Raw genomic sequence first — 92,939 nt, forward strand, 5'->3', positions numbered from 1 at the left:
ACCCGCTGCTACGTGGTCCTGCGCCGGGAGGATCTGCAGGCGCGCTTTCCCGGGCTGATGCGGACGGTGCTGGCCGCGGCCGAGACCGACGACGTCGGCAGCCACGTCAGCGTGCAGGAAGACCCCGACGCCACCTGAAGCGAATCGCCGTACCGCGGCATCTCGGGCTCACCCGCATCGGCGAGGTCCGGCCGGGAGTCCGGCGAGGAGGCCGGTCATCGAAGATGCCCACCGCTTGACAGCGATGGGCATCCGCCCGCCCCGGGATCGAGGCGAGATTTTCAGCGACCTTCTTCTAGGGGATGGGGACGAAGGACTTGAACCGCCCGGCGGAGTAGCTGCGAAGGGTGTCCAGGACCGTGAAGCCCCCGGTGCAGTCCGCCGTGCCGAAGAACTGGAACCTCGAGAATCCGGCTTCCCAGGCGGCGTGGAGGGTCGCGGTCGAGGGCACCGGGGTGCACCCTGCGGGCGGGGTCGGGTAGTGGGCGACCACGTTCCGTGCCGCGTCGAAGAAGTAGAGGCCCGAGGGGTCGGAAACATTCGCCGAGGTGGCGGAAGCCGCCGACGCGGCGGCACCACCCCCGAGCACGAGAGCTGTGGCGGTGAGCAGGGCAGAGCCGATCGCCGTTGTTTTGCGCACTGAACATCTCCATCGTGTGGATCAGTTGACGTGAAGATCCTCTCCCGATTTAGTTGATTATTCAAGCGTTATCTGACGTATAGAGTAAGGAAACGGTCGATCGAGACCGTCCGGCCGGCTGCAAACGCCGGCGAGAGCGCTCGCGCCGAAAGACATGCTCAGGTGGTCGGCGGAATCGCATGGTCATCTCCCGGCCTCACAGGTCGGCGCTGCGGAGAATCGTGTTCGGCACCGACACTCCGCGAGCCCTGCCACGACCTCCACAGCGCCTCGTACACCCACCCGCCACGACCAGCTCGTGAAGGCCTCGGCACAGGGGGGCCGAAACAGGCGGGAAAAGGCTGACGCACTTCTCCGTCCGGCGATCACCCGCAGCACTTCGGCAGGGAGATGGCCCTGGCCTACCGGAAGGCCCTCGGCTGCCGGACCGGCTCCATCACGTGGACGGCTTCCGTTCCCGCCGCGTCCGCCTCCGGCCGCTCACGTCAGCACCGCGGCGGCGACCGTGTCGATGTACCAGCGCTCGAACCGTTCGGCCGGCCAGCCGCGCCGGCGTACGAGCCAGTCGTAGTTGCGAAAGTCCATGGCCAGCCACAGGACGTCGGCGACGCTGTCGACGTCGTGGTCGGGACGCGCGCGTCCGGTGGCGACGATCTCAGCGGCGAACATGGTCATGCCGCGCCTGCGGTCTTCGACGTTCTTGTGCCAGATGCGCGCGGCGTCGGCGTCCGCGGTGGCCGCGCCGGCCAGCGCGAGCATCACATCGGCCTGGCGGGCGTGGGTGACGGCGAGGTGCCGGGCGTAGCGGGCGAGCTTGGCGCGAGGATCGGACAGGGCCCGGATCTCGGCCGCGAACGGCCGGTCGGGCAGCGCGACCGGCTCGTCGTCGCCGGCGACGGTGACGTCGACGAGCTCGGACAGCAACTGCTGTTTGCTGCCGAAGGTCGCGTAGATCGTCTGGACCGCCACACCGGCCTCGGTGGCGACGGCGGTCAGCGGAGTGGCTGCGTAGCCGGGGTCGACGAACAGCCTGCCGGCCGCCTCCAGGATCGCCCGCCGGGTCTGGCGGGCCCGCTCCCGGCGTTGCGCCGACTGGTAGCTCCGCTTGCCCTCCACCCGCGTTAGTATAAGGTTCCATTGGATAGAGTTTCGCTCTATTCAATTGAGAGGTGGTCGCGATGCCGTTCGGAGTGCTGCAGGAGATGCCCGGCGTGACCGAGGAGGAATACCTCGCGGTGGAGCGCAACCTGGGCCCGGACCGGCCGCCGGGCCTGCTCGCCCACGTCGCGGGGCCGGTCGAGGGCGGCTGGCGCATCATCAACGTCTGGCAGGACGCGGAGGCGTTCCGGCGCTTCCAGTCCGAGCGGCTCATGCGCGCCGCCGGTCTGGCCGCCCAGACGGACGGGTTCGACGCGGGCAAGGCCGCGAACTTCCGGTCCGTGACGGTCGACGGCGCCGAGATGCCCTTCCCGTGACCGACATCGCCGGCATGCGGGCCCGCAACGTCACGTTCTGGGCGCAGGCCGCGCCGGGATGGATCCACCACGCCGACCGTCAGGACGAGTACGGCCGGCCGCTGGGTGCCGCGGCGCTCGACCGGCTGCGCGCCAGGCCCGGAGAGCGGATCCTCGACGTCGGCTGCGGGTGCGGCGGCACCACCGCGGAACTCGCGGCGGCGGTCGCCCCGACCGGCGCGGCGGTCGGCCTGGACCTCGACGAGTCCATGATGGCCGCCGCGGCCGCGCGGTTCCCGAGCGACCGCCATCCCGGCCTGAGTTTCACCGCCGCCGACATCGAGACCGCCGGCACCGTCGCGGGGGCACCCTTCGACGCGGTCTTCTCCCGGACGGCCCTCATGCTGCTGGCCGACCCCGTCGCCGGCTGCTCCACGATCCGGCGGGCGCTGCGCCCGGGCGGGCGCATGGCCGCCACCGTCTTCCGTGACGGCGCGACCAGCCCTTGGATGCACGCGGTGCTGCTCGGCGCCGCGCCGCACCTCGGGCCGCTCGCGCCGATGCCCGCCGGCGACGAGCCGGGCCCGTTCGCGTTCGCCGACTCCGAACGGGTGACGCGCATCCTGATCGAGGCCGGTTTCGAGGCCGTCGCCGTCCAGCCGCACGACATCGCCCTGCACGCCCCCGACGACCCCGGCACCGTGGCCGAATGGCTGATCGAGATCGGCCCGGCCGGAGCCGCGTACCGCGACGCCGCGCCACCGCGGCGGGCGGCCGCACGCGCCGGGGCGGCCCGGCTGCTGGCCCGCTTCCGCGAGCCGGCGTCCGGCTACCGGTTGACGACCGGGATCTGGCTCATCACCGCGACGGCCGCCCCGTGAGGCGGGCGCCGTCATGACGTTCGCGGCATCGCCCTGCACCACGTCGTCGACGGCCGCCTGTCGCAGCGGGAGCTCGCGACGCTGTGCCGGGTGACCGACCAGACGATGAGCCGGACGATCGAGGGGCTGCACCGGGCCGGGTACGTGGAGCGCGGGACCGACGAGCGCGACCGGCGGCGCACCCTCGTCGAGATCACTCCCGCGGGGCGGGAGGTGCCGGAGACGGCCCGCCGCTAGGAGCGCGACTCCGACGTCCTGCTGGGCGCGGTCGACGAGTACGACCACTTCCGCGAGCAACCGATCAGGTTGATCACGATCGTGTGAGGCACTCGCCGACCGCCGGGCACTACCTGGTGATGGTGAAGGTGTCCACGTCGAACAGCGAACCGGAGCCGCCGCTGAAGGTCAGGAAGATCGGCCCCGAGCCCGTCGCGGTGAGGGTGGTGGAGACGGTCCTGAAGGTGTCCCAGCTGCCGGTGTTGGGCACGGCCACCGAGCCGAGCACCGTCCCGGTCTGCGAACCGGCGCGGACCCGGATGGTGCCGCCGGCACCCGCCGAGGAGACGCGGGCGCTGAAGGTCTTCGCCCCGGAGGCGTTCACCGACGCGTACCCCGCCCAGTCGCCGTTGTCGATGTAGCCCACCGTCCTGCCGCCGCTGGCCGGGCCGTGGTTCGCCACCTGCACGCCGAAGTTGGAGGTGTAGGCCTCCCCCTCGACCGTGGTGCTGGTGCCGCCGGTCCTCGGGCTGCAGTCGGCCGCGGCCTGTCCCGCGGCGTACTTGATGCCGCCGAGAAGCAGGCTGCGGAAGGCCGATTCCGCGTAGGACTGGATGGTGTGGCCCAGCCCCGTGTAGAACGAGCGGCCCGACCCCTGCGGGTGGCACCAGGTGATGGGGTGGTCACCGTTCATGGTGCCGCCGCTGTAGCTGCTCTCGTCGAGAGACTGCAGGACGCGCGCGGTGGAGCGGGGGTTGGTGCCGTAGTTGTACCACTCGTCGCTGCGGCTCCAGGTGGCGCCGAGGTGGGAGGTGGCCGGGTGGGTGTTGTCCTCGGTCCTGACGGTGGCCTGCTGGATCGCGGGGTGGCCGCTGAACCAGGCGCCGACGAGCTGGCCGTAGTAGGCCCAGCCGTACTCGGTGTCGGCCGCCGCGTGGACGCCGAGGTAGCCGCCGCCGCCGTTGACGTAGTTCTGGAACGCGGTCTGCTGGGTGTCGTTGAGCACGTCACCGGTGGTGCTGAGGAAGATCACGGCCTCGTACGTGGCCAGGTTGGACGCGTTGAAGGCGTTCGCGTCCTCGGTCGCGGTGACGCTGAAGCCGTTCGCGGCGCCCAGGTCCCTGATGGTCTGGATGCCGGTCGGGATGGAGTCGTGGCGGAACCCGGCCGTCTTGGAGAAGACCAGCACCTCGTACGGGGCGGCGGCCTGGGCCGCGGCCGGGACGAGCACGGTCGCGGCCGCCATGGTGGCCGCCGCGACTGTCGCCAGCCCGCGTGCGATGAGACTGCGCATCGCTGTCCTTTCGTGTGCGGAAAGATCCCCGGTGCGGCGGGAGACCGCCGCACCGGAGATCCGTCACTACTTGGTGATGGTGAGGGTGTCGACGTCCAACAGCGCGCCGGAGCCGCCGGTGAAGGTCAGGAAGATCGCCCCTGAACCCGTCCCGGTGAGGGTGGTGGTGACGTTCTGGAAGGTGTCCCAGCTACCGGTGTTGGGCACGGCCACCGAGCCGAGCACCGTCCCGGTCTGCGAGCCCGCGCGGATCTGGATGGTGCCGCCGGGACCGCCCGAGGAGACGCGCGCGCTGAAGGTCTTCGCCCCAGAAGCGGTCAGCGTGGTGTACCCGGCCCAGTCGCCGTTGTCGATGTAGCCCATGGTGGTGCCGCCGCTGGCCGCGGCGTGGGCGGCCGGCTGCACGCCGGAGTTGGAGGTGTAGGCCTCCCCCTCGACCGTGGTGCTGGTCCCGCTGCCACCGGTGTTCAGGGTGAAGGCGTCGAGGTCGAAGAGGTTGCCCTGACCCGTGACCCCCTTGAAGACCAGGAACAGCGTGGTGGTGCCCGAGGGCGCGTTGCCGAGGTTGGCCGAGACGTTCTGGAAGTTCTCCCAGCCGCCGGTGACCGGCACGGTGGCCGTGCCGAGGAGCGTGCCGGTGGCCGACCCCGCCCTCACCTCGAGCGTTCCGCCGACCCCGCCGGAGGAGACGCGGGCGGTGATGGAGGTCGCGTTGCCGAGCGCGTACGGCGTGAAGGAGATCCAGTCGCCGTTGTCGATGAACCCGGCGGTCTTGGCGCCCTCGGCGGGGCCGTGCTCGGCGATCTGGATGCCGGACTGGGCGCCGAAGTGCTCGGCCTGGCGGTGGCGAGGCTGCAGGGTGCGGGTGTTCTCGCTGGTCAGACCGCCCTTGTCGGTGTAGCTGGCGACGAAGACCCCGTAGATGTTCGCGGCGCTGTCGTGCTCACCGTCGGTCGGGACCGCGATGCTTCCCGAGCAGCCGTTCCTGCTGGTGATCTCGTGCGCGTGGCTGTCGTGGCCCAGGAGGTAGGTGACCTTGACCTTGGTGCAGTCGATGGTCCCGTCCTCGGGGTCGCTGACGTTGACCTGGAAGGGCACCGTGTCGCCGAAGGAGAACAGCTGCCCGTTGACGGGCTGGGCGAGGTTCACCGTGGGCGCGGTGTTGCCGACCGTGATGGTGACGTTGGCGGTGCCGGTCAGCCCGCCGGAGTCCCTGACGGTCAGCGTGGCGGTGTAGGTGCCGTTCGTCGTGTAGGTGTAGGTGGGGTTGGCCGCGGTGGAGGTGGCGCCGTTGCCGAAGTTCCACGAGTAGGTCAGCGCGCCGCCCTCGGGGTCGGAGCTGCCGGCCGAGGAGAAGGTGACGGCCAGCGGGGCGGGCCCGGAGGTCTTGTTGGCGGCGGCCTTCGCGATCGGGTTGCGGTTGCTGCCCCCGATGTACTCGACGCGGTAGAGGGCCTGGTTGCCGGAGCCGGTGCCGTAGTCGAGCACGTACAGCGCGCCGTCGGGGCCGAAGGTCAGGTCCATGACCTGGGTTCCGGTCCACGGGAAGGCGTCGATCGTGCCGGGCGCGCCGGAGGAGGTGACCTCGATGGCCTTGATCCAGCGGCGGCCGTACTCGGCGGCGAAGTAGCGGCCGTTGAGCGAGGCGGGGAACTTGACGGCCGAGTTCAGGGCCGCGTCGTAGCGGTAGACCGGGCCGCCCATCGGCGACTCGGAGCCGCTGCCGAACTCCGGCGGCGATCCGGCGTCACCGCCGTAGCGGATCCAGCTGGGCTTGGCCGCGGGCAGGGTGGTCAGGCCGGTGTTGCGGAACGAGTTGTTCGTCGGGCCTCCGGCGCAGTTGTACTTGGCCTGGGACGGTCCGGACGGGAAGGTGTACTCGTTGTAGGTCTCGGCGGTGGTGTTGGTGCCGGTGCAGTACGGCCAGCCGTAGTTGCCCGGGGCCGTGATGCGGTTGAACTCCACCTGGCCGGAGGGGCCGCGGCTGGAGTTGCTGCTGCCGGCGTCCGGCCCGTAGTCGCCCAGGTAGACGATGCCGGTGGCCTTGTCGACCGACATCCGGAACGGGTTGCGGAAGCCCATCGCGTAGATCTCGGGACGGGTCTTGGCCGTGCCCGGGGCGAACATGTTGCCGCTGGGGATGGTGTAGGTGCCGTCGGCCTGCGGCTTGATGCGGAGCACCTTGCCGCGCAGGTCGTTGGTGTTGCCCGAGGAGCGCTGGGCGTCGAACTGCGGGTTGCGGTCGGTGCGCTCGTCGATGGGGGTGTAGGAGTTCGACTCGAACGGGTTGGTGTCGTCGCCCGTGGTCAGGTACAGGTTCCCGGCCGCGTCGAAGTCGATGTCACCGCCCACGTGGCAGCACTGGCCACGGTCGTTGGGCACCTCCAGCACGACCTTCTCGCTGGCCAGGTCCAGGGTGTTGTCGGCCTTGAGGGTGAACCGGGACAGGTTCAGGTGTCCCTTCCACGCCTCGAAGGTTGCCGCGCTGCCGCTGGTGGGCGCGTCACCGCCCGGGGTGTTCAGCTTCGGCGAGTAGTACACGTACACGTAGCGGTTGGTGGCGAAGGCGGGGTCGGCGGCGATGCCCTGCAGCCCCTCCTCGTCGTGGGTGTAGACGTCGAGCTTGCCGGCGGTCGTGGTGTCGCCGGCGGCGGTCGTACGGCGGATAGTGCCGTCGCGCGCCGTGTGCAGGATCGACCTGTCGGGCAGCACCGTCAGCGACATGGCCTCGCCGAGCTCGCTCGAGCCGGTGGCCAGGGGGACCTGCTGGTAGTCGGAGGCCGGGATGTCGACCATCGCGCGGGCCGCCGCGCCGGTGGCCGATCCGGTGGCCGCCGAGGCCGTCGATCCGGTGGCCGCGTGGGCCGCCGGGCCGGTGGCCACGGCGCCGGTGGTGATGAGCAGGGCCGCGGTCAGCAGCCTGGCCCACGGCCGAGGGCGTGGGGACATGAAGGGTCCTTTCCTGACTTGGGGGGATCAGTCAGGCAAGGCGCGCGCCGCCGCGCTTATGCCGTCCGGCAGCGCTGTCACACGCGACCGGATGATGCCGGGTCTGGTGGTGCGGTGGTGCGGTTGTTGCGCGCGGTCCCGGAGGGTGCCGTCTCCGGGACAGACCGATGGAGGCCAGCAGTCTGTTTTTTTCGCGACTCGATGTGCGAGTTACAGATTTTTAACACGCAGGCAACTTCGTGTAAACCCCCTGTCAAGGCTTCCCAGGTCAGTCCCCTGATGCGGGAGCGCCGGAAGTTACGCGCCTGCGCCCCGCAACCTCAGGGGCGTCGAGCCGAACCGGTGATCGTCCAGTCCCGACGGGTGGAAGCATGCAAAAATTGGGTAGATCGGGCATGGTGACCGAAGACAACTGGTTTCTCGACCGCGAGGAGCGCGGCAACCCGGCGTCCCGGATCGACACCCGGCACGACGACGGGACCGCCTGGTCGCACGGCAACACCGTGCGCCCCATCCCGCACGGCGCGCCCTACTTCACCGAGCTGCTCTCCCGCGTCCGCGAGCTGCGCTCGGGGGACCTGCTGATGTTCACCGACTGGCGCGGCGACCCCGGGGAAAGGCTGGACGGCCCCGGCACGGAGGTCGCCGGCGTGTTCGCCGAGGCCGCCCGGCGCGGCGTCGTGGTCAAGGGCCTCCTGTGGCGCTCGCACTGGGACAGACTCTTCTTCAGCGCGGAGGAGAACCGCCACCTCGGCGACGCCATCGAGGAGGCGGGCGGGGAGTGCCTGCGCGACATGCGCGTCCCCATGGGGGGCTCGCACCACCAGAAGCTGGTGGTACTGCGCCACCGCGACGACCCCCGGCGCGACATCGCGTTCGTCGGCGGCATCGACCTGTGCTGGAGCCGCCGTGACGACTCCTCCCACGAGGGCGACGCGCAGGCCGCGCCCATGGCCAAGGTGTACGGCAGCCGCCCGCCCTGGCACGACGTGCAGGCCGCGATCCAGGGGCCGGCCGTCGGCGACGTCGAGACCGTCTTCAGGGAGCGCTGGGAGGACCCCCAGCCGCTGACCCGCAACCCCGTGCACCGCGTCGCCGACCTGGTCCGGCGCGAGGACACCCGGCCGGACCCGCTGCCCCCGCAGCCGCCCGACCCGCCCGCCTGCGGCCCGCACGCCGTGCAGCTCCTGCGCACCTACGCCCACCGCAGGACCCGCTACTCCTTCGCGCCGCGCGGGGAGCGCAGCGTCGCCCGCGGCTACCTCAAGGCCCTGCGCCGCGCCCGCAGCCTGATCTACATCGAGGACCAGTACCTGTGGTCGCCCCAGGTCGCCGAGTCCTTCGCCGAGGCGCTGAAGGCCAACCCGGAACTGAGGATGATCAGCGTCCTGCCGCTCCACCCCGACCAGGACGGCCTGATCAGCGGTGTCCCGCAGATCCTGGGCCGCAACCAGGCGCTGGACGTCCTGAAGCGCGCGGGCGGTGACCGGGTCGCGGTCTACGGGGTCGAGAACCGGGAGGGCACCCCGGTGTACGTCCACGCCAAGGTCTGCGTCATCGACGACGTGTGGTCGACCATCGGCTCCGACAACTTCAACCGGCGCTCCTGGACCTACGACTCCGAGCTGACCTGCGCGGTGCTCGACGAGACCCCCGACGGCCGCGAACCGCTCGACCCCGGAGGGCTCGGCGACGGCGCCCGCCGCCTGCCCAGGGACCTGCGCCTCACCCTCGCCCGCGAGCACCTCGACCGGCACGAGGGCTCCGACGCGGACCTGCTCGACCCCGCCTCCTTCTTCGACGCCTTCGCCTCCTCCGCGGCCAAACTCGAACACTGGTACGCCGGGGGCCGCCGCGGCCCCCGGCCCCCCGGACGGCTCCGCGCCTACAATGTGCCGCGGATGTCCCCGTGGACCACCGCCTGGGCCACCCCGTTCTACCGCTTCCTCTGCGACCCGGACGGCCGCCCCCGTGCCATGCGCCGCGCCGGGAGGTACTGATCCCGTACGCCCGGGTCATGACCGGTCACGGCCGGGGTCCCCCGCCGGAGCCGTCCCCGCAGGGTCCGCGACGACGTTCCGGCCGGTTTCGCTCAGCCCCTGAGCGGACGCAAGGCGGAGCCCCAGGCGAGGACCTGGTCGAGGACGAGGTTCAGCCGGTCCTCGTGGACGGCGGCGGGCTTGAAGCCGTCCGCGAAGTCGGTGTGGATCGACAACCCGACCTGGTTCGACACGGTGGCCACGCTGAGCAGGCCCAGGACGTGCCGCAGGTGCGAGATCGCCCGGGGCGCGCCGTCCACGCCGTAACCGACGAAACCGGCCGCCTTGTTGTTCCATTCCGCGTACAGGAAGTCGAGGGCGTTCTTGAGCGCGCCGGGGTATGAGTTGTTGTACTCGGGAGTCACGATCACGAACGCGTCCAGGGGCGAGATCCTGGCCGACCAGCGCTTGGTGTGTTCGTGCCGGTAGTTGCCCGTGGCGGGATGCTCGGGCTCGTCCAGGTTGCCCAGGTCGTAGTCCTTCAGATCGACGAGCTCGTACTCGGCGTCGCCTCGCTTGACCGCCAGATCGCGGACCCAGTGCGCCACCACCTCGCCGTTGCGGCCAGGACGGGTGCTGCCCAGGATGATGCCTACCTTCAGCATGTCGACGCTCCCTCGATTGGTTACGTGAACCAACAGTAGGGAGATCTGATGAGATACTGAATGCGCTCCTGTCCAATATTTATACGCCAGCGTCTCAGGCTATAGACTCGACGCATGGATATGCTGAGCGACGTGGTGTCCTTCATGCGATGTGGGCGCCCCTCCTCCGCCCGCGTCTCCTGGCAGGCTCCCTGGGGTGTGTCGTTTCGCGCGGCGCCCGGTTCCGCGGGTTTCCAGGTGGTATTGCGCGGGTCCTGCTGGCTCATTCCCCCCGATGGCGAGCCCGTTCCGCTGAGCGTGGGCGACGTGGTGTTCCTGCCGCACAGCGACTCGTTCGGGCTGGCCGACGATCCCGCGAGGCCGCTCGTCGAGTCGGACTGCGCCTCGCACTCGGAGCTGTTCGCCTCGGCCGATTTCGGTGGCGCCGGGCCCGAGACGGTGATCCTGTCCTGCGGCTACCAGCTCGACCTCGACAGGACTCACCCGATCCTGGCCTCGCTGCCCGGCGTGATCCACCTGCCCGCGACGCTCGGCAGCCATCCGGAGCTGCGGGCCGCCGTCGAGCTGCTGGCCGCTGAGATCGACACCCCGCGCCCCGGCACGGACACCGTCGTGTCGTCCCTGCTGGACATGTTGCAGCTGTACGTCCTGCGGGCCTACTTCGAAACCCAGGACGAGCCCTGCACGCTGTCCGGCTGGGCCGCCGCGCTGGCCGACCCCGCCATCGGCCGCGCGCTCGACGCCATCCACCGCGACCCGGCCCACCGCTGGACGGTCGAGTCGCTCGGCGCCCACGCGGGCATGTCGCGCGCCGGCTTCGCCCGCCGCTTCACGGGGCTGGCCGGGCAGCCGCCGCTGGCGTACCTGACCTGGTGGCGTCTGGTGAGCGGGGCGCGCATGCTGCGCGAGTCCGACGCGTCGGTGGCGGAGGTGGCCGAGCGGGTGGGGTACGGGTCGGAGTTCGCCTTCGGTAACGCCTTCAAGCGGGAGTTCGGTGTGGCGCCCGGCCGGTACCGCCGCCGAGTCGCGGTGGCTTGAGCCCGGTTGGTCAAGCGGCGTGGCACGCGCCCGGGGGGCGGGTGGCGAGCCGTCGCCACCCGCTCCGGCAAGCTCGCCGGCCGCCGGCTCGCAGGTGTCACCCTGGCATCCGTCATGCTCCGGCTCCGCCACCTCGAAGTGTCGGACGGGCCTCAGGGCAGGCCGTTCCTGGTCTTGTAGTCGTTCCATACCCGCACGCAGTAGGCGTGGCGCCAGTCCCCGGAAGGCAGGTGGCGGCAGGCGTAGGCGGCGCTGATGCCTGCGGCGCCCCCGGTGGCCGGCGGCCTGTTCCTGGAGGCCGAGGGTGACGGCGACCTGGTGGCCGGCGTGCCCGTCCTGCCCGCCCGGGGCTGTGACCTGCCCTCCTGCCCCGTGGAACCCTGCGTCCCCGAGCCCTGTTTCCCCGGGCGCGGCCGCCCCGCCGTCCCGGCACTCCCGGCGTCCCCGCCGGTGCTCGCGGTGCGCCGCCCGGCGCCTTCGCCTCCCCGGCCTCCGCTCTCGCGCTCGGCGCCTCCGTTCGCCCGCCGGGCACCGGCCCCCGGCGCGGCGGTTCCCGCCCCGCCCGCCCCTCCCCGCCCGGCGCCGGCCCGCGCGGAGCCCTCGCCCTCGCGGTGCCGCCCGGCCCTCTTGGCCGGCTTCTTGACGGTCTGGGCACGCTCCACCCGCTCGACCCACTCGTCCCGGATGTTTCCGGCGTCGGAAAGGGCCCGTTCCGCCGGGAGCACTCGCTCCGGATCACGCCCCGGAACCTTCTTCCCGCCGCCGCCGGCCCCCGCCGCGCCCGGCCCCTTCTCGCCCCCGAGGACCTTCCGCTTCCCCGCCGGCGCCTTCGCGTCCGTCTCGGCCACCACCGGGGCCCGCGAGGGGGTGATCACCATGTCGCGCCCGGCGAGAAGGCGTTCCCCGGGAGACGCGGGCGACGTGCCGGCGATGGGCATCCCGCCCCACGGGGACCAGCCGGACGACCAGACGCCGACCCCCGCTGCGGCGAGGAATCCGGCGATCAGCGCGGGTCTCAGAAGCTGGTCGCGCGAGAGGCGGGCCCAGGGCCGCCGCCACGGGCTGGGGGGCGGGGGCATGGAGAACGGCCTGCTGTCGAGGTATGTCCAGGAGCGGCGGACCATCGGACGGGTGGCAGCGTCGTCCGCGTCGTCCGCGTCGTCCGCGTTGCCTGTTTCCTCGTCCTTCCGGTGCCGCGCCGGCCCACGTGGCACCGACGCCCCCTCCCCCTCGCACTCCCCCTCGCGCCGGCCGGGATCCGAGGGGAGCGCCGGTTCCGCGGGCGTCCGGGACTCCGGAAACCTCCCGGGTCGCGGAGGCTCGGCGGGCTCCGGAAACCTCCCGGGTCGCGGAGGCTCGGCGGGCTCCGGAGATCGTCCGGGTCGCGGAGGCTCCGAGGGCGCCGGAACGCGCCCGGCGCGCGAAGGTTCCGGAGGTTCCGGAAGGCGTACGGATCGCGGCGGCCCGGCCAGCTCCGGAGGCCCCGCGGAGCCGGGGAATCCGGCGGGGTGCGGAGGTTCGGCGGGACGTGGGAGCGGCGGGTCGGCGTACGGCATGCGCCCTCGCGGTCTCGCCTTGATGCCGTGGCCGTGAGTGCGATCGTGCTCACCGTGCATCTCGCCTCCCGTGTCGCGTCTGGCCACCCCACCCTGGCAAAATCACCCACTGTATGCGGCCCATGACAGTACGGTCTTACCGATCTGTTATCAGCAGCAGGCCGCAAAGATAAATAAATACGGTGAAAAACCGGCCTGACCGGTAGGAGGGGGCGCCACGTACGGACCGGGATCTTCAGGACTCGCGGGGCGGCGGGGAGAACGGCTCCCGGCGAGGGCGGCGCAACGCTTCATCGACTCCCGCCCGCACAGGGGGGCCGCTTTCCCGACGTCGTCGATCCGGGAGTTGTTCGCTGCCGACCACCGGTATCCGGGATGGGCCGAAGCGCCGCACCCTGCTCCGCGGCTGCGTCCGAAGGGCCACCGCGACCGGCGGCGGCGACGCCGTCCCCCTCATGACCGCTACGAACACCCCTGGCGACCGGCTCCGGCCCGACCACCACGGGCACAGCCCGAACATCCCCGGCGCGGCGGGCGTGAGGGCCGGGCTGGGCGCGTTGATGTGCGAGGGTGAGCACGAGTGAACGGACTCTGTCACTGATCTTGCGACGTGGGACATCGGTACCCGTGTCACGGCCTGATGGATCGGTGTGATCACGCGGCTCCGGTTGAGCGGCCGCCAGGCGCCGGCACGTGGCCCGACGGTCAGCGTCCGTACGCCTCCAGCAGCCGCAGCCACACCTCGGTGACCGTGGGGAACGCCGGAACCGCGTGCCACAGCCGGTCCAGCGGGACCTCGCCGACGACCGCGATCGTCGCGGCGTGCAGTAGTTCCGCGACGTCCGGGCCGACGAGCGTGAAACCGACGATCACTTTCCGGTCCTCGTCGACGACCATGCGGGCGTGCCCCCGGTAGCCGTCGGCGTGCAGGGCGGATCCGGCGACGGCGCCCAGGTCGTGGTCGACGACGCGGATGCGCACGCCGGCGGCCTCGGCCGCGGCCGCGGTCAGCCCCACCGACGCGATCTCCGGTTCGGTGAAGACCACCTGGGGCACCGCGCGCTGGTCGGCCGTGGCCACGTGTCGGCCCCAGCGGCCGTCCTCGACCGCTTCACCCCTCGCCCGCGCCACGATGACGTCACCGACCGCGCGGGCCTGGTATTTGCCCTGGTGGGTCAGCAGCACCCGCCGGTTGACGTCGCCGGCGGCGTACAGCCACCCGTCACCGACCGGCGCCCCGTCCTCCCCGACCACGCGCAGCGTGTCGTCCACCGTGAGCCAGGCGCCCGGCGTCAGGCCGACGGCGCCGAGGCCGATGTCCTGGGTGTTCGGTGTCCGGCCGATCGCCACCAGAACCTCGTCGGCCTCGACCTGCTCGCCGCCGGTCATCGTGATGCGCACCGTTCCGGCCTCGTCGCGGTGCACCGACGCGGCCTCCGCGCCGAGGCGTACCGACACACCGGCCTCCCGCAACGACTCGGTGACCCGCTCACCGGCGAACGGCTCGGCCAGCGGCAGCACACCGTCACGAGCCAGCATCGTCACCGAGGACCCCAGGGCGGCGAAGGCGGTCGCCATCTCCGACGCCACCACGCCACCACCGATGACCGCGAACCGGCCGGGGACCGCGCTCGCGGCGGCCGCCTCCCGGCTGGTCCACGGCGCGGCCTCGCGCAAACCGGGAACGTCCGGCAGCAGCGCGCCGCTTCCGGTCGCGATGACCACCGCATGCCGGGCCGTCAACGTGACCGGGACTCCGTCGTCGCCGGTCACCTCGACCACGTTCGCGGCCACGATCCGGCCCTGACCACGGTGCAGAGCGATCCCGGCCGACTCGAGCCAACCGACCTGACCGTCGTCCTTCCAGTGCGAGGCGAAGGAATCCCGACGGCCCAGCACCGCGGCCACGTCGAGACCACCGGTCACCGCCTCGCGCGCTCCCGGCAGCTGACGCGCGGCCCGCAACGCCGCCGCGCTGCGCAGCAATGCCTTGGTCGGCATGCAGGCCCAGTAGGAGCATTCCCCGCCGACGAGCTCGCGCTCGACGACGGCGGCGCTCAGCCCGCCCTGCACCACCCGGTCGGCGACGTTCTCCCCGACCGGGCCGGCCCCGAGGACGACGACGTCGTAGGTGTTGCCGTCCATGTCAGTTTCCCTTCGCGGCGCGGCCGAGACGGAAGGCCGAGATGAGGAAGAAGATGCCGCCGGGGATGGCGTAGCCGGCCGCGTTGGCCAGCGTCGGGTTGGGCGCGGAGGCACCGAGGATGAACGACGCACCGGCGAGTACGGAGATGCCGCCGCTGATGATCATCGGCCATTGGCCGCCCATCCCGCGGCGGGTGACACCCACGATCAGCTGGACCAGCCCGGCCACGATCGCCCAGGCGCCCCACACGCGCAGCACCGCCGGGATACCGGACGCGCAGGCGACGGCCACGCCGGCGGCGGTGATCAGACTGACCGCGACGTTCACGTACAGCAGGGCAGGTGAGCCGGTGGTGCGCGTCGCGCGGGCGTCGATGATGGCGGCGGCCACGTCGAACAGCGGGTAGAGCACGAGCAGAGTGACCGCGACCGGACCCAGTTTCGAGGCGGTCGTGAACATCGCGAGGGCCCAGACGATGGCGAACGCGAACCGGACGAAGTACAGCCGCCGCAGCGCGGACGCGGTCCCGGAAACATTGGGCGAGGCAGCGATGGTGCTCATGATGATCCTTTCGGTGGATGAGTGACGAGGAGAGCCGTTCGGCGCGTCCCGTGGTCGGCCTTCTCGATCAGGTGGGCGGCCAGGTCGGCGGCGACGGTCAGGACCTCGGCCGTCCGCGGCGCCGGCGTGGGACGCTCGACGGGAATCCGGGCCGGCGAGCCCAGGCCTTCTCCCGCGCCCAGGACCTGGCCGGCCACGTAGACCAGGGCCTCGACGTCGGGGTCGCCGCCGGCAGGCCGGCCGCGGGTGACCTCGGCTGTGCCGACGGACAGCGGGGCGGTGCGTACTCGCATATACGAACCACTGGAACAGCTCCCCACAAGACAGAACGTTCTATCGCGACACAGCATGGCAATCTACGGCGCGAACTGTCAAGACCGAACGTTCTACCTATTAGGATGGCGGCATGCGCAGCCAATCCGAAAGCCGGCCGTCCGAAGCGCGATCGCGGCTGCTCGGCACGGCCACCCGGCTCTTCTACACGGAGGGCATCCACGCCGTCGGCATCGATCGCATCGTCGCGGAGGCGCAGGTGACGCGGGCCACCCTCTACCGGCACTTCCCCGGCAAGGAAGACCTCGTCCTCGCCTACCTGAACGAGGCCGACCGGATGATGCGAAGCCAGGCGGACGAGGCCGTCGCCGCCGGGCTCCCGGCCGCCGACACCGTCCGAGCCCTCAGCGCGTCCATCGCTCAGGGCATCCGGTCCCCCGGCTTCCGGGGATGCGCCTTCCTCAACGCCGCCGCCGAGTTTCCCGACCCCGAGTCCCCGGTGCGCAGGGCCGTGCTCGTCCACCGCCAATGGTTCCTGGAAACCGTCACGGAACTGCTGGCCAAGGTCCGGGAGACGGGCGCCGAGCCCGCCGGCCGCCACTTCGTGATGATGCGCGACGGCGCCATGGCCGCCGGCTGCCTGTTCGACCCGACGCTGATCTGCGAGACCTTCCTGCACGGAGTCGAGAGGCTCCTGCAGGTTCATGCCGCCACCGGCGACGCCGGACCGGTGGGACCCGAAGACGCCGTTGACGCACCTGCACGTTGACCGGCCCTGTCGCTGACTACGAGGAGCCGTGTCGCACGCGGTTCGACCAGCGAGGCGCGGAGGAAGCGGCGCGCCGAGCCGCCAAGATGGCGACATGGGGGAACACGGCAGGCGATGGCTCTTCGCCGATCAGCTCGGGGACCACTTCCTCGACTCCGATGACCAGCCGGTGCTGCTGGTCGAGGCCAGGTCGGTACTGCGGCGGCGGCGCTACCACCGGCAGAAGGCGCACCTGGTGCTCTCGGCGCTGCGGCACCGGGCGGCCGAGCTGGGCGACCGCGCGCTGTTCCTGCGGACCGACACCTTCGCCGAGGCGCTCGGCCGCGCCGGCGGCCGGGTCACCGTCTGCGGTCCCACCAGCCACGCGGCCGACGCGTTCGTCCGGGGCCGCCCCGAGGTCACCGTCCTGCCCTCGCGCGGGTTCACCAGCACCGCGGAGGAGTTCGCCGCCTGGGCCGAGGGCAGGGGCGGCCACCGCCTGCTCATGGAGGACTTCTACCGCGACGCCCGGCGCCGCCTGGACGTGCTCATGGACGGCGACGAGCCCGCCGGCGGCCGGTGGAACCTCGACGCGGACAACCGCGAGCCGCCGCCCTCCGGAGGGCTGGACGTGCCCGGCCCGTGGACGGCCGAGGAGGACGAGATCGACGAGCGGGTGCGCCACGACCTCGACCGGTGGGAACGCGACGGCGAGGTGTCCTTCGTCGGGCGCGACGGCCCGCGCATGTTCCCCGCCACCGCCGCGGAGGCCCGCAGCGCGCTGCGGCGCTTCGTCGGCCACCGGCTGCCCGCCTTCGGCCCGCACCAGGACGCGATGCTCGCCGGCGACCCGTTCATGGCGCACAGCATGCTCTCGCCCGCCGTCAACCTCGGGCTGCTCGACCCCATGACGTGCGTGCGGGCCGCCGAGGCCGCCTACCGGGCGGGCCACGCCCCGCTCGCGAGCGTCGAGGGATACGTGCGGCAGCTCATCGGCTGGCGCGACTACATCTGGCACCTGTACTGGTACTTCGGCGAGGACTACCGCGACCTCAACCGGCTGTCGGCCCGCGCGGCGCCGCCCACCTGGTTCGAGGAGCTGGACGCCGGCGCCGTCGAGGCGCGCTGCCTGTCGTGGGCGCTCGCCCAGGTGCGCGACACCGGGTTCACCCACCACATCGTCCGGCTGATGGTGCTCGGGAACTTCGCGCTCCAGCGGGGGTACGACCCCGCGCGGCTGACCGACTGGTTCCACCGCTGCTTCGTCGACGGGTACGACTGGGTGATGGTGCCCAACGTGATCGGCATGTCGCAGCACGCCGACGGCGGCATGCTGGCGACCAAACCGTACGCGGCCGGGGGCGCGTACATCAACCGCATGAGCGACTTCTGCCCGCCCTGCCGCTACCGGCCCTCCCGGCGGACCGGCGAGGACGCCTGCCCGTTCACCGCGGGCTACTGGTGGTTCTTCGCCCGCAACCAGGAGTGGCTGGCCGCCAACCCGCGCACGGCCCGCGGCGTGCACGGCATGCGGCGGCTCGACGATCTGGACGAGGTGTGCGCCCAGGAGGCCGCACGCGGCGACGCACCCCCCTGACCCCGGCCCGCCCGCCGGTCCGGCGGGCGACACGGACACGGGGTCGAGGACCGCGAGTACGGCCGTCGGCGGTGAGATGGATCATGGCGCGGCTGGTCACCCCGACCTGCGGAAACACTGCCCAAGAGGTCGGTGTGTCGTTCGCCGTCCGCCAAGTGGTGGTCGCTGGTGCTGAGACCGGAAGGGTCCGCCGGGCCGACATCTGACGATCTTCCCTGCCTCTGATCGTCGCCGACCCGGCGTAGGTTTCCGGTCACCACATTAGGTAAAGGCCACATGGTGATTAACCGGAATATGAACTGGATGCGGACGACGATTCGCCGTGAGGTGCGGTATCTGCGTGGCCAGCTGGCCGGGCTGGGCCGGCGAGATTCCGAGCAGCGCTTCGAGGTGCGTCAGATCGCCAAGGCGACCCTGGCCGCGGTGCTGGCCTGGTTCCTGGCCGATCGGCTGCTGCCGCGCGAGACGGTGTGGATCGCCCCGGCCACCGCTGTGATCATGGTGCACGCGACGGTGTACCAGACACTGACCAACGGGGCGCGGCGGGTGTGCGCGGTGGCCGCCGGTGTCATCCTGGCCGGCAGCGTCGGCCACCTGATCGGCCTCAACGCCTTCAGCCTGATGCTGGTCGTGCCACCGGCGCTGGTGGCCGCACGCTGGCGGCGGATGGGCCGGCACGGCACGGACGTGGCGACCACCGCGGTGCTGATGCTGTCGTTCGGCGCCGCCTCCCAGGAGCGTTATCTGCTGGCCTATGTGGTGGCCACCGGCATCGGCGCGCTGTCCGGAGGAGTGGTCAACGCGATGCTGTGGCCGCCGCTGTATCAGCGCCGCCCCCATGAGGCGGTGCGCCGCCTGAGCGAGGAGGCCGCCGAACTGTTGGAGGCCGTGGCAGGCGGGTTGCGCGAGCGCTGTGATCTGTCGGACCTGCCCGGCTGGCAGCGCCACGCCGCCCGGCTGGACGCCCACCTGGCCCGAGCGAGTGCGGCCATCGCCGACGGCGCGGAAAGCCGCCGCTACAACCTGCGCCGCACCCGCGTCCACGAGACGAACGATGATCACGAAGGGCTGCTGGAGGCGATGAGCGAGATCGGCGTGCACATCCACGCCCTGGTGCGGGCGCTGGTTTATGCCGCCCAGCGCCGGCACCGCCACGCCGACGGTCCGCCGTGGATCAGCGACGAGTTCGCCCGCGACTACGCCGCACTGCTGGACCTGCTCGCCCAGGCGCTCCAAGCGCAGATGCGCACCGCCGATGAGCCCGCGAGGCTGAACGCGGTGATCTCCGCCGCGCTGGAGCGGGCCGGCGCGATCCAGGAACAGATGACCGAAGAGGTCCGCACCGGCCGGTTGGACCAGCCGCATGGCTGGGCCGTGACCGGAAGCCTGCTCACCGACGCCGAGCGGATCCTGACCATCTTGACCGCCCTGCACGCCACCACCGAAATCGCCGAGGCCGCCGATGTCGCCGATGCCGTGGTGTGAGGCCGGCCGCCCCGACGAACTCCCGCGGCGGCCCGGCCGGCGCGTACCGGATCTCAGCCGGTCGCAACGTCGCCGGCCTCGGGCTCAGCGCCGAGACCGCCCGGTGAGAGCCCTTCGGCCCAACTCACAGAGCGGTCTTCACGAGATGGCGCAGTGTCTCGCCAAGCTCTGTCGTACACGTGGATCGCCTGTCGCCTCCGGGCTGGAGGATGCCTCGCTGCTCGGCGTCGTACAGGCCGGCGAGCTCCTCGGCGAGCTGGGGCGGAACGCCCGCCTCCACCATCGTGCCGACCCATGCGGGCCGCGGGATGGTCACCACCGTGAGCGGCCTGCCGAGAACGGCCGCCAGCTCTTCGGCCACCTGCCGTTCCGAGTACTGATGACCGTCCAGATCGATGGCCTCGCCGGCCGTGGCGGGGGCCGTGAGGGATTCGGCGACCACCCTGCCGATGTCGCGTGTCGCGACCATCGGGACGGGCACATCGGCCGACGCGCCGAAGACCGGGTAGACGCCGGCCCCGAGAGCGGCGCCGAGCACCGTTTCGACCTTCTCCTGGAAATGCGACGAGCGAATCGCGGTCAGGAGCACGCCCGTCTCCCGCAGCCGGTTCTCCATATGGTGGAGCCAGCGGATGGGACCGGTGCCCTCGGCCAGCTCGGCCCCGATCGAGGACAGCATCACCACGTGCGGGACGCCGCTGTCCAGGACCGCCCCGGCGATCGAGTCGGCCAGCCGGCGATGGTAGACGTCGGCGTCGGCCGCCACCGGATCCGTCGGCAGCAGGACGAACGCCCCGCGGCAACCGCGGAACGCCTCCGCCAGCGCCGCCCTGTCGCCGAAATCGGCGACGGAGACCTCGGCTCCCGCCCCGATCCAGTCCGCGCTCCTGGCCGCGTCGCGGACCACGGCTCGCACCGGTTCCCCCTTGGCCAGGAGGTCCCGGGCCGCCGCCCCGCCCACGTGGCCTGTCACTCCTGTGATCGCGTACATCGGATGCCTCCGGTAAGTCGTCGAGGTGGGTCACGCCCCAGTGAACACGCACCAAAAGAGACGATCCATATTCCGTACGCTCACTTCCATTTCTGTCCGTCTAAACTGAGGTGGTGGATCCGCTCGCTGACCTGCTCGACGGCGTTCGTGCCCGAAGTGCGGCGTTCTGTCAGGCGATACTGGAACCACCGTGGTCGCTGCGGATCTCCGACGGTGCCCCGCTCGCCCTGGCCACCACGCTGCGCGGGCACGCCTGGATCACGCTCGGCAGAGGTGAGCCGGTGCTGATGCGCACCGGGGACGTGGCCATCGTCAAGGGGCCGGATCCGTACACGATCAGCGACGATCCGGCGACCGCGCCGGAGATCATCGTCCGTCCGGGCAACCGGCTGACCACCATGGACGACATCGACGTCACCGACGAGTTGCGGCTCGGGCCGCGCACGAGCGGACGCACCCCTGACGGGTCGGCGATCGTGGCCAGCGGGACCTACCAGGTCAGCGGAGACGTGAGCGAGCGGCTCCTGAACGCCCTGCCGGAGGTCGTGCTCGTGCCGCGGTCGAGCGAGCAGTCCCCGATCATGGAACTGCTCGCTCAGGAGGTCAACAGCGAAGGGCCCGGCCAGCAGGTCGTCCTCGACCGGCTTCTGGATCTGGCGCTGCTCGCGACCCTGCGCGCCTGGTTCGCCCGCCCCGAGGCTCAGGCACCCGGCTGGTACCGGGCGCAGAGCGATCCGTTGATCGGTCCGGCATTGCGGCTGATCCATGACGACCCGGCCCGCCCGTGGACGGTGGCCTCACTGGCGGAAAAGGTCGGCGCCTCGCGCGCGGCGTTCGCGCGCCGGTTCACCACCCTCGTGGGGGAGCCCCCCATGGCGTATCTCACCGGCTGGCGGATGGCGCTCGCCGCCGATCTGCTGCGCTCCTCCGACACCACGATCGACTCGGTCGCCCGGGACGTCGGCTACGCCAACGCCTTCGCGCTGAGCGTGGCCTTCAAACGAGTACGCGGCGTGTCCCCGAGCCGCCATCGGACGGGCGGGTAGGACGCACAGCCACGATCGCCGACGCCCTGCCCGCCACCTGCCCGCCACCTGCCCGCCACCGGCCTGAAGGTGGACATCTGGACGTCCCGGACCCACCGGCCGGGAGCAACGAGGAAATACTCCCGCGGCCACCGGCCGGTGTTCTCCTGGTGTGACAGGATCTGTTCCAGTGCTCGCGGTCGGCGTGGCCGCCCCGTCCCGCCGTTGCGGCGCGCAACGATGGCAAGCCCCGAGTCGTCAGGATCCCCACGATGCTGAAAGCCGGTCGGTCCCAGGAGGAGATCCGCCAGCACAACCTTGGCGCCCTGCTCCGGCACGTGCACCTGGGCGGCCCGCTCTCCCGCACCGAGCTGGCCGACCGGATGGGCCTGAACCGCAGCACGATCATGGGGCTGACCGGGGAGCTCACCGCGGCGGGTCTGGTCCGCGAGGAACTCCCCAAGGACACCGGCAGGGCGGGCCGGCCGTCGCTGGTGGTCCGGCCGGAGTCCGACCGGGTCTACGTGATCGCCTTCGACGTCCGGGTGGACCGGCTGGTCGCCGCCAGGGTCGGGCTGGGCGGAACGGTCCTGGACCGCAGGGAGGCGGTCCGGCCGCGCGCCGGGGCCGACCTCGACGACGTGGTCGGGACCCTCGCCGGGTTCGCCCGCCGGATGTACCGCGAGGCACCCCCGGACGCGGTGTGCGTCGGGGTCGGCGCGGCCTACTGCGGCATGATCCGGCCCGGTGACGGGATGGTGCGTTTCGGGCCGAACATGGGCTGGGTGGACCAGGCCTTCGGCACCGAGCTCGGTCTCAGGCTGGGGCTCGGGCTGCCGGTGTCGGTGGGCAACGAGGCCCACCTGGGCGCGCTGGCAGAGCACGAGCGCGGGGTGGGCGTCGGCTTCCAGAACCTGGTCTACCTGCACGGGGACGTCGGAGTGGGCGGCGGGATCATCGTCGGCGGCAAGCTGCTCGACGGCGACGGCGGGTACGGCTGCGAGCTCGGGCACATGATGGTGAACCCGTACAACGGGCGGCCCTGCGGGTGCGGCTCGCACGGCTGCCTGGAGGCGGAGGTCGGCGAGCAGGCCCTGATCGACGCCGCCGGACGGTCCTCCGAGCTGACCGGCCGCGAGGGCGTACGGGCCGTGGTGGACGCCGCCGGGCGCGGGGACGTCGCGGCCGCGGACGCGCTGCGCCGGATCGGCGACTGGCTCGGCATCGGGGTGGCCAACCTGATCAACCTCTTCAACCCCGGCCTGGTGATCTTCGGCGGGATGCTGCGCGAGGTCTATCGGGGCTCGGCGGCCCAGGTCCACAGCCGGGTCGAGGCCAACGTGCTGGTGATCTCCCGGGAGAGGGTGCGACTCCGCACCTCGGCCCTCGGCGACGACGCCACCCTGACCGGCGCGGCCGAACTCGCCTTCTCCGAGGTGCTGGCCAACCCCCTGGAGGCCCTCGCCCACGGCGCCGGCCGGATCGGGGCCGGGAGGGCACACCCCGCTCCGCGGTGACCGGCTCCCCCTCCGGTGGCGGAACACGACAGGTCCGATCGCGTGAGGCCCGGCCGGACAGGACCCGGTTCCGGAGATCCGTCACGCCCGGTCGGGGACCGCCAGGTGCCATCTGAGCCATTCGACGACGTTCTTGACGAAGGTCACCCGGTTGGCGATCTGCCGGATCTCGTGCCCCTCGTCCTCGAACAGCAGGAGCTCGCAGGGCACCTCGCGGGCCCGCGCCGCCTGGAGCGCCTGCTCGGCCTCGTACAGGGGGACGTTGGTGTCGCGGGCACCGTGCACGATCAGCAGCGGAGCGGCCAGCCGGTCGAAGGAGTGCAGGGGCGACAGGGCCCGCAGCAGCTCGCGATCGGCGACGGGGTGGCCGTACTCGCTGACGGCCGCCGCGGCGATCCACGGCTCGGTCCGCTCGTAGAAGGTCTCGAAGTCGGCCATCCCGCAGACGTCGACTCCGGCGCGGAAGAGACGCGGGTGGGTGACGAGGGCGGCCAGCGTCAGGTAGCCGCCGTACGAGCGTCCCATGCACGCGATCCTGGCCGGGTCGGCGAGGCCCGCCCGTGCCAGTTCCAGGGCGCAGTCGGCGACGTCGTCGATCGCGTCGAAGCGGAGGGCGTGGTTGTCGGCGTTGCGGAAGGCCCGCCCGAATCCCGACGAGCCGCGGATGTTCGGCGCGAGCACCCCGATCCCGGCGGCCAGCAGGTTCTGGAACAGCGGGTTGAAGGTGGGCCTTTCCTGACTCTCGGGACCGCCGTGCAGGTAGACGACGAAGGGCGCCGGACCCCGGGCTCCCGGGACCCGGTAGAGCCAGCCGGTCAGCTCCATGCCGTCGCGCGCCTGGAAGCGCACCAGCTCCGCGCCGGCCGCGCCGGGGATCCGCCCGGATCCCGCGATCCGCCGGTAACCGCCGGTCTCCAGGTCGCAGAGCAGCACGTGGGAGGGGTGGCCGGGCCCTTCGGCCGCCAGGACGGCCAGGCTGCCGTCCAGGGACACCCTGATCGAGGACACCACCTCGGCGGGCAGGGGCGGGAGCGGGCGCGTCTCGCCGGTGGCCGTCTCGATCACCTCCAGCTCCGACCGGCCGGAGTCGTTCCACACCAGGACGGCGAGACGGCCGTCGGCGCTCAGCGCGAACTGGTCCAGCTCGGCGTCGGGACGCTCGGCCAGCACGACCCCCGCCCCGTCCTCGCCCACCGCGACCAGCGCGGCCCGGTCGCGGCCGACGTCGGACAGCAGGTAGGCGGTCGTCCCGTCGGGAGAGAGGATCCCGTAGTCGGTGGTGCCGGTCAGCCCGGCCAGCAACGGCCGCTCCCCGTGGCCCGGCAGGTCGCCCGCGGCCTCGTCGGGAAGGCTCGCGGGAAGGCCTGGCGGGACGTCGGAGAGATGGCCCGGGGGAAGATCGAAGCGCATTCCGGCGGGAGGGTCGGCGGGAAGAGCGGGCGAGCCGTCGGCGAGATGGCCCGGAGGAAGATCGAAACGGATCACGGCGGGAAGATCGACCGGAACCCCCTCCGGCGGGCCCGCGGTGAGATCTCCCGGATGGGCCAGTCCGGAGACGAGACCTCCGGGGTGGGAGTCCGCGGGGTCGCCGGGGAGGGCCGGAAGGTGGCCGGCGGGATCGCCGGGAAGGGCTGGAAGATCGGCCACGTACATCCGGCGCACGCCGCGCGGGCCGCGTCGCAGCAGCATCCGCCGGTGGTCGCGGCTGACCGCGGCCGGCTGCAGGAGTGCCCCGCCCGCGATGACCTCCCGGCTTCCCGAGGCCGCGTCGATCAGCACCGCGTCCGTACGGCCGGAGGAGGAGACCTCCGCGACGAGGAGGACCTCTCCCTGGCCGGTCCAGCGCACGAACGACGCCGATCCGCCCTCGGGCGCGGCCAGCGGGCGCAGGTCGCCGCCGTCGGGCCGCACCGTCCAGACCTGCGTGTGCTCCCCGCCGCCCGGCACGACGAGGACGGCCAGGCGCCGGGCGTCGGGGGACCAGCTCACGTCGGCGACGGGCTCGGGTCCCGTGTCGACCGGCCAGGCCTCCGGGTCCTCCCCCGGAAGCCGCCGGAGGCCCTCCAGCTCCGCGCCGAGGGGCTGGATCCAGACGCGCGGCGAGCCGTCCCGGTCGCCGACGAAGGCGACGGCGCTCAGGTCGGGCGCCAGCGCGGGCGCCCGGCAGCTCCAGGCGGTCAGGCCCGTGCCCATCGAGGGGCGAGAACGGGCGCCGAGAATTTCGGTCATCAAACTCCTTGTGCCTGCAACCACAGCTCCAGGAGTCCGAGTTGCCACAACGCGTTGGCACCCAGGGTAGTGCGGTGTTCGTCCGGTGCCGCGAGCAGCTTGTCGACGTACGGCTGATCGAACAGCCCCCGGGACCTCGCGGTCCGACCGGTCAGCGCGTCCCTGACGAGCTCCAGGAACGGGCCGTGGATGTGCTTGATCGCGGGAACCGGAAAGTATCCCTTGGGCCGGTCGACGACCTCGGCGGGCAGCAGCTTGCGGCCGGCGCTCTTCAGGACACCCTTGCCGCCGGAGGCGAGTTTGAGCTCGGGCGGGCAGGCCGCGGCCAGCTCGACCAGTTCGTGGTCGAGGAAGGGGGTCCTGGCCTCCAGGCCGAAGGCCATGGTCATGTTGTCCACGCGCTTGACCGGGTCGTCGACGAGCATGACGTTCGTGTCCAGGCGCAGCACCGCGTCGAGCGCGGTGTCGGCGCCGGGCCGCGCGAGGTGGCGCCGGACGAAATCGCCGCTGACGTCCTCGGCCGGCATGTAGTCGGGCGACAGGATCGCGCCCAGCGTCCCGTGCGAGCGGTCGAAGAACTCCCTTTCGTAGACGGCGGCGGCGTCCTCGCGCGACACGCCGGCGAGCGGCGGGTACCAGCTGTAGCCGGCGAACACCTCGTCGGCGCCCTGGCCGGACTGGACGACCTTGACGTGCTTGGAGACCTCCTCCGACAGCAGGTGGAAGGCGACGCAGTCGTGGCTGACCATCGGCTCGCTCATGGCCCGCACCGCGTGCTCCAGGGCGGGCAGCAGCCGGGCGTCGTCGATGGGGATGCGCTGGTGATCGGTGCCGAACTCGGCGGCGACCAGGTCGGAGTAGGCGAACTCGTCCCCCCGCTCCCCTCCCGCCGAGGAGAACCCGATGCTGAAGGTCGACAGGCCCGTCTGTCCCTCCTCGGCCAGCAGCGCGACGATCAGGCTGGAGTCCAGGCCTCCGGAGAGCAGCACGCCCACGGGCACGTCCGCGACCATGCGCCTGCGTACGGCCGCCCGCAGCCGGTCGAGCACGACCTCGCCCCACTCGTCCGCGGTCAGCCCGGCGTACTCGGGCAGGGCCGACCGGGTGTAGGGCGGCTGCCAGTAGAGGTGGTCGGTGACGGTTCCGTCGGGCTCGACGGTGCGTACGGTGGCCGGGGGAAGCTTGCGCACCCCGGCGAGGATGGTGCGCTCGGCGGGCACCACCGAGTGGAAGGTCATGTAGTGGTGCAGTGCCACCCGGTCGATGCCGGTGTCCACCCCTCCCCCGGCGAGCAGCGCGGGCAGCGACGAGGCGAAGCGCAGCCGCCCGGCGTCCTGGGTGACGTACAGCGGCTTTATCCCCAGCCGGTCGCGGCCGAGCGTGAGCCTGCCGGTGTCGCGCTCGGCGACCGCGAAGGCGAACATGCCCTTGAAGCGGTCGACGCAGCCGGTCCCCCAGCGGTGGAAGGACTTCACCAGCACCTCGGTGTCGGAGGTGGAGAAGAAGCGGTAGCCCAGGCCCTCCAGCTCCTCGCGCAGCTCGCGGTAGTTGTACAGGCACCCGTTGAAGACCCCCGCCAGGCCGAGGTCGCTGTCCACCATCGGCTGGGCGCCCCGGTCCGACAAGTCGATGATCTTCAGGCGCCGGTGGCCGAGGGCGACCGGCCCCAGCGACCACAGGCCGGCCCCGTCGGGCCCCCTGTCGTGCATCACGTCACTCATCCGGGCCACGGCGGCGACGTCCGCCGGGCGGCCGTCGAACCGGAGCTCACCGCTCAGACCACACATCGAAACCCCCCGGTGACCGGCTCGGGCCGGAGCCCGTCGCCCAGATCACACATCTCGCACGTCTCACACATCTCACGCATCGGTGACCGGTCCACGCCTGAGCTCACCGCTCAAGCCGCGCACCGGCGGCCCTCCTCGGCAACCAGGTGTCCTTGGAACCACCCCCCTGGGAGGAATTGACGATCATGCTGCCGGCCGGGGCGACGCGGGTCAGCGCCGTCGGCGGCACCGTCGCCGTCTCGCCGGAGCAGACGAAGGCCCGCAGGTCGACCACGCGCGGGCGCAGCCGCCGCCCGTCGAAGGTCGGGTGCGTCGACAGCCGGACCGTCTCCTGGGCGACCCAGCCCTCGGGCGCGGTGAGGATCGTCTTCCTGACCCGCTCGAGCTCCTCGGCGGAGGCGTCGGGGCCGACGACCACGCCCTGCCCGCCGAACCCGTCCACCGGCTTGACGACCAGCTCGGCCAGCCGGTCGAGCACCTGCTCCCGGTCCTCGTCGTCCCGGCACAGGTAGGTGGGGACGTTGTCGATGAGGGGCCGCTCACCCAGGTAGTACTCGATGAGGCGCGGCACGTACCGGTACAGGCACTTGTCGTCGGCGACGCCGTTGCCCGGCGCGTTGGCCAGGACGAGCGCGGAACGCTCGACGGCGTCCATGATCTCCAGCCCGAGGCGGCCGCCGAGCAGGTCGCTCTCGTCGATCCTGCGGTAGAGCACCTCGATCCTGCGCCCGTCGATCTCCAGGTTGCCGTTCCTGAAGGACAGGTCGGCCGGTACGGCCAGGACCACCCCCATTTCCTCGGCGAGCATCTTGTGCTCGTAGTAGGCGGAGTCCTCGGGTCCCGCCGAGACCACGGCCAGAGCCGACGGATCGCCGGAGCCCGCCGCGAGCAGTGCCTCCCGCAGCGTCCGCAGGCCCTCCCCCGGGTCGGCGAGCTCCTCGCCGCGGACGAGTTCCGGCATCAGCTCGGTGATCAGCCGCCGGTTGGTCACGGCGTACCCGAGGCCCGAGGGCACCCGCAGGTTGTCCTCCAGCACCGCCCAGCGGCCGACGTTGTCGCGGACCAGGTCCAGCCCGGCCACGGCACAGCGCACGGTGCCCTGCGGCACCCTGCGGCCGGGCCTGCGGTAGCCGGGCGACTCGTCGACCACCCAGGCGGGGATCGTGCCGTCCCTGATGATCTCGCGCCCGTCGTAGACGTCGTGCAGGAACGCCTCCAGCGCGCGCACCCGCTGCGGCAGGGCCCGCTGGATCTCGGCCCACTCGCCGCCCTGGACCAGGCGGGGGACCAGGTCGAACGGGTAGATCCGGCTCTCACCGCCGCCCTCGACCTGGAAGGTCATGCCGTTGCGGCGCTGGTAGGCGTCGCGCTTCTCCTCCCGGTCGCGCAGTCCTTCCACGCCCAGGCGGTCGAGGACCCGCAGCACCGGCTGGTAGGACTCGCGCACCGTTCCCTCGATGATCGCCTCGTCGCCGGGGGCCTCGTAGCCGTCGAGGAGACTGGTGTGCATCCTCGGCGTCGGACCGCCGAAGGCGGTCTCCCACTCCTCGGAGCGCGTCTCGGCGATGACGAGGTCGACCACGTCGGACAGCCGGCCGCTGCGGGCGTACGCCTCACGCTGGCGGGCCGAGGAGCTTCCCCGCGCCAGTGACTCCCGGGCCAGGGACGTGACGAGCTCCCAGTCGCCGCACCGCTCCAGCTGCGGGCGCAGGCCGTCGATCATCCGCCGGATCACCTCGCCCGCGGGCGCCGGGGTGCCGTCGACCGGGTCGACGAGGTCGCCCTCCAGCCCGGAGCGCGACGCCCGCCACGACGCGGCGCGGACCATCTCCAGCCGGACCGTGCGCTCGGGGCCCTTCTGCGCCGCCTCCAGCTCCCTGGCCACCAGCGCCCTGAACAGCCCGGCGATCAGCACGATGTCGCCCACCCGGGGGCAGGCGTCGCAGACCCGCAGCTCGATGGTGGGCAGGTGCGCCGAGGGCCGGATGTCGAAGTAGATCATGCCGGGGTCGGTGATCACCCCGGAGGCGACGAGCTCCCGCACCACCTGGTCGTACTCGGCGGCCGACTCGAACCTGGGCACCGGACCGGCGGTGGGCCAGCGCTGCCACAGCAGCGGGCGGTAGCTGGCGTACCCGGTGTCGGATCCCAGCCAGTACGGCGAGCTGGAGCTCAGGGCGAGCAGCGGGGGGATCCAGGGGGCCAGGCGGTGGGCGACGGCCACCGCCAGGTCGCGATCCTCGACGTCGGCGTGGAACTGCGTCCCGCAGATCAGCTGCTCGCGGGTGAGCAGCTGGTAGTCGGCGAGCATCTGCTCGTAGCGGGGATCAGGGGAGATCTTCAACGCCTCCAGATCCACCAGCGGCACGCTTCCCGCCGCCACGATTCCCAGGCCGAGGCCGTCCGCCGCCTGGATCACCGTGCGGCGCAGCGCGGTCAGGTCGTGCCCGAGGTCCTCCAGGTGCATGAAGGGCCTGCTGTTGGCCTCGACGACCGAACGCTGCAGCTCGTGGGTGAAGCGCTCCGCCGGCAACTGCTCGAGCAGGACACCGGCTCGTGGGACGAGGTGCCGGGTGTCGACATCGACGACGTGGAACTCCTCTTCGACACCGACCGCGATCGGCCCCGCCAGACCCGCCATTTCATCACTCCTGAAGTACGCCGGTTCATGGGGTTTTTTGTTCTTTGCCCGAAAAAAGGAGTTCCGCACTTCACGAGGCACTTTGTGGAAAAGTGAAACCGTGAGGTCGCCCCCTGTTCGGACAGACCCGCTTCCCTTTCGGCGCGCGGACTCACCTCTTTCGGGCAGGAGATATCAAGCGGGTTTCAAAGAGGACGTCGACGGCCACCGGCGACGGGACGGGCCTCTCCGGCGAAACTCCGCCCGAGCCAGGACGCGACCCCGTCACGCCCGGCCCGGTGTGATCACCACCGACCCCGCCACGCCCGGCGTGACGATCCCTTTCCCCGGCCACACCCGGCTCGGCGTGATCGCCCCTGACCGCGGCGGGAACCAGGGCCGGGCTCCCCGTCACGCCCGGCCCGGTGAACGGAGCCCACGCGGGCGGCTACCCGGCCGGGGAGTCGTCACGTCCTGACGGCCCGGCGTCCGGCCGCTCCCGGGCCGGGGAGGCTTCGGAGGGGCCGGGCGAACCCGGCGGGTCCGACGGGCCGGATGGGCCGGGAAGCAGCTCGGCCCCGTCCCGCCGCGACTCGATCATGCGCGGTGGCCGGGGCGCGTCTTCCGGCGGCGGCCCGAACGTGTCGGGAAACGCCCGGACCCCGAGCGCCTCCGGACGATCGTCCGACGGATCGATGAGCTGCCGCACGGGCGGGCTGTCCAGGAACGTGGAGACCGCGTCGACCACCCCCTCCCCCAGCGGGCGGAACGCGTCGACCACGGCCTGGGCGGGCGGGCCGAGGCGGGTGCCGACCTCCTGGAGGAACTCCTCCAGGACCTGCGGCAGCGGCGGCACCGGCAGACCGAACTGGGGCTTCGGCCGCGCCTTCTCCGGCGGCGTCCAGCGCATCGAGTCGTCGCTCATGGCGAGCCATTCGTCGACGGCGCCGTCGATGGAGTCGAGCACGTGATCGGAATCGTCTGGCATGGCGGCTCCCCTCATGACCGGGATCCGATAAGACGACGGTACCTCGCCTCACCTCCCCCGGGCAGGGGCGGGTGGGAACCGTCTCCGCGGTGTCGTTTCCCCGATCACCGGAACGGCGGCTGTACAGCGCTGGTACGGCGGTGATACAGCAGTGGTACGGCAGCCGTACGGCGGCGGAGGCCCGATCATCAAAGCCAGTTAAACTGGCATAACCCCCTCAACTGGGGGAATAAGCTGTCGATGCTCTCTCAAACTCGTCCTGCCGGCAGTGACACGCTCACCTTCCTCGGCGCGATCATGCGTAATCCCCACCAACTCGGGGCGATCGCTCCCAGCTCGAAGGCCGTCGCCCGGCTGGTGTCCTCGATCGTCCCCACGACCCCCGGAGCCGTGGTCGTCGAACTCGGCGCCGGCGGCGGAGTGATCAGCGACGCGATCCGCGACCGGCTGCCTCCGGGGGGACGGCAGCTCGCCGTGGAGGTCAACGAAGGCATGGTGGACCACCTGCGGCGCAGCAGACCCTGGCTGGAGGTGATCCCCGGCGACGCGGGCGATCTCGGCAAGCTGCTGCGGGAGGCCGGTCTGTCCCACGCGGACGCGATCGTCTCCTCCCTTCCCTGGACCCTGTTCGAGGACGCCCAGCAGAAACGCGTTCTGGAGGAGATCGCGGCCTCACTCACCCCCGGCGGCGCCTTCAGCACCATCACGACGCTGACCGTGATGCCGTTCCGGCGCTTCCGGCACTTCCGCGGTCTCATGAACAGCACGTTCACCACCGTCGACACCCTGGGCCCGATCTGGCGCAACGTACCGCCCGCCCTGGTGTACACCGGAGTCGCGGCGAGTGATCGGCTGGCCGGGGAGACGGCCGGCGGCTGAGCGGCCGGCGGGCGACCTGCCGGGGACACCGGCGGCGAATGAACGGCCCGCCGGGATCCACCGGCGGGTGGAGGGCGAGTGCGCCCGCCTTGGTGCGATCGGTGCGAGGGCGGGCCTCGTCGCGATGGCGGCACCGCAGACCGGTCTCGCAGGCTCATGCAAGATCGAAATCAGGCGGTAAACAGAAATAAACCTCTGTCCAGCCTGGTTGCCGCCTACATGGCTGATGACGACAACATCCGCGGGACGGCCCGCGGCTCCTCCGAGGTGCCCCTGTCGATCCTCGAACTGGCGACCGTCGGTTCGGGGGTGACGCCCACCGAGACCCTGAAGGCGAGCACCGAGCTGGCCGGGCGCGCGGAGGAGTGGGGTTACCACCGGATCTGGGTGGCCGAGCACCACGGCATGCCCTCCGTGGCGAGTTCCTCGCCCGCGGTGTTGATCGCCCATCTGGCCGCCGCGACCAGGAGCATCCGGCTGGGGTCCGGCGGCGTCATGCTGCCCAACCACGCCCCGCTGGTCGTCGCCGAGCAGTTCGGCACCCTGCACGCGCTGCACCCGGGCCGTATCGATCTCGGGCTCGGCCGGGCTCCCGGCACCGACCCCGCCACGGCGAGGGCCCTGCGCGGGCGGCACGGTCTGGACGCCGACGACTTCCCCGAGCAGCTGGCCGAGCTGACGGCCTTCCTGGACGGCGCGTTCCCGCAGGGCCACCCGCTGGAGCGGGTCGTCGCGGTGCCCCGCTCGCCCGAGTCGGGCCGCCCGCCGATCTGGCTGCTCGGTTCCAGCGGCTTCAGCGCCCAGCTCGCCGGGATGCTCGGCCTGCCGTTCGCGTTCGCGCACCACTTCAGCGGGAACAACACCATCCCCGCCCTCGAGCTGTACCGGTCGTCCTTCGAGCCCTCCGCCGTCCTCGACCGGCCGTACGCGATGATCGGCGTCTCCGCGGTCGCCGCCGAGACCCCCGAGCAGGCGCTGCGCCTGGCCCGCTCCGGCGGGCTGTCCATGCTGCGGCTGCGGCGCGGGGCCCCGCAGCCGATCCCCACGCCCGAGGAGGCCGAGAACTACCCGTACAGCCCGATGGAGCGGGACTTCCTCGACGACCACCTGTCCAAGGTGGTGCTGGGGGACGCCGCCGGGGTGCGGCAAGGGCTGGAGGATCTCCGCAAGCGCACCGAGGCCGACGAGCTGATGATCACCACGATGGTCCACGGCACCGCCGACCGGGCCCGCTCCTTCGAGCTCATCGCCCAGGCGTACGACCTCACCGGCGGCTCCTGACCCGGGAGCCCGCCGCCTCCGCCGGCTTTCGTCCCTGTGATCCGGCGAGGGCCGCTGGACCGGATATCGCCCATCTGCGCCGGTAAAGACGTAGATCTCCACCGAATCTGCACAGAAGACCGTTACGCTCCGGGTGCATGATCAGATCGAGATGGGTGGACCTGCTGGTCTGGCCGGCGGTGCTGCCGTTCGCGGCCTGGGCGGCGCTCAGGGCCGGCGGGTGGACCCCGCTCTGGCAGTGGGTCGCCCTGGTGGCGTTCACGCCGTACGTGGCGGCGGCCTCGGCGGTCCCGCTGCTCCTGGCGCTGGGACTGCGCCGCTGGGCGGCCGCGGCCGTCGCCCTGGTCACCAGCGCGGTGCTGGCGACGGCCGTACTCCCCCGGTACTTCGGCGACACGGATCAGCCCGCCGCCGACGGGGGACGGCTGCGGGTGCTCGCCGCGAACCTCGCCGTCGGCGCGGGCGACACCGACGTCCTGATGAGGCTCGTGCGCTCCCTCGACCCGGACGTGCTGGCCCTCCAGGAGGTCACCCCGGCCGCGCGCGACCGTCTGGAGGCGGCCGGGCTGCGCCGGCGCATGCCTCACGTCGTGGACCGCGCGGTCGACGGGGTGTGGGGCTCGGGCATCTACTCCAAGCACCCCGTCACCGAGAAGCCGCTGATCGCGCTGGGCAGGTTCCGGCAGGCGCGCGGGGTGGTCAAGCACCCGAGCGGCCACGAGATCGAGGTCGTCTCGGTCCACCCCTGCGCGCCCCGGTACGGCGACAAGGTGCCGTGCTGGGACCAGGGGCTGCGGGCGCTGCCCAGGGCGGGCGGGCAGCTGCGGGTGCTCGCGGGCGACTTCAACGCCACCCTCGACCACCGGCTGGTACGCGACCTGCTCGACAGCGGCTACCGCGACGCGGCCGACGTCACCGGGCACGGCCTGACGCCCACCTGGCCGCAGCAGGGCTGGGAACCCGTCCCCGGGGTGACGATCGACCACGTGCTCGCCGACTCGCGCATGGCGATCAGGAGTTTCGGCGTCCACCGCCTCCCGGACACCGACCACCGCCCGGTCTTCGCCGAGCTGGGTCTTCCACGCTTCACGAAGCGCTGAACCCGGCCCGGGACCGGCCCTGGACCGGCCCTGGACCGGCCCGCCTCACGGCCCGCCTCACGGACCGCCTCACGGCCCGCCGAGCGGGACCCGGGCGGTCGCCGATCTTCGCGAGCGGGACCCGCCGAGGAACAGGACCAGGGCGAGGACGGCGTACGGCACCGCGGACGCGGTGAAGATCGCGGCATGGCCGGTCAGCGCCGAGGCCGCGGCGTAGCCGCCGTAGACGAGGACGGCGCCCAGCTCGGTGCCCAGCCCGGCCAGCGATGTCACGGTGGCACGGGCCGGGCCGGTGATGCTCTCCTGCAGCCGTACGTCGGCCAGCACGCTCGCCATCTGGAAGACGCAGAAGGCCACCGCGAGGGCGACGAACCCCGCCGCGGTCCCGCCGGCCGCGCCCGCGCCGAGCGCCAGCGCCCCGAACGCGAGGAGCGCGGCGAACTCCCGGTCCGTGAAGCTCCGCCCGGCCGCCGCGAGCAGGCCACCGGCCGCGATCCCCACGGAGACCAGGAGCACCAGGAGCGGCACGAGGTGCGTGGCGACGCCGGTGCCGATCGCGAGCAGCGGGGTGTACTCCTCCAGCGAGCCCCACAGGGCCGTCACCGCCGGCACCAGCAGCAGCGCCCGGCGCGTCGGCCGGTCGGCGCGCGCCGCCCGCAGCCCCTCGCGCAGGATCGCGGCGTAGCCGCCCGCGGGCGCCTCCTCCTCGTCGGCCCCCTCCGCGGCCCCCTCGCCTTCCCGTCCGGTTTCCTGCCCGGCGCGTACGCGGTGTTCGGGAAAGGCCAGCGCGGACACCGTGGCGAGCACGCACGCCAGGACGCTGCCGGCGGCGACCAGCGGATAGCCGCCCACGGCGAACACCGGGGCGGCCACGACCGTGGACACCACGACGGCGCCGGTGCCGACCGCGCGGGCGCGGCCCATGATCGCGGCGTAGCGACCGGCCGCGCCCAGGCGGTCGAGCTCGGTGTAGACCAGCGCCTCCAGCGCGCCCGACTGCAGCGCTCCGGAGGCGCCCCACAGCACGAAGCCCGCGGCGAACACCCAGTAGGAGGGGGCCGCGACCCACAGGCCGAAGCCGGCGGCGGCCAGCAGCGGCGCCAGGGCGAGCAGCGCGCGCCGCGAGACGGCGTCGGCCCACACCCCGGAGGGGACCTCCAGCGCGACGGAGGTGACCGACCAGATCGCCAGGAGCGAGGAGATCTCGGCGGTCGACAGACCCGTGTCGACGAACAGCAATGCGTAGAACGGGTAGAACAGGACGAACTCATCAAGGAGGGTGTAGGCGTAGAGCGTCGCGGCCAGGCGCTTCGCACGCCCTTCGGGCGCACGGTGAAAAGAAGTGGTCATGAGGTCCTTCTCGCGGAGGCTGGGCGGACTCGGGATGCTCGGCATCTCCGGGGGTCCACGGCAGCTCGCGCCGGACCGACCGATCGTTGAGGATCAATGTCGCCAGGTCATACCGCAGACCATACAGCCGCCCCGCCCTCCCCTGCCTCTCCTTTTCCCCGGGCGGGGAACACCTCCCCGGCGTGGACGCGGCCGCGCGTCAGGCCGCCGCGGACACCACGGGCGGCCGATCCCGCTCCGCCTCCGGCCGGCCCGCCGTGACCGGACCGGGCGGCCGGGGGCCGGTCAGAACTCGTCGTGCCCGGAGACCTGGCCGATCGGGAAGACGTGCCTGTTCGCGGCGCAGATGGTCTCCAGGACGTGAACGGGCACGTCCTCGTCGGAGTAGCCGGCGCGGAGGACCTGGACGACCCACTCCCCCGGTTCGAGCTCCAGGGTCTCGCACTCGAAGGATGTCGGCGGGCGGGCCGTCAGGGTCTCCTCGGCACGGCCGAAGGTGTGGCCGAGGGCGACCAGTGCCGACTGGAGTGACGGCTTGACGAACCCGGGCTCGGCGAGGCGGGTGCCCCCGAACAGGTCCGCCCGGAAGTAGCTGGTGGCGACGCGCACCGGGATCCCGTCGGCCGTCATCATCTTCCGGCGGGCGATCACCTCGGCGCCGGATTCGACGCGCAGGCAGGCGGCCACGTGCTCACCGGCCGGCTCCGGGCCCACGTAGAGCATTCTGCGGCCCGGTGTGACGCCCTGCCGTTCCGCCTCGGCGAGGAACAGGGACGCGGAAGCCCGCACGGCGGGGTCGGTCGGCAGCGCCCGCCGCACCAGGACCCTGGGCGCGCGGATCACGGGCTCCTCGGACGTGCGGATCGCGGGCTCCTCAGGGACGCGGGCCGCGGGCTCCTCGGGCGCGCGGATCGCGGGCTCCTCGGGGACGCGGGCCGTCGGTCCCTTTCTCATCTGGGAGACGCGGCCGGGGGACACGCCAAGGCGCGTCCCTATGTCCTCCAGGCTCATCCCGGAGTCACGGGCTTCGGCGATCGCCTGACGACGCATCTTCGCCGCCTCCGCGAGGAGTCCCTGCTCTTCGATGATGAGACGGCTCAGAACCCGTGCGCGCTCCACGGGGTCGCTCAGCCCGGAAACATCGCGCAACGTCTCCAGATCCATCGGGGCCCGCCTCCTCGCGCTCAACACCACCGGGGATTTTAGTCCTCCCCGTTTCCGGGCCGGGCCGGTGCCGACGGCCCGGACGGCCGCCGGGCCGTCGCACGCGCCCGCCCGGGGCACGGGCCGTTCTCCGTGGGAGGCGCGAGCCGTTCGCTCCGGGAGAGTCCGGGAGAGGACGCGCGGTCAACGGGCACTCTGGCCTGGGGGTTACAGCATGGGGACCGTCAAATCAGTTGCCGACGCCGTACCCGGGTGCGAAGACTGGATGGTCACCCGTGTCACGCGGGTGGCGGTGATCCGACGGGGCGGCCACCGGGAGCGGTGGCACGGGAGAGACCGGTCGAGAGGGAATGGTGTTCCGGCCTGCCATGTCCCGGACGGCTCTCACCCCGTCAGAACACCGTGAGGAGCGTGCCGCCTGCCGATGCCCCCTGATACCAGAATCACCACAGCCAAAGCAGACAATACAGCCAACGCAGACAACACAGATACCTCGGCCGCCGACGCGGAATCCCCGCCCCGGCAACCCCTCTCCCCGCGCCGCGCCAGGGCCGCCTCCCTGTGGCGGTTGAAGTCCTACCTCCACCCGTACGTCGTCCGCCTGGGCGCCATCTGGGTGGTGTCCTTCGCCGCGGTCGCGATCGGCATCGCCGTCCCGCTGATCGGCAGGGAGATCATCGACGGCCCCGTCGCCCGGGGCGACACCGGGGCCGTGGCTCCCCTCGCGCTGCTGGCCCTGGCCCTGGGCGTGGTCGAAGCGCTGCTCGTCTTCCTGAGGCGGTGGCTGCTGGCCGACGCCGTCCTGGGCCTGGAGACCAGCATCCGCGACGACCTCTACGGCCACCTGCAGCGGCTGCCGATGGGGTTCCACGCCTCCTGGCAGTCGGGCCAGCTGCTGTCCCGGGCGACGACCGACCTGTCGACGATCCGGCGCTTCCTCGGCTTCGGCCTGCTCTTCCTCGTCCTGACCACCGTCCAGATCGCGACGGTGACCGGGTTGCTGCTCCACATGTACTGGCCGCTCGGGTTGCTGGTCGTGGCCTCGGCGGTGCCGATCGTGTTCACCACCCTGCGCTTCGAGCGCACGTACATCACCATCTCCCGCCGGGTCCAGGACGAGCAGGGCGACCTCGCCACGGTCGTCGAGGAGTCGGCGGCCGGCATCCGTACGATCAAGGCCTTCGGCCGCGGCCGGTACGTCTCCGGGATCTTCGAGGAAGGAGCGCTGAAGGTCTACCGGACCTCGATGGAGAAGGTCCGCCTGTCGGCCAGGTTCTTCACCTTCCTCGAGGTGATCCCGAACATCACCCTCGCGCTCGTGCTGCTGCTCGGCGCCCTGGCGGTCGGCTCGGGCACGCTGACGCTGGGCACGCTGGTGGCCTTCGCCACCCTGATGCTGCAGCTGGTCTGGCCCGTCTCCGCGCTCGGCTTCATCCTGACGATGGGTCAGGAGGCGATGACCGCGGCGGACCGGGTGATGGAGGTGCTCGACACCGAACCGGAGATCGTCGGGGGCACCGGCGCGATCGAGCGGCCCCGGGGGCACCTGCGCTTCGAGGGGGCGTGCTTCGCCTTCCCCGGCGCCGCCGAACCGGTGCTCCACGACGTCTGGCTGGAGGTGCGGCCGGGAGAGACGGTGGCGGTCGTGGGCGCGACGGGGTCGGGCAAGACCACGCTGACCTCCCTGGTGCCGCGGCTGTACGACGTCGGCGCCGGCCGGGTCACGATCGACGGGGTCGACGTCCGCGACCTGCCGCTGCCCGTGCTGCGCTCGATGGTCGCCACGGCCTTCGAGGAACCGACGCTGTTCTCGATGAGCGTCAGGGAGAACCTCACGCTGGGGCGGCGCGACGCGAGCGAGGAGGAGATCGCGGAGGCGCTGCGGATCGCCCAGGCCGGATTCGTCCACGCGCTGCCGTGGGGGCTGGAGACCAGGATCGGCGAGCAGGGCATGTCCCTGTCCGGCGGCCAGCGCCAGCGGCTCGCGCTGGCCCGCGCGGTTCTCAGCCGTCCCAGGATCCTCGTGCTGGACGACACGCTCTCCGCCCTGGACGTCGAGACCGAGGCCCTGGTGGAGGAGGCGCTGCGGCACGTGCTGCGCGAGGCCACCGGGATCGTCGTCGCCCACCGGGCCTCCACCGTGCTCCTCGCCGACAGGGTGGCCCTGCTGCTCGACGGCACGATCGCGCATGTCGGCGAGCACCACGAGCTCATGGCGAGCGTGCCCGAGTACCGCGCGCTGCTGTCGGCCGACCCGGACGCCGAGGAGGCGCGGCTGTGAGCGTGACCGAACCTTCCACCCAACCTTCGGGACCTTCCTCCGGACCCTCCGGACCCTCCGGGTCTTCCGGAGCCTCCGGGTCTTCCGGAGCCTCCCCCGCCGGGACCGCGAACGGATCCCGGGAGTGGCGGGGGGTCGCGGCGGAGAACCAGGACGAGCTGTCGGCGCGGGTGTCGTTCCTGCTGCGCGACAGGTCCAGGCGGCTGCTCGGCGACCTGCTGCGCCCGTACCGCAAAGAGATCATCCTGCTCGTCGCGATCATCGTGACCTGCAACGTCGCCTCGCTCGCCATCCCCTACCTGGTCAAGGTGGGCATCGACGCGGGCATCCCGCCGATGGTGGCGGGCGCGGGACCGCGGACGCTGGTGACGGTCGTCGCGGCGATCCTGACGGCGGCGGTCGTCCAGCTGGTGACCCGGCGGATATTCCTCAGGATGGCCGGGCGCATCGGTCAGGGCATCCTGCTGGAGCTGCGGCGGCGGGTGTTCGTCCACTTCCAGCGGCTGTCGCTGTCGTTCCACGAGGACTACACCTCGGGCCGGGTCGTCTCCCGGCTCACCTCCGACATCGACGCCATCTCCGAGATGCTGCAGTCGGGGTTCGACGACCTCGTCACCGCCGTGCTGACGCTGGTCGGCACGGCGGTCCTGCTGCTCGTCCTGGACGTCCACCTCGGCGTGGTCGCGCTGCTTCCGCTGCCGATCCTGATGCTGTTCACCGGCTGGTTCCGGCGGCAGTCGAGCATCATCTACCGCAGGACCCGGGAGACCGTGGCCCTGGTGATCGTCCACTTCGTGGAGTCGATGGCCGGCATGCGCGCGGTCCAGGCGTTCCGCGGGGAGCCGCGCAACCAGGAGATCTTCTCCCACCTGAACGCCGACTACCGCGACGCCAACCAGCGAAGCATGCACCTGGTCGCGATCTTCTCACCGGGCGTCAAGCTGATCGGGAACGTGACGATCGCGGCCGTCCTGCTCTACGGGGGCACGCTGGCGATCCAGGGTGAGGTCACGGTGGGCGTGCTGGCCGCCTTCCTGCTCTACCTGCGCCAGTTCTACGAGCCGATGCAGGAGATCTCGCAATTTTATAACACGTTCCAGTCCGCAGGGGCGGCGCTGGAGAAGCTCTCCGGCGTGCTGCAGGAGCGTCCCGTGGTGGCCGAACCCGACGACCCGGTGACGCTGGAGCGGCCACGCGGGAGAGTCGAGTTCCAGGGCGTGGAGTTCTCCTATCTGGACGGCACCCCCGTGCTGCCCCGGCTGGACCTGGTGGTCCCCGCCGGGCAGACCGTGGCGCTGGTCGGCACCACCGGGGCGGGCAAGACCACGCTGGCGAAGCTGGTCTCCAGGTTCTACGACCCGGTGGCGGGCCGGGTGCTGCTGGACGGCGTCGACCTGCGCGACCTCGGCGAGGAGTCGCGGCACGCCGCGGTGGTCCTGGTCACCCAGGAGAACTTCCTGTTCAGCGGGTCGGTGGCGGACAACATCAGGTTCGGCCGGCCGGGCGCGAACATGACCGACGTGGTGGCGGCGGCCCGCTCGATCGGTGCCGACGCGTTCGTCTCCGCGCTTCCCGAGGGGTACGACACCCAGGTCGGCAAGCACGGCGGCCGCCTGTCGGCCGGGCAGCGGCAGCTGGTGGCGTTCGCGAGGGCGTTCCTGGCCGACCCGGCGGTGCTGATCCTCGACGAGGCGACGTCCAGCCTGGACGTCTCCAGCGAGCGGCTGGTGCAGCGGGCGATGCGGACCATCCTGGCGGACCGGACGGCCCTGATCATCGCGCACCGCCTGTCGACCGTCGAGATCGCCGACCGGGTGCTGGTGATGGACGGCGGCAGGATCATGGAGGACGGCCCGCCCGGCGAGCTCGTCCGGCGGGCGGGCCGCTACGCCGACCTGCACCGCGCCTGGCTCGACAGCATCTCCGACCACCGCGACGTCCCCGGCTGACCCACCCGGCGGCCGGGCACGGCGAGCTCGTCCGGCGGGCGAGCCGCCACTCGTTCGGGTCCCGCGACGTCCCCGGCCACGTCAGACGGGGCGCGCTCAGGACAGGGCGCGCTCAGAAGACGGGGCGCGCATGAAAGACGGAGTGCGCCCGGAAGACGGGGCGCGGCCCGAGCCGGAATCGGGTGCCCGGAATGTCGGGCACCCGATTTCCGGCGGACCCTGAACCCCGGGAACGGGACCCGCGTATCTCAGGGCGGAACGGCACGAATGATCCTTCCCACCCGCAGGAAAGGGGCAGTGATCTCGATGAGCACCCGGCGGTCGCGCAGAAGACGGTCTCTGACCGCCACCTTGCTGGTCTCCGCCATATTGGTCGCCGGGTGCTCGTCAGCGGCCGTGACGGCCGGGACCGCCGTCCAGGCGGTGGGACTGGCCGGCGATCGGGCGGACGCGGACGTCCGCTTCTCCCAGGAGATGATCCCCCACCATCGCCAGACGATCCAGCTCGCCGGCCTGGTGGACGGCCGGAGCGAGAACCCGTACGTGCGCGACCTGGCCGCGAAGATCAAGAAGGACGAGGCCGCCGACATCGACCTGATGTCCGGCTGGCTGCGGTCGTGGCAGGTCGAGGTGCCGGCGGAGGGCGACCACGCCGCGCACGACATGCCGGGCATGCTGTCCGCCGCCCAGATCTCGTCCCTGGAGGGACGGTCGGGTGCCGCCTTCGACAAGCTGTGGCTGAGCGTGCTGGGCAAGCATCTCGACAGCGGTGTCCGGATGGCCCAGGTCGTGATCGCGCTGGGCAGGCACCGGCCCACCGCCCGGCTGGCGGAGAGGATGGTCACCGGGCAGCGCGCCCTGATCGCCGAGATCGGGGAGAAGCTCGCCTGAGCCGTCGTGCCTCCGGGTGGCGGGCCGTCCAGGAGCGGGCCCGCCACCCGGAGGTACGAGACCCTCCAAAAGGGGCATAAGCGCGAGGCACTGCCGGGTCGCGGCGCCGGCGGTGACGCCGGACGGCACCCGGTGTGTCCGGCAGGCGGCGGACGTCCGCCCGATTCCCCGCTGGAGGTCTCATGAGCACGACCGGCAGGCGTCCCGTCCTCGCGGACCCCGTCCGGATCACCGATGACGCCGTGGAGATCCTCGACCGCCGCGTCTATCCCTTCGAGCACCGCTGGGTGCGCTGTGTCACCAGCGAGGACGTCGCGGTGGCCATCGAGCGGATGGTCACCCAGAGCACGGGCCCGTCGTTCGCGGCGACCGCCGGGATGACGCTGGCCGCCCGCGAGGCGCGGGGCGAGCCGCCGGGCCTGGCGGCGGCGCGGCTGCGTAGGGCGGGCGACCGGCTGATCGCGACCCGGCCCACGAACAACCACATCCGCGACGCCGTGGAGGCCGTCCTGGCCGCCACGGTGGACGGGCCGCTGCCCGAGGCGCACGGGGACGAGCTGGTGAAGGCCGTGACCCGGGCGGCGGCCGAGCACGACGCGGCCTACCTGGCGAGCAGCGCGGCCGTGGGCAGGCACGCGGCGGCGCTGCTCGACGACGGCGCCCGTGTCCTCACCCACTGCTGGGCGGACGCCTACCTGATCGCGACCGTCGAGGCCGCGCAGGAGGCGGGCAAGCGGCTGGAGTTCGTCTGCACCGAGACCCGGCCCTACCTGCAGGGAGCGCGGCTGACCGCGCCGACGCTGGTGGAGATGGGCTACCGGCCCACCCTGATCACCGACGGGATGGTCGCCTCGGTGCTGTCCGACGGGCTCGCCGACGTGGCGCTGACCGCGGCGGACCGGGTGACGATGGACGGGCACGTGGTGAACAAGGTCGGCACGCTCGGGGTGGCGCTGGCCGCCCGCGCCTTCGACGTCCCGTACTACGTGGTGATCCCCGCGCCCGACCCGCGGGCGCCGGGTGTCGACGACGTCGTCATCGAGCGGCGGAACGGCGACGAGGTCCTGTACGTGCTGGGGACGCGCACCGCGGGCGAGGGCGTGACCGGCCACTACCCCGCCTTCGACGCCACCCCGCCGCACCTGGTGACGAGGATCGTGACCGAGCACGGCGCCTACCCCGCCGAGCGCGTGTCGGAGCACTTCGGCCCCGCGGAGGGTTCCCGATCGCCGAACGGCACCGCCCGTACGTGACGGACGGCGCCGTTCTCGCCTGACGGGCGGTGCCGCCCGCTCTGCCCCGGGCCCTGCCTCAGCCCGAAGGCACGGACGATCGTCTGCTCGACAGGGGTGCTCCTGGACGAGCTCATCAGGGCGTCCTTGAGCTGCCCGCCGGTCCAGCGGAGGTGCGTGGCGGCGAGGTGGGGGCCGTGACCCTGCCGGTCGGCGGCCTCCTCGCCGGGTACCGCTGGAGGAACGCGCTCGACGCGAGCCGGGCGGCGGGCCGATCCCGGTCGGCCCCTCTCCGTCGCCGTGGGACGGGGGGCGGGCCCCCGCACCCCGCGAACCTTCGCCCACCACGACACGAAGGCCCCTCTCGCCGAAGCGAGAGGGGCCTTCGTGGGATATGGCGACCCGGAGGGCGCGCCGGGCTCAGCTGGCGGTGCCCGCGGTCTCCTGCTCCGCGGCGCGGCGCCTCTCCTCCTCCTCGATCGCCTCGACCGTCTCGTTGTCGCGGTCACGGCGGTACTCGCGGACCGAGTAGGCGATGGCGGCGGCCCAGATGACGGCGATGGTGATGTAGGCGAAGGTCTGGACGCCGCTGGAGGCGTCGATCCAGTCACTGCGCAGCAGGGTCCGGACGTTGGTCAGGATGATGACACCGCCGACGGCGGAGCCCAGGATGCGCGGCGGGATGTGCCGGACCAGCCAGGCGGCGATGGGGGCCGCGATGACGCCGCCGATCAGCAGCACGGCGACCCAGGAGAAGTTGATGTTCTCGGAGCCGATGCCGACGAAGAAGCCGATGCTGGCGGCGATGGCGACCAGGAACTCGCTGGCGTCGATGGAACCGATCACCTTGCGCGGCGCCAGGCGGCCGCTGGCCAGGATCGCCGGGGTGCCGACCGGGCCCCAGCCGCCGCCACCGGTGGCGTCGACGAAGCCGGCGACCAGGCCGAGGGGCGCGAGGAAGCGCTTGCGCAGCGGCTTGCCCAGGTTGCCGCGCGGGAGGCCGAAGGCCGTGAAGCGGATCAGGACGTAGACGCCCAGCGCGAGCAGGATGATCGACATGACCGGTGCCGCGACCTCGGTGGAGAGGCCGGACAGGAAGGTGGCTCCCGCGAACGCGCCGACGGCGCCGGGAACACCGATCTTGGCGACGACCTTCCAGTCGATGTTGTTGAAGCGCCAGTGGGATATGCCCGAGGCGAGGGTCGTGCCGATCTCTGCGAGGTGGACGGTGGCCGAAGCGGCGGCGGGGTTGGTGCCGATGGCCAGGAGCAGCGTCGTCGAGGTGACACCGTAGGCCATGCCGAGGCTGCCGTCGACGAGCTGTGCCGCGAAGCCGACCAGGCCTAAGAGGATGAGCGCACGCACAACGCCCCCCTTCCTGTTTTTCCTACTCTGTTGATAGGAATTATCGTGATTGAATGCCAAGGCGACGTCAAGTCACGTTTCGAGCAAGGCGTCTCAAGGTATGGGAATCTTCATCCCACGCGCGGCGCGCGGTGCACCGTCACACCCTGCGCCGCCCGCCGGCCTCGGCCACCGGCGACAGGAGGGCGGCCAGGCTGACGGTGTCGACGATGGCACTTATGGAGGTCTCGATGTTCAGCCATACCGTGCGCAGCCGCACCGCCTCTCCGAAGTAGGCCACGTCGCCGGTCGGCAGCCCTCGCACCGAGGTCAGCTCTCCGGCGACGGCGCGCAGGACGTCCCCGACCGAGATGTCGACGGGCGGCCGGGTGAGTGTGAAACCGCCCTCGTGGCCCCGCTGGGCGAAGACGAGGTCGGCGCGGCGCAGGTCGGTCAGGATGCCGCGCAGGAAACTCGCCGGGATCTCCTGCGCCTGGGCCATCGTCTCCGACTTGACCGGGGCGGGATCGCTCAGCGCGATGACCAGCATCGCCCTTATGGCGTAGTCGCTCCGAGCCGTGATGTGCATCCGAAAGTCCCCCCGACGGTGCGCCTCTGCCGCTGGCCGATGGCCTCATGTGGGCTGCTCTCGCTTAAATCTACTATCTCTACAGGTTAACTGTGAATTATTCTCGTGGTCAGGTCTACCCGCGAGAGCGCCGGCGTACCCCTGCCGTCGCACGCCGGCGCCGCGTTCCCGAGGCGTTCCCGAGGCGTTCCCGAGGCCCTGTGGCCGGCCGGCGCCGGAGAAGGCCTGTGGGGTCAGTGACCGACGGAGTCGGAGTCGGTCGCGGCGGCCTCGCCCCGGTCGAGGGAGGACAGCTCGGAGACCTCCTCGGGGGTGAGGGCGAAGTCGAAGATGTCGGCGTTGGCCCTCATCCGTTCGGGGCTGGACGACTTCGGCACGGTGATCAGGCCGAGCTCGATGTGCCAGCGCAGCACGATCTGGGCGGGGGTCCTGCCGTGCCGCTCGGCGGCGGCCGTGACGACCGGCTGCGCCAGCAGGTCGCCGCCCTGCCCGATGGGACCCCAGGACTGGGTGGCGATCCCGTGGGCGGTGTCGTAGGCGCGGGGCTCGTCACGGGTGAAGAACGGGTTGAGCTGGATCTGGTTCACGTCGGGCACCACGCCGGTCTCGGCAAGGAGCCGGTCGATGTGGGCCGGCTTGAAGTTCGACACGCCGATCGCCCGCACGCGACCGTCCTCCAGCAGCTTGACCATACCCTTCCACGCCTCCACGTAGCGGTCCTTGCGCGGCAGCGGCCAGTGGATCAGGTAGAGGTCGGCGTAGTCGAGGCCGAGCCGGTCCAGGCTGGCCTGGTACGCCTCCTGCGCGGCGTCGTATCCGTGCCACTCGCCGTTCAGCTTGGTGGTGACGAACAGTTCCTCCCTCGGCACCCCGCTCGCCCGCAGCCCGCGCCCCACCCCGGTCTCGTTGCGGTACGCGTAGGCGGTGTCCACCAGCCGGTAGCCCATCTCGACGGCCTCGGCGACCGCGACCTCCGCCTCCTCGTCCGACATGGGCCAGGTGCCCAGGCCGACCTGCGGGATGTCCGCGCCGTTGACCAGCTTCAAGGTTGGGATGTCCAGAACAGTCATGGCCGACAGCCTTCCACGCCGGGTCCGGCGAGCCGTCGCCGGGGAGCGGTCACGCCGGGCGCGTCGCCTCGGGGAGACGCTCGCGGACGAGGAACGTCCCGGCCAGGGCGACCAGGGCCAGGAGGGCGAGGACGATCCCGTAGTACGTGGTGAGTTCGACGAGGGGCAGGTGGCCCGCGACGATCCCGGCGGCGGTGGCGGGGATGCTCATGGCGAGGTAGCTGACGATGTAGAAGGCGGCCATCAGCCCGGCCCGCTCGTGCGGGGCGGCGGCCGGCAGCAGGATGCGCGCGGCGCCCTGGAAGCCCGCGCCGAAGCCCAGCCCGGCGACGACCGTACCGGCGAAGAACAGCGCTCCTGAGCCGGCGTTGACACCGAGCAGGGTCACGACGACGCCGAGGGCCAGCAGCGCGGAGGCCACCCGCATGGCGCGCGGGGCGGGGACCGCCCGCAGGGCGAGGATCGCGACGGTGCCGCTGATGGTCAGCGCGAAGACCAGCAGCCCGCCCACCACGACCGATCCCGAGCCGGTGACCTCGCGCGCCAGGGACGGCCCCAGGGACAGGTAGAACCCGCCGAGCGCCCACCCGGCCACGGTGATCGGGGTGACCAGCAGCAGGACCCGGCGCGCCCCTGCGGGCACGCTGACGCGCGGGCGCAGCGAGGCCAGCGCGCCCGCCCGGCGGCCGGCGGACTCGGGCAGGAGGAGGATGGCGGCGCCCTGCAGCACGAACGCGACGGCCAGGACGACGAACACCGTCCGCGTCGGCGCGGGCAGGTACTGCACGAGCAGGCTCGATCCCAGGCCGCCCGCCGCCAGGCCCAGGGCGGGCGTCACGCTGTTGACCAGCGGGCCGCGCGTCCGGTCGGCGTCCAGCAGGCCCGCCCCCAGCGCCCCGGTCGCGGCCCCGGTGGCGAAGCCCTGCAGGACGCGCGCGACCACCAGGGCGGTCACCCCGTCGGCGGAGGCGAAGATCGCCATCGCGACCGTCTCGAGCGCCACCGCTCCGAGGATCACCGGGCGGCGCCCGACGTGGTCCGACAGGGAGCCCACGGTGAGCAGGGCCACCAGCAGGCTGACGGCGTAGACGGCGTAGACCGCGGTCAGGACGCTGGAGGAGAAGCCCCAGTGGCCCTGGTACACGGCGTACAGCGGGGTGGGCGCGCTGGCGGCGGCCATGAACGTCGTCAGGGTCGTCGCCAGGAGCACCACGGCCGCGCCGGCCCCCAGGCGGACCCGCTGGGCGGGCAACGTCGAAGTCACGGTGGACATGGAGGAACTCCCGAAGCTTTAAAGCAAAAGATTTGCGTTAGCAACGTACACACCTCGGGCCACTGAAGCAAATATTTTGCGTTAAGCTCGGTTCATGGCGACGAGGCAGGCGGTACGCACCGGGGGACGGAGCGCGCGGGTGCAGCAGGCCGTCCACGAGGCGGTACGGGAGCTCCTCGCCGAGCGCGACCGTGCCGACCTGACCGTTCCGCTCGTCGCCGCCCGCGCGGGCGTGACCCCCTCGACCGTCTACCGCAGATGGGGTGACCTGCAGGAACTGCTGGCCGACGTCGCCCTTGAGCACATGCGGCCCGACGGACCCCCCGCCGACCTCGGCAACCTGCGGGACGACCTCGCGACGTGGGCCGAGGAGTGGCTGGAGGAGATGTCCTCCCCCACCGGGCGCGCGTTCACCCGCGACGTGGTCGCCGGCGACGACGACGGCAGGAGCACCGGGCAGTGCTGCGCGTACACCAGCAGCCACATCCAGACCATCCTCATCCGCTCCGCCGGGCGCGGCGAGGACGTGCCCACGCTGGACGCGGTGCTGGACCACGTGGTCGCGCCGATGACGTACCGGCTCCTGTTCATGAGCGACTCCCTCGCTCCCGGATACGGCCGCGCCCTGGTCGACGCCCTGCTGGGCTCCCGATAGCGGCCGGGCGGGGGACCACAGGATCCGTCCGCGGCGCCGCGTCTTCGGCGTCTTCGGCGTCTTCGTGTGCGCCGTCCCGCTCGGCTCCGCGGGCGGCGCCGGCCCGGCGCGGCGGGAGAGGAGCCACCGCGGAAGGCGGTTCGCAAGCGGGCCGCAACCGGGCCCTCCTATAAAGGGTCGCGTTCCCGTATGGTCCATCGGGCGGGCCCCTCCCCTCGGGGTGTCACCCGCACCGGCCTGTCCACGAACTCCCGCCCGGCACCGCTCTCCCCCGCCGGCGGATCCGCGCGCCTCGGGGGAGACAGTGAGAGAGACATGTTCAGCCTTACCCGCCTGCTCGCCGGGGCCGTGATCGTGCTGCCCGCCCTGCTCCCCGCCCCCGCGGCGTCGGCCCACGCCGTCCAGGACACCCACGCCGTCCAGGACGGCCGGAGCGCGCGGGACGACCGGGCGACGGGGAGCGCCGCCGGCTGCAGGCCCGGCAGCGGTCCCAAGCTCGCCGGCAGGGACCTCACCCGGGTCGCGCTGCCCGCCGACCTGTCCTGCGCCGACCTGCGGAGGGCGAGGCTGGACGGCGTGGTCGTGCGCAGCCTCCTCACCGGGGCCGACCTGCGGGGCGCCTCGCTCAAGGGCGCCCGCCTCGGGAACGCCGAGATGGCCGGGGCCGAACTGCGCGGGGCCGACCTGACGGAGGCGGAGCTGTACTACGCGAACCTGCGCGGCGCCGACCTGCGCGAGGCGACCATGGACGACTCGCTGCCCTACGGCGCGCACTTCGAGGGTGCCGACCTGAGCGGGGCCACGATGGTGCGCGCCAGGACGTACGGAGCCCAGTTCGACGACGCGAAGCTGGTCGGTGTCGACCTCACCGACGCCGACGCCTACGGCGTGGACCTGCGCCGAGCCGATCTCACCGGTTTCAAGGCGCCCAAGGCCCGCATGTACGACTCCACGATGATCAGGGCCGTGTTCCGGGACGCCGACCTGCGGGGCGCGCAGTTGCGCGGGTCGGTGCTGGACGGCGCGACCTTCCAGGGCGCCGACCTCGGCGGGGCCGAGCTGCGCGAGGCCACGGGCGCGCTGCTGGCGGGCAGCAAGGGCATGCCCAAGGACCTGCCGACCCCCGACCCGGCGTGCGCGCCGGGCAGCGGGCAGAAGTACGCGGGCTGGGACCTGACCTCGGTCGCCGAGTTCCCCCGGGACCTGAGCTGCGCCGACCTGACCGGAGCCAAGCTGGACGGGGTCGACCTGGGCAGCGTCAAGCTGGACCGGGCGATCCTGCGCGACGTCTCGGCCACCGGGGCCACGATCCGCTACCTCAAGGGCGCCGACCTGCGCGGCGCGCGCCTGGAGCGCGCCAAGCTCGGCAGCGTCGAGCTGATGGGGGCCGACCTGACGGGGGCGCGCATGGCGAGGGCGGAGCTCGGCAGTGCCAAGCTCGCCGGGGCGAACCTGTCGAAGGCGGACCTGTCGGGGGCGGCGTTCGGCAGCGCCGACCTGACGCAGGCCAGGCTGGGCGGCGCCGACCTGCGCGATGCGGAGTTCGGCAGCGCCAGGGCCGACCGGGCCGACTTCACCGGTGCCAGGATGGAGCGGGCCGACCTGAGCAGCGGCAAGTTCCAGGACGCGGTCTTCCGCGGGGCGACGCTGACCGACGCCGACCTGAGTTTCGCCGAGCTGCGGGGGGCCACCTTCGTGGACGCCGAGGTCACCGGCATGGAGACCGGCCACGCCAAGGACGCCGACCTGTCCGGGTCGTCCAGCCGGATGGCGATCGGCTGGGTGATCTTCCTCTCGCTGGTGGGCCTGGTCGCGCTCTGGGTGCTGGTCAAGGTGGTCGCGCGCGGGCGGCGGCTCGGGAGGGCCGTGAAGCTGGAGGCGTCCGAGCGGGCGGCCCGCCTGGAGAAGACCAGGCTGTCGCAGGAGGAGAACGTGACGCGGCTGGGTGAGGAGATCGACCGCCTGGCCGACGGGGGCGAGGGCGGCGACGACGTCAACTGGCACCGGGCCCTGGACGCCTACGACGCGGCCAAGCAGGCGCTGGCCGCCGCCCGCGACATCGACGAGGTCAAGGCCGTCGACATCATCGTGGCGCGGGGGCGTGACGCGTTGAGGGGACGCACCGCGAGGTAGGAACCGGCGGGTGGGAACCGGCCAGTGCCACCGCGGCCGGCGGTCCGGCGGCGATCCACAACGCGAGGTTCGTCATCCACTCCTTGATCGAAGATTGCCCGCACCGCGTATGACGGGACAGCGCCCCCTCCTGTGACATCCCCTGGACCCGACGCGGGAAGGCGCACGGCCTTCTCCGGCACGTCCTCGTCCCGGTCGTGGGCGACCTTCACCGGAACCCCGGCGAGGCGCGTGCCTTGTGGACCACGGCGATGACGCTCATAGTTATTCCTTGACACGAATATTCTCCGTAGAGAATACTTTGTTCCATGGACGTACTCCTCACCGCGCTGGCCGACCCGGCCCGATGGCGGCTCGTGAACCTGCTGGCCGAGCGGCCCCGGTCGGTCGGTGTCCTCGCCCAGCTCGCCGGGGCGCGCCAGCCGCAGACGACCAAGCACCTGCAGACCCTTGAGCGCGCCGGCCTCGTCACCTGCCGGCGCACCGGCCAGCGCCGCGTCTACGCGCTCCAACCCGGTCCTCTACGGGACCTGGCGGCCGCGCTCGGCCGGCTCGCCGACACCGCGGACCGGCCCGGTGGCCCTCGCGAGACCTACGACCGCCACGGGCTCAGCCTCCACGCGGAACGACTCGCCGCCGAGGAGCCGGGCTGGGCCGACGGCCGCACGTTCAGGTTCCTCCGGTCGCTGACGGCGCGTCCCGAGGTGGTCTGGCGCCACCTGACCGAGGCCTCCCTGCTCGCCCGGTGGTGGACGCCCGACGACCTCCGCGTCTCCGAGCTCGTCTTCGAGGCACGACCGGGCGGGCGGATCGTCCACGAGTACCGCGATGCCGAGGACGCCGACGGCTCCGACCTCGTCGCCGGGCGCGCGGAGGGGGTCGTCGACGACGTACGCCCCGGTGAGCGCCTCGCCTACCGGCTCTCCCCGCTGCTTCCCGGCGGCGGCCTCGCCTTCACCGCCCACCTCGACCTCGACCTTCGGCCCGTCGACGCCGGTACGGACCTCGAGGTCCACTTCCGGATCACCGGCAGCACGGTCGACTCCGCGGACTTCGTCGCGGGCATCGAGATCGGCTTCGGCCAGAGCCTCGACAAGCTCGCGGCGATCCTCGCCGCGGACTCGCACGATCCCCTCGACACCGGACAAGGCACCGAACACGACACCGGCACAAGGAGCACGAAGTGACGCAGCAGATCGGCGGCCGCAGGGTCGTCACCAACATGAGCCTCTCCCTCGACGGTCACTACGCCGGGCCGGGCGACCCTCGGGACATGGGCTGGGTGATGCCGTACGCGCACACCGACGTCGCCCGCGACCACCTGACCAGCCTCTGGGAACCGGCCACGACCGCCCTGCTCGGGCGGGTCAACGCCGAGGGGTTCCTCGGCTTCTGGCCCACCGTCATCGGCATGGAGGGGGCCGACCCGCGCGACGAGGGCTTCGCGAAGTGGCTCGTCGACACCGACAAGGTGGTCCTGTCCTCCACCCTCGGCGAGGCGCCGTGGGAGCGGACGACGGTCGTCGACAAGCCGGCCGCCGAGGTGGTCGCGGACCTCAGGGCGACCGAGGGCGGTGACATTCTCGTGCTCTCCAGCGCGAGCGTCGTCAAGGCGCTGCTGGCGGCCGACGAGGTCGACCGGCTGGCGCTCACCGTCTTCCCGGTCTTCCTCGGTGGCGGGCCGCGCCTCTTCGACGACGGCCTGCCCGCGGGGCGGTGGGCGCTCGCCGGCCAGGCCGCGGGCGAGCACGGCACGCTGGCTCTCGTCTACGACCGGATCCGCTGAGCCGGTCAGGGCTGGAAGCGGTACCCCATGCCGGGCTCGGTGAGCAGGTGGACCGGGCGGGCCGGGTCCCGTTCCAGTTTCTTGCGCATCTGGGCCATGTACTGGCGCAGGTAGTGGGTCTCCTTGAGGTAATTGGAACCCCAGACCTCCGTCAGCAGCCGCCGCTGGGTGATGAGCTTGCCGGGGTTGCGGACCAGGATCTCCAGCAGGTGCCACTCGGTGGGCGTCAGCCGCACGCCGCCGGAGACGGTCTTGTCGACCAGGTCCACGATCCGGTCGCCGACGCGGATCTGGGCGAGTTCCGCGTCGTTCGGCGCGCTGCGCCGGGAGACCGCCCGGATGCGGGCGAGGAGCTCGTCGATGCCGAACGGCTTGGTGACGTAGTCGTCGGCCCCGGCGTCCAGCGCGTCGACCTTGTCGGAGCCTCCGGTACGGCCGGAGAGCACGATGATCGGGACGGTGGTCCAGCCGCGCAGGCCGTGGATGACGTCGATCCCGTCGAGGTCGGGCAGGCCGAGGTCGAGCACGACCAGGTCGGGGTGCCAGTCGGCGGCCTGCCGCAGGGCCCCGCCGCCGTCGGGGGCCACGGCCACGTCGTAGTGGCGCGCGGCGAGGTTGATGCGCAGGGCGCGCAGGAGCTGGGGCTCGTCGTCGACGACGAGGACGCGGGTCACGGTCGTTCCGCCGCGCCGGCCCCGTCGCGCGGCCGCGCGCGGGAGGAAACGGGAAGTGTCAGGATCATGGTGAGACCACCCCCTGGAGTCTCGTCCGGTAGCAGGGTGCCGGCCATCGCCTCGGCGAGCCCCCGGGAGAGCGCGAGGCCCAGGCCGACGCCGGTGTGGTTGTCGCGGTCGCCGAGCCGCTGGAAGGGCATGAAGACCCGGTCGTAGGCGTCGGGCGGGATGCCCGTACCGCGGTCGACGACGCGGATCTCCACGTGGTCGCCGTACTCTCCGGCCATGACGAGGACCTTCCGGTCCTCGGGGCTGTAGCGGACGGCGTTGGACATCAGGTTGACCAGGATCCGTTCCAGCAGCGCCTGGTCGGCGACGACCTCGGGCAGCGCGACGGAGAGATCCGTCTCGATCCGCGACGACAGGGGGCCGAGGTCGTCGACGGCGCGCGGCACGATCTCCTCGAGCGCGGTCGGCTCCAGCCTCAGCCCGAGCACCCCGGCCTGCAGGCGGCTCATGTCGAGCAGGTTGGCCACCAGGCGGTCCAGCTTGGCCAGGGACTCGTCGGCCGTGGCGAGCAGCTCCTCCCTGTCGTCCGGCGACCAGTCGATGCCGGTGTTGCGCAGGCTCTCCACGGCCGCCCTGGCCGAGGCGAGCGGGGTGCGCAGGTCGTGGCTGACCGCGGCGAGCAGCGCGGTGCGCATCCTGTCGGCCTCGGCCAGCGGCCTGGCCCGCTCCGCCTCCGCCTCCAGCCGGTCCTGGCGCAGCGCCACCGCCGCCTCGGCGGCGAACGCCTCCAGCACCCGCCGGTCGGAGGCCTCCAGCAGCCTGCCCCGGATGGCCAGGACGAGCCGCTCGTCGACGGCCACGTCGGTCTCCGCGACCCCCGGGCAGGTGCAGGGCGCGTCACCGGCGGTGGCCACGATCCGCCACGCCTCGGGGTCGGACTGGTCGTCGGGACCCGGCTCGCCGGTGCGTTCCAGCAGGGTGACCGAGGCGAGCCCGAAGGTCTCCCGCAGCCGGGCGAGCAGCGAGGCGAGCGCGTGCTCGCCGCGGAGCACGTGACCGGCCAGGGTGGAGAGGACCTCCGCGTCGGCGCGGGCACGGGCCGCCTCCCGGGTACGGCGGGCGGCGACGTCCACGACCGCGCTCACCATGACGGCCACCAGCACGTAGACGCTCAGCGCGAACAGGTTCTCCGGGTCGGCGATGGTGAAGCGGTCGACCGGCGCGGTGAAGAAGTAGTTGAGCAGCAGGAAACCGAGCACCGCGGCGGTGACGGCCGGCCACATGCCGCCGGCCAGTGCGACCACGACCACCATGAGCAGGAAGAGCAGTATGTTGCTCGGCAGGTTCACGTCGCCGCGTAAGGGATGCAGCGCCAGGGTCAGCAGCGGCAGCCCGAGGATCGCGAGGACCCAGCCCGCCACCCGGCGGGTGCGGGTCAGCGCGGCCCGCGACGGAGCGCGGCCGCGCCCCCGGCTCACCCTGTCGTGAGTGATCATGTGGACGTCGATGGACCCGGACCGCGCGGTCGTGGTCACCCCGACCCCCCGGGAGAGGATCTGCGCGAACCGGCCGCGCCGGGAGGCCCCCAGCACCAGCTGGGTGGCGTTGACGCCGCGCGCGAAGTCCAGCAGGGCGGTCGGGACGTCGTCACCGACGACCTGGTGGTAGGTGCCGCCCATGTCCTCCACCAGCGTGCGCTGGCGGGCCGTGCTCGCCGGATCGGCGCCGGCCAGGCCGTCGGCGCGCGTGACGTGCACGGCGAGCAGGTCGGCCCCCTTGCTCCTGCCCGCGATCCTGGCGGCCCGCCGCACCAGCGTGTCGCCTTCCGGGCCGCCGGTCAGCGCGACCACGACGCGCTCGCGCGCCTCCCAGGTGCCGGCGATGCCGTGCTCGGCGCGGTAGCGGTCGAGCTGGGCGTCGACCTTGCCCGCCACCCACAGCAGCGCCAGCTCGCGCAGCGCGGTCAGGTTGCCGACCCTGAAGTAGTTCGACAGGGCCGCGTCGACCTTCTCCGGCGCGTACACGTTGCCGTGGGCCATCCGCCGCCGCAGCGCCTCCGGCGCCATGTCCACCAGCTCCACCTGGTCGGCGCGGCGCACCACCTCGTCGGGTACCGTCTCGCGCTGGACCACCCCGGTGATCTCCTCGACCACGTCGTTGAGCGACTCCAGATGCTGGATGTTGACGGTGGAGACGACGTCGATGCCCGCGTCGAGGATCTCCTCGATGTCCTGCCAGCGCTTGGCGTTGCGCGAGCTCGGCACGTTGGTGTGGGCCAGCTCGTCGACCAGGGCGACCGCAGGCCTCCTGGCGATGACGGCGTCCACGTCGAGCTCGGTGAACACGCTCCCCCGATGGACCATGCTCGCGCGCGGGACGACCTCCATGCCGTCGACGAGTTCCGCGGTGCGGGGGCGGCCGTGGGTCTCGACGAGCGCCACGACGACGTCGGTGCCTCGCGCGAGGCGGCGGCGGCCCTCGCAGAGCATCATGTACGTCTTGCCGACACCCGGCGCGGCCCCGAGATAGACGCGCAGCCGCCCCCGCCCCCCGCTCATCGGTCGAGCGCCAGGTTGAGCTCGAGGACGTTCACCGCCGGCTCTCCCATGAAGCCGAGGGGGCGGCCGGTGGTGTGCGCCGCGATCAGCCGCCGCACCGTCCCCACGGGCATGCCGCGCTCCCTGGCGACGCGGGCCGCCTGGAGGTCGGCGTACGCGACGGAGATGTCCGGGTCGAGGCCGGAACCGTTGGCGGTGACCGCGTCGGCGGGCACCACGGCCCTGGCCGTGCCCCGGACCGGGACGGTGCGCCCGGCCGCGTAGTCCTCGCCGGGCCTGCCGCACTCGACCCTCACGCCGCGGTACTCGGCGACGAACGGGGTCGCGGGGCAGGCCTGGTTGACGCTGACGGCCCGGGTGGGGGCGCCGACGGCGGGGAAGACCTTCAGCACGGCGCCGACTCCGTCGGGCGTGCAGTACGGCCGGGCGCCGCTCACCCCCTCCAGCGCCCCGACGGCCCTGGAGCGGGCACAGACCTGGGTGAGCAGGCTCTGTCTCCCCTCAGCCCCCAAGACGTCCACGACGTCCTCGGGCCCGAGGTTGCTCGCGGCGGTGGAGAGCATGTCGTAGCCGTCACCGGCCGCCGACGGCCTGCTCTGGAAGTACCTGCCGACCGGCCTGCCGTCGGCGTCGGTGAAGTTCTGGCCGACGATCGCGCTGCCCACGTCCTTCCCGTCCTTCTGGACGAGGGAGCCGTTGGCCCCGTCGTTGAACACGGCCTGGGCGACGCCGGTGACCACCAGCGGGTAGGCGGCCCCGGTGACCAGGGTGAGGACGAGCAGCGCGCGGAGCGCGGCGAGATGCCGGCGGATCCAGCTGGGCATGCGTTCCATTTATGACATCCCCGGAAGGAACTGGATGAGAAGGTCTATCAGCTTGATGCCGACGAAGGGCACGACGATGCCGCCCAGACCGTAGACGTAGAGGTTGCGGCTGAGCAGCTTCGACGCGCTGGAGGGGCGGTAGCGCACGCCGCGCAGGGCGAGCGGGATCAGCGCCACGATGACGACCGCGTTGAAGACGACCGCAGACAGGATCGCCGACTGCGGGCTGGACAGGCGCATGACGTTCAGCGCGTCCAGGCCCGGGTAGACGGCCGCGAACATCGCGGGAATGATCGCGAAGTACTTGGCGACGTCGTTGGCGATCGAGAAGGTCGTCAGCGCGCCGCGGGTGATGAGCAGCTGCTTGCCGATCTCGACGATCTCGATGAGCTTGGTCGGGTTGGAGTCGAGGTCGACCATGTTGCCGGCCTCCTTGGCGGCCGAGGTGCCGGTGTTCATCGCCACCCCGACGTCGGCCTGGGCGAGGGCGGGCGCGTCGTTGGTGCCGTCGCCGGTCATCGCGACCAGCCTGCCGCCCTCCTGCTCCGATCTGATCAGGGCGAGCTTGTCCTCGGGCGTGGCCTCGGCGAGGAAGTCGTCCACGCCCGCCTCGTCGGCGATGGCCTTCGCCGTCAGCGGGTTGTCGCCCGTGATCATGACGGTGCGGATGCCCATCCTGCGCATCTCGTCGAAGCGCTCGCGCATGCCCTGCTTGACGACGTCCTTGAGGTGGACGACGCCCAGGACACGCGCCTTCCCTTCGACGACCTCCCCGACCACGAGCGGGGTGCCGCCGGAGCCGGAGACGGCGTCGACGATGCTCCCCACCTCGCCGGTGGGGTGGCCGCCGTGCTCGCGTACCCACTTCATCACGGCGGTGGCGGCGCCCTTGCGAACAAGGCGGCCGTCGAGGTCGACGCCGCTCATCCGGGTCTGCGCGGTGAACCCGATCCACTCGGCGTGGGCGAGCTCCCCGGGCTCGCGCTCTCTGAGGCCGTACGCCTGCTTGGCGTGGACCACGATGGAGCGGCCCTCGGGGGTCTCGTCGGCGAGGCTGGCCAGCTGCGCGGCCGCCGCCAGCTCGTCGGCGGAGACGCCGGGGGCGGTGAGGAACTCGGACGCCTGCCGGTTGCCCAGCGTGATGGTGCCGGTCTTGTCCAGCAGCAGGGTGTTGACGTCGCCCGCCGCCTCGACCGCGCGGCCGCTCATCGCGAGGACGTTGCGCTGGACGAGGCGGTCCATGCCCGCGATGCCGATCGCCGACAGCAGCGCCCCGATGGTGGTCGGGATGAGGCAGACCAGCAGCGCGACCAGCACGATGCCGGTGACGCCGTCCCCGGTCAGGGCGAGCGAGTCCGGTACGCCGGGGTTCTGGGCCTTGGCGTAGATCGCCAGCGGCTGCATGGTCGCGGTGGCGACCAGGAAGATGATCGTCAGGGCGGCCAGCAGGATGTTGAGGGCGATCTCGTTGGGCGTCTTCTGCCGGTCGGCGCCCTCGACCAGGGCGATCATCCGGTCGATGAAGCTCTCGCCGGGCCGCTGGGTGATCTGGACGACGATCCGGTCGCTCAGCACCTTCGTACCGCCGGTCACCGCCGACCTGTCGCCACCCGACTCGCGGATGACCGGGGCGGACTCGCCGGTGATGGCCGACTCGTCCACCGAGGCGATGCCGTCGACCACGTCGCCGTCACCGGGGATGATCTCCCCCGCCTCCACGACGACGAGGTCGCCCCGCAGCAGTTCGGAGGCTCCGACGACGTCCCACTCGGCGGAGTCGCGCCCGCGCAGCCGCCGCGCCGTGGTGTCGCGCTTGGCGGCGCGCAGCGTGGCCGCCTGGGCCTTGCCGCGTCCCTCGGCGACGGCCTCGGCCAGGTTGGCGAAGATCACCGTCAGCCAGAGCCACACCACGGTGGCCCAGGCGAAGAACGACGGGGTGAGCACGGCGAGCACCGTGGTGAGGACCGCGCCGATCTCGACGATCAGCATCACCGGGTTGCGCCAGAGCGTGGCCGGGTTGAGCTTCCTGAGCGCCTCGGGCAGCGAGGTGACCAGCTGCCGGGGATCGAGGAGGCCCCCGCCCACCTTCCCGTCCTTCTCGCCCTCCTCCGGGGCGGGGGTGCGGCCCGGCGCCTCGAGCGTCTGGGTGGTCATCACTGGATTCCTTCCGCGAGCGGGCCGAGCGCCAGGGCGGGCAGGAAGGTCAGCGCGACGAGGATCACCGTCACGCCGACGACCATGCCGACGAACTGCGGGCGGTGCGTGGGCAGCGTGCCCGCCGAGACGGGCACCGGTGCCTGCCCGGCCAGGGATCCGGCCAGGGCGAGAACGAAGACGATCGGCAGGAAGCGGCCGAAGGCCATGCACAGGCCGAGCACCACGTCGTACCACGGCGTGTTGACGGTGATGCCGCCGAACGCGGAGCCGTTGTTGTTGGACGCGCTGGTGAAGGCGTACAGCACCTCGGAGAAGCCGTGCGGGCCGCTGTTGAGCATGCTCGCCCGCTGCTCGGCCGAGCCCATCGCCAGCGCCGTGCCGGTCAGCACGAGCAGCGGCGTGACCAGGAAGTACATCGCGGCGAACTTGATCTCGCGGGAGCCGATCCGCTTGCCCAGGTACTCGGGGGTGCGGCCGACCATGAGCCCGGCCACGAAGACCGTGATCACGGCGAGGACGAGCATGCCGTACAGGCCCGCGCCCGCGCCGCCGGGGGCGACCTCGCCGAGCATCATGTTGAACATCGTGAGCATGCCGCCGAGCGCGGTGAACGAGTCGTGGAAGGAGTTGACCGCTCCGGTGGAGGTGAGCGTGGTGGCGGCGGCGAAGGTGCCGGAGTTGGGCACGCCGAAGCGCACGTCCTTGCCCTCCATCGCCGCGCCCACCGCCTGCGGGACCGTACCGCCGTGGGCGATCTCCAGCCCGGTCAGCAGCGCGACGCTCGCCAGCGCCAGGGTTCCCATGATCGCGACGATCGCGTAGCCCTGCCGGGTGTCGCCGACCATGCGGCCGAACGTGCGGGGCAGCGCGAACGGGATCAGGAAGATCGCGAAGATCTCGAACCAGTTGGTCCAGGCGGTGGCGTTCTCGAACGGGTGGGCCGAGTTGGTGTTGTAGAACCCGCCGCCGTTGTTGCCCAGCTCCTTGATGATCTCCTGGCCGGCCACCGGGCCGCCGGTGATCGCCTGGGTGCCGCCGGTCAGGGTGGTCACCTCGTGCGGGGAGGCGAAGTTCTGGATCAGGCCGCCGGCCAGCAGCACGACCGCGCCGACGAGGGCGAGCGGCAGCAGGACGCGGACGGTGCCGCGGACCAGGTCCACCCAGAAGTTGCCGAGCTCCTCGGTCCTCCTGCGGGCGAAACCGCGGACCAGCGCGATCGCCACCGCCATGCCCACCGCGGCGGACACGAAGTTCTGCACCGCCAGGCCGGACATCTGCACCAGGTGACCCATGGTCGACTCGCCCGAGTACGCCTGCCAGTTGGTGTTGGTGACGAAGCTGACGGCGGTGTTCCAGGCGACGTGGTCGGGCACCGGGGCGAGGCCCAGCGACAGGAACAGCCTGTCCTGCAGCCGCTGCAGCCCGTACAGGAACAGGACGGAGATCACCGAGAAGGCCAGCAGGGCGCGGGCGTAGACGCCCCACCTCTGCCCTGCGTCCGGCCGGGCACCGACGAGCCGGTAGATCACCCGCTCGACGGCGAGGTGCCTCGTACCGGTGTAGACGCGGTACATGTGGTCGCCCAGCGGCCGGTGGACCAGCGCGAGGGCGACGACGAGGGATCCGACGAACAGGATCCCGGCCGTGGTCGAGGACATCAGAAGCGCTCCCTCATCAGAAACGCTCCGGGAAGAGCAGTGCCGCGACCATGAAGATCACCAGACCGGCGACCACCACCAGGCCGACGGCGTTGACGGCGCTCACAACCGTTCCACCGCCCTGACGACCAGCCCGAGGATCACGAAAACCGCGACCGTCAGGGCGACGAAGATGACGTCTGCCATCCCCACTCCTCGAATCCGGGGTTCACTCGCCGCCGCCCGACGGGCGGGGCATACGTAAGGGAACCGCCGTTTTTCGCACTTGCTGCGCGTCTTGACGGGTCCCATACGCCCCGGCCCCGAGGCTTGACACCTCCCTTACGCGAGACCCGGACGACCCCGGACCGGATCCCGTACGGCCTTTCGGCAGCCGTACGGGATCCGGTCCGGGGCGCGAGCGGTCACGACGCCGGCGCGGTGGTGCCCGCCCGGCGCGGCTTCACGCAGCGCGGCTCGACCCGGTCGGCGAGGCGGCGCAGGGCCACCGCGGTCAGCCGGCGCACCGCGGCGCCGCGCCGCCGCCGCGGGCGCTCGGGCACTGTGGGCGCGTTCGGACGGGCGGACAGCACGTGACGTCTGGTCGCCTTGTCAGCCAAGATCATCGCGACTGGATCGAACATCGGACACTCCTTTCGGACGGGGTCGGCCGAGACCCGGACAACGAGTTCGGCGGACAGGACGACCAGGCACTACGCGAGGCCGGCCGGCGAGATCGCGCGGGAACCGGCCGGCCGGGCCCCGGTCCTTGCTTCAACCGGCCGGGCGCCGGCCCCTACTTCAACCGGTCCTGCAGGGCGGCCAGCGGACCGTCCCAGTCGCGGGCGAGCACGGCGAGGAACTGCTGCGCCACCTTCATCGGCGCGGAGTCCACCCGGTAACGGACCCGGCGCCGCTCCCCCGGCTCGGCCACCACCAGCCCCGCCTCGGCCAGCAGGGCGAGATGCTTGGCGATGGCCTGCCGGGTGATCGGCAGCTGGGCGGCCAGATCCGTCGCGGTGGCCGGCCCCCCGGCCGCGAGCGCGGCGAGGATCCCCCGCCGGCTCGGATCGGCCAGGGCGGTGAAGACCTCCTGCGCCACCGCCTCCAGGTCAGGCATGTCCGTCGAGGTACGCGACCAGCTCGCCCAGCTCGTTCGTCCAGCCCTTGGTGTTGCCCGAGTAGGCCGCCTTGTGGGCTTCGGCGTCCGGCAGCTGCGCGAACCCGCTCTCGACCATGGTCAGCGTGGTGCCGGCACCGGCGGGCTCCAGCGTGAACTCCACGTAGGTGCGTCGCGGATCGCCGTCGGGAAGGCCGGCGACCGGCCAGGTGTAGCCGAAGACGCGCGGCGGCTCGAGGCGCTCGATGGTGAGGGTGGCGGTGTCTCCGCTGTCCCAGACGAGCTTGGCCTCGCCGCCGACGCGCAGGTCGACCTCGGCGCGGTTCCCGAACCAGGTGCCCAGGCCCTCGGCGGTGGTCAGCGCCGCCCAGACCCGCTCCGGCGAGTGAGCCAGCTGGACCGTGCGCTCGATGCGATCGGGGAATGTCATGTCCGCCTCCATGTAGCAACCAGTTGGTTGCTACTCAACATATGGCAATCATCTGGTTGCGTCAACCTTCGGGTCCGCCGAGCCCCGCCCCGACGGGCACCTGAGACCCCGGTGGCCGTGAATCTCGCAGGCCACCCCACATGTCGCTCGGCAGGAGGGGGAACGTTCGCCTACCTGCGGAGGGACGGCGGCCTCGTCGTCCGTTCCGACTCGGGCAAGGCCCGGTGGAGCAGCGGCAAGTCGGCGCGTGCCCGCCGCGGGGGCCGTATCCATTCGGCGAAGGGGCTCCTAGCCGGTGACCTCGGCGAACCCGTACGCGCCCGGGTCGGCCAGCAACACCACCCGGCCGGCTTCGACGTCATATCCGAGGACAGGATGGCCGTGATCACCTTCAGGGGTCATCAACACCGACTTCCCGAGTCGCCTCCCGATCGCGGTGAGGAATTCGAGCAGGACGTCCAGCCGCTCCTGGCCCTGCAGTTCCCTCAGGTCGACGTCGAAGTCGATGAACTCGGCGCCGTAAGCGCGAAAGATCGCCAGAATCCCGGGGGCCGGCCAGACCCTCAGGGCCGCACCTCCCGCCCCCTCCGCGATCATCTCGGCCGCGGTCGGTGGAGCCGACGATTCACCGTCCCGGACATACTCGCTCCTCCAGCGCTGGGACCGAACGAGATCGAGAAGCGTCTGCCAGTCCTCGGGACCGGTTCCCTCCACCGCCACATCGGGCAACACCCCGTTGCACCCGGTGTCGAAGAAGAGTTTGACGTCATCCCAGAGCAGATCAGGCATGACCACATCGTCTCTCGAACACCCGCCTCCGGCCGGCGCCGTCCGGCTCCGGGATGGGTCAGGCGGATAGAGGGTGCGCCGCGTGCGCCGCATCGGTGACCCCGTCGAACTCACCGATGCGCCGGCCTCGGGCATGGACGAATCGACCCTCTCCTTCAATCCTCATCCGAGCGGGATTCAAGAACAAGACTGTTCATGGCTGCTCGATTTCATGAGATGCCAGGTATGACCCCCTGGACGAATATGACTCTGCCGATCGTGTTCATCGGCTGGCGCATGTCCGCTGGATCGCCGGGGGCACCGGCGCCGGCAAGAGCACGCCCGGCCGGATTCCGGGGAACCGGCCTCCGGGAGCAGCCATGTCGAGGGGGCCTCACTCCTGACTGCATGGGTCGACGACGGCAGCGGGTCCGATCCGATGCCAAGTGAGCCGTGCTCGTCGCGTGCCCGTCAGGAGGGTGATCGAGGGGAACTCACGGATACTCGAAGCACTCCCTCACAGGTCAGTGTCTTCGCAGCTCAGCGACCAGATGCATGGGAGATTTCCCGAACCGGCAGCGCGGGTTCGACTCCCGTCACCCGCTCCGACGCTCGCCGACACTCACCAGCAACGGACATCCCAACCTCCGCCGTCGTGACCGTTGTCCTGAATCTCAACGATGATTCGCTGACCACCACCGTCTTCCAACGGGGAAGACTGTGACCGAGACAGCGTCCACACGTTGATCTCAAGCGGCCTGTTCCCCTCAACAGGTTCGATCTTCGCTGGCTGGTAGTGCTTCAGTGTCTCCTCTGCCGACATGTATGTGTGGAGATCGAAACGGACCCGATAGCCGCACGTGTCCTTGTGGCCACCACCAGGCATCACCACGCCCTGCCTCTCGTAATCGCCGAAGTCGGTCCCCGGCGGGAGGGGGTGGCTCAGAATCCGGTCCGCGAGACCATCAAGCAGATGATTGTGAAACCACGCGGGCGCCATGATGAGCGCGTAAAGCAGAAGAATCGGCGCGAACACGATCACCATACGGCGAACCCACCGCCGTCGCCGACTCGGCGATGGACGACAGGTCTCATCTTGTGATTCTTCTGGCGAGGTGGCTGACACGGCCACCATCCTCCTATGGACACGAGCACCGGTCTGCTGTCGCCTGCGTACCGGCCGGCGGGAATCGGCGCGCGGGAGGGATCGTTTCCGGAAAGCGTTCAAGATTGGTTCAACGCGGTTTTCAGGTTCATGCGGGCCGCGCCCTAAATGCTTTGCCCGCGGATGGCACGTGCTGGGATGCTCGACCGAACCGGCACGGAGAGGAAACCGCGACATGACCGTCACCGCATCCGGCAAGCCGTCCGAGTCCGAGCCGGAGGTCCGCACGGCGGCCGGTGTCCTGCGCGGCGGCCGGGAGGCGGGCCTGGCGGTCTTCCGCGGCATCCCGTTCGCCGAGCCGCCGGTCGGCCCCCTCCGTTTCGCCGCGCCGCAACCGGTGCGCGGCTGGGACGGCGTGCGCCCGGCGGTCGCGTACGGCCCGCCGCCCCCGCAGTCCGGCGTGCTCGGGGTGTCCCGGGACACCGCCGGCGACGACTGGCTGACGCTCAACGTCTGGACACCGGAACCGGATCCGGCGACAGGGCTCCCGGTGATGGTGTGGATCCCCGGCGGCGGTTACGCCATGGGCGACTCCAGCCTCCCGGAATACGACGCCGGGCGCCTGGCCGGGAGCGGAGCCGTGGTCGTGACCCTCAACTACCGTCTCGGTGTCGAGGGGTTCGCGCAGATCGGCGGAGCCCCGGCCAACCGGGGACTGCTCGACCAGGTCGCGGCCTTGCGGTGGGTGCGGGACAACATCCGGGGGTTCGGCGGCGATCCGGACCGGGTCACGATCTTCGGCCAGTCGGCGGGTGGCGGATCGGTCGCCGCGCTGCTCGCCATGCCGCGCGCCGCAGGGCTCTTCCACCGGGCGGTCGCGCAAAGCGTGCCGGGGACGTTCTTCTCCCCCGAGCTCGCCGCCGACATCGCCGCCGCCTGCGCCGCCGAGCTGGGGGTACGGCCCACGGTGTCCGGCCTGTCGGCGGTGGCCCCGGACCGGCTGCCCGCCGCGGGCGACGCGGTCTTCGCCAAGACGGTCCAGTGGCGGGAGCGCTGGGGGCAGATCACGCACCGGCCGATCCCGTTCGCACCGGTTGTCGACGGCGACGTCCTGCCGGCGACCCCCTGGCAGGCACTGGCCGACGGCGCCGCCCGGGACGTCGGGCTTCTCGTCGGGCACACCCGTGACGAGCACCGGTTGTTCAGCCTGATCGACGGCGTGCTCGGCCAGGTCACGCACGAGCAGGCCGAGGCCGCTCTGCACATGCTCGCCCCCGGCCCGGACGGCGCGCGCCGGTACCGCCAGGCGTTCCCGGCCGCCGCCGACGAGGAGCTGTACGAGCTGGTCAACGCCGACTGGTTGTTCCGCATGCCGAGCCTCCACCTCGCCGACGCCCAGATCGCCGGCGGCGGCCGGGCCCACCTCTACGAGCTGACCTGGCCCGCCCCGGGATTGGGCGGTGCCCTCGGCGCCTGCCACGGCCTGGACGTGCCGCTCGTCTTCGGCAACCTGAGCGGCGGACAGCCCGCCGTGCTGATCGGCGACCCGCCCTCCCCGGCGGCGGAGGAGCTGTCCGCGCGGATTCGCGGGGCGTGGACGGCGTTCGCCGCCCACGGAGACCCGGGCTGGCCTCCGTACGACGCCGGCCACCGCCTCGCACAGCTCTTCGACACGCCGTCGACGGTGGCCTCCTACCCGGAGGAGACCTCGCGGCTGCTGTGGCAGGACCACACCTTCCCGGCGCTCCCGCTGCTCGCGCGGTGAATCTGGAGCGGTGTGGGCGAATCGCCCACACCGCTGGAGAAATCCACCTTGGCGAATATCCTCACTTCGGATAATTGCCATTTACGACACGAACGCCTTCTGAAGCGGCACGCCACCGAAAACCGCTCGTGGAGTCGCGTCACCCCGATGATCACCTGACAGGGGCGCGCCTCACCCGGCGGGCGCCGGGGTGATCTGGAACAGGGCGGCCTTCCACTCGCCGTCGCGGCGGGTCAGCACGGTGGTGGCGAAGATTCTCATGGTCTGCTTGTCCGTGCCGTTGACGAGCACGTCGATCTCCACGGTGGCGGTGTGGGTCGCGCCGCCGTCGTTCAGCACGGTCACCCGGTGGTCGCTCAGGTCCGTGCGCGTGTACGGGTTGCGGTTCTCGGCGAACCCCTTCAGGATCGCCTCCCGGTCGTCCACGATCCCCCACTGCGACACGCTCAGCGGCGCCTCGGCGAGGAAGCGGTCGTAGAACTCCGCGTCGCCGTTCCTGTTGGCCTCCCAGGCCCGCTCGGACAGTTCGATCAGCTCACGCTCGAGGCTCATCGTCGCACTCCCTCTCGTTGACACTGGTTTAACCGGTGTCAAGTGTTACACTCGATCCATGACCTTGGCAACCGGTATGGAGCTCACCCCGCTCGACGGGCAGCGCTTCAGGTTCGACGCCGGCACGCTGTGCCTGGAGCTTCTCGTCACCGGAGGCGAGGGAGAGCTCTCGAAATGGGAGCGGCTCCACACGCCCGGCGACCTCGCCGCCTGGATCCCGCACTCCAGGGCGGGGCTCGGAGACCTCGTCCAGGTCTCCCAGGGCGACTTCGCCGCCGCCCTCCGCCTGCGCGCCGCCGTCCAGCGGCTCGCCGCGACCGCCGCCACGGGCTCGCGCGCCTTCTCCGAGGCCGATCTCGCCACGCTGAACGAGGCCGCCGCCGCGCCGCCGCCCGTCCCGGTCATCGGCCCCGCCCTGGATCGCGGCTGGGCCTCCCCCGTGACCGGGGCGCAGTTCCTCTCCGCGGTGGCCCGCGACGCCATCGAGGTGTTCGGCGGCCCTGCCCTCGACCGGATCAGGATGTGCGGGGGCGAGCGCTGCTACCTGCTCTTCCTCGACACCTCCCGCCCCGGGGCGCGGCGCTGGTGCTCGATGGACCGCTGCGGCAACCGCCACAAGCTCCGCACCCGCCGCGACCGCCACCCGGCGGGCGACAACGCCTCCCCGCCCTCGAGCCCGGAGTGGCGGACCGCGCCGCTCGGAGGGACGTCGGCCCCGGGGGACGTCGACCGGTCCGAGTAGTCTCCTGTTCGATACGCGCATCGTGACGCGCGGGGCCCGACGAACTCGTCCCGGCGGGTCACGACACCCCCTTTCAAGGAAGTGTGATGACCTCACAGTCAGCGGGACGTTTCGGCCTGGTCGGCAGCGGGTGGCGTTCGGAGTTCTTCGTGCGCCTGGCCAGGCGGTTGCCCGAGCGGTTGTCGGTGTCCGGCGTGGTGACCAGGTCACGGGAGCGCGGCGCCGAGGTCGAGGCCGCCTGGGGCGTGCCGACGTTCCGCTCCGTCGGGGAGATGCTCGCGGCCGGACGTCCCGAGTTCGTCATTCCCTCGGTGCCGTGGCCGGTCACCCCGGAGGTGACGAAGGAGCTGGTGGGGTTCGGCGTGCCGGTGCTGGCGGAGACGCCCCCGGCGGCCGACCTGGACGGGCTGCGCGACCTGTGGTCGGCCGTCGGGTCCAGCGGCCTGGTGCAGGTCGCCGAGCAGTACTCGTACATGCCGGGGCACGCGGCGAGGCTCGCGCTCGTCCGCGAGGGGATCATCGGGCAGGTGACCTCCGCGCAGATCTCCTCGACGCACCTGTACCACGCCGTGTCCCTGATCCGGCACCTGCTCGGGGCCGGTTTCGGGGAGACCACGGTGACGGCGCGCTCGTTCACCGCCCCGCTGGCCGACCCGCTGTCCAGGGACGGCTGGACGGGCGACTCCACGCCGAAGGAGGCGGCAACCACGATCGCCACCCTGGAGTTCGCCGAGGGGATGGGGCTCTACGACTTCACCGACAACCAGTGGTGGAACCCGCTGCGCGCCCGGCGCGTCGTCGTCCGGGGATCGCTGGGAGAGATCGTGGACGACAGCGTGGTGCGCCTGGCCGACCCGAGGACGCCGGTGGAGTCGCGGCTCATGCGGCGCCAGACCGGGATCGACCTGAACCTGGAGGGCCGCGAGCTGGACCACATCAGCTTCGACGGGCGCGTGGTCTACCGCAACGATCATCGGGGCGCGCACTTCTCCGAGGACGATCTGGCCGTCGTCTCGCTCCTGTGCCGGATGACCTCCTGGTGTCGGGGGGAGGCCCCGGAGCCCTACTCCCTGGCCGACGGCTGCCAGGACCACCTGATCGGCCTGGCGATCGAGGAGTCACTGCGCACCGGCGCCGGTGTGACCACCGGCCGCGAGGCCTGGGCGAGGTAGTCCTCGCCGGGCCGCCGGACACGGTCCGGCGGCCCGCGGCCCGGCGGACGCCACGGGCTCGGGTCGCGCTCCCACCTCGCCCGCGGGTGTAATCTTCACCGGTCGCCCGGTTGGCCCGGCCACCGTGGTCGCGCCCGCCGGGAGGGCCCCGGCCCGGCCGGCGCGGTCACACCCGCCGGGGAGGTCCAGGCCCGGCCGACGCCCGTCGAGGCGGGACGACGGACTCCACCACCGACCCGAGCGGAGGCGAGAAGCGAATGGACGACCAGTCTCTCGAGGACGACGGGCAGCGCATCGACCCGCCCCTCGCCCACCTTCGAGACCTTCGAGACAGCATCGACAACATCGACGCGGCGCTGGTCCACTTACTCGCGGAGCGCTTCAAGTGCACCAGGCAGGTGGGTGAGCTGAAGGCCGCCCACCGGCTCCCCCCGGCCGATCCCGTGAGGGAGGCGGCGCAGATCGAACGGCTCCAGGCGCTCGCCACGCAGGCGAAGCTCGATCCGGAGTTCGCCGGGAAGTTCCTGCGTTTCGTCATCGAAGAGGTGATCCGTCACCACGAGCGGGCCGCCCGCGGCTGACGGGCACGCCGCCCCCGCGCCGCCGTCCCAAAGCCGCCGTACCGAGCCGCGGTCCTGGAACAGCCGCCCTGAAGAGGCCCTCGCCCACGCCGGGGGCTCGCCGGAAAAGGTCAGTGACCGGCGCTCTGGCCACCGTCGACGTGCAGGATCTCGCCCGTCACGAACGGCGCGTTCTCCAGGTAGACCACGGCGTCGACGATGTCGGAGATCTCACCCAGGCGGCCGACCGGGTGCAGGGTGGCCAGGGCCTCGTGCGTCTCCGGCGCGTGCATCGGGGTCCGGATGACGCCCGGCGACACCGCGTTGACCCGCAGGCCGCGGCCGGCGTACTCGACCGCGAGCGACTTCGTGGCCGACTGCAGGCCGCCCTTGGTGAGCGAGGCGAGCACCGACGGCACGTTGGAGTTGGCGTGGTCGACCAGGCTGGTGGTGATGCTGACGATGTGGCCGCCGCCGTGGGCCAGCAGGTGCGGGACGGCCCGCCGGGTGACCTGGAAGAACGCGGTCAGGTTCACGCCGAGGTAGATCGCGAGGTCGTCGTCGGTGTAGTCGGTGAACGGCTTGGCGATGAAGATCCCGGCGTTGTTGACCACGGTGTCGAGGCGGCCGAACTTCCCGATCGCGGCGTCGACGACCTTCTCGGCGGTCTCGGGGTCGGCGATGTCGCCCCGGACGGCGAGGATCTCCGGGTCGTCGGGCTGCGCGATGAAGCGCGACGTCGCGACGACGGCGTAACCCAGCCGGCGGTACCCCGCGACCAGACCCGCGCCGATGCCCTGGGAGGCCCCCGTGATGATCGCGACCTTCTGTTCCTGCGTGTTCATCTGATGACTCCTTACTAGCCGACTGGTCTACTACTTCAATGTAGACGACCGGTCTAGTATTCGTCAAAACCTGGGAGGCGGACGCCCGGCCCCGGAACCGGGCCCCCGCGGACGCGCCGGCTACTGCTCGAGGACGCGCGAGACGTGGTAGTGCCGGATGCGCCAGGTGTCACCCTCGCGCACCAGGACCAGGGAGAGGTTCACCGGCACCTCGTCCTCGCCGTCGGCACGGAACGAGACGGCGGCGAAACCGCCCGCCACCACCTCCCCGAGCGTGTAGGTGTGCAGGATCCTCACCTCGGCCGTGCGGCCGGGCGGGACGGCCGCGTAGTAGGCGCGTACGGCCTCCCTGCCGGACGCCGGTTCCGGGAGGAAGCCCAGGAACAGCGCGTCGTCGGTGAACAGCTCGGCCATCGCGTCCGGCCGGTGGCCGTCGAACGCGGCCTTCCATCGCTCCAGGATCACAGGCATCGGATGACTCATGATTACCCTCCGTTTATAGACGACCGGTCTAGTGGAAAACATAGACGACCGGTCGTACACTTGTCATATGGGACGGACCAGTGACGCCAGGGAAAAGATCCTCACCGCCGCGCAGCGGCTGATCGAGCTGAACGGGTACTCCGCGCTCGGGGTCGCGGAGATCTGCAAGGCCGCCGGCGTCCCGAAAGGCAGCTTCTACTACTTCTTCGAGTCCAAGGAAGCCCTGGTCCGGGCCGTCATCGACGAGGAGTGGACCGAGGAGCGCGACAGCTGGAAGGTGATCCTCGACGGCGACGGCGCCCCCCTGGAGCGGCTGCGCCGGCTGTTCGAGGCGACCGCGGCCGAGCAGAGCGCCGGGAAGGAGTCGTGCGGCACCGTCTCCGGCTGCATGTTCGGCAACCTCACGCTGGAGCTGAGCAACCGGACCGAGCCGATCCGCGTCCGCCTGCAGGAGATCTTCGACGCCCAGGTCGACATGGTGCGGTCCGTCGTCGAGGAGGCGCGCGCGCGAGGCGAGGTCACCGTGGCCGACAGCGCCGCGGCCGCTCGTGCCGTGGTCGCGCAGATCGAGGGCCAGGTGCTCTTCGCGAAGCTGTACAACGACACCCAGGGCCTCGACACCATGTGGGTCAACTGCCTGGCCCTGCTAGGCGCCCGCCTGCCGGAGCAGGCGACCGCCGCCTAGAGCCTGTTTCAAAGGCAGGTGAGCCAGTCGTCGATGGCGGCGATATGGATGGTGGCCTGGTAACGGACGGCGAGCTTGTCGTATCTGGTGGCGAGGGCGCGGTGGCGCTTGAGCCGGTTGACGCCGCGCTCCACGGTGTCGCGATCGCGGTGGTCGATCCGGCCGAAGGCCGAAGGCCGGCCACCGCGGCCACCGCGGCTGCCGCGTCGTAGCCGGCCTTGAACCCGGTCGGCCGGTTCGGGAATCGTGGCGCGGATACCGCGCCGGCGCAGGTGAGAACGGATGGCCTGGGAGGAGCAGGCCTTGTCCGCCCGCACCCGGGCCGGACGGGTGCGCGGTTGTGCCGGATCGCGGCGGTCAACGCCAGGATCCGCTGGGCGGCACGGACCGCGACGCCGCTCGGGCTGCGCCCGCCGTGCAGTTCCAGGTCGAGCCGGCCCTTGAGGGTGTCCAGGATGACGGCGATTGGCTGCGAGAAGTCGAGCACCTTCCTGACTTCCGGGTTCGAGGGGATCGCGTCCGGTTTCCGGAGGTCGGCTTCGATCACAGTGGTGGCGCCCGTTTCGGTGCTCGTGAGCAGAGCACGGCCGTGAGCGAGCACGATCGGGTCGTTGTCCACATAGGCCACACGGGCGCGCGGATTGATCTCCTGCGCGATCTCATGAGTATTGCCCTGAGTGGGAATGCCGGTACCGATGTCGAGGAACTGCTCGATTCCAGCGTCCTCGGCCAGGTATCTCACTCCTCGGCCGAGAAAGGCGCGGTGCGCCCGAACACCCTCGCGCGTCCCGGGCGAGACCTTGATGAACTGCTCGGCGGCGGCGCGGTCGGAGACGAAGTTGTCCTTACCCCCCAGGGGGTAATCCTAGATACGAGCGGGATGCGGGATCGTCGGGTCGATCCCGATGGCAGGATTCTTGACAGGTTCGGAGTCCCTCATCTGTGATCCCTACCATATCGATCGGTCATCGATCCCCTTCCTTGGTGCTCGCCTGCCGAGCCTCCGCCCAGGATCGCGATCCACGTTATGTGAAGTCGCCCATGGCGCTCCCGTTCATTTCTGAAACGTCGATCACTCACCATGAGAATAAGAGATCGAAATCGACATATTTCCTTTCATCGCAGTGTAAATGAAGTGACAAATCGGTCAGATGATACGAGGCAGGAGTGCCCGCACCTCGGCCCCGAAGGCCCTCGACGCCGCTCCGCCCACACCCGCGCCGGCGCCGATCCCCACCCCGAGTGGTGGCATGCTCCCGTCGAGCCTCCGGTGGAGCTTCGGCAAAGTCCCGATCTCGCCGAAGCCGGACTCCACGTACAACCCCGGGCGGCCTCCCGGCAGTTCACTGGCCAAAATTTGCCACAAATGCGACATTTGCCCACATACGATTAGTACGTTCCGGGTTCGCTAGATCTCCTGCCAGCCCACCTGGGCGATCATCAAACATGCATGTGGACAAACACACCCTGGACATACAGGGACTCTCGAAGCGTTCGGCAGTGGAAAGGCTGCGGGCGCTTGAGAGCATGGACGACGGCCTGACGGCGACCGAGGCGCTGCGGGTCGCGCTCCACCATGCGGTCGCCGAGCTCGGCGGGCTGGGCGGCATGGCGCACCTGAGCGACCCCTCCGGCGACCACGCGCTCCGCCTGGTGGTCACCACCGGCCTGCCCCGGACCTTCACCCAGGCGTGGGAGAACGTCAAGCGGGACGAACCCGGCGCACCCGCCCGCGCGGCCCGCGGCGGCGCTTTCGCGTGGTCCTCTCCGAAGCCGGCCGCGTATCCGGCTCCCGGCTCCGAGCCACAGTTCCGGACCTCTCCAGGCGTCGCCGGAATGGCGGCCGTCCCGCTGCCCGGCCCCGACGGCCCGCTCGGCACGCTCTCCGTCCTGACCGCCGCCCCCGGCGAGCCTTCACCGGACCAACAGGTGTTCCTCCGGATGGCAGCCCGCTGGGCGGCGAACCGCCTGCGCGGGGTCTCCCCGCCACCGTCCGCCGCCGCCCGCGGTGTGAGCCCCACGCTCTCGGGCGCCCAGCTCCAGCAGGCGCTCAACACGGTCATGGTCGGCACGTGGGACTGGGACATCCGCACGGGCGACCTCACCTGGAGCGACGCGCTCTGCGAGATCTTCGGCGTCCACCCGGACACCTTCGACGGGCAGATCGAGACCTGGACCAAGATGGTCCACCCCGAGGACCTGCCATGGGTGCTGGCCGCGCTGGACGAGGCCATCCGCTCCAAGAGCATGTTCAGCGCCGAGCACCGCATCTGCCACGCCGACGGGAAGATCCGCTGGGTGCAGGTGCGGAGCCGATTGCTGCTCGACGAGAGCGGCGAGCCGGCCTACATGATCGGCACGTTGTGGGACACCACGGAAGCCCGTTTCGCCCTCGACCGTGTCGGCCGGGCCCTCTGGCACATGAGCGACGGCTTCATCGCCATGAACGACGACGGAAAGATCACCTTCCTCAACCTGGAAGCCGAACGGCTCATCGGCTCCGGGCAGAAGCCGCTCGGGCGCGTCCTGTGGGAGCTGCCCACGGTCACGACACCCGATCTGGAGAGCCGCTTCCGGCAGGCCACCGACGAGGGACTGCCGGCCGAGTTCGACGTCCGGTGGCCCGCCAACAACCGCTGCTACCACGTGCGGCTGGTTCCGGTGCCCGAGGGCATGACGATGTTCATCAGCGATGTCACCGAGAAGCGGGCACAAGAGGCCGAGCAGGCCGCCGACGCGCGCGCGGCGGCGGAACGCGCCGCCCGCATCGGCGAGCTGACCAGCGCGCTCGCCTCGGCACTGACCCTGCGCGACGTCACGAACGTCACCGCCGACCGGCTGTCGTCGCTGTTCGTCGCGACCGGTCTGATCATCTACGGGATCGAGAACAATCGCCTTCGATCCATCGGCTCGGTGGGATACTCCCAGGCGTGCATCGACTCGGTGCAGTCGAAAGACCCGGCGACCATCCCTCCCATCGTCCAGGCGCTCGAAAGCCGTGCCCCGGTCTTCATCTGCTCGCCGGAGGAGTATCTCCGCGTGTTCCCGGGCATGGCCGACCTCCTCGCCGTGAGCGGGAAGCGGGCATGGGCCTTCCTTCCCCTGCTCGCCCCCGACCACCGGGTCGGTTGCTGCGTCCTGGGCTTCAGCCAGCCGCGCCGTTTCACCGAAGATGAGTCCACCCTGCTCAACGCGGTCGGCAGCCTGATGGCCCATGCCCTGGAACGTGCCAGGCTGTACGAGGCGGAGCACGCCCACGCCCAGGAACTACAGCGTGAGCTGCTTCCCCACGAGCTTCCCTCTCTGCCCGCCGTCACCGCCGCGGCCCGCTACATGCCCGCCGGGAAGGAGATGGAGGTCGGCGGCGACTGGTACGACATCATCCCCCTGTCCTCCGACAGGGTGGCACTCGTCATCGGCGACGTGATGGGCCACGGCATGCCCGAGGCCGTGACCATGGGACGCCTGCGCACCGCCGTGCACACCCTCGCCGCCCTCGAGCTTCCGCCCGAGGAGATCCTGTACAACCTCAACGAGCTCGTCAGCAACCTGGGGGACGACTCGTACGCCACCTGCCTGTACGCCCTCTACGATCCCAGCACCCGAATCTGCACCCTCGCCGGCGCCGGGCACCCGTCCCCCGCCATCGTCCGCCCGGACGGCACCACCTTCTTCCCGGACATCCCGGCCAACCCGCCGCTCGGCGCCGCCGAACCCCCCTTCGAGACCCTCGACGTACGACTGCCCGACGACGCCCTCCTCGTGCTGTACACCGATGGCCTGGTCGAGTCCCCCACCTGTGACCTGGACAGCGGCATGGCCCAGCTCGCCGCGAGCCTCACGACCTCCTTGAGGCGGATCACCTGCTACACCTGTGACGCGGAGCTGGAACTCCTGTGCGACTCCGTCACCGGCGCCCTGCTCCCCGCCGACCTGCAGACCGCCGACGACGCCGCCCTGCTCATCACGCGCGTCAAATCGTTCGACCGCCGCGACATGAGCTCGTGGTGCCTGCCCGAGGACCCCAGAGCCGCCGGCGTGGCACGGCAGCACGTCCGCGAGCAGCTGTCGACCTGGGGCCTGGACGACCTGACGATGACCACCGAACTCCTGGCCAGCGAGCTGATCGGGAACGTGGTCCGCCACGCGAAGGGGCCGATCGTGCTCCGCCTGCTGCGGAGCCGGTCGCTCATCTGCGAGGTCCACGACAGAAGCCTCACCACTCCCCGCATCCGCCGCGCGTCCGAGACCGACGAGGGGGGACGCGGACTCCAGCTGGTCGCGGCCCTGTCGCAGCGCTGGGGCACGCGCTACACCGCCGAGGGCAAGTGCATCTGGACCGAGCAGCCGCTGCCCGCGAGGGCTCCCACCCCCGCTTCCACGATGTCAGCCGTGGGATCGATGACCAGGCTCGGGTAGTCCCTCAACGTAAGAGCGGATCATCGAGTGGCGCGGGGACCGGGAGGGCCGGGGCTGTGTGACCGCTCATCCGGATGCTCCACCTGGACAGGTCGGATTCTCCGATCGCGGCGAGTGGCGACGAACGTGCCCGGCGGCCGGAGCTACTCCAACGCCACCCAGTCGATGTTGGCGACGCCCGCACCGCCGGTCGCGACCAGGAACACATCGTGCACACCGCTACTGCTCGCGATGGCGATGCTCTGGGTCGCGAACCGCGTCCATCCACCGGTCGAGGTCGTCGTGACCGTACCAATCGCCGGACCGGTCGCGCTGTCGATCCGGACCTCGAAGGTCTGGCCCGCGTAGGCGGGATCGACACCCAGCGAGGCGGAGAACGATGTGCGTCCCATTCCGAAGTCGACCGAACGGAAGGACAGGCTGTCACCGCCGTCGAAGCTCCCGACGGACGTCCCGGTCCCGCCCGCGATCACGCTCGTGCCGGAACCGGCGTCCGCTTGCTCCGCCTCCAGCTTCGCCGTGGTGCGCGTGAAGGCGATCGTGTCGATGTCGCCGACACCCGGCCCGGTGCCGAGGGCGATGAGGTACACGTCATGGGTGCCGCTGGTCGGGACGATCGGCGTGTACTGGGGCACGAAGCGGTCGAAGCCGCCGGTCGCCGAGACCGTCGCGGTGCCGATGACGGGGCCGGTGGCCGAGTCGATGCGGATCTCGAAGCGCTGGTTGGCGTACTGCGTCTCGGTCGCGAGGGTCGCCGCGAACATGGTGCGCCCGTTGCCGAAGGCGACGTTCGCGTAGCGCAGCCGGTCGCCGCCGTCGAAACTGCCGACGACCGTGCCGGTCCCGCCGGAGCGGGTGTTCGTGCCGGAGCCGGATACGGCTGACTCCGCCTGGATGGCCGCGCCGACGGAGCGCGCCCCGCCGACCCACTTCGTCGCACCGTACTGGTAGGCGCCGATCGTGGGGGTCGCGTCGGTCGAGTTGTCCGTCCAGGGCGGCAGCACCGCACCGGCGTTGCGGGCCGGGGAGCCGGAGCCGACCGTGAAGTCGAGCCCGGCGGCGTTCGTGAACTGCGGGTTGGTCGAGTTCGGCAGGTTGCCGGTCACCGTGACCCCTGTCGCGGTGTCGACCGTGCCGATGTTGTTCTTCACCTCGGAGGTGGAGTAGGTGCCGCCGAACAGGCTGACCGCCTTGGGGTCGGTGCCGCTCGTGTTGCCGTAGATCTTGTTACCCGAGGTCGTGCCCCCGTTCGGGTTGATCAGCACGACGCCGTAGGTGGTGCGGTTCCAGGCGACGTTGTCGGCGACCGTGGCGTTGTGGGTCTCGAGGTCGAGGTATACGCCGGGCGCCGGCCCGTCCTCGGCCACGCCCGGGGCCGCGTCGTGCAGCAGGTTGTGGTCGATGATCGTGTTCGCCATGTTCACCCGGCAGCACACGTAGATCGCGCCGACGTCGTTGACGAGCTTGCCGTAGTCGCCGAAATCGTTGTACCGGATCAGATGGCCCGACGCGGTGGTGCCGGAGACCTTGTTGTCGATGTTGAGGTTGCTGCGCCCGCTGCCCCATGCCGTGTTGTGACTGATGAGGTGGTCACTGCCGAGCACATTGACACTCGCCGCGTAGCTGCCCATGTAGTTGGCGTTCGTGATGCGGTTGTTGGTCACCGTGTTGCCGGTGCCCGCCACCATCACGCCGTTGCCGGCGCTCCAGTCGATTGTGCTGTTGCGCAGCACGTTGGCCGTGCCACGCAGCTGGATGCCGCTCGTGGTCTCGCCGGCGGTGAGAACGTCGCAGGGGTCGCTGGGCGTGACCTTGTTCGGGTCGATGGTGAGGTCGCTGTAAGCCGAGACGTGGCGAGCGGTGATCCCGTCGAGCACCACGTGGTGGGTTGACGATGAGGTCCGGACGGTGGCGCCCTTGATGCCGATCCCGAGCACGGTCGTGTACGAGCGACCGGAGAGGTCGAAGGCGAGGTCGCGCTTCTTGAGCTCGACGGTGTGACTCGAGGGGGCGGCCCCGTCCGGGGTCCAGAGGTAGAGGTGGCCGTCGGCCGAGCGGTGGTGCCACTCGCCCGCCTTGCCGAGCAGGGCGAGCTTGCCGCTCAGCGAGTAGAGGTTCTTCCGGTTGGGACTGAGACCCACGCATGCCGGCAGGCTGCTCGCGGTCACCGAACCGACCGCCGAGCCGGTCACGGTGCCGGTCTCGCTGACGAACCAGTTGTGCGACGTGAGGCGGGCGCCGACCCACCAGCCGGCCGGCTGGGTGAGCGCCGGGTCGGAGAGCGAGGTCTGGGTGCCGGACTGCGCGGAGGCGAGCACCGGCTCGGCCGGGTTGTTGCCCGGGTGCGGCCACGCCGCCTCGGGCTGCATCGCACCGTCGACGAACACCTGCTGTCCGGAGAGGTCGCCGTTGACGGTGACGGCGGCACGATGGATCCGACCGGCTCCGACCGCCGCGGCGAACTCCGACCCGTCGAGGGTGGGATCGTTCGCCTTGAGCGCGGTCAGCTGCGCCCCGGTGACCTGCGACCAGCCGGCCACCGGATCGCTGCCGTCGACGATGACCGCCGCGCCCGGCGCGGCGGTGTAGGTGATGCGGTTCGTCGCCGTGCCGTTGGCGGACGGCGTGACGGTCTCTCGATATGTCCCGGATGCGATCTCGCACGTATCGCCGGCGGTCATGACAGCGGCGCATCGCTGGAGGTTCCGGAACGGGGAGCTCGAGGTGCCCGGGTTGGAGTCGGAGCCGGAGGTGCTCACGTGGTAGGTGGCGCCTCCCGTGGCCGCGGCTGGAGGCGCGCCTGCGAGGGTGCCGCCGAGCAATGCGGCGACGGCGATCGTGGCGAGTGCGGCGGCGCGTGCCGCGATGATCCGACGGGCCATCGTTGGTCCAATCACTAATCGATAATCGAAAAGTAGTGAGGGACATCCAGCGAGTCAATGGGGAGCCGGCAACCGGGCCGAGACGGCTTCGGTCTCGATCACCGCGACAACGGCGACGCCCTCTATCGACTATCGCTAGCCTGGACAGAACATCAGAGCGCAACGGAAGGCACCATGACCGACACCGGAATCAACCGGGGACTGCTTTCGGACCAGGTGTACGACCTGATCCTCACCTCGATCCTCGACGGCTCGCGCGCGCCCGGATCCCGCGTCGTGGAATCCGAGATCGCCCGGCAGCTCAGCATCAGCCAGGCGCCCGTGCGCGAGGCGGTGAAGCGGCTGGTGCACGCGGGGCTCGTGGTCTCGGTGCCCCGCCACGGAAGCTACGTGACCGAGATCTCCCCCGAGGAGTTCGCGATCGCCCGACAGATGCGCGCCGCGCTCGAGGCGGCAGGTGCCCGCCTCGTGGTCACGACCGCGGACGCCGCCATCCTCACCCGGCTGCGCGCGATCGTCTCGCGAATGCAGGAAGCCGTCGCCGCCGGGGATTGGGCGGCCTTCCGCACACTCGATGTCGAGTTCCACCGCGGCGTGATCGCCGCCGCGGGCGTCTCGGTGCTCGCCAGACTCTGGGACACCCTCGAGCCCATGCTCATCAGCCAGCGCGCGATCGGCGACCCCTCCTACCTCGGCGACCGGGCACGGGTCGTCCACTGGCACGCCGATCTCATCGACGCGCTCATGAGCGGCGATCCGGAGGTCGCCGCGAGCGCCTTCGCCGCGCACGCGTCCGGAAATCTCGACGCATCGAACCCGTCCTAAGGTTGCCGCCGAACGCGCGACCGATTACTGTGCGCCCATTGCCTATCGATAGGCGATTACAGATCAAGGAAGATTCATGCGACACAGCACACGCGGCGCCGCCGCGATCCTCATCGGCTCGGCAATGATCGCGGGATTGCTGACGGGATGCGCGACCGACAGCGCCGAGGAGGGCGGGGGTGAGCTCCGCATCCTCGCCAACATCACACCGGTCCTGACGAAGAAGTACTACGAGGACCTCGTCCAGCCCTGGGTCGCCAAGCACAAGGGGGTGACCGTCACCATCGAGGTGCCGAGCGGGGAGGACGTGCAGGCGACCCTCCAGCAGGAGCTCGCCTCGGGTGACGTGCCCGACATCGTCGCCAGCAACCTCGACCCCGTGGTGGCACCGCAGTTGCTCGCCTTCCCGAAGGAGCCGTGGGTGCTCGACACCCCGCTCGCCGAGCAGAACCAGGTCGACGGCAAGATCTGGCAGGTCGCCACCGGCGCGCAGATCCAGTCGCTCGTCTTCTACAACAAGAAAGCCTTCGCCGCCGCCGGCATCGACGCGCCGCCGACCAGCCTCGACGAGTTCACCAAGGACCTCAAGGCGCTCAAGGCGGCCGGCTACCTTCCGCTGCAGACGGCGGGCGAGTGGGTCACCGGAGCGCAGTTCGCGATGCTGGCGAACCCGCAGCTCCTCGCGTCCGATGATTTCTACGCCAAGCGCAACGCCGGCTCCGCCACCTTCGCGAAAAGCGCGTACGAGAAGTACCTCGACGCCTATGCGGGCTGGATCGCCGACGGCCTCGTCGATCCCGACGCGCTCGGCCTCAAGTACCAGGACTCGATCGACGGATTCACCTCCGGCAAGGCCGCGACCTACGTGATCGGCAACTGGATCGTGCCCTCGATCGACGAGGCCGCCACCTCGTTCGACGTGGGAGTCTTCGCGGCGCCGTCACTCGACGGCAGCCCGGCCGGGCAGATGAGCGGACCCGCGCAGCCGTACTCGATCCTGCAGGCCTCCAAGAACCGGGACCTCGCGCTGAGCCTGGTCGAGTACCTGGTCAGCGACAAGACGGCCGTCACCGCGTCACTCGCCTCCGAGGGCAACTTCCGCCAGGGGATCTCCTACAAGGGCAGCCCGCTCAACCAGGCGGTCGCGGCGATCCTCGACGCCGCTCCCCGCCTCGTACTCGGCACGTCCGGCCCCAGGATTCCCGGCGGTTTCGGCGACGAGCTCAACAAGCAGGTCCAGGCCCTCTACGTCAAGACCACTCCGGCGGACGCGGCGGCCGCCCTGGACTCCTGGTGGGATCTGAATGCCGGGCAATGACACCCGGGCCGGAGCCGGCGGGGCGGCTCCGGCCACCCGCCGTCGCCGGGACGCCCGCCTCGAACTGCTCACCGACACCGTCATGATCGCGCCGGCGCTCGCGCTGGTCGCGTTGTTCGTCCTCATCCCGATCGCGATCGCCATCTACCTCAGCCTCACGAACTGGGACGGCTTCACCATCCCGCCGTCATGGGTCGGAACCCGCAACTACGAGAGGCTCGTGCAGGACCCCGAGGTGCTGCGGGCCGCCGCCTTCACCGCGGTGATCGCCGTCGTGGGCACGATCGCCTGCAACACGCTGGGCGTCGGCGTCGCCCTGCTCCTCAACCGCCACACCCGCGTCAACACTGTCATGCGTGTGCTGGTCTTCTCACCGTATGTGATCGGGCCGGTCATCCTCGGTTTCCTCTGGGCGTCGATCCTCGGCAGCAACGGCGCGGTCAACGCGCTGCTCACCAACCTCGGTCTCGAACGCCTCCCCTTCCTCGCCGACCCCGTATGGGCCACTTTCACGACCGTCGCGGTGATCATATGGGCGACTTTCGGGGTCAACGTCGTGCTCTACCTCGCGGGCCTTCAGACTCTCAACGTCTCGCTTCTGGAGGCGGCCCGCATCGACGGGGCCGGCCCCTGGCAGACCTTCTGGCAGGTCAAGCTCCCCGTGCTCGCGCCGACCGTCACGCTCAACGTCGTGCTCTCCGCCATCGGCCTGCTGCGGGTCTACGAGCTCGTGCTCGCGCTCACCGCGGGCGGGCCTGCCGGAACCACCCAGACGACCGTGTTCAACATCCTCACGACCTCCTTCAGCCGTTCACAGCTCGGCTACGGCGCGGCCCAATCGGTCGTGCTCATGGTCGCGATCATCGCGGTGACGGTCGTCGTCACCCAGCTCCGCCGCCAGAGTGAACAGGCGGTGTCCGCGTGATCGTCATCCGGTTGCTCCGGGGCGTCGTGCTCGTCGTTCTCGCCGCCGTGATGGTCGTCCCGCTCTATCTGCTCGTGACCAACGCGTTCAAGAGCCAGGACGACATCGTCAGTTCGCCGTTCGACGTGCCCTCCGACGGGTTCACGATCGACAACATCGTGGCGGCCGCGACCTCCGCCGACTTCAACGTGATCGGCGCCTACGGCACGACCGCGCTGCTCGTCGCGTCGGTCAACGTGCTCTCGATCCTCGTCACCGGGCCGGCCGCCTACGCGATCGCCCGCGGGGTCCGGCGCGGCCACCGGCTGGTGCTGCTCGTGCTGCTGGCGGGCCTGTTCATCCCGAGCCAGGCGATCGTCATCCCCGTGATCTACGTGCTGAGGACCATCGGCCTCATGGGCACCGTTCCCGGTCTCGTCCTGTTCCAGACGGCGCTGACGATCCCCACGACGGTGTTCCTCTTCACCGCGTTCGTCAAAAGCATCCCGCGCGAGCTCGACGAGGCGGCTCGCATCGACGGCGCGAGCCGGATGGGCACGTTCTGGCGCATCATCTTCCCGCTCATGCGCCCGGCCGTCGCGACCGCCGTCGTGCTCAACTCGGTGGGCGTCTGGTCGGACTTCGTGAATCCGCGGATCATCCTGGGACCCGGGTCCGGCATCTACACGGTGACCACCGGCGTGTTCGCGGCGATCAGCAAGTACTCGACCGACTTCACGATCGTCTACTCGAACATGCTGCTCGCGGTCGCGCCCGTGATCGTGTTCTACGTCCTCCTGCAAAGACGCATCATCGGCGGTCTCACCTCGGGAGCGGTCAAAGGATGATCAGGATCTCCGCCACCGTCCCCGTCCGTGAGCTGCCCCGCTGGGCGGTCCTCGAGCGCGAGCTGCTCGCCCGCCTCGACCGTGCCTGGCGCGAGTTCGAGCGACGCTTCTGCGAGCCTGACGGCCGGCTGCGCTACCGGGGACGGATGTACGGTCGCGACGGTGTCGACGACTTCTACGAGCCGTTCTTCAACTGGCCCGTGCTGTATCGCCTCGGCGGATCCGCCGACGTTCTCGACGCGGCCAAGCATCACTGGGAGGGCGTGACCCGGCAACTCACCGAGTTCGGATTCGTGCGGGAGGAGTACGAGCTCGGCTACGACTGGTTCCACCAGGGCGAGTCGCTGCCGTTCTTCCTCTCCATCTGCGCCGCGGATCCCTCCGACGCCGTGTTCCGCGCACGCGCGCGTCGCTTCGCCGAGCTCTACCTGCCCGGCGCCGGCAACTACGACCCGGTCACCCGCACGATCGTCGCCCCGCACACCGGCTCCGGTGGTCCGCGCTGGGGCGTCGGCGAGGACTGGGAGGAATACCGCGCCGACCAGGCCGGCATGGAGATCTACGGCCTCCCCCTGCTCGACGTCCCCGGCATCCGCGGCTGGGACGACCTGGCCGACCCGGCCGCGGCCCGTGCGATGGGCCGGGCGATGCAGGAGCGGATGGGGCGCGGCGACACCGCCGTCAACCTCGCCGCGACAACCCTCGCGGTCAACGCCTGGCTCTACGACCACGACCGACGCTTCGCCGACTGGGTGCTCGAGTACGTCGACGCCTGGCGCGAGCGCGCGGCCGCGAACGGCGGCGTGCTGCCCGACAACGTCGGTCCCGGCGGGGTCGTCGGCGAACTGCACGGCGGCGCCTGGTACGGCGGCCACTACGGCTGGACCTGGCCTCACGGCCTGCACTCGATCGCGCCCACCGCCACGGTCGCCGCGCTCAACACCGTGGTGCTCACCGGCACGCTCGACCGGATCGGCCTCGTCGGCGCCACCCTCGACGCCGTGATGGCGGAGGGCGTGGTCGCCGACCGCATCGCGACCCGCGGCAGCCTCGGCCCCGGCTGGGCCGAGCGGCTCGGCGCCGACGAGAGCACCCGCGAGCTGCTCGTGCCCTACCGGCACGGCCCGGAGGGCTGGTTCGACCGGCACCCGGTGCCGCTCGCGCCCGTGCTCTGGCTCGCGTGGGCGCAGGGCGACGTCGCGCACGATCCGCGCCTCGAGCGGCTGCGGGCCGCCTCCGACTCCGACTGGGAGGCGGTGCGCTGGTTCCACGACAAGGAGGAGCAGGGCCACGAGGCGCCGTGGATCGGCTACCTCGCCGGACGCAATCCGGACTACCCGGAACGCGCGCTCGAGCTGGCCCTCGCCCAGACCCTCCGGCGGATGTCCCTGATCGCACAGGCACCGGACGAACCGGAGGACGGGGACATCCACTTCTGGCAACGGCTCAACCCCGTCGTGACGGAGGTGCTGAGCCAGCTCGTGACGGGCGCGCCACCGGCCATCTACTACGGCGGCCTCGCGCTCGCCCGTGTCGTGATCGGCGACGGGACGCGCGAACGCCCCGGCCTGCCGCCCGGCGTCGCGGCGCTCGTCAGCGCGGTCGAGGAGCACCACGTCGCGCTCGAGCTCGTCAACACCGGCGACGAGGATCAGCTCGTCGTCGTGCAGGCCGGCGCCTTCGGTGAGGACGAGATCGTCACCGCCGGTCACGACACCGCCGAGCCCGGCTACCCGGGCGACGACCGCCGGTACGACATCCCGCCCGTTCCGACCACGCGCCACCGCGTCGCGGTCGGTGCCTCACGGATCGAGGTGCTCCTGCCCGCGCGCACGCGGATCGCCCTCGACCTCGAGACCACCCGGCGCGTCCACCGCGCCTCCCACCAGGACTTCGTCCGCACCGCTCAGGAGAAGAACGCATGAACACCACCCGCGAGTCGCCGTCGACCGTCTGGCCTCTGCCGGTACGCGGCGGGGCCTTCGACCGGGCCGACCCCGACATCCTCCGTCGGATGGAGGCGGTGAGCGCCGCCACGGCGTGCGCCAAGCTCAACGGCATGGGGATCACCCGCACCGCCGTCCAGGGCCCCGTCCCGCTCGAGCGCGGCAGTCGCGTGGTCGGCTCGGCGCTGACGCTGCAGTTCATGCCGCAGCGCGAGGACGTCGCGAGCGGCCTGAGCCAGGAGTACGTCGAGCGCGACACCGCCCTCTGGGCCGTTCTCGAGACCGTGCAGGAGGGCGACGTGCTCGTCGTGCAGGCCTACGGGAGTTCGTTCACCGGCTGTTTCGGCGACATGCTCGTGCGCTACTTCAAGCGTCGCGGCGGTGCCGGCATCGTCGTCGACGGGTGCATCCGCGACGCCGCGCGCGTGCGCGAGCTCGGGGTGCCGATCTGGTGCACCGGCACGACGCCGCACTACGCCTCGCAGACCGACCTGTTCCCCTGGGCCTACGACGTGCCGGTCGCCGCCGGCGGCGTGCTCTGCCTGCCGGGCGATGTCGTGGTCGCCGACGACGACGGCGCGGTGATCGTGCCCTCGGGCAAGGCGCTCGAGCTCGTGCGGTCGGCCGAGGACCACGAGAACTGGGAGGAGTTCAGCCGGATGCGGCTCGAGCAGGGCGCGCGGCTGTCCGACTACTACCCGCTCAGCCTCGACAGCCGCGCCGAGTACGAGGCGTGGCGCGACGCCGGCCGCCGGCCGCTCGTCTAGCCCGGTGAGCGTCGTCGACGCCCACGTCCACGTCTGGGGCGCGGAGCTGCTCGGCACCGGCTGGCTCGCCGAGCCGGCGTCGGGGGCGATCCGCCGGATATTCACGCTCGACGACCTCGCCCCCGAGCTCGCAACGACGGGCGTCGCCCGCGTGGTGCTGGTCGCCGCCGAGGAGAGCGACGCGGGATCCGAGCGGCTGCTGGCGGGCGCCGCCCACGACCCGCGGGTCCTGGGCGTGGTCGCCTGGGTGGAGCTCGCCCGCCCGGACGCGGCGGAACGGCTCGCCGCCCTGCGCGCCGCGCCCGGCGGCACCCTGCTGCGCGGGGTGCGGCAGTCGCTCACCGCCGCCCCGGCCGGCTGGTGGACCGACCCGGCGACGGTGGCGGGGCTCATCGCCCTGGAGAGGGAGGAGCTGTTGCTCGAGCTGCTCATCTCGGCCGCGCAGCTGCCCGAGGCCGCCGCGCTCGCCGCCCGCCATCCGGGGCTGGCCGTCGTGATCGACCACCTGGCGAACGCGCACGAGCCGGATGCCGACCCACGGTCCTGGCGCACCGCGCTCGATGAGCTCGCCCGGGCCCCGCGCGCGGTCGCCAAGGTCTCAGGGCTCGGTGACGACGAGGGAAGGGCCGTGACACTGCTCGCCGCCGCTCGGGCCGCGCTCGGAGCCGACCGGCTCCTGTGGGGCTCCGACTGGCCGGTTCTGCTGCTGCGCGACGACTACGCGGGCGAACGCGCCCGCGTCGAACGGCTGCTCGCGGGCTGGCACCCCGCCGAGCGCGCCGCGGTGCTCGGCGGCACCGCCGCCCGGGTCTACGGGGGCGCGCGATGAGGCGACCGCTACCGGCCGGTCTAGACGAGTAAGTCCTAAAACTGAGAACGGGTAAGGCGGGACGTACCGGCTGATGAGCCCACCCGTGGAGCGCGTCGGCAGTGGGGCGAATGTCGCCCACCCGGGCTGCGCCTCACGACAGACGAACCTGCCCCCGACGCCAGAGCAGAAGCGACGAAGGGTGTCGAGGATCGATGTGTGACCAACGACCTCGACACCCTTCTGACCGCACTGTATGTCAGGATCGATGACTGGCTCACCCAGACGGGTCAGCACGTTCGCCTGGGCCGCCCACCGCGCCTGACCGACGCCGAACCACTCACCGTGGCCATCGCCCAGGCCCTGCCCGGCATCCGCTCCGAGACCCGCCGGCTGCGGTTCCTGCCTCGCCATCTGCCCGGCGCCTTCCCCTGTCTGCCCGGCCAGTCCGGCTACGACAAGCGCCTGCGCAGCGCACTGCCCCTGCTCCAGCGCACCATCTGCGCGCTGGCCCACGACAGCGACCTGTGGGCCGACCCGATCTGGGTCGTCGACTCCACCCCCGTCGAATGCGGCCGCTCGTGCCCTGCGAGGTGTGCGACTGCTGCGGCCCTCCTACCGCAACCTCGCTCCCCGGCCCGGCGAGCAGTTCCTCGAACCGATCCGCCAGCTGATCGAGTCGGTCAACGACACCCTCAAGGGCCGGCTCGACCTGGAACTGCACGGCGGGCGCAGCCCGAGCGGCGTCGCGGTCCGTGCCGCCCAGCGGATCCTGGCGTTGACCGCCGCGATCCGGCACTACCGCGCCACCGGCCAGCCCGTCACCCGGTCACTGATCGCCTACGACCACTGACCGGACTTCGGACCTGCTCGTCTAGGACGGCGCCCTCGGCACGAGAAGGCCGGCGACCGGGATGCGCGGCCGCGCGCCGTCGGGGGTGTTCTCCCTCCCGGGGGTCCGGACGCGGCCGACCCCGTGCGGGAGAACACGCGACCCCGTCCGGAAGGCGTGCGAGGAGAAGGTGGAGAGCGCCGCCCGCCCGGGGGGTGAAAGGCACAGGCGGGCGGCGCCGTTGAGGAGCCGCTCAGCGCAGGGACAGCTGGAGCAGCAGGTCCTTCACCTCGGTGGCGGCGATCCGGTCGCTGGCCACGGACGGGTCGGAGCAGAGCAGCACCGGGCCGTCGAGGGGGTCGTCGGGAAGGCGGCCGTGCGAGCCCCGGATGGCGCGGGCGCCCGCGTCGAGGCCGACGACGTTCATCGTGTAGCGCATGCCGGTCTTCTTGCGCAGCAGCGCCACGGCGGCCCTGCGCTTGGCGGCGCCGGGGGCGGCGGGGTCGAAGAACAGCTCGGCGGGGTCGTAGCCGGGCTTGCGGTGGATCTCGACCAGGTTGGCGAAGTCGGGACGCCTGGCGTCGTCGAGCCAGTAGTAGTAGGTGAACCAGGCGTCCGGCTCGGCGACGAGGACCAGCTCCCCCGCCCGGGAGTGCGCCAGCCCGTTCCTGGCCTTGCCCTCCTCGTCGAGCACCTCGGCCACCCCGGGCAGGCCCGCGCAGAGCTTGGCGACGGCCGGGATGTCGGCGGGGTCGGCGACGTAGACGTGGGCCACCTGGTGGTCGGCGACGGCGAACGCGCGGGAGGTCCAGGGGTCGAGATACTCCATGCCGTCCTGGGTGTAGACCTCCAGCAGTCCCTCGGTCCGCAGCAGCCGGTTGATGTCGACCGGGCGGGAGACGTCGGTGATCCCGTACTCCGACAGGGCCACCACGGTGGTCCCGCGCGCGGCGGCGGCGTCCAGCAGGGGGGCCAGCACGGTGTCGAGCTCGGAGGCGGCGGCGGCCGAGCGCGGGTCGGACGGGCCGAACCTCTGCAGGTCGTAGTCCAGATGCGGCACGTACGCCAGGGTGAGATCCGGGTCGTGGTCCTTCATGATCTGCTCGGTGGCGCGGCAGATCCAGGTGGACGAGGCGATTCCCGCGCCCGGGCCCCAGTAGGTGAACAGCGGGAAGGCGCCCAGCTTGCCGGTGAGCTCGTCGTGCAGCTCCGGCGGGTAGGTGTAGCAGTCGGGGTCCTTGCGCCCGTCGGCGCGGTAGATGGGCCGGGGGGTGACCGTCCAGTCGACGTCGGCGCCCATCGCGTACCACCAGCACACGTTGGCCACGGTGAAACCGGGCCGCTCGCGCCGGGCGGCGTGCCACAGCTTGTCCCCGCCGACCAGCGCGTTGTGCTGGCGCCACAGGAAGACCTCGCCGAGCTCGCGGAAGTACCAGCCGTTGCCGACGACGCCGTGCTCGGTGGGCGCGACGCCGGTGAGGAAGGTCGACTGGGCCGAGCAGGTGACGGCGGGCAGCACGGTGCCGAGCTCGGCCTGGAAGCCGCCGTCGGCGACGGCGCGCAGCCTCGGCATGTGCGCCAGCAGTCTCGGGGTGAGCCCCACCACGTCGAGGACCAGCAACGATGTCATGCTTTCACTCCAAGGTCGCGCATCTCGGCGCGGGCGAAGTCCAGCTCGTCGGCGATGCCCGCGGCGAGCTGCTCGGGGGTCTGCGGGCGCAGTGCGGGTGGCAGCACGCCCCAGGTGTAGGTCTCCACGTCGAAGTGGTCGCAGAGCGGCTCGGGGCCGCCGACCAGCTCCGCGAGGGCCTCGCGGAGCACCGGCACGGTGGTGCCGAGCGGCGCCTGCGGTGCGACGTGCAGCGGTACGTGGTAATGAACCCGCCACGGTCCTGGCAGTTTCCGCTCGAACGCCTCGTCGAGGTCGTCGGCGTCGTCGCCGGCCGCGTTGCGGGTCTGGTGCAGGAAGCGCGGCTCGACGTACTCGCGCAGGGTCTCCGGGTCGTCGCTCTCCAGGGCCGCGGAGACCTGCACCTTGACGACGGGCAGGCCCGCCTCGGCGTACCGGCGCAGCGCGTCGGCGGGCCGCTCCCAGGCGCACGCCAGGTGGGCGAGGTCCAGGCAGATGCCGAGCCGGTCGGTGTCGACGCCGGACAGGGCGCGCACGGCCTGCCCGGTGGTCTCCACCACGCAGCCGGGCTCGGGTTCGAACGCCACCCGGATGACGCGGCCGGTGGCGGACTCGACGGCGGCGAGCCCGGCGGCGAGCTTCTCGAGCCCGCGCATGGCGAGGCGGGACATGTCCTCGTCCCAGGGGTCGCGCCAGGCGAGCGGGAGCGTGGAGATCGACCCCCTGGCGGCGTCGTCCGGCAGGAGGGCGGCCAGGATGTTCGCCAGGTCGATGGTGTAGGTGAGCCGTTCGGAAGTGGTCCAGTCGGGGTGGTAGACCGCGTGCTTGACCACCGGGTCCTGGAACGAGCGGTAGGGGAAGCCGTTGAGCGTCACGACCTCCAGCTCCCGCGCGTCCAGCTCGCGGCGGAACCCGGCCAGCAGCGCGGGGTCGGCGGCGAGCGCGGCGGCGACGGGCGCGGCCAGCCAGAGCCCGAGCCCGAGCGTCTCGGCGCCGAGGCGGGCGCGGATCGGCACCGCGTACGTGTCGAGCTGCTCGACGATGCCGTCGAGGTCCTCGGCCGGGTGCACGTTGGTGCAGTAGCTGAGGTGCAACGTCCGTCCGCCGGGGTGACGCAGCCGCATCAAGACCCTCCGCGCTTGATGGAACTGCCCTCGAACGTGGCCTCCCGCGCCCCGGCGACCTCGGACAGGTCCAGGCGTCCCGACTGGCCGTAGAACTCCACGGGGTTGCGCCAGAGCACCCGGTCGACGTCGTCCTCGCTGAACCCGGCCTCCAGCATCGCCCTGCCGGTCTCCAGGGTGAGCAGCGGGTCGGACACGCCCCAGTCGGCGGCGGAGTTGACCAGCACCCGCTCCAGGCCGTGCTCGCGCAGGATCTCCACCATGCGGGGCGGCGACATCTTGGTCTCGGGGTAGATGGAGAAGCCCATCCAGCAGCCCGAGTCGTGCACGATGCCCGCGGTGACCTCGTTGAGGTGGTCGACGGCGACCCGTCCGGGCGCGATTCCGGACGAGGCGACGACGTCGAGGGTGCGCTGGGTGCCCCTGGCCTTGTCGCGGTGCGGGGTGTGCACGAGCGCGGGCAGCTCGTGGTCGACGGCCATCGCGAGCTGCCGTTCGAAGGCGTCGTCCTCGGCGGGGGTCATCGAGTCGTAGCCGATCTCGCCGACCGCGACGACGCGGTCCTTCTCCAGGTAGCGCGGGAGCAGGTCGAGCACGGGCCGGCAGCGCGGGTCCCCGGCCTCCTTGGGGTTCAGCGCGATGGTGGCGTGGTGCAGGATGCCGAACTGCCCCGCGCGGTACGGCTCCCAGCCGATCAGCGAGTCGAAGTAGTCGGTGAACGAGCCGGGGTTGGTGCGCGGCTGGCCCAGCCAGAAGGCGGGTTCCACGACGGCGAGCACCCCGGCGGCGGCCATCCTCGCGTAGTCGTCGGTGGTGCGCGACGTCATGTGGATGTGCGGGTCGAAGATCCGCATCAGGCCTCCTTCTCGCTGGTCGGACGGTCGGATTTCTCGCTGGTCAGGCGGCCGAGCAGTGCGGTCGCGTCGTCGGGGGTGTGGCGCCCGGCCGCGGTTCGCTCCTCGGCGAACGCGGCCAGCATCCCGGCCAGTTCGGCGTCGGCCCGCTCCTCCAGCCGGTCCACGGCGGCGAGCGGCACGCCCATGAACACGCACTTGAGCACCGCCTGCCGCCACATGGTCTGGTCGAGGTGGCGGGCGTAGGGGCCGAGGGCGGCGGCCACCAGGCGGGTGTCGTTGGTGCGGATCGCGTCGTGCAGGAGCGATACCGCCTCCGCGCCGAGGGGCAGCAGCGGCAGGGCCTTGAGCACGGCGCGCTTCTCGTCGGCGTCGCCGTACCGGTAGAGGTCGGCGACCTGCCCGGCCACCGCGTCCGGCGGGAGCGCGGCGAGCAGGACGGCCCTCGCCGCCTCGTCGGCGGTCCAGCCGGGTGCGTCCGGCAGCGGTGCCCGTCCGGCGCGCCGTCCCGCGGAGGCGAAGTGCCGCGTGACGCTCTCGGGCTTGGCGGCGACGCTTTCACGCGCGCCGGCGAGCCACTCCTGGTCGAGCGCCTTCAGCAGGCCGTCCGTCTGGATGTTCGGTCGTGGGGTCATGCGTTCGTCCCTTCTGCGGCGGCCGCACGCAGGAAGTCCAGGGATCGGGCGGCCACCTGCGGCGCGGCGTGCGAGTGGCGGGGCAGCTCGACCGCGACGAGGCCCCGGTAGCCGCAGCCGGTCAGGGCGCGCAGCACGGGAGGGAAGTCGATCTCTCCCTCGTCGAACTCCAGGTGCTCGTGCACGCCGCGGCGCATGTCGTCGATCTGCACGTTGACCAGGTGTTCGGCGACGGCCCTGACGCAGTCGGGGACCGGGTCGGGTTCGAGGCAGCGGCAGTGGCCGATGTCCAGCGTGATGCCGAACCCCGGCGGCTCGCCGAGCTCGGCGTGGAGCTTGCGCCATCCGGCGATCGTCTCGACGAGCATGCCGGGCTCGGGTTCGAAGCCCAGCGGCACGCCGGCGGCACCGGCCGTCTCGGCGAGCCGGGCGCAGCCGTCGACGAGCCTGGCCCAGGCCGTGGCCTCGTCGACCGTCTCCGGGCGCACTCCCGCCCAGAACGACACCGCCTCGGCTCCCAGGTCGGCGCCTATGGCGACCGCCCGGTTCAGGAAGTCCAGGCGCGTCTCGCGCTCGTCGTGCAGCAGCGTGGGGGCGTGCTTGTGCCACGGGTCCAGCAGGTAGCGGGCCCCGGTCTCGACGACCACGCCGAGCCCGAGGTCGCGCAGCAGGTCGGCCGTGGCCGCGACCCTGCCCGCCAGCCCTTCCTCGTACGGGTCCAGGTGGTCGTGGTCGAGCGTGAGGGCGACCCCCTGGTAGCCGAGGTCGGCGATGACCCGGAGCGCGTCGGCGAGCCGGTGGTTGGCGAACCCGTTGGTGCCGTAGCCGAACCTCGGCCCGGCGCCCACGTCGGTTCCGGTGCTGGTGCCGGTGCTGCCGGAGCTCACGTGGGGGACACCTTCCTCGCGAGGGCCCGCCCGAGCGGGACGGCCGCCGCGACCGCGATGCCCTCGCGGATGGCGCCGCTGCGGGCGACGAGCGCGCCCTGCAGGGCGGGCAGCGCGACGATGCCGGTGCCGACGGCGGCCCGCAGCCGGGAGGCCGACGGCTCGGCGACCGCCTGGGCCTGGGACAGGCCGAACCTGGCGGCGTACCAGCCGGTGAGGCCCGCCTGCACGGCCCGCACCACCTGCGCCGCGCGCGCGGTCTGCGGCCGCGACGGCGCGTCGCCGCGTCCCAGGGCGGTGGCCACGGCGAGCGCGACGGTACCGGCCAGGGTCGCCACCGGGAGGCTCCGGTCGGAGCCGGACACCTCGGCTCGCGACAGCGCGGTGAGCAAGTAGGTGTGGGCGGCGACGGTGAACGCCGAGGGCAGCGCCTCCGCGACGCTCCGCCCCGGGGTGGCGCCCAGCAGCACGTCGAGCCCCCGGCACAGCGCCATCGCCAGGGGACCCGCCGCGGTGTTCTTGGCCACCAGGTCGTACGACCAGACGGCGGCGGCGAGCGGGACGGCGACCGCGAGGGCCCGGCGGCCGCCGGAGAGCCCGGCCGCCGCGAGACCGGCGACGGTGAGCCCGGCGGCGATCCCGAGCGCGGCGCCGGGCGACACGCGGCCGGACGGGATCGGCCGCTCCGGGCGTTCCACCGCGTCCAGGTGGCGGTCGGCCCAGTCGTTGGCGGCCATCCCCGCCCAGTACAGGCAGACCGAGGAGCAGGCCAGGCCGAGGGTCCTGCCGCCGAGCACCTGCCCGGCGGCGGCCCCGGCGACGACGTCACCGGGTACGGACAGGGCGGCGGGGGCGCGCACGAGCTCCACGAGGTCGCGCAGCGACGGCATCAGACCGGCTCCTCTCCGCCGAGGGTGCCGGCGAACTCCCGGAGCACCCGCCACTGGTCGGCCAGCGCGTGCGGCACCACCCCGAGCGGGTCCTTGAAGAAGAAGGCCAGCTCGCTCAGCGGACCGGTGCGGCCGGAGCGGTGCGCCGCCGCCGTGAGCCTCGCCAGGTCCAGGACCAGGGGCGCGGCGAGGGCGGAGTCGCAGCCGTGCCAGGTGAACTCCATGCGCATGGGCGTACCCAGGAACCCCTCGAAGGTGACAAGGTCCCAGGCGGTCTTGAAGTCGCCTATGTCCTCCACATACTCGATGCGGGTCTCGCCCTGCGGGGTGTAGCCGAGCGTCTCGCCCAGCACCCGCTGCTTGCTGGCGGCCTTGGCGGCGTTGGCGGCGGGGTCGGCGAGGTTGGCGCCGTCTCCCCCGCCGAGGAGGTTCATCCCCGACCAGGTGCGGACCCGCAGGTTGCGCTGGGCGAACATCGGGGCGAGCACCGACTTGACGAGCGTCTCGCCGGTCTTGCCGTCGTGGCCTCCGTACGGCAGCCCCAGCAGGCCGGCGAGCCGGTCCAGGGCGGGCAGCCTGGCGCCCGTCGACGGGGTGAAGTCCACGTAGGGGCAGCCCGCGCGGAAGGCGGCGTACGCCGTCAGGGCGCTGGGCGGCAGCAGGTCCCGGGAGACCGCCAGCTCGGCCTCCAGCAGCTCCAGGTCGGCGTGGGCCGGATGGGGCTCGGGTGCCGGCTCGGTGGTCGAGACGTTGATGACGACGACCCGTTCCAGGCCGTGACGCAGCCGGAACTCGGTGATGTCGGCGCTGATCAGCTGCGCGGTCGCGGCCTGGTTCTCGGCGAGCGGCACCTGCCTCAGGTTCTCCTCGACGCGGGCGAGCTCGTCGCGCAGGGCCTCGACCAGCCGGGCCGGTACGATCCCGGCTCCGGCCAGCGCGGCCGCCTTCTTCTCCAGCGGGGTCGGCACGATGTCGTGCCCGCCGAACACCAGGTCGCCCAGACCTGGCAGCCCGGCGCCGCCGAACTCGGGGAGTTCCGTGACACAGCCCGTCGGCTGGGCGAGACCGGCGCGCACCGCGAGCGCCCCGATCACACTCGTGACGGCGACGGACCCTCGTGCTCCTACCAGCCACACTCCCGTACGCATCTGGCCTCCTGTGGTGAGTCGACTCCTGGGGGATGACGGTTTTCATCCGCCCGGCCGAGGCCGGACGGCGCCGATGACATCACCATTTCGGCCATCCGGTCGGAGGGGATGTCACGGCGGGCATACGTGGTCGTTAAAACGGAGGAGACGACCCCGCGGCGGGTCGAGCCGGGAGGCCCGACCCGCTTGTGCAAGGAATCGTACGTTGTGCGGATATTACGGATATATGTCTCAGGGCTATATTTTTCCGTCAGAGCAGCTCAACGTAAAAAAATTCTGTCAGCGAGCTCAGTCAGGAATCCCGGGCCGGGACTTTCGGCCCGGGAGGTTCGCCCTGAGGGGGTCGGTTCGGGGTCCAGGCCGGGTTTCCGCGCGGGTTTCAGCCGGGAGGTCCGGCTGAAACCCGCCGGGGTTTCGGCCTGGGGTTCGCTCCGAGGATCTGAGGGTTCAGTCCGAGGAGAAGGCGGCGTCGAAGGCGGTGGTGGGCGGGGTGATGGCGTTGAGCTTGCGGATGACGGCC

The 92,939-nt window shown here is 71.6% G+C and carries 80 protein-coding genes and 2 pseudogenes (1 of these 82 cut by a window edge); 38 read left to right on the top strand and 44 right to left on the bottom strand.

The features are described from left to right. Positions 1-138, top strand: the 3' end of a protein-coding gene (locus ACTOQ3_RS13080) for an ArsR/SmtB family transcription factor (RefSeq protein ID WP_440083654.1). It extends 216 nt beyond the left edge of the window; only the last 138 of its 354 coding nucleotides appear in the window; its start codon lies off the left edge, out of view; its stop codon occupies positions 136-138. A 157-nt stretch (positions 139-295) separates the two neighbouring features. On the opposite strand, the gene ACTOQ3_RS13085 is transcribed toward ACTOQ3_RS13080, so the two are convergent. Beyond that, on the bottom strand, positions 296-640 hold the full coding sequence (locus tag ACTOQ3_RS13085) for a hypothetical protein (protein ID WP_440083655.1): 345 nt from the start codon (positions 638-640) through the stop codon (positions 296-298). Positions 641-1,120: 480 nt separating this feature from the next. Then, positions 1,121-1,756 (bottom strand): TetR/AcrR family transcriptional regulator, encoded by a 636-nt coding sequence (locus tag ACTOQ3_RS13090; protein WP_440083656.1) that lies wholly within the window; start codon positions 1,754-1,756, stop codon positions 1,121-1,123. Between the two features lie 62 nt (positions 1,757-1,818). Between ACTOQ3_RS13090 and ACTOQ3_RS13095 the strand changes: the two genes are divergently transcribed. From ACTOQ3_RS13095 to ACTOQ3_RS13105, 3 genes are read left to right on the top strand one after another with little or no spacing between them, the layout of a single operon-like run. Beyond that, positions 1,819-2,115, top strand: a complete 297-nt coding sequence (locus ACTOQ3_RS13095) for a hypothetical protein (RefSeq protein ID WP_362694134.1) — start codon at positions 1,819-1,821, stop codon at positions 2,113-2,115. Next, positions 2,112-2,975, top strand: a complete 864-nt coding sequence (locus tag ACTOQ3_RS13100; RefSeq protein WP_440083657.1) for a class I SAM-dependent methyltransferase — start codon at positions 2,112-2,114, stop codon at positions 2,973-2,975. Before ACTOQ3_RS13095 ends, ACTOQ3_RS13100 begins: the two co-directional genes overlap by 4 nt. Before the next feature lie 33 nt (positions 2,976-3,008). Beyond that, a complete protein-coding gene (locus ACTOQ3_RS13105) occupies positions 3,009-3,212 on the top strand; it encodes a MarR family winged helix-turn-helix transcriptional regulator (protein ID WP_440083732.1) in 204 nt (67 codons plus the stop codon). Between the two features lie 109 nt (positions 3,213-3,321). On the opposite strand, the gene ACTOQ3_RS13110 is transcribed toward ACTOQ3_RS13105, so the two are convergent. Both ACTOQ3_RS13110 and ACTOQ3_RS13115 read right to left on the bottom strand, forming a co-directional pair. Next, positions 3,322-4,485, bottom strand: coding sequence for a ThuA domain-containing protein (locus tag ACTOQ3_RS13110; RefSeq protein WP_440083658.1), 1,164 nt, complete (start codon positions 4,483-4,485; stop codon positions 3,322-3,324). A 66-nt stretch (positions 4,486-4,551) separates the two neighbouring features. Next, complete coding sequence (locus ACTOQ3_RS13115; protein WP_440083659.1) at positions 4,552-7,434, bottom strand: carbohydrate-binding protein; 2,883 nt, start codon at positions 7,432-7,434, stop codon at positions 4,552-4,554. A 395-nt stretch (positions 7,435-7,829) separates the two neighbouring features. On the opposite strand from ACTOQ3_RS13115, the gene ACTOQ3_RS13120 reads away from it, so the two are divergent. Continuing rightward, positions 7,830-9,434, top strand: coding sequence for a phospholipase D family protein (locus ACTOQ3_RS13120; protein WP_440083660.1), 1,605 nt, complete (start codon positions 7,830-7,832; stop codon positions 9,432-9,434). 92 nt (positions 9,435-9,526) lie between these two features. Here ACTOQ3_RS13120 and ACTOQ3_RS13125 read toward each other — a convergent pair whose 3' ends face one another. After that, positions 9,527-10,078: an NADPH-dependent FMN reductase gene (locus ACTOQ3_RS13125; protein ID WP_440083661.1), complete on the bottom strand. Its 552-nt coding sequence runs from the start codon at positions 10,076-10,078 to the stop codon at positions 9,527-9,529. A gap of 114 nt (positions 10,079-10,192) precedes the next feature. Here ACTOQ3_RS13125 and ACTOQ3_RS13130 point away from each other — a divergent pair, with 114 nt between their 5' ends. Beyond that, complete coding sequence (locus tag ACTOQ3_RS13130) at positions 10,193-11,116, top strand: AraC family transcriptional regulator (protein WP_440083662.1); 924 nt, start codon at positions 10,193-10,195, stop codon at positions 11,114-11,116. A 152-nt stretch (positions 11,117-11,268) separates the two neighbouring features. On the opposite strand, the gene ACTOQ3_RS13135 is transcribed toward ACTOQ3_RS13130, so the two are convergent. Further along, a complete protein-coding gene (locus ACTOQ3_RS13135; protein WP_440083663.1) occupies positions 11,269-12,330 on the bottom strand; it encodes a hypothetical protein in 1,062 nt (353 codons plus the stop codon). Positions 12,331-13,127: 797 nt separating this feature from the next. On the opposite strand from ACTOQ3_RS13135, the gene ACTOQ3_RS13140 reads away from it, so the two are divergent. Beyond that, positions 13,128-13,256, top strand: coding sequence for a hypothetical protein (locus tag ACTOQ3_RS13140; RefSeq protein ID WP_440083664.1), 129 nt, complete (start codon positions 13,128-13,130; stop codon positions 13,254-13,256). A gap of 121 nt (positions 13,257-13,377) precedes the next feature. Here the strand turns inward: ACTOQ3_RS13140 and ACTOQ3_RS13145 are convergent, their stop codons facing one another. The 3 genes from ACTOQ3_RS13145 to ACTOQ3_RS13155 are packed head-to-tail and all read right to left on the bottom strand — an operon-like array spanning position 13,378 to position 15,672. Beyond that, positions 13,378-14,817, bottom strand: a complete 1,440-nt coding sequence (locus ACTOQ3_RS13145; protein WP_440083665.1) for a dihydrolipoyl dehydrogenase family protein — start codon at positions 14,815-14,817, stop codon at positions 13,378-13,380. Between the two features lies 1 nt (position 14,818). Beyond that, on the bottom strand, positions 14,819-15,379 hold the full coding sequence (locus tag ACTOQ3_RS13150; protein WP_440083666.1) for a hypothetical protein: 561 nt from the start codon (positions 15,377-15,379) through the stop codon (positions 14,819-14,821). Further along, the gene (locus ACTOQ3_RS13155) at positions 15,376-15,672 is read right to left on the bottom strand and encodes a hypothetical protein (RefSeq protein WP_440083667.1); all 297 of its coding nucleotides are present in this window, start codon (positions 15,670-15,672) and stop codon (positions 15,376-15,378) included. The genes ACTOQ3_RS13150 and ACTOQ3_RS13155 overlap by 4 nt, the downstream gene beginning before the upstream one ends. Positions 15,673-15,785: 113 nt before the next feature. On the opposite strand from ACTOQ3_RS13155, the gene ACTOQ3_RS13160 reads away from it, so the two are divergent. The 3 genes from ACTOQ3_RS13160 to ACTOQ3_RS13170 all read left to right on the top strand — a co-directional run bounded on the left by ACTOQ3_RS13160 (position 15,786) and on the right by ACTOQ3_RS13170 (position 19,482). Then, positions 15,786-16,421, top strand: a complete 636-nt coding sequence (locus tag ACTOQ3_RS13160) for a TetR/AcrR family transcriptional regulator (protein WP_440083668.1) — start codon at positions 15,786-15,788, stop codon at positions 16,419-16,421. A 94-nt stretch (positions 16,422-16,515) separates the two neighbouring features. Further along, the gene (locus tag ACTOQ3_RS13165) at positions 16,516-17,997 is read left to right on the top strand and encodes a cryptochrome/photolyase family protein (RefSeq protein ID WP_440083669.1); all 1,482 of its coding nucleotides are present in this window, start codon (positions 16,516-16,518) and stop codon (positions 17,995-17,997) included. Between the two features lie 303 nt (positions 17,998-18,300). Then, complete coding sequence (locus ACTOQ3_RS13170) at positions 18,301-19,482, top strand: FUSC family protein (RefSeq protein ID WP_440083670.1); 1,182 nt, start codon at positions 18,301-18,303, stop codon at positions 19,480-19,482. 124 nt (positions 19,483-19,606) lie between these two features. Here the strand turns inward: ACTOQ3_RS13170 and ACTOQ3_RS13175 are convergent, their stop codons facing one another. Further along, entirely contained in the window at positions 19,607-20,473 is an 867-nt protein-coding gene (locus ACTOQ3_RS13175; RefSeq protein ID WP_440083671.1) for an NmrA family NAD(P)-binding protein, read from the bottom strand. Between the two features lie 113 nt (positions 20,474-20,586). On the opposite strand from ACTOQ3_RS13175, the gene ACTOQ3_RS13180 reads away from it, so the two are divergent. Then, on the top strand, positions 20,587-21,519 hold the full coding sequence (locus tag ACTOQ3_RS13180; RefSeq protein ID WP_440083672.1) for an AraC family transcriptional regulator: 933 nt from the start codon (positions 20,587-20,589) through the stop codon (positions 21,517-21,519). Between the two features lie 251 nt (positions 21,520-21,770). Continuing rightward, the gene (locus ACTOQ3_RS13185) at positions 21,771-23,015 is read left to right on the top strand and encodes an ROK family transcriptional regulator (RefSeq protein ID WP_440083673.1); all 1,245 of its coding nucleotides are present in this window, start codon (positions 21,771-21,773) and stop codon (positions 23,013-23,015) included. Positions 23,016-23,096: 81 nt separating this feature from the next. On the opposite strand, the gene ACTOQ3_RS13190 is transcribed toward ACTOQ3_RS13185, so the two are convergent. The 4 genes from ACTOQ3_RS13190 to ACTOQ3_RS13205 form a co-directional block, all read right to left on the bottom strand. Beyond that, positions 23,097-25,244 carry a S9 family peptidase gene (locus ACTOQ3_RS13190; RefSeq protein ID WP_440083674.1) on the bottom strand — a complete coding sequence of 716 codons (2,148 nt, stop codon included), beginning with the start codon at positions 25,242-25,244 and terminating at the stop codon, positions 23,097-23,099. Continuing rightward, on the bottom strand, positions 25,244-27,031 hold the full coding sequence (locus tag ACTOQ3_RS13195) for an N-acetylglutaminylglutamine amidotransferase (protein WP_440083675.1): 1,788 nt from the start codon (positions 27,029-27,031) through the stop codon (positions 25,244-25,246). The genes ACTOQ3_RS13190 and ACTOQ3_RS13195 overlap by 1 nt, the downstream gene beginning before the upstream one ends. 103 nt (positions 27,032-27,134) lie before the next feature. Further along, positions 27,135-29,672, bottom strand: a complete 2,538-nt coding sequence (locus tag ACTOQ3_RS13200) for a glutamate--cysteine ligase (RefSeq protein ID WP_440083676.1) — start codon at positions 29,670-29,672, stop codon at positions 27,135-27,137. Positions 29,673-30,099: 427 nt separating this feature from the next. Beyond that, positions 30,100-30,639 (bottom strand): hypothetical protein, encoded by a 540-nt coding sequence (locus ACTOQ3_RS13205; RefSeq protein ID WP_440083677.1) that lies wholly within the window; start codon positions 30,637-30,639, stop codon positions 30,100-30,102. Positions 30,640-30,936: 297 nt separating this feature from the next. On the opposite strand from ACTOQ3_RS13205, the gene ACTOQ3_RS13210 reads away from it, so the two are divergent. The 3 genes from ACTOQ3_RS13210 to ACTOQ3_RS13220 all read left to right on the top strand — a co-directional run bounded on the left by ACTOQ3_RS13210 (position 30,937) and on the right by ACTOQ3_RS13220 (position 33,899). Continuing rightward, on the top strand, positions 30,937-31,518 hold the full coding sequence (locus tag ACTOQ3_RS13210) for a class I SAM-dependent methyltransferase (RefSeq protein ID WP_440083678.1): 582 nt from the start codon (positions 30,937-30,939) through the stop codon (positions 31,516-31,518). A gap of 219 nt (positions 31,519-31,737) precedes the next feature. Beyond that, positions 31,738-32,799 (top strand): LLM class flavin-dependent oxidoreductase, encoded by a 1,062-nt coding sequence (locus ACTOQ3_RS13215; RefSeq protein WP_440083679.1) that lies wholly within the window; start codon positions 31,738-31,740, stop codon positions 32,797-32,799. Between the two features lie 137 nt (positions 32,800-32,936). Continuing rightward, the gene (locus tag ACTOQ3_RS13220; RefSeq protein ID WP_440083680.1) at positions 32,937-33,899 is read left to right on the top strand and encodes an endonuclease/exonuclease/phosphatase family protein; all 963 of its coding nucleotides are present in this window, start codon (positions 32,937-32,939) and stop codon (positions 33,897-33,899) included. 69 nt (positions 33,900-33,968) lie between these two features. Here the strand turns inward: ACTOQ3_RS13220 and ACTOQ3_RS13225 are convergent, their stop codons facing one another. Continuing rightward, positions 33,969-35,249, bottom strand: coding sequence for an MFS transporter (locus ACTOQ3_RS13225; protein WP_440083681.1), 1,281 nt, complete (start codon positions 35,247-35,249; stop codon positions 33,969-33,971). A gap of 285 nt (positions 35,250-35,534) precedes the next feature. Then, positions 35,535-36,413, bottom strand: a complete 879-nt coding sequence (locus ACTOQ3_RS13230; protein ID WP_440083682.1) for a GntR family transcriptional regulator — start codon at positions 36,411-36,413, stop codon at positions 35,535-35,537. A gap of 568 nt (positions 36,414-36,981) precedes the next feature. Here ACTOQ3_RS13230 and ACTOQ3_RS13235 point away from each other — a divergent pair. The 4 genes from ACTOQ3_RS13235 (at position 36,982) to ACTOQ3_RS13250 (ending at position 42,787) form a co-directional block, all read left to right on the top strand. After that, positions 36,982-38,694, top strand: coding sequence for an ABC transporter ATP-binding protein (locus ACTOQ3_RS13235; RefSeq protein WP_440083683.1), 1,713 nt, complete (start codon positions 36,982-36,984; stop codon positions 38,692-38,694). 170 nt (positions 38,695-38,864) lie between these two features. Beyond that, on the top strand, positions 38,865-40,643 hold the full coding sequence (locus ACTOQ3_RS13240) for an ABC transporter ATP-binding protein (RefSeq protein WP_440083684.1): 1,779 nt from the start codon (positions 38,865-38,867) through the stop codon (positions 40,641-40,643). A 396-nt stretch (positions 40,644-41,039) separates the two neighbouring features. Further along, complete coding sequence (locus ACTOQ3_RS13245; protein ID WP_440083685.1) at positions 41,040-41,534, top strand: DUF305 domain-containing protein; 495 nt, start codon at positions 41,040-41,042, stop codon at positions 41,532-41,534. Positions 41,535-41,716: 182 nt separating this feature from the next. Continuing rightward, a complete protein-coding gene (locus ACTOQ3_RS13250; protein ID WP_440083686.1) occupies positions 41,717-42,787 on the top strand; it encodes a hypothetical protein in 1,071 nt (356 codons plus the stop codon). A gap of 399 nt (positions 42,788-43,186) precedes the next feature. On the opposite strand, the gene ACTOQ3_RS13255 is transcribed toward ACTOQ3_RS13250, so the two are convergent. From ACTOQ3_RS13255 to ACTOQ3_RS13270, 4 genes are all read right to left on the bottom strand, one after another. Then, positions 43,187-44,131, bottom strand: coding sequence for a sulfite exporter TauE/SafE family protein (locus ACTOQ3_RS13255; protein ID WP_440083687.1), 945 nt, complete (start codon positions 44,129-44,131; stop codon positions 43,187-43,189). 139 nt (positions 44,132-44,270) lie between these two features. Continuing rightward, positions 44,271-44,699 carry an RrF2 family transcriptional regulator gene (locus ACTOQ3_RS13260; protein ID WP_440083688.1) on the bottom strand — a complete coding sequence of 143 codons (429 nt, stop codon included), beginning with the start codon at positions 44,697-44,699 and terminating at the stop codon, positions 44,271-44,273. A 233-nt stretch (positions 44,700-44,932) separates the two neighbouring features. Then, entirely contained in the window at positions 44,933-45,769 is an 837-nt protein-coding gene (locus tag ACTOQ3_RS13265) for an aldo/keto reductase (protein ID WP_440070250.1), read from the bottom strand. A 49-nt stretch (positions 45,770-45,818) separates the two neighbouring features. Next, positions 45,819-47,042, bottom strand: coding sequence for an MFS transporter (locus ACTOQ3_RS13270; protein ID WP_440083689.1), 1,224 nt, complete (start codon positions 47,040-47,042; stop codon positions 45,819-45,821). Between the two features lie 94 nt (positions 47,043-47,136). Here ACTOQ3_RS13270 and ACTOQ3_RS13275 point away from each other — a divergent pair, with 94 nt between their 5' ends. The 4 genes from ACTOQ3_RS13275 to ACTOQ3_RS13290 all read left to right on the top strand — a co-directional run bounded on the left by ACTOQ3_RS13275 (position 47,137) and on the right by ACTOQ3_RS13290 (position 51,616). Further along, positions 47,137-47,697: a TetR/AcrR family transcriptional regulator gene (locus tag ACTOQ3_RS13275; protein ID WP_440083690.1), complete on the top strand. Its 561-nt coding sequence runs from the start codon at positions 47,137-47,139 to the stop codon at positions 47,695-47,697. Between the two features lie 315 nt (positions 47,698-48,012). Then, the gene (locus ACTOQ3_RS13280; RefSeq protein WP_440083691.1) at positions 48,013-49,830 is read left to right on the top strand and encodes a pentapeptide repeat-containing protein; all 1,818 of its coding nucleotides are present in this window, start codon (positions 48,013-48,015) and stop codon (positions 49,828-49,830) included. A gap of 308 nt (positions 49,831-50,138) precedes the next feature. Beyond that, complete coding sequence (locus tag ACTOQ3_RS13285; protein ID WP_440083692.1) at positions 50,139-51,017, top strand: metalloregulator ArsR/SmtB family transcription factor; 879 nt, start codon at positions 50,139-50,141, stop codon at positions 51,015-51,017. After that, positions 51,014-51,616 (top strand): dihydrofolate reductase family protein, encoded by a 603-nt coding sequence (locus ACTOQ3_RS13290; RefSeq protein WP_440083693.1) that lies wholly within the window; start codon positions 51,014-51,016, stop codon positions 51,614-51,616. Before ACTOQ3_RS13285 ends, ACTOQ3_RS13290 begins: the two co-directional genes overlap by 4 nt. A gap of 5 nt (positions 51,617-51,621) precedes the next feature. Here the strand turns inward: ACTOQ3_RS13290 and ACTOQ3_RS13295 are convergent, their stop codons facing one another. From ACTOQ3_RS13295 to ACTOQ3_RS13340, 10 genes are all read right to left on the bottom strand, one after another. Next, complete coding sequence (locus tag ACTOQ3_RS13295) at positions 51,622-52,290, bottom strand: response regulator (RefSeq protein WP_440083694.1); 669 nt, start codon at positions 52,288-52,290, stop codon at positions 51,622-51,624. Continuing rightward, on the bottom strand, positions 52,287-54,857 hold the full coding sequence (locus ACTOQ3_RS13300) for a DUF4118 domain-containing protein (RefSeq protein ID WP_440083695.1): 2,571 nt from the start codon (positions 54,855-54,857) through the stop codon (positions 52,287-52,289). The genes ACTOQ3_RS13295 and ACTOQ3_RS13300 overlap by 4 nt, the downstream gene beginning before the upstream one ends. Further along, positions 54,854-55,690 carry a potassium-transporting ATPase subunit C gene (locus ACTOQ3_RS13305; protein ID WP_440083696.1) on the bottom strand — a complete coding sequence of 279 codons (837 nt, stop codon included), beginning with the start codon at positions 55,688-55,690 and terminating at the stop codon, positions 54,854-54,856. The genes ACTOQ3_RS13300 and ACTOQ3_RS13305 overlap by 4 nt, the downstream gene beginning before the upstream one ends. Further along, positions 55,691-57,835, bottom strand: a complete 2,145-nt coding sequence (gene kdpB / locus ACTOQ3_RS13310; protein ID WP_440083697.1) for a potassium-transporting ATPase subunit KdpB — start codon at positions 57,833-57,835, stop codon at positions 55,691-55,693. Next, on the bottom strand, positions 57,835-59,496 hold the full coding sequence (kdpA, locus tag ACTOQ3_RS13315; protein WP_440083698.1) for a potassium-transporting ATPase subunit KdpA: 1,662 nt from the start codon (positions 59,494-59,496) through the stop codon (positions 57,835-57,837). The genes kdpB and kdpA overlap by 1 nt, the downstream gene beginning before the upstream one ends. A 16-nt stretch (positions 59,497-59,512) precedes the next feature. After that, positions 59,513-59,602 (bottom strand): K(+)-transporting ATPase subunit F, encoded by a 90-nt coding sequence (gene kdpF / locus ACTOQ3_RS13320; protein WP_344745511.1) that lies wholly within the window; start codon positions 59,600-59,602, stop codon positions 59,513-59,515. Positions 59,603-59,900: 298 nt separating this feature from the next. Continuing rightward, a complete protein-coding gene (locus ACTOQ3_RS13325; RefSeq protein WP_440083699.1) occupies positions 59,901-60,119 on the bottom strand; it encodes a hypothetical protein in 219 nt (72 codons plus the stop codon). A gap of 152 nt (positions 60,120-60,271) precedes the next feature. Beyond that, complete coding sequence (locus ACTOQ3_RS13330) at positions 60,272-60,595, bottom strand: ArsR/SmtB family transcription factor (protein WP_440083700.1); 324 nt, start codon at positions 60,593-60,595, stop codon at positions 60,272-60,274. Beyond that, positions 60,588-61,025, bottom strand: coding sequence for an SRPBCC domain-containing protein (locus ACTOQ3_RS13335; RefSeq protein WP_440083701.1), 438 nt, complete (start codon positions 61,023-61,025; stop codon positions 60,588-60,590). The genes ACTOQ3_RS13330 and ACTOQ3_RS13335 overlap by 8 nt, the downstream gene beginning before the upstream one ends. A gap of 288 nt (positions 61,026-61,313) precedes the next feature. Beyond that, positions 61,314-61,814 (bottom strand): hypothetical protein, encoded by a 501-nt coding sequence (locus ACTOQ3_RS13340; RefSeq protein WP_440083702.1) that lies wholly within the window; start codon positions 61,812-61,814, stop codon positions 61,314-61,316. Positions 61,815-61,896: 82 nt separating this feature from the next. Between ACTOQ3_RS13340 and ACTOQ3_RS13345 the strand changes: the two genes are divergently transcribed. Next, a complete protein-coding gene (locus tag ACTOQ3_RS13345; protein WP_440083703.1) occupies positions 61,897-62,043 on the top strand; it encodes a hypothetical protein in 147 nt (48 codons plus the stop codon). 372 nt (positions 62,044-62,415) lie between these two features. Here the strand turns inward: ACTOQ3_RS13345 and ACTOQ3_RS13350 are convergent, their stop codons facing one another. Then, entirely contained in the window at positions 62,416-62,838 is a 423-nt protein-coding gene (locus ACTOQ3_RS13350) for a hypothetical protein (RefSeq protein ID WP_440083704.1), read from the bottom strand. Between the two features lie 295 nt (positions 62,839-63,133). On the opposite strand from ACTOQ3_RS13350, the gene ACTOQ3_RS13355 reads away from it, so the two are divergent. After that, a complete protein-coding gene (locus tag ACTOQ3_RS13355) occupies positions 63,134-64,663 on the top strand; it encodes a carboxylesterase/lipase family protein (protein WP_440083705.1) in 1,530 nt (509 codons plus the stop codon). A gap of 171 nt (positions 64,664-64,834) precedes the next feature. Here ACTOQ3_RS13355 and ACTOQ3_RS13360 read toward each other — a convergent pair whose 3' ends face one another. Further along, on the bottom strand, positions 64,835-65,215 hold the full coding sequence (locus ACTOQ3_RS13360; RefSeq protein ID WP_440083706.1) for a nuclear transport factor 2 family protein: 381 nt from the start codon (positions 65,213-65,215) through the stop codon (positions 64,835-64,837). 58 nt (positions 65,216-65,273) lie between these two features. Here ACTOQ3_RS13360 and ACTOQ3_RS13365 point away from each other — a divergent pair, with 58 nt between their 5' ends. The 3 genes from ACTOQ3_RS13365 (at position 65,274) to ACTOQ3_RS13375 (ending at position 67,710) form a co-directional block, all read left to right on the top strand. Continuing rightward, entirely contained in the window at positions 65,274-65,957 is a 684-nt protein-coding gene (locus ACTOQ3_RS13365) for a CGNR zinc finger domain-containing protein (RefSeq protein ID WP_440083707.1), read from the top strand. Positions 65,958-66,043: 86 nt separating this feature from the next. Beyond that, a complete protein-coding gene (locus ACTOQ3_RS13370) occupies positions 66,044-67,129 on the top strand; it encodes a Gfo/Idh/MocA family protein (protein ID WP_440083708.1) in 1,086 nt (361 codons plus the stop codon). A gap of 257 nt (positions 67,130-67,386) precedes the next feature. Continuing rightward, positions 67,387-67,710: a chorismate mutase gene (locus ACTOQ3_RS13375; RefSeq protein ID WP_440083709.1), complete on the top strand. Its 324-nt coding sequence runs from the start codon at positions 67,387-67,389 to the stop codon at positions 67,708-67,710. Positions 67,711-67,820: 110 nt separating this feature from the next. Here ACTOQ3_RS13375 and ACTOQ3_RS13380 read toward each other — a convergent pair whose 3' ends face one another. Continuing rightward, positions 67,821-68,534, bottom strand: coding sequence for an SDR family NAD(P)-dependent oxidoreductase (locus ACTOQ3_RS13380; protein WP_440083710.1), 714 nt, complete (start codon positions 68,532-68,534; stop codon positions 67,821-67,823). Between the two features lie 120 nt (positions 68,535-68,654). Next, a complete protein-coding gene (locus ACTOQ3_RS13385) occupies positions 68,655-69,017 on the bottom strand; it encodes a YybH family protein (RefSeq protein ID WP_440083711.1) in 363 nt (120 codons plus the stop codon). Positions 69,018-69,084: 67 nt separating this feature from the next. Between ACTOQ3_RS13385 and ACTOQ3_RS13390 the strand changes: the two genes are divergently transcribed. Further along, entirely contained in the window at positions 69,085-69,702 is a 618-nt protein-coding gene (locus ACTOQ3_RS13390; protein ID WP_440083712.1) for a TetR/AcrR family transcriptional regulator, read from the top strand. 8 nt (positions 69,703-69,710) lie between these two features. On the opposite strand, the gene ACTOQ3_RS13395 is transcribed toward ACTOQ3_RS13390, so the two are convergent. Together ACTOQ3_RS13395 and ACTOQ3_RS13400 are read right to left on the bottom strand one after the other, a co-directional pair. After that, a complete protein-coding gene (locus tag ACTOQ3_RS13395; RefSeq protein ID WP_440083713.1) occupies positions 69,711-70,019 on the bottom strand; it encodes a transposase in 309 nt (102 codons plus the stop codon). Between the two features lie 185 nt (positions 70,020-70,204). Beyond that, positions 70,205-70,558: pseudogene (locus ACTOQ3_RS13400) on the bottom strand (SAM-dependent methyltransferase); the annotation flags it as partial. A gap of 644 nt (positions 70,559-71,202) precedes the next feature. Here ACTOQ3_RS13400 and ACTOQ3_RS13405 point away from each other — a divergent pair. Further along, positions 71,203-74,121: a SpoIIE family protein phosphatase gene (locus tag ACTOQ3_RS13405; RefSeq protein ID WP_440083714.1), complete on the top strand. Its 2,919-nt coding sequence runs from the start codon at positions 71,203-71,205 to the stop codon at positions 74,119-74,121. Between the two features lie 143 nt (positions 74,122-74,264). On the opposite strand, the gene ACTOQ3_RS13410 is transcribed toward ACTOQ3_RS13405, so the two are convergent. Then, positions 74,265-77,003, bottom strand: coding sequence for a carbohydrate-binding protein (locus tag ACTOQ3_RS13410; RefSeq protein ID WP_440083715.1), 2,739 nt, complete (start codon positions 77,001-77,003; stop codon positions 74,265-74,267). Between the two features lie 174 nt (positions 77,004-77,177). On the opposite strand from ACTOQ3_RS13410, the gene ACTOQ3_RS13415 reads away from it, so the two are divergent. From ACTOQ3_RS13415 to ACTOQ3_RS13450, 8 genes and pseudogenes are all read left to right on the top strand, one after another. Beyond that, positions 77,178-77,828: a GntR family transcriptional regulator gene (locus ACTOQ3_RS13415; protein WP_362693954.1), complete on the top strand. Its 651-nt coding sequence runs from the start codon at positions 77,178-77,180 to the stop codon at positions 77,826-77,828. A 76-nt stretch (positions 77,829-77,904) separates the two neighbouring features. Then, positions 77,905-79,146, top strand: coding sequence for an ABC transporter substrate-binding protein (locus tag ACTOQ3_RS13420; RefSeq protein WP_440083716.1), 1,242 nt, complete (start codon positions 77,905-77,907; stop codon positions 79,144-79,146). Further along, a complete protein-coding gene (locus tag ACTOQ3_RS13425; protein WP_362693947.1) occupies positions 79,133-80,071 on the top strand; it encodes a carbohydrate ABC transporter permease in 939 nt (312 codons plus the stop codon). The genes ACTOQ3_RS13420 and ACTOQ3_RS13425 overlap by 14 nt, the downstream gene beginning before the upstream one ends. After that, the gene (locus tag ACTOQ3_RS13430) at positions 80,068-80,898 is read left to right on the top strand and encodes a carbohydrate ABC transporter permease (protein WP_440083717.1); all 831 of its coding nucleotides are present in this window, start codon (positions 80,068-80,070) and stop codon (positions 80,896-80,898) included. The genes ACTOQ3_RS13425 and ACTOQ3_RS13430 overlap by 4 nt, the downstream gene beginning before the upstream one ends. Further along, positions 80,895-82,823, top strand: coding sequence for a hypothetical protein (locus ACTOQ3_RS13435; RefSeq protein WP_440083718.1), 1,929 nt, complete (start codon positions 80,895-80,897; stop codon positions 82,821-82,823). The genes ACTOQ3_RS13430 and ACTOQ3_RS13435 overlap by 4 nt, the downstream gene beginning before the upstream one ends. Continuing rightward, positions 82,820-83,611 (top strand): hypothetical protein, encoded by a 792-nt coding sequence (locus tag ACTOQ3_RS13440; RefSeq protein ID WP_440083719.1) that lies wholly within the window; start codon positions 82,820-82,822, stop codon positions 83,609-83,611. The genes ACTOQ3_RS13435 and ACTOQ3_RS13440 overlap by 4 nt, the downstream gene beginning before the upstream one ends. 4 nt (positions 83,612-83,615) lie before the next feature. Then, positions 83,616-84,440 (top strand): amidohydrolase family protein, encoded by an 825-nt coding sequence (locus ACTOQ3_RS13445; protein ID WP_362693935.1) that lies wholly within the window; start codon positions 83,616-83,618, stop codon positions 84,438-84,440. A gap of 198 nt (positions 84,441-84,638) precedes the next feature. After that, a pseudogene (locus ACTOQ3_RS13450) lies at positions 84,639-85,272 on the top strand (IS982 family transposase). A gap of 232 nt (positions 85,273-85,504) precedes the next feature. Here ACTOQ3_RS13450 and ACTOQ3_RS13455 read toward each other — a convergent pair. From ACTOQ3_RS13455 to ACTOQ3_RS13485, 7 genes are read right to left on the bottom strand one after another with little or no spacing between them, the layout of a single operon-like run. Beyond that, complete coding sequence (locus tag ACTOQ3_RS13455; protein WP_440083720.1) at positions 85,505-86,881, bottom strand: nucleotide pyrophosphatase/phosphodiesterase family protein; 1,377 nt, start codon at positions 86,879-86,881, stop codon at positions 85,505-85,507. Further along, a complete protein-coding gene (eboE, locus tag ACTOQ3_RS13460) occupies positions 86,878-88,005 on the bottom strand; it encodes a metabolite traffic protein EboE (protein ID WP_440083721.1) in 1,128 nt (375 codons plus the stop codon). The genes ACTOQ3_RS13455 and eboE overlap by 4 nt, the downstream gene beginning before the upstream one ends. Next, positions 88,005-88,859, bottom strand: coding sequence for a TatD family hydrolase (locus tag ACTOQ3_RS13465; RefSeq protein ID WP_440070222.1), 855 nt, complete (start codon positions 88,857-88,859; stop codon positions 88,005-88,007). The genes eboE and ACTOQ3_RS13465 overlap by 1 nt, the downstream gene beginning before the upstream one ends. Beyond that, entirely contained in the window at positions 88,859-89,494 is a 636-nt protein-coding gene (locus ACTOQ3_RS13470; protein ID WP_440083722.1) for an EboA domain-containing protein, read from the bottom strand. The genes ACTOQ3_RS13465 and ACTOQ3_RS13470 overlap by 1 nt, the downstream gene beginning before the upstream one ends. Beyond that, positions 89,491-90,381: a sugar phosphate isomerase/epimerase family protein gene (locus tag ACTOQ3_RS13475; protein ID WP_440083723.1), complete on the bottom strand. Its 891-nt coding sequence runs from the start codon at positions 90,379-90,381 to the stop codon at positions 89,491-89,493. The genes ACTOQ3_RS13470 and ACTOQ3_RS13475 overlap by 4 nt, the downstream gene beginning before the upstream one ends. Beyond that, complete coding sequence (locus ACTOQ3_RS13480; protein ID WP_440083724.1) at positions 90,378-91,271, bottom strand: SCO3242 family prenyltransferase; 894 nt, start codon at positions 91,269-91,271, stop codon at positions 90,378-90,380. Before ACTOQ3_RS13480 ends, ACTOQ3_RS13475 begins: the two co-directional genes overlap by 4 nt. Next, the gene (locus ACTOQ3_RS13485; protein WP_440083725.1) at positions 91,271-92,419 is read right to left on the bottom strand and encodes an inositol-3-phosphate synthase; all 1,149 of its coding nucleotides are present in this window, start codon (positions 92,417-92,419) and stop codon (positions 91,271-91,273) included. Before ACTOQ3_RS13485 ends, ACTOQ3_RS13480 begins: the two co-directional genes overlap by 1 nt. Positions 92,420-92,939 lie beyond the last annotated feature (520 nt).

The sequence above is a fragment of the Streptosporangium sp. LJ11 genome, assembly GCF_051918945.1.
In the GTDB taxonomy this organism is placed as follows: Bacteria; Actinomycetota; Actinomycetes; order Streptosporangiales; family Streptosporangiaceae; genus Streptosporangium.

Bases quoted from the DNA above. Each gene is read 5' to 3' on its own strand.
- ACTOQ3_RS13095 (WP_362694134.1), top strand. From the start codon at position 1,819: ATGCCGTTCGGAGTGCTGCAGGAGATGCCCGGCGTGACCGAGGAGGAA.
- ACTOQ3_RS13110 (WP_440083658.1), bottom strand. From the start codon at position 4,485: ATGCGCAGTCTCATCGCACGCGGGCTGGCGACAGTCGCGGCGGCCACC.
- ACTOQ3_RS13115 (WP_440083659.1), bottom strand. From the start codon at position 7,434: ATGTCCCCACGCCCTCGGCCGTGGGCCAGGCTGCTGACCGCGGCCCTG.
- ACTOQ3_RS13120 (WP_440083660.1), top strand. From the start codon at position 7,830: ATGGTGACCGAAGACAACTGGTTTCTCGACCGCGAGGAGCGCGGCAAC.
- ACTOQ3_RS13125 (WP_440083661.1), bottom strand. From the start codon at position 10,078: ATGCTGAAGGTAGGCATCATCCTGGGCAGCACCCGTCCTGGCCGCAAC.
- ACTOQ3_RS13130 (WP_440083662.1), top strand. From the start codon at position 10,193: ATGGATATGCTGAGCGACGTGGTGTCCTTCATGCGATGTGGGCGCCCC.
- ACTOQ3_RS13140 (WP_440083664.1), top strand. From the start codon at position 13,128: ATGACCGCTACGAACACCCCTGGCGACCGGCTCCGGCCCGACCACCAC.
- ACTOQ3_RS13145 (WP_440083665.1), bottom strand. From the start codon at position 14,817: ATGGACGGCAACACCTACGACGTCGTCGTCCTCGGGGCCGGCCCGGTC.
- ACTOQ3_RS13150 (WP_440083666.1), bottom strand. From the start codon at position 15,379: ATGAGCACCATCGCTGCCTCGCCCAATGTTTCCGGGACCGCGTCCGCG.
- ACTOQ3_RS13155 (WP_440083667.1), bottom strand. From the start codon at position 15,672: ATGCGAGTACGCACCGCCCCGCTGTCCGTCGGCACAGCCGAGGTCACC.
- ACTOQ3_RS13160 (WP_440083668.1), top strand. From the start codon at position 15,786: ATGCGCAGCCAATCCGAAAGCCGGCCGTCCGAAGCGCGATCGCGGCTG.
- ACTOQ3_RS13165 (WP_440083669.1), top strand. From the start codon at position 16,516: ATGGGGGAACACGGCAGGCGATGGCTCTTCGCCGATCAGCTCGGGGAC.
- ACTOQ3_RS13170 (WP_440083670.1), top strand. From the start codon at position 18,301: ATGCGGACGACGATTCGCCGTGAGGTGCGGTATCTGCGTGGCCAGCTG.
- ACTOQ3_RS13175 (WP_440083671.1), bottom strand. From the start codon at position 20,473: ATGTACGCGATCACAGGAGTGACAGGCCACGTGGGCGGGGCGGCGGCC.
- ACTOQ3_RS13185 (WP_440083673.1), top strand. From the start codon at position 21,771: ATGCTGAAAGCCGGTCGGTCCCAGGAGGAGATCCGCCAGCACAACCTT.
- ACTOQ3_RS13190 (WP_440083674.1), bottom strand. From the start codon at position 25,244: ATGACCGAAATTCTCGGCGCCCGTTCTCGCCCCTCGATGGGCACGGGC.
- ACTOQ3_RS13195 (WP_440083675.1), bottom strand. From the start codon at position 27,031: ATGTGTGGTCTGAGCGGTGAGCTCCGGTTCGACGGCCGCCCGGCGGAC.
- ACTOQ3_RS13200 (WP_440083676.1), bottom strand. From the start codon at position 29,672: ATGGCGGGTCTGGCGGGGCCGATCGCGGTCGGTGTCGAAGAGGAGTTC.
- ACTOQ3_RS13205 (WP_440083677.1), bottom strand. From the start codon at position 30,639: ATGCCAGACGATTCCGATCACGTGCTCGACTCCATCGACGGCGCCGTC.
- ACTOQ3_RS13210 (WP_440083678.1), top strand. From the start codon at position 30,937: ATGCGTAATCCCCACCAACTCGGGGCGATCGCTCCCAGCTCGAAGGCC.
- ACTOQ3_RS13215 (WP_440083679.1), top strand. From the start codon at position 31,738: ATGGCTGATGACGACAACATCCGCGGGACGGCCCGCGGCTCCTCCGAG.
- ACTOQ3_RS13220 (WP_440083680.1), top strand. From the start codon at position 32,937: ATGATCAGATCGAGATGGGTGGACCTGCTGGTCTGGCCGGCGGTGCTG.
- ACTOQ3_RS13225 (WP_440083681.1), bottom strand. From the start codon at position 35,249: ATGACCACTTCTTTTCACCGTGCGCCCGAAGGGCGTGCGAAGCGCCTG.
- ACTOQ3_RS13230 (WP_440083682.1), bottom strand. From the start codon at position 36,413: ATGGATCTGGAGACGTTGCGCGATGTTTCCGGGCTGAGCGACCCCGTG.
- ACTOQ3_RS13250 (WP_440083686.1), top strand. From the start codon at position 41,717: ATGAGCACGACCGGCAGGCGTCCCGTCCTCGCGGACCCCGTCCGGATC.
- ACTOQ3_RS13260 (WP_440083688.1), bottom strand. From the start codon at position 44,699: ATGCACATCACGGCTCGGAGCGACTACGCCATAAGGGCGATGCTGGTC.
- ACTOQ3_RS13265 (WP_440070250.1), bottom strand. From the start codon at position 45,769: ATGACTGTTCTGGACATCCCAACCTTGAAGCTGGTCAACGGCGCGGAC.
- ACTOQ3_RS13270 (WP_440083689.1), bottom strand. From the start codon at position 47,042: ATGTCCACCGTGACTTCGACGTTGCCCGCCCAGCGGGTCCGCCTGGGG.
- ACTOQ3_RS13275 (WP_440083690.1), top strand. From the start codon at position 47,137: ATGGCGACGAGGCAGGCGGTACGCACCGGGGGACGGAGCGCGCGGGTG.
- ACTOQ3_RS13280 (WP_440083691.1), top strand. From the start codon at position 48,013: ATGTTCAGCCTTACCCGCCTGCTCGCCGGGGCCGTGATCGTGCTGCCC.
- ACTOQ3_RS13285 (WP_440083692.1), top strand. From the start codon at position 50,139: ATGGACGTACTCCTCACCGCGCTGGCCGACCCGGCCCGATGGCGGCTC.
- ACTOQ3_RS13300 (WP_440083695.1), bottom strand. From the start codon at position 54,857: ATGAGCGGGGGGCGGGGGCGGCTGCGCGTCTATCTCGGGGCCGCGCCG.
- ACTOQ3_RS13305 (WP_440083696.1), bottom strand. From the start codon at position 55,690: ATGGAACGCATGCCCAGCTGGATCCGCCGGCATCTCGCCGCGCTCCGC.
- kdpB (WP_440083697.1), bottom strand. From the start codon at position 57,835: ATGACCACCCAGACGCTCGAGGCGCCGGGCCGCACCCCCGCCCCGGAG.
- kdpA (WP_440083698.1), bottom strand. From the start codon at position 59,496: ATGTCCTCGACCACGGCCGGGATCCTGTTCGTCGGATCCCTCGTCGTC.
- ACTOQ3_RS13325 (WP_440083699.1), bottom strand. From the start codon at position 60,119: ATGTTCGATCCAGTCGCGATGATCTTGGCTGACAAGGCGACCAGACGT.
- ACTOQ3_RS13330 (WP_440083700.1), bottom strand. From the start codon at position 60,595: ATGCCTGACCTGGAGGCGGTGGCGCAGGAGGTCTTCACCGCCCTGGCC.
- ACTOQ3_RS13335 (WP_440083701.1), bottom strand. From the start codon at position 61,025: ATGACATTCCCCGATCGCATCGAGCGCACGGTCCAGCTGGCTCACTCG.
- ACTOQ3_RS13340 (WP_440083702.1), bottom strand. From the start codon at position 61,814: ATGCCTGATCTGCTCTGGGATGACGTCAAACTCTTCTTCGACACCGGG.
- ACTOQ3_RS13350 (WP_440083704.1), bottom strand. From the start codon at position 62,838: ATGGTGATCGTGTTCGCGCCGATTCTTCTGCTTTACGCGCTCATCATG.
- ACTOQ3_RS13355 (WP_440083705.1), top strand. From the start codon at position 63,134: ATGACCGTCACCGCATCCGGCAAGCCGTCCGAGTCCGAGCCGGAGGTC.
- ACTOQ3_RS13360 (WP_440083706.1), bottom strand. From the start codon at position 65,215: ATGAGCCTCGAGCGTGAGCTGATCGAACTGTCCGAGCGGGCCTGGGAG.
- ACTOQ3_RS13365 (WP_440083707.1), top strand. From the start codon at position 65,274: ATGACCTTGGCAACCGGTATGGAGCTCACCCCGCTCGACGGGCAGCGC.
- ACTOQ3_RS13370 (WP_440083708.1), top strand. From the start codon at position 66,044: ATGACCTCACAGTCAGCGGGACGTTTCGGCCTGGTCGGCAGCGGGTGG.
- ACTOQ3_RS13375 (WP_440083709.1), top strand. From the start codon at position 67,387: ATGGACGACCAGTCTCTCGAGGACGACGGGCAGCGCATCGACCCGCCC.
- ACTOQ3_RS13380 (WP_440083710.1), bottom strand. From the start codon at position 68,534: ATGAACACGCAGGAACAGAAGGTCGCGATCATCACGGGGGCCTCCCAG.
- ACTOQ3_RS13385 (WP_440083711.1), bottom strand. From the start codon at position 69,017: ATGAGTCATCCGATGCCTGTGATCCTGGAGCGATGGAAGGCCGCGTTC.
- ACTOQ3_RS13390 (WP_440083712.1), top strand. From the start codon at position 69,085: ATGGGACGGACCAGTGACGCCAGGGAAAAGATCCTCACCGCCGCGCAG.
- ACTOQ3_RS13410 (WP_440083715.1), bottom strand. From the start codon at position 77,003: ATGGCCCGTCGGATCATCGCGGCACGCGCCGCCGCACTCGCCACGATC.
- ACTOQ3_RS13415 (WP_362693954.1), top strand. From the start codon at position 77,178: ATGACCGACACCGGAATCAACCGGGGACTGCTTTCGGACCAGGTGTAC.
- ACTOQ3_RS13420 (WP_440083716.1), top strand. From the start codon at position 77,905: ATGCGACACAGCACACGCGGCGCCGCCGCGATCCTCATCGGCTCGGCA.
- ACTOQ3_RS13425 (WP_362693947.1), top strand. From the start codon at position 79,133: ATGCCGGGCAATGACACCCGGGCCGGAGCCGGCGGGGCGGCTCCGGCC.
- ACTOQ3_RS13435 (WP_440083718.1), top strand. From the start codon at position 80,895: ATGATCAGGATCTCCGCCACCGTCCCCGTCCGTGAGCTGCCCCGCTGG.
- ACTOQ3_RS13440 (WP_440083719.1), top strand. From the start codon at position 82,820: ATGAACACCACCCGCGAGTCGCCGTCGACCGTCTGGCCTCTGCCGGTA.
- ACTOQ3_RS13455 (WP_440083720.1), bottom strand. From the start codon at position 86,881: ATGACATCGTTGCTGGTCCTCGACGTGGTGGGGCTCACCCCGAGACTG.
- eboE (WP_440083721.1), bottom strand. From the start codon at position 88,005: ATGCGGCTGCGTCACCCCGGCGGACGGACGTTGCACCTCAGCTACTGC.
- ACTOQ3_RS13465 (WP_440070222.1), bottom strand. From the start codon at position 88,859: ATGCGGATCTTCGACCCGCACATCCACATGACGTCGCGCACCACCGAC.
- ACTOQ3_RS13470 (WP_440083722.1), bottom strand. From the start codon at position 89,494: ATGACCCCACGACCGAACATCCAGACGGACGGCCTGCTGAAGGCGCTC.
- ACTOQ3_RS13480 (WP_440083724.1), bottom strand. From the start codon at position 91,271: ATGCCGTCGCTGCGCGACCTCGTGGAGCTCGTGCGCGCCCCCGCCGCC.
- ACTOQ3_RS13485 (WP_440083725.1), bottom strand. From the start codon at position 92,419: ATGCGTACGGGAGTGTGGCTGGTAGGAGCACGAGGGTCCGTCGCCGTC.